General features: G+C 67.9%; 110 protein-coding genes (1 of these 110 cut by a window edge). 50 read left to right on the top strand and 60 right to left on the bottom strand.

Annotated features, from left to right (window positions below; genetic code table 11):
* A protein-coding gene (locus tag IT40_RS03485) for an acyl-CoA dehydrogenase family protein (protein ID WP_036750640.1) crosses the window boundary here: on the bottom strand, positions 1–1074 show its 5' portion. Its footprint begins 69 nt before the window's first position; only the first 1074 of its 1143 coding nucleotides appear in the window; the start codon lies at positions 1072–1074; its stop codon lies off the left edge, out of view.
* A 144-nt stretch (positions 1075–1218) separates the two neighbouring features.
* Between IT40_RS03485 and IT40_RS03480 the strand changes: the two genes are divergently transcribed.
* Positions 1219–2235 (top strand): aldo/keto reductase, encoded by a 1017-nt coding sequence (locus IT40_RS03480; RefSeq protein ID WP_036750637.1) that lies wholly within the window; start codon positions 1219–1221, stop codon positions 2233–2235.
* A 36-nt stretch (positions 2236–2271) separates the two neighbouring features.
* Here the strand turns inward: IT40_RS03480 and IT40_RS03475 are convergent, their stop codons facing one another.
* The 3 genes from IT40_RS03475 to IT40_RS03465 are packed head-to-tail and all read right to left on the bottom strand — an operon-like array spanning position 2272 to position 5896.
* Positions 2272–3531, bottom strand: coding sequence for a glycerate kinase type-2 family protein (locus IT40_RS03475; protein ID WP_036750634.1), 1260 nt, complete (start codon positions 3529–3531; stop codon positions 2272–2274).
* Positions 3528–4328: an enoyl-CoA hydratase/isomerase family protein gene (locus IT40_RS03470; protein WP_036750631.1), complete on the bottom strand. Its 801-nt coding sequence runs from the start codon at positions 4326–4328 to the stop codon at positions 3528–3530. The genes IT40_RS03475 and IT40_RS03470 overlap by 4 nt, the downstream gene beginning before the upstream one ends.
* Positions 4325–5896, bottom strand: coding sequence for an acyl CoA:acetate/3-ketoacid CoA transferase (locus tag IT40_RS03465; RefSeq protein WP_036750628.1), 1572 nt, complete (start codon positions 5894–5896; stop codon positions 4325–4327). The genes IT40_RS03470 and IT40_RS03465 overlap by 4 nt, the downstream gene beginning before the upstream one ends.
* A 126-nt stretch (positions 5897–6022) precedes the next feature.
* Between IT40_RS03465 and IT40_RS03460 the strand changes: the two genes are divergently transcribed.
* Positions 6023–6841, top strand: a complete 819-nt coding sequence (locus IT40_RS03460) for an aldo/keto reductase (protein ID WP_036750627.1) — start codon at positions 6023–6025, stop codon at positions 6839–6841.
* A 36-nt stretch (positions 6842–6877) separates the two neighbouring features.
* Here the strand turns inward: IT40_RS03460 and IT40_RS03455 are convergent, their stop codons facing one another.
* The 7 genes from IT40_RS03455 to IT40_RS03425 all read right to left on the bottom strand — a co-directional run bounded on the left by IT40_RS03455 (position 6878) and on the right by IT40_RS03425 (position 15690).
* Positions 6878–8479, bottom strand: coding sequence for a GMC family oxidoreductase (locus tag IT40_RS03455; protein ID WP_036750624.1), 1602 nt, complete (start codon positions 8477–8479; stop codon positions 6878–6880).
* Positions 8480–8491: 12 nt separating this feature from the next.
* Complete coding sequence (locus IT40_RS03450) at positions 8492–9988, bottom strand: aldehyde dehydrogenase family protein (protein ID WP_052095710.1); 1497 nt, start codon at positions 9986–9988, stop codon at positions 8492–8494.
* 30 nt (positions 9989–10018) lie between these two features.
* Positions 10019–11056 carry a zinc-dependent alcohol dehydrogenase gene (locus IT40_RS03445; RefSeq protein WP_036750617.1) on the bottom strand — a complete coding sequence of 346 codons (1038 nt, stop codon included), beginning with the start codon at positions 11054–11056 and terminating at the stop codon, positions 10019–10021.
* Between the two features lie 3 nt (positions 11057–11059).
* Positions 11060–11995, bottom strand: coding sequence for an ABC transporter permease (locus IT40_RS03440; protein WP_232221008.1), 936 nt, complete (start codon positions 11993–11995; stop codon positions 11060–11062).
* Between the two features lie 13 nt (positions 11996–12008).
* Positions 12009–13514, bottom strand: coding sequence for a sugar ABC transporter ATP-binding protein (locus IT40_RS03435; RefSeq protein WP_036750611.1), 1506 nt, complete (start codon positions 13512–13514; stop codon positions 12009–12011).
* Positions 13515–13521: 7 nt separating this feature from the next.
* Complete coding sequence (locus tag IT40_RS03430) at positions 13522–14481, bottom strand: ABC transporter permease (RefSeq protein WP_036750608.1); 960 nt, start codon at positions 14479–14481, stop codon at positions 13522–13524.
* Between the two features lie 96 nt (positions 14482–14577).
* Entirely contained in the window at positions 14578–15690 is a 1113-nt protein-coding gene (locus tag IT40_RS03425; protein WP_036750606.1) for a sugar ABC transporter substrate-binding protein, read from the bottom strand.
* 225 nt (positions 15691–15915) lie between these two features.
* Between IT40_RS03425 and IT40_RS03420 the strand changes: the two genes are divergently transcribed.
* Entirely contained in the window at positions 15916–16569 is a 654-nt protein-coding gene (locus IT40_RS03420; RefSeq protein WP_036750604.1) for a TetR/AcrR family transcriptional regulator, read from the top strand.
* 6 nt (positions 16570–16575) lie between these two features.
* On the opposite strand, the gene IT40_RS29880 is transcribed toward IT40_RS03420, so the two are convergent.
* The 12 genes from IT40_RS29880 to IT40_RS03370 form a co-directional block, all read right to left on the bottom strand.
* Positions 16576–16737, bottom strand: a complete 162-nt coding sequence (locus tag IT40_RS29880; protein WP_279432828.1) for a heme-binding protein — start codon at positions 16735–16737, stop codon at positions 16576–16578.
* A gap of 8 nt (positions 16738–16745) precedes the next feature.
* Complete coding sequence (locus IT40_RS29140; protein WP_036750601.1) at positions 16746–17093, bottom strand: TRAP transporter large permease subunit; 348 nt, start codon at positions 17091–17093, stop codon at positions 16746–16748.
* Positions 17057–17422 carry a bestrophin family ion channel gene (locus IT40_RS29875; RefSeq protein ID WP_243700211.1) on the bottom strand — a complete coding sequence of 122 codons (366 nt, stop codon included), beginning with the start codon at positions 17420–17422 and terminating at the stop codon, positions 17057–17059. Before IT40_RS29875 ends, IT40_RS29140 begins: the two co-directional genes overlap by 37 nt.
* 264 nt (positions 17423–17686) lie before the next feature.
* On the bottom strand, positions 17687–19132 hold the full coding sequence (locus IT40_RS03410) for an aldehyde dehydrogenase family protein (protein WP_420874807.1): 1446 nt from the start codon (positions 19130–19132) through the stop codon (positions 17687–17689).
* A gap of 18 nt (positions 19133–19150) precedes the next feature.
* On the bottom strand, positions 19151–20017 hold the full coding sequence (locus IT40_RS03405) for a dihydrodipicolinate synthase family protein (protein ID WP_036750599.1): 867 nt from the start codon (positions 20015–20017) through the stop codon (positions 19151–19153).
* Positions 20014–20370 carry a 4Fe-4S dicluster domain-containing protein gene (locus IT40_RS03400; RefSeq protein ID WP_036750596.1) on the bottom strand — a complete coding sequence of 119 codons (357 nt, stop codon included), beginning with the start codon at positions 20368–20370 and terminating at the stop codon, positions 20014–20016. Before IT40_RS03400 ends, IT40_RS03405 begins: the two co-directional genes overlap by 4 nt.
* 5 nt (positions 20371–20375) lie before the next feature.
* On the bottom strand, positions 20376–21152 hold the full coding sequence (locus IT40_RS03395; protein WP_036750593.1) for an enoyl-CoA hydratase-related protein: 777 nt from the start codon (positions 21150–21152) through the stop codon (positions 20376–20378).
* Positions 21149–22318 (bottom strand): CaiB/BaiF CoA transferase family protein, encoded by a 1170-nt coding sequence (locus IT40_RS03390; protein WP_036750591.1) that lies wholly within the window; start codon positions 22316–22318, stop codon positions 21149–21151. Before IT40_RS03390 ends, IT40_RS03395 begins: the two co-directional genes overlap by 4 nt.
* A 14-nt stretch (positions 22319–22332) precedes the next feature.
* On the bottom strand, positions 22333–23697 hold the full coding sequence (locus IT40_RS03385; protein ID WP_052095708.1) for an FAD-dependent oxidoreductase: 1365 nt from the start codon (positions 23695–23697) through the stop codon (positions 22333–22335).
* Between the two features lie 80 nt (positions 23698–23777).
* Positions 23778–24581 carry an ABC transporter permease gene (locus tag IT40_RS03380; protein WP_036750588.1) on the bottom strand — a complete coding sequence of 268 codons (804 nt, stop codon included), beginning with the start codon at positions 24579–24581 and terminating at the stop codon, positions 23778–23780.
* The gene (locus IT40_RS03375) at positions 24581–25384 is read right to left on the bottom strand and encodes an ABC transporter ATP-binding protein (RefSeq protein WP_036750673.1); all 804 of its coding nucleotides are present in this window, start codon (positions 25382–25384) and stop codon (positions 24581–24583) included. Before IT40_RS03375 ends, IT40_RS03380 begins: the two co-directional genes overlap by 1 nt.
* Positions 25385–25401: 17 nt before the next feature.
* Positions 25402–26436, bottom strand: coding sequence for an ABC transporter substrate-binding protein (locus IT40_RS03370; protein WP_036750585.1), 1035 nt, complete (start codon positions 26434–26436; stop codon positions 25402–25404).
* A 146-nt stretch (positions 26437–26582) separates the two neighbouring features.
* Between IT40_RS03370 and IT40_RS03365 the strand changes: the two genes are divergently transcribed.
* The 9 genes from IT40_RS03365 (at position 26583) to IT40_RS03325 (ending at position 36620) form a co-directional block, all read left to right on the top strand.
* Positions 26583–27488: a LysR family transcriptional regulator gene (locus IT40_RS03365; protein ID WP_036750583.1), complete on the top strand. Its 906-nt coding sequence runs from the start codon at positions 26583–26585 to the stop codon at positions 27486–27488.
* Between the two features lie 608 nt (positions 27489–28096).
* Entirely contained in the window at positions 28097–28747 is a 651-nt protein-coding gene (locus IT40_RS03360) for an ABC transporter permease (protein WP_036750581.1), read from the top strand.
* Between the two features lie 25 nt (positions 28748–28772).
* Positions 28773–29921 (top strand): osmoprotectant ABC transporter ATP-binding protein OsmV, encoded by a 1149-nt coding sequence (locus tag IT40_RS03355; RefSeq protein ID WP_036750579.1) that lies wholly within the window; start codon positions 28773–28775, stop codon positions 29919–29921.
* Positions 29918–30640, top strand: a complete 723-nt coding sequence (locus IT40_RS03350; RefSeq protein ID WP_036750577.1) for an ABC transporter permease — start codon at positions 29918–29920, stop codon at positions 30638–30640. The genes IT40_RS03355 and IT40_RS03350 overlap by 4 nt, the downstream gene beginning before the upstream one ends.
* Before the next feature lie 37 nt (positions 30641–30677).
* Positions 30678–31562 carry a glycine betaine ABC transporter substrate-binding protein gene (locus IT40_RS03345; protein ID WP_036750574.1) on the top strand — a complete coding sequence of 295 codons (885 nt, stop codon included), beginning with the start codon at positions 30678–30680 and terminating at the stop codon, positions 31560–31562.
* Between the two features lie 64 nt (positions 31563–31626).
* Positions 31627–32502, top strand: a complete 876-nt coding sequence (locus IT40_RS03340) for a nitrilase-related carbon-nitrogen hydrolase (RefSeq protein WP_036750572.1) — start codon at positions 31627–31629, stop codon at positions 32500–32502.
* A gap of 12 nt (positions 32503–32514) precedes the next feature.
* On the top strand, positions 32515–33705 hold the full coding sequence (locus IT40_RS03335; RefSeq protein ID WP_036750570.1) for an acyl-CoA dehydrogenase family protein: 1191 nt from the start codon (positions 32515–32517) through the stop codon (positions 33703–33705).
* 16 nt (positions 33706–33721) lie between these two features.
* Positions 33722–35284: a class I adenylate-forming enzyme family protein gene (locus IT40_RS03330; RefSeq protein WP_036750567.1), complete on the top strand. Its 1563-nt coding sequence runs from the start codon at positions 33722–33724 to the stop codon at positions 35282–35284.
* A gap of 10 nt (positions 35285–35294) precedes the next feature.
* Positions 35295–36620, top strand: a complete 1326-nt coding sequence (locus IT40_RS03325; RefSeq protein WP_036750564.1) for an MmgE/PrpD family protein — start codon at positions 35295–35297, stop codon at positions 36618–36620.
* A gap of 8 nt (positions 36621–36628) precedes the next feature.
* On the opposite strand, the gene IT40_RS03320 is transcribed toward IT40_RS03325, so the two are convergent.
* The 12 genes from IT40_RS03320 to IT40_RS03265 form a co-directional block, all read right to left on the bottom strand.
* On the bottom strand, positions 36629–37624 hold the full coding sequence (locus IT40_RS03320; RefSeq protein WP_052095713.1) for a GlxA family transcriptional regulator: 996 nt from the start codon (positions 37622–37624) through the stop codon (positions 36629–36631).
* A gap of 79 nt (positions 37625–37703) precedes the next feature.
* Positions 37704–38897 (bottom strand): NAD(P)/FAD-dependent oxidoreductase, encoded by a 1194-nt coding sequence (locus IT40_RS03315; RefSeq protein ID WP_036750561.1) that lies wholly within the window; start codon positions 38895–38897, stop codon positions 37704–37706.
* A complete protein-coding gene (locus tag IT40_RS03310; protein ID WP_036750560.1) occupies positions 38884–40467 on the bottom strand; it encodes an FAD/NAD(P)-dependent oxidoreductase in 1584 nt (527 codons plus the stop codon). Before IT40_RS03310 ends, IT40_RS03315 begins: the two co-directional genes overlap by 14 nt.
* Positions 40468–40588: 121 nt before the next feature.
* Entirely contained in the window at positions 40589–41611 is a 1023-nt protein-coding gene (locus tag IT40_RS03305) for an FAD-binding oxidoreductase (protein WP_243700210.1), read from the bottom strand.
* A gap of 11 nt (positions 41612–41622) precedes the next feature.
* Positions 41623–42855, bottom strand: a complete 1233-nt coding sequence (locus IT40_RS03300; protein WP_052095706.1) for an aromatic ring-hydroxylating oxygenase subunit alpha — start codon at positions 42853–42855, stop codon at positions 41623–41625.
* A gap of 465 nt (positions 42856–43320) precedes the next feature.
* Positions 43321–43605, bottom strand: a complete 285-nt coding sequence (locus tag IT40_RS03295) for a sensor histidine kinase (protein WP_279432827.1) — start codon at positions 43603–43605, stop codon at positions 43321–43323.
* A gap of 30 nt (positions 43606–43635) precedes the next feature.
* Positions 43636–44205, bottom strand: coding sequence for a flavin reductase family protein (locus tag IT40_RS03290; RefSeq protein WP_243700208.1), 570 nt, complete (start codon positions 44203–44205; stop codon positions 43636–43638).
* A 367-nt stretch (positions 44206–44572) separates the two neighbouring features.
* A complete protein-coding gene (locus tag IT40_RS03285; protein ID WP_036750555.1) occupies positions 44573–45682 on the bottom strand; it encodes a cytochrome P450 in 1110 nt (369 codons plus the stop codon).
* Positions 45683–46177: 495 nt separating this feature from the next.
* Positions 46178–47050 carry an EamA family transporter gene (locus tag IT40_RS03280; RefSeq protein WP_036750554.1) on the bottom strand — a complete coding sequence of 291 codons (873 nt, stop codon included), beginning with the start codon at positions 47048–47050 and terminating at the stop codon, positions 46178–46180.
* A gap of 283 nt (positions 47051–47333) precedes the next feature.
* Positions 47334–49163 carry an SLC13 family permease gene (locus IT40_RS03275; RefSeq protein WP_036750553.1) on the bottom strand — a complete coding sequence of 610 codons (1830 nt, stop codon included), beginning with the start codon at positions 49161–49163 and terminating at the stop codon, positions 47334–47336.
* Between the two features lie 300 nt (positions 49164–49463).
* A complete protein-coding gene (locus tag IT40_RS03270) occupies positions 49464–50084 on the bottom strand; it encodes a TetR family transcriptional regulator (protein ID WP_036750551.1) in 621 nt (206 codons plus the stop codon).
* Positions 50069–51517, bottom strand: coding sequence for an amidase (locus tag IT40_RS03265; RefSeq protein WP_052095703.1), 1449 nt, complete (start codon positions 51515–51517; stop codon positions 50069–50071). Before IT40_RS03265 ends, IT40_RS03270 begins: the two co-directional genes overlap by 16 nt.
* Positions 51518–51707: 190 nt before the next feature.
* Here IT40_RS03265 and IT40_RS03260 point away from each other — a divergent pair, with 190 nt between their 5' ends.
* Together IT40_RS03260 and IT40_RS03255 are read left to right on the top strand one after the other, a co-directional pair.
* Positions 51708–52040, top strand: coding sequence for a hypothetical protein (locus IT40_RS03260; protein ID WP_036750550.1), 333 nt, complete (start codon positions 51708–51710; stop codon positions 52038–52040).
* Positions 52041–52051: 11 nt separating this feature from the next.
* Positions 52052–52303, top strand: coding sequence for a hypothetical protein (locus IT40_RS03255; RefSeq protein WP_036750548.1), 252 nt, complete (start codon positions 52052–52054; stop codon positions 52301–52303).
* 245 nt (positions 52304–52548) lie between these two features.
* On the opposite strand, the gene IT40_RS28295 is transcribed toward IT40_RS03255, so the two are convergent.
* Genes IT40_RS28295 through IT40_RS28285 form a run of 4 tightly spaced genes read right to left on the bottom strand, consistent with a single transcriptional unit; the run spans position 52549 to position 53265 of the window.
* On the bottom strand, positions 52549–52692 hold the full coding sequence (locus IT40_RS28295; RefSeq protein WP_157034052.1) for a hypothetical protein: 144 nt from the start codon (positions 52690–52692) through the stop codon (positions 52549–52551).
* Entirely contained in the window at positions 52679–52897 is a 219-nt protein-coding gene (locus tag IT40_RS03250) for a hypothetical protein (protein ID WP_139293939.1), read from the bottom strand. The genes IT40_RS28295 and IT40_RS03250 overlap by 14 nt, the downstream gene beginning before the upstream one ends.
* Positions 52898–52906: 9 nt before the next feature.
* Positions 52907–53050 carry a hypothetical protein gene (locus IT40_RS28290; protein WP_157034051.1) on the bottom strand — a complete coding sequence of 48 codons (144 nt, stop codon included), beginning with the start codon at positions 53048–53050 and terminating at the stop codon, positions 52907–52909.
* 5 nt (positions 53051–53055) lie between these two features.
* On the bottom strand, positions 53056–53265 hold the full coding sequence (locus IT40_RS28285) for a hypothetical protein (RefSeq protein WP_072461833.1): 210 nt from the start codon (positions 53263–53265) through the stop codon (positions 53056–53058).
* A 136-nt stretch (positions 53266–53401) separates the two neighbouring features.
* Here IT40_RS28285 and IT40_RS03245 point away from each other — a divergent pair, with 136 nt between their 5' ends.
* Positions 53402–55051, top strand: coding sequence for an ATP-binding response regulator (locus IT40_RS03245; protein WP_052095701.1), 1650 nt, complete (start codon positions 53402–53404; stop codon positions 55049–55051).
* A 3-nt stretch (positions 55052–55054) separates the two neighbouring features.
* Here IT40_RS03245 and IT40_RS03240 read toward each other — a convergent pair whose 3' ends face one another.
* Positions 55055–55702: a response regulator gene (locus IT40_RS03240; RefSeq protein WP_036750544.1), complete on the bottom strand. Its 648-nt coding sequence runs from the start codon at positions 55700–55702 to the stop codon at positions 55055–55057.
* A 135-nt stretch (positions 55703–55837) separates the two neighbouring features.
* Between IT40_RS03240 and IT40_RS03235 the strand changes: the two genes are divergently transcribed.
* From IT40_RS03235 to IT40_RS03225, 3 genes are read left to right on the top strand one after another with little or no spacing between them, the layout of a single operon-like run.
* Positions 55838–56032: a hypothetical protein gene (locus IT40_RS03235; RefSeq protein ID WP_036750542.1), complete on the top strand. Its 195-nt coding sequence runs from the start codon at positions 55838–55840 to the stop codon at positions 56030–56032.
* A gap of 53 nt (positions 56033–56085) precedes the next feature.
* The gene (locus IT40_RS03230) at positions 56086–57351 is read left to right on the top strand and encodes an HlyD family secretion protein (protein WP_036750539.1); all 1266 of its coding nucleotides are present in this window, start codon (positions 56086–56088) and stop codon (positions 57349–57351) included.
* Positions 57348–59486: a peptidase domain-containing ABC transporter gene (locus IT40_RS03225; RefSeq protein ID WP_052095699.1), complete on the top strand. Its 2139-nt coding sequence runs from the start codon at positions 57348–57350 to the stop codon at positions 59484–59486. The genes IT40_RS03230 and IT40_RS03225 overlap by 4 nt, the downstream gene beginning before the upstream one ends.
* Positions 59487–59591: 105 nt before the next feature.
* On the opposite strand, the gene IT40_RS28280 is transcribed toward IT40_RS03225, so the two are convergent.
* From IT40_RS28280 to IT40_RS03200, 7 genes are all read right to left on the bottom strand, one after another.
* Positions 59592–59765, bottom strand: a complete 174-nt coding sequence (locus IT40_RS28280) for a hypothetical protein (RefSeq protein WP_157034050.1) — start codon at positions 59763–59765, stop codon at positions 59592–59594.
* Between the two features lie 156 nt (positions 59766–59921).
* Complete coding sequence (locus IT40_RS03220; RefSeq protein ID WP_036750536.1) at positions 59922–60395, bottom strand: Lrp/AsnC family transcriptional regulator; 474 nt, start codon at positions 60393–60395, stop codon at positions 59922–59924.
* 157 nt (positions 60396–60552) lie between these two features.
* Positions 60553–61890 carry an FAD/NAD(P)-binding protein gene (locus tag IT40_RS03215; protein WP_036750533.1) on the bottom strand — a complete coding sequence of 446 codons (1338 nt, stop codon included), beginning with the start codon at positions 61888–61890 and terminating at the stop codon, positions 60553–60555.
* Positions 61890–62033 carry a hypothetical protein gene (locus tag IT40_RS28275; RefSeq protein WP_157034049.1) on the bottom strand — a complete coding sequence of 48 codons (144 nt, stop codon included), beginning with the start codon at positions 62031–62033 and terminating at the stop codon, positions 61890–61892. The genes IT40_RS03215 and IT40_RS28275 overlap by 1 nt, the downstream gene beginning before the upstream one ends.
* 40 nt (positions 62034–62073) lie before the next feature.
* Positions 62074–62673: an RBBP9/YdeN family alpha/beta hydrolase gene (locus IT40_RS03210; protein WP_036750531.1), complete on the bottom strand. Its 600-nt coding sequence runs from the start codon at positions 62671–62673 to the stop codon at positions 62074–62076.
* 644 nt (positions 62674–63317) lie between these two features.
* A complete protein-coding gene (locus IT40_RS03205) occupies positions 63318–64664 on the bottom strand; it encodes an MFS transporter (RefSeq protein WP_084196805.1) in 1347 nt (448 codons plus the stop codon).
* An 81-nt stretch (positions 64665–64745) separates the two neighbouring features.
* On the bottom strand, positions 64746–65468 hold the full coding sequence (locus IT40_RS03200) for an isochorismatase family protein (protein ID WP_036750528.1): 723 nt from the start codon (positions 65466–65468) through the stop codon (positions 64746–64748).
* A gap of 189 nt (positions 65469–65657) precedes the next feature.
* On the opposite strand from IT40_RS03200, the gene IT40_RS03195 reads away from it, so the two are divergent.
* Positions 65658–66554 carry a LysR family transcriptional regulator gene (locus IT40_RS03195; RefSeq protein WP_036750525.1) on the top strand — a complete coding sequence of 299 codons (897 nt, stop codon included), beginning with the start codon at positions 65658–65660 and terminating at the stop codon, positions 66552–66554.
* A gap of 40 nt (positions 66555–66594) precedes the next feature.
* Here the strand turns inward: IT40_RS03195 and IT40_RS03190 are convergent, their stop codons facing one another.
* The 8 genes from IT40_RS03190 to IT40_RS03155 form a co-directional block, all read right to left on the bottom strand.
* Entirely contained in the window at positions 66595–67641 is a 1047-nt protein-coding gene (locus IT40_RS03190; RefSeq protein WP_036750521.1) for a siderophore-interacting protein, read from the bottom strand.
* A 19-nt stretch (positions 67642–67660) separates the two neighbouring features.
* Positions 67661–69361 carry an ABC transporter ATP-binding protein gene (locus IT40_RS03185; RefSeq protein ID WP_036750518.1) on the bottom strand — a complete coding sequence of 567 codons (1701 nt, stop codon included), beginning with the start codon at positions 69359–69361 and terminating at the stop codon, positions 67661–67663.
* A gap of 20 nt (positions 69362–69381) precedes the next feature.
* On the bottom strand, positions 69382–70149 hold the full coding sequence (locus tag IT40_RS03180; protein WP_036750516.1) for an ABC transporter ATP-binding protein: 768 nt from the start codon (positions 70147–70149) through the stop codon (positions 69382–69384).
* On the bottom strand, positions 70146–72116 hold the full coding sequence (gene fhuB / locus IT40_RS03175) for a Fe(3+)-hydroxamate ABC transporter permease FhuB (protein ID WP_036750512.1): 1971 nt from the start codon (positions 72114–72116) through the stop codon (positions 70146–70148). Before fhuB ends, IT40_RS03180 begins: the two co-directional genes overlap by 4 nt.
* A complete protein-coding gene (locus IT40_RS03170) occupies positions 72113–72997 on the bottom strand; it encodes an ABC transporter substrate-binding protein (RefSeq protein WP_036750510.1) in 885 nt (294 codons plus the stop codon). The genes fhuB and IT40_RS03170 overlap by 4 nt, the downstream gene beginning before the upstream one ends.
* A complete protein-coding gene (locus tag IT40_RS03165; RefSeq protein WP_036750507.1) occupies positions 72991–75132 on the bottom strand; it encodes a TonB-dependent receptor in 2142 nt (713 codons plus the stop codon). Before IT40_RS03165 ends, IT40_RS03170 begins: the two co-directional genes overlap by 7 nt.
* 84 nt (positions 75133–75216) lie before the next feature.
* On the bottom strand, positions 75217–76110 hold the full coding sequence (locus IT40_RS03160) for a helix-turn-helix domain-containing protein (protein ID WP_036750505.1): 894 nt from the start codon (positions 76108–76110) through the stop codon (positions 75217–75219).
* A gap of 212 nt (positions 76111–76322) precedes the next feature.
* Complete coding sequence (locus IT40_RS03155) at positions 76323–77471, bottom strand: RNA polymerase factor sigma-54 (RefSeq protein ID WP_036750502.1); 1149 nt, start codon at positions 77469–77471, stop codon at positions 76323–76325.
* Between the two features lie 135 nt (positions 77472–77606).
* Between IT40_RS03155 and IT40_RS03150 the strand changes: the two genes are divergently transcribed.
* The 8 genes from IT40_RS03150 to IT40_RS03115 all read left to right on the top strand — a co-directional run bounded on the left by IT40_RS03150 (position 77607) and on the right by IT40_RS03115 (position 85930).
* A complete protein-coding gene (locus IT40_RS03150; RefSeq protein WP_036750499.1) occupies positions 77607–78620 on the top strand; it encodes an ATP-NAD kinase family protein in 1014 nt (337 codons plus the stop codon).
* Positions 78621–78638: 18 nt separating this feature from the next.
* A complete protein-coding gene (locus IT40_RS03145) occupies positions 78639–79619 on the top strand; it encodes a thiamine pyrophosphate-dependent dehydrogenase E1 component subunit alpha (protein WP_036750496.1) in 981 nt (326 codons plus the stop codon).
* Between the two features lie 14 nt (positions 79620–79633).
* A complete protein-coding gene (locus tag IT40_RS03140) occupies positions 79634–80641 on the top strand; it encodes an alpha-ketoacid dehydrogenase subunit beta (protein ID WP_036750494.1) in 1008 nt (335 codons plus the stop codon).
* Position 80642: 1 nt separating this feature from the next.
* Positions 80643–81746: an acetoin dehydrogenase dihydrolipoyllysine-residue acetyltransferase subunit gene (locus IT40_RS03135; protein ID WP_036750491.1), complete on the top strand. Its 1104-nt coding sequence runs from the start codon at positions 80643–80645 to the stop codon at positions 81744–81746.
* Positions 81747–81797: 51 nt separating this feature from the next.
* Entirely contained in the window at positions 81798–82586 is a 789-nt protein-coding gene (locus IT40_RS03130; protein WP_036750488.1) for an SDR family NAD(P)-dependent oxidoreductase, read from the top strand.
* Positions 82583–82912: a carboxymuconolactone decarboxylase family protein gene (locus IT40_RS03125; RefSeq protein WP_036750486.1), complete on the top strand. Its 330-nt coding sequence runs from the start codon at positions 82583–82585 to the stop codon at positions 82910–82912. The genes IT40_RS03130 and IT40_RS03125 overlap by 4 nt, the downstream gene beginning before the upstream one ends.
* A gap of 9 nt (positions 82913–82921) precedes the next feature.
* Positions 82922–83995: a 2,3-butanediol dehydrogenase gene (locus IT40_RS03120; RefSeq protein WP_036750484.1), complete on the top strand. Its 1074-nt coding sequence runs from the start codon at positions 82922–82924 to the stop codon at positions 83993–83995.
* A gap of 78 nt (positions 83996–84073) precedes the next feature.
* A complete protein-coding gene (locus IT40_RS03115; RefSeq protein ID WP_084196803.1) occupies positions 84074–85930 on the top strand; it encodes a sigma-54-dependent Fis family transcriptional regulator in 1857 nt (618 codons plus the stop codon).
* A 34-nt stretch (positions 85931–85964) separates the two neighbouring features.
* On the opposite strand, the gene IT40_RS03110 is transcribed toward IT40_RS03115, so the two are convergent.
* A complete protein-coding gene (locus IT40_RS03110; protein ID WP_036750478.1) occupies positions 85965–86411 on the bottom strand; it encodes an SRPBCC family protein in 447 nt (148 codons plus the stop codon).
* Positions 86412–86473: 62 nt separating this feature from the next.
* On the opposite strand from IT40_RS03110, the gene IT40_RS03105 reads away from it, so the two are divergent.
* Positions 86474–86833: an ArsR/SmtB family transcription factor gene (locus IT40_RS03105; RefSeq protein WP_036750475.1), complete on the top strand. Its 360-nt coding sequence runs from the start codon at positions 86474–86476 to the stop codon at positions 86831–86833.
* An 8-nt stretch (positions 86834–86841) separates the two neighbouring features.
* Here IT40_RS03105 and IT40_RS03100 read toward each other — a convergent pair whose 3' ends face one another.
* Complete coding sequence (locus tag IT40_RS03100; protein ID WP_084196809.1) at positions 86842–88026, bottom strand: replication initiation protein; 1185 nt, start codon at positions 88024–88026, stop codon at positions 86842–86844.
* 516 nt (positions 88027–88542) lie between these two features.
* Between IT40_RS03100 and IT40_RS03095 the strand changes: the two genes are divergently transcribed.
* Both IT40_RS03095 and IT40_RS03090 read left to right on the top strand, forming a co-directional pair.
* On the top strand, positions 88543–89952 hold the full coding sequence (locus IT40_RS03095) for an AAA family ATPase (RefSeq protein WP_036750470.1): 1410 nt from the start codon (positions 88543–88545) through the stop codon (positions 89950–89952).
* Complete coding sequence (locus tag IT40_RS03090) at positions 89945–91057, top strand: ParB/RepB/Spo0J family partition protein (protein ID WP_032491263.1); 1113 nt, start codon at positions 89945–89947, stop codon at positions 91055–91057. The genes IT40_RS03095 and IT40_RS03090 overlap by 8 nt, the downstream gene beginning before the upstream one ends.
* Before the next feature lie 962 nt (positions 91058–92019).
* Here the strand turns inward: IT40_RS03090 and IT40_RS03085 are convergent.
* Positions 92020–92691: a c-type cytochrome gene (locus IT40_RS03085; RefSeq protein WP_166436140.1), complete on the bottom strand. Its 672-nt coding sequence runs from the start codon at positions 92689–92691 to the stop codon at positions 92020–92022.
* The gene (soxC, locus tag IT40_RS03080) at positions 92678–94054 is read right to left on the bottom strand and encodes a sulfite dehydrogenase (protein ID WP_243700285.1); all 1377 of its coding nucleotides are present in this window, start codon (positions 94052–94054) and stop codon (positions 92678–92680) included. Before soxC ends, IT40_RS03085 begins: the two co-directional genes overlap by 14 nt.
* A gap of 343 nt (positions 94055–94397) precedes the next feature.
* On the opposite strand from soxC, the gene IT40_RS03075 reads away from it, so the two are divergent.
* The 4 genes from IT40_RS03075 to IT40_RS03060 all read left to right on the top strand — a co-directional run bounded on the left by IT40_RS03075 (position 94398) and on the right by IT40_RS03060 (position 98130).
* Positions 94398–95411 carry a hypothetical protein gene (locus IT40_RS03075; protein WP_147307329.1) on the top strand — a complete coding sequence of 338 codons (1014 nt, stop codon included), beginning with the start codon at positions 94398–94400 and terminating at the stop codon, positions 95409–95411.
* A gap of 31 nt (positions 95412–95442) precedes the next feature.
* A complete protein-coding gene (locus IT40_RS03070; RefSeq protein ID WP_116171271.1) occupies positions 95443–97428 on the top strand; it encodes an MAC/perforin domain-containing protein in 1986 nt (661 codons plus the stop codon).
* Between the two features lie 57 nt (positions 97429–97485).
* Entirely contained in the window at positions 97486–97809 is a 324-nt protein-coding gene (locus IT40_RS03065) for a hypothetical protein (protein ID WP_036750461.1), read from the top strand.
* A 126-nt stretch (positions 97810–97935) separates the two neighbouring features.
* The gene (locus IT40_RS03060; RefSeq protein WP_036750459.1) at positions 97936–98130 is read left to right on the top strand and encodes a hypothetical protein; all 195 of its coding nucleotides are present in this window, start codon (positions 97936–97938) and stop codon (positions 98128–98130) included.
* 100 nt (positions 98131–98230) lie between these two features.
* Here IT40_RS03060 and IT40_RS03055 read toward each other — a convergent pair whose 3' ends face one another.
* Entirely contained in the window at positions 98231–98926 is a 696-nt protein-coding gene (locus tag IT40_RS03055) for a GntR family transcriptional regulator (RefSeq protein WP_243700284.1), read from the bottom strand.
* Positions 98927–99198: 272 nt separating this feature from the next.
* Between IT40_RS03055 and IT40_RS03050 the strand changes: the two genes are divergently transcribed.
* The 16 genes from IT40_RS03050 to IT40_RS02975 all read left to right on the top strand — a co-directional run.
* Positions 99199–100587 (top strand): NAD(P)H-dependent oxidoreductase, encoded by a 1389-nt coding sequence (locus IT40_RS03050; protein WP_036750456.1) that lies wholly within the window; start codon positions 99199–99201, stop codon positions 100585–100587.
* 35 nt (positions 100588–100622) lie between these two features.
* Complete coding sequence (locus IT40_RS03045) at positions 100623–101636, top strand: TRAP transporter substrate-binding protein (protein WP_036750454.1); 1014 nt, start codon at positions 100623–100625, stop codon at positions 101634–101636.
* A gap of 17 nt (positions 101637–101653) precedes the next feature.
* The gene (locus IT40_RS03040; protein ID WP_036750452.1) at positions 101654–102322 is read left to right on the top strand and encodes a cyclase family protein; all 669 of its coding nucleotides are present in this window, start codon (positions 101654–101656) and stop codon (positions 102320–102322) included.
* Positions 102322–102849, top strand: a complete 528-nt coding sequence (locus tag IT40_RS03035; RefSeq protein WP_052095697.1) for a TRAP transporter small permease — start codon at positions 102322–102324, stop codon at positions 102847–102849. The genes IT40_RS03040 and IT40_RS03035 overlap by 1 nt, the downstream gene beginning before the upstream one ends.
* Positions 102846–104123: a TRAP transporter large permease subunit gene (locus tag IT40_RS03030; protein WP_036750449.1), complete on the top strand. Its 1278-nt coding sequence runs from the start codon at positions 102846–102848 to the stop codon at positions 104121–104123. Before IT40_RS03035 ends, IT40_RS03030 begins: the two co-directional genes overlap by 4 nt.
* Before the next feature lie 18 nt (positions 104124–104141).
* On the top strand, positions 104142–105398 hold the full coding sequence (gene otnK, locus IT40_RS03025; RefSeq protein WP_036750446.1) for a 3-oxo-tetronate kinase: 1257 nt from the start codon (positions 104142–104144) through the stop codon (positions 105396–105398).
* 26 nt (positions 105399–105424) lie between these two features.
* Entirely contained in the window at positions 105425–106036 is a 612-nt protein-coding gene (gene otnC, locus IT40_RS03020; protein WP_072461877.1) for a 3-oxo-tetronate 4-phosphate decarboxylase, read from the top strand.
* Positions 106037–106112: 76 nt separating this feature from the next.
* Positions 106113–106961 carry a LysR family transcriptional regulator gene (locus IT40_RS03015; RefSeq protein ID WP_052095696.1) on the top strand — a complete coding sequence of 283 codons (849 nt, stop codon included), beginning with the start codon at positions 106113–106115 and terminating at the stop codon, positions 106959–106961.
* Positions 106962–107213: 252 nt separating this feature from the next.
* Positions 107214–108038, top strand: coding sequence for a methylamine utilization protein MauF (gene mauF / locus IT40_RS03010; RefSeq protein WP_036750441.1), 825 nt, complete (start codon positions 107214–107216; stop codon positions 108036–108038).
* A 75-nt stretch (positions 108039–108113) separates the two neighbouring features.
* Complete coding sequence (gene mauB / locus IT40_RS03005) at positions 108114–109394, top strand: methylamine dehydrogenase (amicyanin) large subunit (RefSeq protein WP_036750437.1); 1281 nt, start codon at positions 108114–108116, stop codon at positions 109392–109394.
* A 1-nt stretch (position 109395) separates the two neighbouring features.
* Positions 109396–109956, top strand: a complete 561-nt coding sequence (locus tag IT40_RS03000) for a methylamine utilization protein MauE (RefSeq protein ID WP_036750432.1) — start codon at positions 109396–109398, stop codon at positions 109954–109956.
* Position 109957: 1 nt separating this feature from the next.
* Positions 109958–110551: a methylamine dehydrogenase accessory protein MauD gene (gene mauD, locus IT40_RS02995; protein WP_036750429.1), complete on the top strand. Its 594-nt coding sequence runs from the start codon at positions 109958–109960 to the stop codon at positions 110549–110551.
* 44 nt (positions 110552–110595) lie between these two features.
* Positions 110596–111162 (top strand): methylamine dehydrogenase (amicyanin) small subunit, encoded by a 567-nt coding sequence (gene mauA, locus IT40_RS02990; protein ID WP_036750427.1) that lies wholly within the window; start codon positions 110596–110598, stop codon positions 111160–111162.
* Positions 111163–111215: 53 nt separating this feature from the next.
* The gene (locus IT40_RS02985; RefSeq protein WP_036750422.1) at positions 111216–111614 is read left to right on the top strand and encodes an amicyanin; all 399 of its coding nucleotides are present in this window, start codon (positions 111216–111218) and stop codon (positions 111612–111614) included.
* A gap of 8 nt (positions 111615–111622) precedes the next feature.
* On the top strand, positions 111623–112501 hold the full coding sequence (mauJ, locus tag IT40_RS02980; protein ID WP_036750414.1) for a methylamine utilization protein MauJ: 879 nt from the start codon (positions 111623–111625) through the stop codon (positions 112499–112501).
* A 4-nt stretch (positions 112502–112505) separates the two neighbouring features.
* The coding region (locus IT40_RS02975) for a cytochrome-c peroxidase (RefSeq protein WP_036750409.1) at positions 112506–112876 on the top strand (371 nt) is incomplete at its 3' end.

The raw sequence follows: 112876 nt of genomic DNA, 5'->3' as shown, positions 1-112876 counted from the left end.
GTAGATCTGGGTGATCTTGGCGTCGCGATACAGCCGCTCGACCTCGAAGCCCCGGATATAGCCCGAGCCGCCGAAGACCTGCACCGCATCCGCCGTGCGCGCCACCGCCATGTCGCCGGCAAAGCATTTCGCCATCGAGCAGGCCTTGGTGGCGTCCTGGCCGTTGTCGATCCTGGACGCCGCCGAGTGGACCAGCAGGCGCGCGGCCTCGATGTCCTTGGCCATGTCGGCCAGAAGCCATTGCACGCCCTGGAACTCGACGATCTGCTTGCCGAACTGCTTGCGCGTCCCGGCATAGTCCAGCGCGGCCTCGAGCCCCGCCTGGCCGATGCCCACGGCCAGCGCGGCGATGCCGACCCGGCCCTTGTCCAGCACGCTCATCATCATGTGAAAGCCGCGCCCCGGCTCGCCCAGCATGGCATCGGCGCCAAGCCGCACGTCGGTAAAGGTCAGCGCCCCGACCTGGCTGGCGCGCTGGCCCATCTTGTGTTCCTTGGGGCCGCGCTCGACCCCGGCCGCGTGCAGATCGACGACAAAGATCGACATGCCGCGATTGCCGGCATCCTTGTCGGTGCGGGCCAGGACGAAGCCCAGGTCGGCAACGGGCGCGTTGTGGATCCAGATCTTGCCGCCGTTCAGCACCCAGCCGTCGCCGTCGCGCTCTGCCGTGGTGCGAATGCCGGAAACGTCGGTCCCCGCCTCGGGCTCGGTGATGCAATAGGCGACCTTGCGGCGCATCGCCAGGATCTCGGGCAGCAGCTTGCGCTGCGCATCCGTGCCGTGGCGCACCAGAAGCGTCGAGATCAGCTCCAGCAGACCGCACTGGTCGGCCACGCTGGCATAGCCGCGCGACAGCTCTTCCATCACCACGGCATAGGTCAGCGTGTCGAAGCCGGGCCCGCCCATGCTTTCCGGCACGCCGATGCCGAACAGGCCCAGCTTGGCCATCTCGTCATAGATCTCGGCCGGGAAACGCTCGTCGCGGTCCAGCGCCTCGGCTGCAGGCCGGATGACCTCATCAGCGAAGGCGCGTGCCATGTCTCGCACCTGCAGTTGGGTCTCGGTCAAATACATCTGCGAATCCCCCCTCGGATATGTAACTATCTGGTTACTTTATTTTCGCCGGCGCCAAGGCGTCAACCTCAAAATCGCGGCCCTTGCCGGGGATCGCGAAATGTGGCAGATAATAACCATATGGTTACTTGTGGGAGGACATGGATGAAACCCTCGGATATGCGCCAGTTCGGCCGCACCGACCTCGAGGTGACTGGTTTCGCCTTCGGCACCGCCCCGGTGGGGAACATATTCCGCGAGATCGACGACCAGACCTCGCGCGCGATGTTCGATCACGCCTGGGATGCCGGCGTGCGCTATTTCGATACTGCGCCGATGTATGGCCACGGCCTGTCGGAACTGCGCACCTCCGAGGCGCTGCGCTGGCGAAACCGCGACGATTTCGTGCTGTCCTCGAAGGTCGGCCGCCTGCTGCGCCCGGCCCGGCGCGACAGCATCGACTTTGCACCCTGGGTCAATGCCGCCCCCTTCACGATGGAGTTCGACTACAGCTACGACGGCACGATGCGCGCCTTCGGGGACAGCCTGCAGCGGCTGGCGCTGGAACGCATCGACATCCTCTTCATCCACGACATCGACGTCTATACCCGCGGCAGCGAGCAGCCCGAGGTTTTCCGCCAGGCCATGGATGGATGCTACAAGGCGCTGGCCCGGCTGCGCGACGAGAAGATGGTCAAGGCCATCGGCGTCGGCGTGAACGAATGGCAGGTCTGCCACGAGGCGCTGAAGCAGCGCGACTTCGACTGCTTCCTGCTGGCCGGCCGCTATACGTTGCTTGAACAGGACGCCCTGGACGAGTTCCTGCCGCTTTGCGAGGAACGCGGCGCGGCCGTGGTCGTGGGCGGCGGCTTCAACTCGGGCATTCTGGCGACGGGTGCCAAGCCGGGCGCGAAATACAACTACGCCCCCGCCCCGGCCGAAATCATGGACCGGGTGGCGAAGATCGAGGCGGTCTGCGCCGAATACGACGTCCCGCTGCCCGCCGCGGCGCTGCAATTCGTGGTGGCACATCCGGCGGTTCCGTCCTTCTGCGCCGGCACGCGGACCGTCCGGCAGTTGGAGCAGAACCTCGCCTGGATGGATCACCCGATCCCGGCCGAGTTCTGGCAAGCCTTGAAGGACAAGGGCCTGCTGCGCGGGGATGCGCCGGTTCCGGCCTGAGCTTGCTGGCGCCGGTTATCGCCACCGGCGCCGCCTTTACCGGATCAGGATGGCCCGGAAATCGTTGACATTGGTGCCGGTCGGACCGGGCACGAACAGATCGCCCAGGGCAGCAAAGGCGGACCAGGCATCATTGCCCGCCAGCATCGCCGCGGGGTCAAGGCCCAGGGCGCGCAGCCGCGCCATGCTGCCACCATCGGCGAAGGCGCCTGCGTTATCCTCGGACCCGTCGATGCCGTCGGTATCGGCGGCCAGCGCCGCGATGGGCAGGCCCTCGATTCCCAGGGCCAGCGCCAGCAGGAACTCGCTGTTTCGCCCGCCGCGCCCCCGGCCTCGCAGGGTCACGGTCGTCTCGCCGCCCGACAGGATCACCACCGGGCGCGCGAAAGGCCGGCTTCGGGTCGCCACCTCGCGCGCGATGGCGGCATGAACGCGGGCCACGTCGCGCGCTTCGCCCTCGATCGCGTCCGACAGGATCACCGCCGGAACCCCCGCCGCCGCGGCCCGCGCGGCAGCCGCTTCAAGCGACAGCCGTGCCGATGCCACCACGCGGACCTCATGCCCCTTGAAACAGGGATCGGCGGGATCCGGCGGCAGGCCATCCTGACCCGCGAACCACTCTGCCAGCCGCGGCGGCAGCGCGATCCGCCATGTCTCGATCATGCGCCGCGCTTCCTCGCGGGTGGCCGCATCCGGCACCGTCGGACCCGAGGCGACCTGCGCCGGATCGTCGCCCGGCACGTCCGAGACGACCAGCGACACCACCCGCGCCGGATGCGCCGCGAGCGCCAGCCTGCCGCCCTTGATGCGCGAGACCTGCTTGCGGATCGCATTCATCACCGAGATCGGCGCACCGCTGGCCAGCAGGATGCGATTCAGCTCGATCTCGTCCTCCAGCGTCAGCCCCTCGGGCGGCGCCGGCAGCAGCGCCGAGCCGCCGCCGCAGACCAGCGCCACGACCAGATCGTCCTTGCTCAGCCCGCGGACGGCCTGGAACAAGGCCTCGGCTGCCGCAAGCCCGGCCTGATCGGGAACGGGATGCGCGGCCTCGATCACGCGGATATTGCGGGTATCGCAGCCATAGCCGTAGCGCGTGACCACCACGCCCTCGACCGGCGCGTCCCACAGGCGCTCGAACGCCGCCGCCAGTTGCGCCGCACCCTTGCCGGCGCCGACCACGACCGTGCGGCCCCTGGGACGATCCGGCAGATGCGCGGCCAGCGCGGTTTCGGGATCGGCAGCAGCCACCGCCGCGTCGAAAAGCCCAGCCAGAAAATCGCGATCCTCGGCTTTCATTCCATCTCCCCCTCTCGACCCGTCGCTCCGAACCTTGCAGAGCGCTTTTCGCGGAACGCCGCAAGCCCTTCCCGCAGATCGCCGGATGCGGCGGCGACGCTGCCGGCCAGCGCCTCGAGCACGCGCTCGCGTTCCTCGCCCTCGGCGGCGTTGACCAGCATCTTGGTGATTTCCGTTGCGCGCGGGGCGCGGGCAATCACCCGCGCGGCCAGCGCCTCGGCGGCAGCCATGCCAGCGCCCGTCGGGACGACCTGATCGACCAGCCCGAGGCGCTGCGCTTCCTCGGCGCCGAAAACCTCGCCGAACAGCGCCATCCGACGCACCGCACCGGCACCGAATCGACGCACCGCGCGTTGCGTTCCCGACCAGCCGGGGATGATGCCAAGCGAGGTTTCGGGCAAGCCGATCCGCACATGCGCTTCGGCCAGGCGGTAATCGGCGCAGGCCGCCAGTTCCAGCCCACCGCCAAGGCAATGCCCGTTCAGCACCGCGATCACCGGCTGCACCAGGCGGGCCAGCGCGTCGAAGGCGGCATGGCCGTCGCGCAGCCAGCGGCGGCCGAAATCGTCGGGCGACAATTGCGACCAGGCGGCAATATCGCCGCCCGCGCAGAACGAGCGCCCGCCCTCGCCCGTCAGGATCACCACCCGCGCATCGGATCGCTCGATCCGCTGGCAAAGGGGCAGCAATCCGTCCACCATTTCGGCGTCCAGGGCGTTCAGCTTGTCCGGGCGGCGGATGGCCAGCCGCGCGATGCCCGCCCCGATCCGCAGGTCCAGGCGCGGATCTTCGCTCACAGCACCAGGCCCATCGGCGCGTCCCGAAACAGCGCTGCATCCATTTCCCTAAGGTCATCCGCCACGCGCAAGGGCGTTGCGGCCTGGTCCAGCACGTCCCGTTGCAGGTCGACGCCAGGCGCGATCTCGACCACCGTCAGCCCTTCGGGCAACAGGCGCAACACGCAGCGCTCGGTGACATAGATGACCTGCTGCCCCTGCGCCACCGCGCGACGGCCCGAGAAGCTGACCTGATCGACCTTGGGCACGATCTTGGCAACCTTGCCCTCGCGGTCGATGACCAGCCTGCCACCCTCAAGCCGCATCTTCGCCCCGGCATTGAAATTGCCCGAAAAGACGATCCGCTTCGCCCGCGCCGTGATGTCCACGAACCCGCCCGCCCCCGCCGTCCGATGCGGCGTCGCGGCAAGGCGGCTGACATTGACCGAGCCCTCGGCGTCGATTTCCAGGAAGGACAGCAGGGAACAGTCGAAACCGCCCGCCTGGAAATAGCAGAACTGATGCGGCGAAGCCACGAAAGCCTCGGCATTGCTGGAGCAGCCGAACTTGAAATCCAGCAGCGGCACGCCGCCGACCGCGCCCTGCTCGATGACCCAAGTCACCGCGCCATGCAGGCCCTCCTCGATCAGGATGCGCGGCACATTGGCCGAGATGCCAAAGCCGATATTCACCGCCCATCCCGATCGCAGCTCTTGCGCGACGCGCCTGGCGATGATCTTGCCGGGATTGAAATCCGCCGCGCGGAAACTGGACAGCGGCCGGAAGACCTCGCCCGAGATGGCCGGATCGTGCGGCGTCGCGGTGGTCTGCAACTGATCGGGCGCCTCGACGATCACATCGACCAGGATGCCCGGCACCTTCACGTCATGCGGCTTCAGCGTGCCCTGCGCGGCGACACGCCGGACCTGCGCAATGACGATGCCGCCGCAGTTATGCGCGGCCAGCGCCATTTCCATCGCGCCAAGGGTCGCGCCCTCGTCCTCGAAGGTCAGGTTGCCGTTCTCGTCCGCCGTGGTCGCGCGGATCAGCGCCACGTCGGGTCGCAACGCGGGGAAATACAGCCAGTCCTCGCCCTCGAAGGCCAGGCGCTTGACGATGGGCGCGTCGCGGGCGGTGGCGTTCATCGCGCAGCCTTCCAGCGCAGGATCGGCAAAGGTCTCCATGCCGACCTTGGTCAGCACGCCGGGCCGCTGCGCCGCCCCCTCGCGCAGCATATCGAAGACGATGCCCGAGGGCACGTTATAGGCCGCAACCTCCTCTGCCAGGATGCGCTGCCAGATCTTCGGCGGCTCGGCATTGGACGGCCCCGAGGGATAGGAACCGCCGATGATCCGCGCGATCATGCCGGGATGGGCGATATGGTCGACGCCGGGGGTGCCGAACATGTCCCCGGCAGCGATCGGATGGATGGTCGTCAGGCCGCGCGGGGCACCTTCCTGCGCAAAGCGCTCGCCCAGGGCCGCCAGGACATGATCGGGGCACAGCAATCCCGAGGACGAGTTCACCGCGATCACCGCGCCGTCGCGGACCAGTTCTGCCGCCTGATGGGCGGTGCGGATCTTGGACATTGCGCTCCTCCTTCGCAATTGCATCTTAAGTAACTAACTGGTTATCTATATACCTGTGGTCCGCCCCTCCCGGCAAGAGGAAAACCGGGATCGGCGCGACGCAGGAACATGATGAGGAGGATCGCGATGAACATTCTGCTGCAACCCGGATTCCTGCAGGGATTCGGCACGTTTCCCTTAAAGGGTGGCGCTCTGCGTGACGCGATCCATACGGCGGTCCAGGCGGGATACCGGACCTTTGACACCGCGCAGGGTTATGAGAGCGAAGCGGACACCGGCGCCGCCCTGGCCGAGACCGGGATCGCGCGCGACCGGTTTTGCATCATTACCAAGGTCAGGCCCGAGAATTTCAGCGAATCGCGCTTTTTGCCTTCGGTCGAGTCCAGCCTGCGTGCCTTGCGAATCGACCGGATCGATGTGCTGCTTCTGCATTGGCCGCCGGCCGGAGGCGACATCACGCCGTCGCTGAACCTGCTGCAAAAGGCATATGAGGCTGGATTGGCCAGCCATATCGGCGTCTCGAACTATACCGCCGCAATGATGCGCCAGGCGCGGGCGGTGGTCGATGTGCCGCTGGTCACGAACCAGGTCGAATTCCACCCATTGCTGGATCAGTCGCGCCTGCTGGAGGCGGCCAGGGAAACCGGCATTCCGCTGTCGTCATACTGTTCACTGGCGCGTGGCGAGGTCTTTAAATACCCGCTGTTTGGGGAAATCGGCGGGACGCATGGGAAATCCGCCGCTCAGGTCGTCTTGCGCTGGATCCTGCAAAAGGGCCTCAGCATGAACACCATGTCCACCAGGCCCGACAATATCCGCGCCAATCTGGAGATCATGGATTTCACGCTTTCGGCGGATGAGATGGCCCGGATCGACGCGCTGAACCGCACGAATTACCGCATCGTGGATCGCGACCGGGTGCCCTGCGCGCCCGTATGGGACTGATACCGGGGCGCGGCAATCGCCGCGCCCGGCAAAGCCTCAGCGATTGCCCCGGATCATGTCGGATGCCTTCTCGGCGATCATGATCGTCGGTGCATTGGTGTTCGAGCCGACCAGCGAGGGCATGACCGAGCTGTCGCAGATCCTTAGCCCGTCCAGCCCGTGGACGCGCAGCTGCGGATCGACCACCGCCATCTCGTCGCGGCCCATCTTGCAGGTGCAGGTCGGATGGTATGAGGTGCGGCCGTATTGGCGGGCATAGGCCTCGTAATCCGCCTGCGTGCGCACGCTCGCATCGGGAAAGCGCAATTCGCGGATATATTTCCCCAGTGAATGCTGGCCGAAGATCTCGCGGCTGATCCTCACGCCCTCGGTCGAGATGCGCAGATCCTCGGGTTCGGCCAGGAAGTTCGGATCGACCACCGGATTGTCGCGCGGATCGGAGGACCGCAGCGTCACCGTGCCCCGCGATTTCGGCCGCAGGGTATAGCTGTTCAGCGTGATCCCCGAACACCCTTTCGGCACCGAGGGCACGCCCGCCTCGGCCCCCGCGCCGGCCAGGAAATGGAATTGCAGGTCAGGGCAAGGCGCGTCGCGGTCGGCATACCAGAAGGCCCCGCCCTCGACCACGTTCGAAGTCACCGGCCCGGAATTGAACAGCAGGTATTGCAGCCCGGCCCAGACCATCCAATGCGGCTTGCCGTAGCGGTCGAGGCTTTCATGCCCCTTCAACTCGGCCACGATGTCGATGCCGAAATGGTCCTGAAGGTTCCGGCCCACGCCCGGCAAGTCCTGCACCACCTCGATGCCGTGTCTGCGCAGGTGATCGGCGGGGCCGACCCCCGACAGCATCAACAGCTTGGGCGAGCCGATGGCGCCCGAGGTCACGATCACCTCACGCTCGGCCCGCGCCACCACCGGCGCGCCACCCTTGCCGGCGACATATTCGACACCCACCGCCCGGCTGCCCTCGAAGACCAGCCGCAACACCAGCGCGCCGGTCAGCACCGTCAGGTTCGGCCGCGACAGCACCGGGCGCAGATAGCCCACGGCCGCGGAACAGCGCCGGTTGTTGCGGATCGTCGTCTGATAGATGCCCGCGCCTTCCTGCATCGGCCCGTTGAAATCGGGATTATAGGGGATGCCGGCCTCCTGGCAGCTTTGCACGAAGGCGCGGCTGAGGAGATTGGGGCTGGGCAGGTTCGACACCCCCAGCGGGCCCTCGGTGCCGTGCCATTCGCCCGACAGGATCGTGTTCCCTTCCGAGCGGCGGAAGTAGCGCCGCACCTCCTCCGCGCCCCAGCCCTCGGCGCCCTCCTCGACCCAGCGGTCGTAATCGGAAGGGTGGCCGCGGGTGAAGATCTCGGCATTGATCGAGGAGCCGCCACCCAGGACGCGGGCCTGGGCATAGGGGATCTCGCGGTTGTTGGCATGGCGCTGCGGCGCGGTCACCAGCCCCCAGGTCAGCGGCCCGGTGGTCATCTTGGCGAATCCCACCGGCATGTGGATCAGCGGGTTGCTGTCCTTGCCCCCGGCCTCGATCAGGCAGACCCGCGCCTGGCTGTCCTCGGACAGCCGCGCGGCCAGCACGCAGCCGGCCGAACCGCCGCCGATGATGACGTAGTCGTAACCCTGCGCCATTACGCCGCCCCCTTACTTGATCCAATGCGCACGCTTGCCGATCTCGACATGGACCGACTTGATCTGGGTATATTCCTCGACGCCATAGATGCCAGCCTCGCGGCCCCAGCCGGATTGCCTGAAGCCGCCCAGCGGCATTTCCGGCCCGCCCGCCATGATCGTGTTGACCCAGAACCGGCCCGCACGAACCCGCCGCGTCACGGTCAGCGCCTTGTCCAGATCCTTCGTCCACAGCGAGGCCGCCAACCCGTAGACGGTATCGTTGGCGATGGCGATGGCCTCGGCCACGGTCTCGAAGCGGAACGAGGACAGGACCGGGCCGAAGATCTCGTCCCGCGCGATGGCCATGTCCCGGCGCACGCCCGAGAACAGCGTCGGTGCGATGAAGCGGCCCGCGCCGATTTCCAGCACCTCGCCGCCGGCCAGAAGGCGCGCCCCTTCCTGCCGGCCCTTGTCGATATAGCCCAGGATCGTCCGGTTCTGCGCCTCGGTGGTGATGGCGCCCACCTGGGTCGCCTCATCCAGCGGGTCGCCGATGCGGATGCGGCGCATCTTCTCGACCAGCAGGCGCTCGAACTCGTCGGCCACCGACGCCTCGACGACCAGCCGGCTGGAAGAAACGCAGCATTGCCCGGTGTTGAAGCTGATGCCGAAGGCCGCCGCGTCGGCGGCATCCTCAAGGTCGCTGTCGGCAAAGACGATGATCGGGTTCTTGCCGCCCAGTTCCAGCCCCAGCTTCTTGAAATTGCTGTCGGCGGCGGCGTGGACGCAGGACCGCCCCACCCCGGTCGAGCCGGTAAAGGACAGCATGTCGATGTCGGGATGTTCGGCCATCGCCTGCCCCACGGTGCCACCGGGTCCGGTGACGACGTTGTAGACACCCTTCGGCAAGCCGGCCTCGGCCAGGATCTCCGCAAGGATCAGCGTGGTGGCGCTGGTCACTTCGGAAGGCTTCACCACCATCGTGCAGCCCGAGGCGAGGATGAAGGGCACCCGCTCGCACAGGATCAGGAAGGGAAAGTTCCAGGGCGTGATCAGCCCGACCACGCCGATGGGCTCGCGCAGGACCATGCCGAACAGCCCGTCGCCCAGCGAGTTGAAGCTGTCGCCATGCAGCAGCCGGGCGGCGCCGGCGGCAGTCTCGAAACAGGCGATGCAGCCTTCGATCTCGGCCCGCGCCTGGTTGATCGGCTTGCCGTTTTCCAGCACCTCCCAATAGGCGACCTCGTCGCGACGGCGGCGCAGGATTTCGGCCGCGCGCAGCAGCACGCCCGCGCGCTCGCCACCCGAGATGCCGGCCCAGCTGCGATCCTCGAAGGCGCGGCGCGCGGCGGCAACGGCATCGTCCAGGTCGCCCGTGGTGCAGCGCGCCACCCGCGTCACCGGCACGCCATGCGCGGGCGAGCGCTGTTCGGCCAATTCGCGGCCCTGCCGCCATTCGCCGTCGATGAAAAAGCCGAACTCGCGCGGCGACTCCGGCAGGGAAAGGGTGCGGGCAATCTGGTCCATCGTGTCGGGCTCCTCGGGAATGTTGCAATGTCAGTTCTGCGAAATGACGATCTGGGTCTTCAGGTCGGCGGGGCGGTCGGCCAGGGTCTCGAAAGCCTCCTGGATGCGCTCAAGCGGATAAGAGGCCGTGGTGAAGGCATCGGTGCGAAACCGGCCATGCGCCAGCAGCGCCAGCGCGTCATGCATGTCCTGACCCATGCCTGCGACCGAACCTTTCAGGCTGTTTTCTTCCAGGATCGTGCGCAGGATCGGCACCGGAACCGCCGCGTCAGCGCCGGTCAGGCCGAAGAAGGCGACATGGCCGCCCTTGCGGATCAGGTCGAATGCGGTGGCGTAAAGCGCCGGATGGCCCACGCTTTCGATCACCAGATCCGCACCCCGGCCGCCGGTCAGCTCAAGCACCGTGGCCTTCAGTCGCGCGGGATCGCTGACCGCGGCATCGGCCCCGGCATCGAAAGCCATCGCGCAGCGTTCCGCGGACAGGTCGGCCACGATGATCGGCGCAGCCCCCACAAGCCGCATCATCTGCACATGCAGGTTGCCGACCGGCCCCGCACCCAGCACCACGACCGATTGCGCGATCCCGGCCTGTGCCTTGCGCGCCGCGCGGACCACGCAGGCGACCGGCTCGGTCAGGGCGAGGATCTCGGGGGCGATGTCATCGGGCGCGGGAATGACCAGCCGACCGGGCAGCGCGACGCATTCGGCAAAGGCGCCGTCGCGGGTGATGCCAAGCTGCGCCATCTCGGGGCAGTTCAGCACCTCGTTGCGGCGGCACCAGTAGCAATGCCCGCAGCCGATATTGATGTCGGCGACCACCATCCTGCCCGGCGCCAGATGGCGCTGGTTTGCGCCGGCCTCCTCGATGATGCCGCAAAATTCGTGCCCCGGAATGATCGGCAGGTCGTCGGCCGCATAATGGCCGTGGAACATGTGCAGGTCGGTGCCGCAGATCCCGGTTCGGATCACGCGGATCAGCACCTCGTCCGCGCCGATCCGGGGGCGCGGCACCTCGCGCAGCTCGAAGCGGCGCGGGGCGGTCAGGACGGCTGCTTTCATCATGGTCATGGCTTACTTCACCGTGCGCAGTTTCGAGCGGTCGATGGTCAGGGCGATGGCGCCGATCAGCACCAGTCCGAACAGCATCTGCTGCTGCGTCGCCTCGACCCCCAGATAAAGCATAGAGGCCCGGATGACGGCGACGATCAGCGTGCCGATCAGCGTGTTCAGCACGCCGCCGACGCCCCCGGTCAGGGGGGTGCCGCCGACCAGCACCGCGACGATGGCGGGCAGCAGGAAGCCGTTGGCGATGGTCGGCGCGCCGCCCGACAGCTTGACCGAGAACAACAGCCCCGCAATCGCCGCCAGCGCCCCGGAAATCGCGAAGGCCAGCATCTTGTAGCGCCCGACATCGATGCCGGATGCCTTCGCCGCCGGCTCGCCCGCGCCCACGGCCTTCAGCACCCGGCCCAGGATGGTGCGCCGTTCGATGAACAGGCACAGCGCCAGCAGGGCGGCGGCCAGGAACAGCTCGTTCGGGACGATGCCGGTATGGCCGATCATCCAGCCGAAGACGGCGTTCCTCTGTTCGGCATCCATGTTCAGGGCGCGGTTGCCCGACAGCCATTGCGCGATCGAAAAGCAGACCCCGCCCACCGCCAGGGTCGAGATGAACGAGGGCACGCACAGCCGCGTGGTCAGGAAGCCCGACACCATGCCAAGCCCGAAACCCGCCGCGATGCACAGCACCGCCACCCACGCCCCCAGCGAGGCGAGGTAGATCGAGGCGATGACCGTGATCATGTTGGCCATCGACTGCACCGAAAGGTCGATCCCGCCGATATAGATGGCAAAGGTCAGCCCCAGCGCCATGATGAACAGCGGCACGATGTCGCCCGCAAGGCTCAGCAGGTTCGCGGGGCGCAGGAAATTCGGATCCACCACGCCGACCATGGCGGTCAGCACCAGCAGGGTGATCCAGGGAAGATGCGGTTTGATGCGTTGCATGGTCATCTGCGCCTCAGATCATGTGGTGGAGAAGATCGTAGAGCGACGGCTTGGCGCCCGGCCGGCAATCGAAGCGCTGCCGGATCGCGCCATCCTTCAGCACGACGATGGTGTGCGACAGGCCGATGGCCTCTTCCAGCGTGTCGGCCACCAGCACGATGCCGACGCCGTCGTCGCTCATGTCGCGGATCATGTCGTAGACGTCTTCCTTGGCGCCGATGTCGAGCCCCCGCGTCGGGTGGTCCAGCAGCATGATGTCGGACCCGCCCGAGCGCCATTTCGACAGCACCACCTTCTGCTGGTTGCCGCCCGACAGGTTGCCGCAATCGGCGAATTCGGAATGCGCCTTGATCGACAGCTTCCTGATCCAGTCCCGCGCCAGCGCCTTTTCGCGCGCCACGTCGATCACCCCCGCCCTGGAATAGCGTCCCAGCTGGGAAAGGGTTATGTTCTCATAGACGTTCATGCCCGAAACGATGCCCTCGACCTTGCGCTCGCGCGGCACATAGCCCACGCCCATCGCGACCGAGCGGCGCGGATTGAAGTTGCGAAGCTCTTGCCCCTTCATCTCGAAGCGGCCCGAGACCGGCGCCAGCATCCCGTAGATCGTGCGCAGGATCGCCTCGCGACCCGAGCCTTCGGTCCCGACCAGGCACAGCACCTCGCCCGGATGCAGCGCCAGGTCCAGCTTGTGCGGGCGCCCCGGCAGGACGATGTCGCGCATCTCGAACAGCGTCCGCGAGGCGTCATAGGGCTTCTGGCGCTGTTCGCGGTAATATTCGCGGTCCACGTGGCGGCCGACCATCTTGTGCTGGATCGCGCTGGCATCGGCATCGGCCTTGGCGACGACATCCATCACCTGCCCGTCCTTCATCACATAGATGCGGTCCGAAAGCGCCATCACCTCGTCCATGCGGTGGCTGACGAAGATGAAGGACGCGCGGCTGGTCAGTTCGCGCACCAGCTTGAAAAGCAGCTTCACCTCCTCCTCGGACAGCACCGAGGTCGGCTCGTCCAGCAGGATGACCAGGTCGCCCTCGATCCGTTCCTCCAGCGTCAGCACCTTGGCCAGTTCGACCAGCTGGCGCTGCGCAAAGGACAGGGCCGAAGTCACCGTGGCGGGATCGATCTCCAGCTTGACCTTGGCAAGCTGTTTCTTCGCAGCCGCGGCCATCGCCTTCCAGTTCACCACGCCCAGGCGGGTGAACTGCGCCTCGTAGCCCAGGAAGATGTTCTCCATCACCGTCAGGTTGGGGATCAGCGACTGTTCCTGGAAGACCATGCCGATGCCGCGTTTCATCGCCTGCCGGGGATTGGCGAAATGCACCGGCTTGCCGTCGATCAGGATCTGGCCGCCGTCGGGCTGATAGGCGCCGTAGATCACCTTCATCAGCGTCGACTTTCCTGCGCCGTTCTCACCGACCAGCCCGACGATCTCGCCGCGCTTGATGTGGAAGTCGATGGATTTCAGCGCATGGACGCCGGGGAATTTCTTGTCGACCGAGCTTAGCTGATACATGGCGGCCTCATTTCGCGAAACTGACAAGCCGCCGGTCGGTGGACAGCACGACCGCGACGATGACAAGGACGCCCAGCAACCCGTCCTGAAGGTAGTTGGGCAGGCCGATGACGACCATGCCATTGCCGATGACATTGACGATCAGCACGCCGACGACCGCGTTCAGCACGCCGCCGATCCCACCCCACAGCGCGACGCCGCCGACGACGACCGAGGTGATGGCGATGAACATCAGGTTCGCGCCTGTCACCGATTCCGCCTGCCCCAGCCGCGCCACCTGGAAGATCGCGGCGATGGCGTAGAACACCCCGGCCAGCGCGAAACCCGCCAGCCGCACCCGGCGCACGTTCACGCCCGAGGCATGGGCAAGCTCCTCGCCGCCGCCGACGGCGTAGAAGTTACGGCCAAGCGTCGTGTGGTTCTGGATGAACCAGGCCAGCAGGACCAGCAGGACGGCGATATGGACCATCAGCGGAAAGCCAAGGATGCGCCAGGTCAGCAGGGCGCGGAACACATCGTCATCAATGCGGACGATATCCCCGCCCGTGACCAACACCGCCGCCCCGGTGCCAACGAAGCCCATCGCCAGGCTGGCCATGAACGACGGGATCTGAAGCCGCACATGGACCATCCCGGTCAGCCAGCCGAAGAAGGCGCCGCAGAGCAGGATCGCCGGAATGGCCAGCCAGGCGCCCGCGCCCAGGGAACCGCCCAGCTTCAGGAACAGCAGGCAGAACAGCACCGCGCAAAGCGACACCGCCCCCTCCATCGACAGGTCGATGGAGCCCATGACGATGATGAAGGTGACGCCAAGCGCCACCATCATCGGCGGCGTCGCGGCCAGCGCGATCCGGGCCAGGTTGCGTTGCGACAGGAAGGCGGGATTGATCGCCGTGAACAGCACGACCAACCCCAGCAGCACGAGGGCCGGAGCCCATCGGATGACATTCTCGCGGGTGAGCTTCATCTTCAACGCAGTTCTCCTCAACACTGCCCGGCCGCGCGCCCCTGGAAAGGACGGCGGGGAGGACCGCAGCGCGGTCGACCCGTGGATTTTCAGAAGTCAGCGATACTGGATCTGGCCGTTGCCCGGCCCCCAGAAGTCGGTCCAGTCATAATCCGGCGTGGCGTCCAGATATTGGGCCTTGAACGCGGCTGCATCGGCCTGCGTGATCAGGATCGTCGGGCCGTAGAACTCGCGATGCTCCTGCGGCTCGTCCGAGGGTTTGAACGTGCCGATCGCGGCATGATAGGCCAGGGCCGCCGAGATGCCGCCACCCCAATAGGGATTGGTAAAGACCGTCGCCAGAAGCTGGCCGTCCATGACCAGCTTCACCGCCTCGGGATTGCCGTCATAGGCGACGATGGGCATGTCGGTGATGCCTTCGGCCCGCAGCGCCTCGATCACGCCATAGGCGATGTTGTCGGCGGCGCAGTGAACGCCGGTGATGCGGTCGCCATAGCGGGTCAGGAAGGAGGACATCAGCTGCGCCGCCTTGGTCGTGTCCCAATCGGCGGGCTGCGCGTCCAGCAGTTCGATGTCGGGGAAATCCTTCAGGGCGTTATGCAGCCCGGCCAACCGCTCGACCGCCGGATTGTTCGCCGCGATCCCGCCCAGGTGCACGACGCCGCCCTTGCCGCCCATCGCCTCGAACAGGATCCGCGCGGTCTGCTCGGACGGCTGTTCGTCCGACCAGGTCATGTGGCTGACGTAGTTGTCGCCGAAATCCCAAGGGTGCAGGTCGTCGGTCTTGTTCCAGATGGTCGAGATATAGCCCCCCGCCGCCTGCACCGCCTCGACGATGGGCCGGGCGTTGGGACTGTCGTTCGGATCGCAGGCGATGGCGCAGTTGCCGCCGGTCTTGGCCAGGAAAGCCTTGATGTCGGCCAGCGATTTTTCCGACGACCCCTCGCTGATCAGGCTGACCAGATCGGATTTGCCGCGCCCGATGGATTCGACAAAGGCCTCACCGCCCGAGACGACAGCGTTCCAATAAGCCGAGGCACGGTCGCGATAGCTCCAGGCAATGGCAGGGTCCACCAGCGCGGCGCGCGCCTGCCCGCGGCCGGACATCCCCGGAACGGCCATCGTCGCGATGCCGGCGGCACCCGCCAGCAGCAGCTTGCGGCGGGTCATGACCTCGCGGTCGATAAAGTCCTTGATGAACGTGGACATCCTCAGCCTCCCTTGCAAGGCGCCGCCAGGATCTCTCCTCAGACCCGAGATGGCGGCACAGTCGATAACGCACTAACTGGTTACTTGTTTGAGGGGAGGCGAGTCAAGCGGAATCATTAACCGGATAGTGCATAAAGTTGCCATCTCCGTCTTGCGCCGGGCAAGGAGTGCGATAACTTTCCGTAGGACGGCATTGGACCAGCACAGAATTACCGGAGACGCAGCGTGACCGCAGAAGCCAAGACGCCACAGCGCACCAAGCACCGCACCCGCGATGCGGAAGCGACCAAGGCACGCATCCTCAAGGCGGCGCTGAACGAGTTTTCCCGCAATGGCCTGGGCGGCGCCCGCGTGGACGTGATTGCGGAAAAGGCCGATGCCAACAAGCGGATGCTCTATCACTACTTCGGCAGCAAGGAAGAGTTGTTCCAGACCGTGCTGGAGAATGCCTATATCGACATTCGCGACGCCGAGCAGAAGCTGGACCTGGACCACCTGCCCCCGAAAGAGGCGCTGGAGCGGCTGGTGCGCTTCACCTGGGAATATTACCTGAAGCACCCCGAGTTCATCACGCTGGTCAACAGCGAGAACCTTCACCGGGCCAAGCACCTGAAGAAATCCGAGATCGTCAAGATCTACAGCCGCCGCTTCGTGTCGATGGTCGACACCATCCTGCAGCGCGGGGTCGCAAGCGGCGAGTTCCGGCCGGGAATCGATCCGGTGCAGCTGAACATCACCATCGCCGCGATCGGCTATTACTATCTGACCAACCGCTTCACCGGCTCGATCATCTTCGAGCGCGACCTGATGGCGAAAGAGGCGCTGGAAGAGCGCCTCCGCTTCAATATCGACACGATCCTGCGCCTGGTCAGCGCCTGACCCGCTTCAGATCCCGCTGGACAGGCCCAGACGGCAAAGCCCCGCCTGGGCATATTCCGCGTCCTCCTGTCCCAGCGCCCCCGACACGCCGATTCCGCCCACGATGGCCTCGCCGTGAAGGATGGGTAAACCACCTTCCCAAGTGATCAGCCGCGGGCGGTTTGCCAGCCCTGCCCTCAGATCGTCGGCATCAGGATCACCGGCGTGGCATCCATGAACAGGCCCAGCACCAGCAGCAGGATGGCGACGAAGATCAGGGTCGGGCTCGACACCATCTCCGAGACGTTCTGCGCCCACATCATCGGGATCTGCTCGCGCGCGATGAGCCAGGCGTCCAGCCCCGAGACCGAGACGACCGTCATCAGCGCGCCGACCGAAGTGCCGGTATGGACCCGACTAAGGTAGAATTCGGCAAAGTTCAGCTTGCGATGGACGATGTCCAGGAAGACGGCATAGACGACGGCGAACGGGCCTCCCAGCTGATGGCTCAGTGTGCTGAGCCCGAAGAAGGTATAGGCGAGCAAAGCAACCGCAGCAGCATCCACCAGCCCAGCGACCCGGCCCGAGCAAAAGGCGGCAGCAGGCGGAAGACCAGCGCCCAACGGGGCAGAAACAAGGAATAGGCTAAGGGCACCGGAGTCGCGGCGATCCGCTCGCAGGCCGCCTGCGCCGCGGAAGGGCGCAGAAATAGACCACGACAAAGCCAATCCGCCAGGCCGCCACGGCCAGCAGCGCATGCGATTCCGGGATGCACCTCAGGCCATGGTCGGTAAAGGGCTGGCAACCGATCTTGGTCGAGGCCCCGAAGGCCCCCGACAAGCGCAGCCCATCGCAGAGGCCGCCCCGCCCGCATGTCCCAAAGCCCCAGCATGGCGAAGCCCAGCCCTGCCACGATGCCGACGCGCGGCCAGTCCTCGCGCGGCAAATCGCCCGGTCCCGGCAAGGCGGCATTCGGATCGTGCTTCGGGATCGGCAAGCCGAGCTGCGGCCCTTCGATGGCATGGTCCCCGCGCCGCGCTTCGCGGGCCGGAACGGGATGCGCCACCGGCCCGCGCGGGCTTAGCCATGCATTCTTCCCGCCTCCAGGCCATGGCATGGGCGGCCAGTGGCCCGATTGCTAGGCAAGCTGATAAGCTGTCTTCACCACCGTGTAGAACTCGGCAGCATAGCGGCCCTGTTCCCGCGGACCGAAGGACGAGCCCTTACGCCCTCCGAACGGCACATGATAGTCGACGCCCGCGGTCGGAAGATTCACCATGACCATCCCCGCCTCGACCCTGCGGCGGAATTCCGACGCGTATTTCAGGCTGCCAGTGCAGATCCCGGCTGAAAGGCCGAACTCCGTGTCATTGGCAATGGCCAGGGCCTCGTCGAAATCCCCGACCCGGATGACCGAGACGCAGGGGCCGAAGATTTCCTCGCGGTTGATGCGGGCGTCGTTCGTCGTTTCCAGGAACAGGGCCGGGGCCTGGTAGAAACCGGGCTTGTCCAGCTCCAGCCGCTCGCCGCCAACCACCTCGGCAGCTTCGCTTCGCGCCAGCTCGACATAGGCAAGGTTGGAATCCAGCTGGCGCTGGTCGACCACCGGCCCGATCTGGGTATCCGCCTGCAAGGCATCGCCAACGCGCAGGGCCCGCATTTCGCGGCCAAGCATCTCGACAAAGGCATCGTGGATGCCTTTCTGCACGATCAGCCGCGAAGACGCGGTGCAGCGCTGCCCGGTCGAGAAGAACGCGCCATTCAGGCAGGCCTGCACCGCAGTCCGCAGATCCGCGTCGTCCATCACGACCATCGGGTTCTTGCCGCCCATCTCGAGCTGCACCTTCCGGCGCAGGGTGCCGCATGTCGCGGCGATGCGCGACCCGGTCGCGGCCGAGCCGGTGAAGGACACCGCGTCGACGCCCGGATGCGACACCAGGGCATCCCCCACGACCGATCCCGGCCCCATCAGCAGGTTGAAGACGCCGGCCGGGCAGCCATGCTTGTGCAGAAGCTGCGCGATCACATGGGCGCAGCCCGGCGTCAATTCGGCGGGCTTCAACACCACGCAATTGCCATAGGCCAGCGCGGGCGCGATCTTCCAGGCCGGGATGGCGATCGGAAAGTTCCAGGGCGTGATCAGGGCGACGACGCCCACGGGCTCTCTGGTGACGGCGACGTCGATGCCGGGGCGGACCGACTGCTGGGCATCTCCGGTGACGCGCAGCGCCTCTCCGGCAAAGAACTTGAAGACCTGGCCTGCGCGGATGGTCTCGCCCATGGCCTCGGGCAGGGTCTTGCCCTCTTCCCGCGCAAGAAGGCGGCCGATCTCTTCCTTGCGCGCCAGCAATTCGGTGCCGACGGCATCAAGCAGGTCATGCCGGACCTGCGGACCGGCAGAGGCCCAAGCCGGAAAGGCCGACCGGGCAGCCTGGACGGCCTGGTCGACCGCGGCGCGGCCCGCGCAGGCAAAACGCCCGATGATGTCGCGCGTATCGGACGGGTTGACGTTGGGCCGGCAGTCGCCGTCCAGCAGCCATTCGCCACCGACCAGGTTGCCCTGGATTTCGTTCATGTCTTTCATGATTGTCTCCTGCTGGGTTCAGGCTGCGACGCGATCGAACGCCAGTCGATCCAGCGATGCGATGGCGGACGCGCCAAGGGCCGTGAAGGGCGGCAGCACGTTCTGCCATTCGGGGTTGGCGGTGCGGCGGGCCACCAGATACTTGACCGCGGGGATCAGGGGGCATGCCGATATGGCGGCCCGCAGCTCGGCCAGCCGGGGCGCCAGGCCCACCTCTCCCTGCCAGACGCGGGCGCATATCGGGGCGGTGTGGTTCGCCGTGGCCGAGATGCAGCCCGCGAAGCCGTCCCTTCGTCCCTCGGCCAGGGAGGTTTCCGAACTGGGAAAGACCTGCAGGCCGGGAAGCCTGAAGACCAGGCTGCGGCAATAGGAAAGGTCGCCGGAACTGTCCTTGATGCCGTCGAACCGCTGCGGCGCCGCGGCGTGCAGATGCGCGATCACCCTCTCGGGGATCACGAAGCCGGTCATCTGCGGGAAATTGTAGAACCAGACCCGGATCGGCCGGTCGCCCAGCGCCGCGTGAAGCGCCAGATACCAGGCGATCAGCCCCTCTTCGGACGGGGGCGTATAGTAATAGGGCGGCAGAACCAGGGCCACAGGATAGCCCAGGTCATCGGCATGGCAGGTCAGGCCGATGGTTTCGTCAATCGACGGCGTGCCGGTTCCGACCATCAGGCGGCAAAGGTCCAGCGCCTCGGCGGCTTGGATCATGACCATGCGGCGCGTCCCGGTGTCGAGCGAATTCGCCTCGCCGGTAGACCCCAGGACGTTCAATCCGTCGCAGCCATTGGCCAGGGCCCAGCGCGCATGTTCCACAAAGGCGGCCCCCAGAAAGCGGCCCCGTGCGTCGACCGGTGTCGGCACCGCAGCGACGATCCCTTTCATCCTGTTCTCCTTTGGTTTGCCTGCATGGCTGGACGAGGGCCGACCGGCAGATCCGGGTGATCCGGCCGGGGCGCCATGGCGCGGGACCAGCCGCCGGGTTCTTCCATCTCGCCCGCCTCGTTGATGAAGACCTCGCGGTTGATGCGCGCGAAGATGGCGTTTTCGGGGTCCAGCTCATCCTCGTATCGGATCGCGTCGACGGGGCAGATGCTTTCGCACATGCCGCATTCGATGCATTCGGTCGGGTGGATGTAGAACATCCGCTCGCCCTCGTAGATGCAGTCGACGGGACAGGAGGTGGTGCAGATCCCGTCCTTGACGTCGATGCACCGGCCCTGGATGACAAGCGCCATGGCGCCTACCGGCCGCGCCAGACGGGCGCGCGCTTTTCGCGGAATGCGGCGACGCCTTCGATCGAATCCTCGGATTGCAGGGCAGCGATCAGGGCCGGGCGGCGCAGGTCGCGCGCCTCGTGCGGATTCAGGTGGGCCGTCGAGCGGATCGTGTCCTTGATCGCGGCCACCGACAGGGGCGCGCAGGACAGGATGTCCGCGACCCAGGCGTCAACCTCGGCATCCAGCCGGTCGGGCGGCACGACCGCATTGACCAGCCCGAACTGCGCGGCCTCTTGGGCAGAGAGCATCCGGCCCGTCATCATCAGCCCGGCCGCAATGTTGCGGGGGATCAGACGCTGCAGGGCGACCATGCCGCCGTCCAAGGGCAGGCGTCCGACCCGCGCCTCTGGCAGCCCGAACCGGGCTTCGGTCGAGGCGATGACGATATCCGCGCCCAGCACCATCTCGAACCCGCCGCCAAGGGCAAGGCCGTTGATCCGGGCAATGACCGGCACGGTCAGGCTTTGCCGCAGGGCGATGCCGCCAAAGCCGTTCGGATTGGCCGCCCCCCAGTATTCCAGCCCGCTCAGCCCGTTCGCGGCCTTCATGTCCGCGCCGGCACTGAAGGCCCGGTCCCCCGCCCCGGTCAGGACCACGCAGCGGACATCGCTGCGCGTCTCGATTTCCGACCAGATGCGGTCAAGCCTGGCATCGGTTGCCGCATCGACGGCATTCATCCGGTCGGGGCGGTCGATGGTGACGCGCGCGACCTGGTCGACGACTTCGAAGCGAACAGTCATACCGCCTCCTTCCGCGCGACGGCGTTCAGGCTGAATTCGCGGATGACCTCGTCGGTATGCTCCCCCAGTCGCGGCGGCGCATGGCGGATCACCACCGGAGCCTCGCTGAGATGAACGGGCGAGCCGACCAGGGTGATCTTTCCCAGGATCGGATGGTCCAGGTCCAGCAGCATGCCATTGGCCGCGGTCTGGGCGTCATCCAGCGCCTCGCCCAGGGAACGGACGGGCGCGCACAGCAGATCCTGATCCTCGAGCCGCTTGATCCAATGGGCGGTCGTGTTGGTTGCAAAGGCATCGCGGAAGCGTCCCTGCAGATAGGGCTTGTGCGCCCGCTGCGCCGCAAGGTTCGGATAATCGGCCGACAGATCCTCGATCTCCAGGGCCGCGCAGATGTCGCGCAGCGGATGCGGCTTGAAGGCGCCGACCACCACCACCGCCCCGTCGCTGGTGTCGAAGACGCCGGTCAGGGGCATCGCGGCCCAGTTCAGCACCTCGCGATGCTTCGACCATTGCGCGGCCTCTTGCATCTGCATGGCGATCATCGAGTCATAGAGCGAGACGCCGACCTTCTGCCCGCGCCCGGTCTTGGCCCGCGCCAGCAGCGCGGCAAGGATCCCCTGCACAAGATGCATCCCGGCGGTGTAGTCGCACAGCGTGGTCGGATAGATCGACTTCGGAACCGCCGGATCCTGGGTCTTTTCCATGACCCCGGTCATCGCCTGGGCCAGCACGTCCTGGCCGCCCTTGTGGGCATAGGGGCCGACTTCTCCGAAGCCGGTGCCCGAGGCGCAGATGATGGCGGGGTTGATCTTCGACAGCGTGTCATAGTCGAAACCCAGGCGCCGCATCACCCCGGCCCGGAAATTGTCCACGACCACGTCCGACTGGGCGACCAGGTCATAGATCATCCGGCGGCCCGCCTCGGACTTGGTGTTGATCTCCACCGACCGCTTGTTGCGATTGAGCGAGGCGAAGACCGCGTTGTTCATCGCCTCCTCGCTCGGCTCGCCGAAGAAATTGCGCGACAGGTCGCCCTCGCCCGGCCGCTCGATCTTGATCACGTCCGCACCGAAATCGGCCAGCATCTGCGTGGCGCAGGGCCCCATCATCACCTGGGTAAAGTCGAGGACGCGGATGCCCTCCAGCGGAAGGTGCTGTTTCGTCATGGTCGTTCCCTTTCTCAGGCGGCGGCGATTGGTTCGATCAATGCGTTGGCCGAGGGCATGTCGCCCGGATCGGCGCCCTGCGCCCGCATCTGTTTCTGGATGGCCCTGACATCGACGTCGCGCAGCGCGCAGTTCGCCTCCAGCGCCTTGGCCACGGCCACGCCCGCGGCCTCGCCCTGGGCCATGCAGGGGGGGATTTCGCGCGATTGCTTCTGCGCCTCGCTTTCGACGGAATAGTGGCGTCCGGCGACGATCAGGTTGTCGATGCCCTTGGGCAGCAAGGCCCGATAGGGGGTGTAATAGTCCCGGCCCCGGCAGACCGAGTCGTCGAAATGGCGGCGCCGTTTCACATCGTCCTTGGTGACGACGTATTCGCCCTGCAGCAGCCGCGTCTGCCGGATGCCCATCTGCTCGGCCGCGCCCAGCATCTTGGCATTCTCGAAGCCCGGCAGGTTCGCGCGGGCGAATTCCAGCAGCGCCATCATCCGGCGGCGGCCTTCGTATTCGGCCTCGACCATGTGTTCCGGCGACAGGCCGTCATAGCCCGGCATATGCGGGCAGTTGCACCAGACGACGCCGGGCAGCGGCGTCTTCAGCCACCACATCCCCCAGGCCCCGCCGATGACGCGCCTCGCCTGGCGGTCCAGGGCCTTGAAGGCTTCGGGGTTTTCATATTCGAACGCTTCCGCCTTGGCGGTGTCCACGTCCATCAGGCGAAAGACCGTCGTGACGATGAACTGCCCGGTCACGAAGGACGCGCCCGCCGAGGCCGCCACGTCCAGGTCGCCCGAGGCATCGACCACCATCCGCGCCCGGATCGCCTGCCGGCCCAGCTTGGTCTGCACGATCACGCCGTTGACGCGGTTGTTCTCGACGATGGCTTCCGAAAACCAGCTGTGGGTGCGCAGCTCGATCCCCGCCTCGGCGACCAGGTCCAGGCTGACCCGCTTCCAGGCATCGGGATCAAAGGCGACCGCGTGGATGATCGGCTGCGGCATGCCCTGCTTGTGAAAGTCGATGCAGCCCCAGCGCGCCCATTTCCGCCACATTTCCCAATTGGTCAGGCAATCTTCGGGCGGGGGAAAGACGGCGCCGTCCTGGCGCTGCATCCGGTCCACGAATTCGCTGACGATGCCGGTGGTGACGATCTCGGTCCCGTCGTTCACCATGTCGTCCAGCACAAGGACCATGCCTCCCGACGCCATGCCGCCCAGGTGGTGATAGCGCTCGACCAGCGTCACCCGCGCCCCGTTCCGGGCGGCCGACACGGCGGCGGACAGACCCGCCGGTCCCGCCCCGATCACCACCACATCGGTGTCGCTGACGACCGGCACCTGCTCGGCCCTGGTGGTAAGAAAATCCCTGATGCGATCGGTCATTTTGGACAAGCTCCTCCTGTCACGCCGGGGCGGGTCGGGCCCACGGCGTCGATTTCCGGTTGTTTTCGAAGGGTCTCAGGCTACCAGCGCACGATCCGGCGTTCGGCCAGCGTGACCAGGGCGAACATCAGGACCGACAGCCCCGAGGACATGAGCACCGTGGCGTAGAGCAGCGGCGAGTTGAAATTGAAGGTCGCGTCGATGATCAGCGCACCCAGGCCCAGATCCGCCCCGACCCATTCGCCCACGATCGCACCGATGACCGAGGTCGTGGCCGAGATTTTCAGCGCCGAGAACAGGAACGGCAGCGACGACGGCAGGCGCATCTTCCAGAAGACCTCGGCTTTCGAGGCCGACAGGATGCGCGCCAGTTCCAGCGTCTGGGGGCTGACCGATTGCAGGCCGCCCACCATGTTGACCAGGGTCGGGAAGAAGCAGATCAGCGCGGCGATCACCACCTTTGCCGTCATGCCCGGCCCGAAGATCAGCACGAGGATCGGCGCGATGGCCAGGATCGGGATCGTGTTCACGAAGACGGCGATCGGGAAGAACGCCCGCTCGACATTGCGGGAATGGACAAAGGCCACCGCGATCAGGATGGCGGCCAGATTGCCCACCACGAAGCCCGCCACGCTCTCGAAGAAGGTGGGCCAGAAGTTCTGCATCAGCAGCGGGAACTTCTCGACAAAGGTGACGGCGACATCCGAAGGCGCGGGGGCGATATAGGTCGGCACGCCGAAGGCCCTGACCCCCAGTTGCCATAGCCCGATCAGCGCGACTGCCGTTGCGATGGGCACGATGGTCGAGACCAGCCTTTCCTTGCGCGCCGCGCTTCGGGCGAGGGCATGGGGATCGGCGATGCCAAGGTTTTCGATGACAGCCATCAGCAGGTCTCCAGAAGTTCGCGCAGATAGCTGCAATAGCGGTTGAACTCGGGCGTATCGCGCAGTTTCATCTGCCGCGGCTCGGGCAGGTCTATATCGACGATCTCGCGCAGGCGTCCGGGATTGGCGCGCAGCATGATCACCTTCTGCCCCAGGAAGACCGCCTCGGAAATGGAATGGGTCACGAACAGGATCGTCGTTCCCGTTTCCCGCCAGATATCCAGCAGCTGAAGGTTCAGCCGGTCGCGGGTCATTTCGTCCAGGGCGCCGAAGGGCTCGTCCATCAGCAGCAGCTTGGGCTGGCACAGCAGCGCGCGCGCAATGGCGACCCGCTGGCGCATCCCGCCCGAAAGTTCGTGCGGAAGGGCGTTTTCGCGCCCCTTCAGGCCGACCAGCTCCAGCAATTCGCGCGGATTGCGCGGCCCGGTGGGGATTGCGACCCCGCGCTTGCGCCCGATTTCCAGCGGCAGCTCGACATTCTTCAGCGCCGACCGCCAGGGCAGCAGGGCGGCATCCTGGAAGACGAAGGCGAATTCCCGCGCCAGCCGCGCCTCTTCGGTCGTCTTGCCGAAGATCGAGACATCGCCCCCCGCGGCGGGGATCAGGTCCGAGACCAGCCGCAGCAGCGTGGACTTGCCGCATCCCGACGGGCCAAGGATGGTGTAGAACGCACCGGCCTCAAGCTCCAGGTCAAGCTTGTCGATCGCGGTATAGGTTCCGAAGCGGACCGTTGCCGCGTCCAGCCGGGCCGCCGGAGCGCTCCCATGCGTCGCACCGACCGGCTGCCCCACAAGGGTTTCCATGGGTTCCATCATGTCGTTCAACCGTATACCGGCCGCACCGCGGCGATTTCATCCAGCACCGAAAGGGTCATGACGTCATCGACCGCAGGCGCCGCGCCTTCGAACTGGCCAAGGCGATCGTAGATGTCGATCTGCGCCTGCCAGTTTTCGCGCGTCATCGTGCCCCAGCCGTGTTCGCGCGTCACCTCGTTGAAGCTGTATTCGACCACGGAACCCACCGCCGCGAGTTCGGCATCCCGGTCGAGGTTGGGATAACGCGACACGAGGATGTCGACAGCGGCCTCGGGATTGTCATGCACCCAGCCCCAGCCGCGGGCGATCGCGCGCAACATCCCGCGGACCTGCTCGGGGTTTTCGTTCAGCGACTTGTCGGTGACATAGTAGGGATTGGCGTAAAGCTTTATGCCCGCATCCCACAAGGTCATGTCGACCCGCTCGGGCCCCAGCACCGACAAGGCGCTGACATTGGTTTTCCAACCCGTCACCACATCGGCCTGGCCCGTCAGCAGCGGCGACATGTCCGCGCCCATCACAAGCACCTCGACCTGATCCTCGGGGATGCCGTTGGCGGCCAGCAGCGCCTGCAACAGGATCCGCGCGGTGCCGTTGGTGGCGACGGTCTTGCCGATCAGATCCTTCGGCTCCCGCACCGGGTTCTTCTCAAGCGAGAAATAGGTAAAGGGGTGCTGCTGATAACCTGCCGCGATGCACTTGACCGGCAGCCCCTGGGACCGCGCCAGCATCAGCGACGGGCTGGAGCTGATGGAACCGATCTCGGCCCGTCCCGACGCGACCGAGGCAACGCCGTCCACGTTCGGACCCCCGGCAACGACGTCCAGCGCCAGCCCTTCCTCGGCGAAATAGCCGTTCTGATCGGCAGCCAGCTCGCCCAGGATGCCATTCCCCGCCAGCCAGCCGAGCTGCAGCTTGATCGTATGGGTATCGGCGGCCCAGGCCCGTTCGATGCTGATCCGGGTTCCAACAAAGGCGGCGCCAAGGGCCGTCATACCCCGCAGCAGGCTGCGCCGGTCCATCCTTGTTCTGTATCGCATCTTTCCATCTCTCTGTTGGTGGGAAGGCGGCCCTTGTTTCGACCTTGTTGCCCTGACTTTAGCGTTGCAGGGGCAGTGCAGATAGAAGAAAGTTCTGCCAACGGTGGTGCAGAAAACGCATCACCCCCCTTTCGCGTGGAGGCAGCATGCATACCAGCTTCCTGAAGTATTTCGACGAGGTCGCCCGACAGCGGTCGATCCGCAAGGCGGCGCAGCTTCTCAACGTCTCCTCGACCTCGGTCAACCGCAAGATCCTCAACGTCGAGCAGCGGCTGGGCGTCTCGATCTTCGACCGCACCCCCGAGGGGGTAGAGCTTACGGCAGTCGGCGCGATCCTTCTCGAGCATTGCCGCACGGTGCTTCACGATTTCGAGCGCACCAAGATCCTGATCGACGACATGCGCGATCTGCGCACGGGGCATATCAATATCCACACGATCGATTCGATTGCGATGGGCTGCCTGCCTCGGGCGATGAACGAGTTCGGCAAGATCTATCCCGACATCTCGATCTCGGTCACGACCGCCCAACCCGAGGACGCCTTGCAGGCCGTGGCCGGCGGCGCGGCAGAGATCGGGATCGCCTTTACGTTCTCGGACCATCCCGGCGTCAGGCTGCTATCCGAAAAATCCGCGCCCTTCGGCGTCATCGTCCGTCCCGACCATCCGCTTGCGGGCCGGACCAGTGTCACCATCGACGACATTGCCGCCTACAGGCTGGTGCGCACCATCGACGCCCGAGGCGGCAATTCGATCATCGACCAGGCGATCACGACATTGGTGACGCCGCTGTCGACGCATATCTTCACGAACACTTTGTTTCTTGCGAAGCAGATGATCCTGGGCGGTCACGGGATCGGGCTTTACACCAAGATCGGCTTCTACGACGACGTCGAGGACGGCCAGCTCCGCTTCGTGCCGCTGATCCAGGAGATGCTGGCAAACATCCGGGTGGGGATCTTCGTATCGACCTCAAGCCCGATCGACCCGGCCAAGCATCTGATGTGCAACGCGCTTGCAAAAGAAATGGCAAGCATGCGCCTGGATTCCTGAACCCCGAGGCATATCCGTAGCACCCCCCGGCCCATGGCCGGAAGGTTCGGCGGGTTCCGCCCAGCCTCGCCGCTTCGGATGCCGATACGGGCGATGCCTGCCAGGATGTTCGCCGAGAGGTCCGATGCGACCCTCAGCCAGCCAAAGGCGCAGCGCGCAGCAGATCTGCGGCATCCCGACCTGGCTCTCGACGACCGGCCCGCTACTGGCGGCGAGGCCAAGAAATACGCATCGCGCGGCAGTCCATCCGCCCGAACGGCGGCCGCTTTCCGGTCAACGCCTCGCTGGCTCATCTTCGTCCCTGGATCGTCGCGATGAGCCAGAAATCCTTCCGCCTTCAACCAATTTCGTCCCATGGGCCCCGGCGGCCGGACACGGCAGGGTGGTCCTGCGGCCGGAATTGTTGCAAGATGGAGCCATGCGACAGATCTGCGATATGCGATCCGGCGGAGGGAGGATCTCCGCCCCGGCTCAATGGCGCCTGAACCGTCCTCGCGACGGATTCGTGCAAGCTGATGACGAATTGGCGCAACTTGATGCCGTTTCAACCGGGCTATTCCGGGATAGCGCCGATCAGGCCTCCATCTCTGCCCGAGGGAAAGACGGATATGGAAATAATTGGTTTCATTGCGAATAACTGGCCGGTCATCCTGCGTCTGGCGGGCGAGCACATCTCGATCGTCGCCGTGGCCGTGGGGCTGGCGATCCTGACGGGCGTTCCCATCGGCATCGCCATCACCCAGAACCGGCGCGTCGCGGACGGGGTGCTCTATGTGGCCTCGATCATCGTCACCATTCCCTCGATCGCGCTCTTCGGCCTGATGATCCCGATCCTGTCCAAGATCGGCCAGGGGATCGGCTGGCTGCCCGCGGTGATCGCGATCCTGCTCTATTCGCAGCTGCCCATCGTGCGCAACACCTATACCGCCATCACCAACGTCGATCCGGCGCTGCGCGAGGCGGCGACGGGCATGGGCATGACGCCCTTTCAGCGGCTGACCCGGCTCGAGATCCCCATCGCGATCCCGGTCATCATGGCGGGCGTGCGGACCGCCGTGGTCATGAACATCGGCGTCGCGGCGATCGCCGCCTATATCGGCGCCGGCGGCCTGGGCGTGCTGATCGCGCGCGGCATCTCGCAGACCGACCCGCGCCAGCTTGTCACCGGCGCTCTCGCCGTCTCCCTTCTCGCCATCGTGGCCGACTGGGCGCTTTTGCAATTGCAAAAGCGGCTGACCCCGGCCGGGCTGAAACGCTGACGCTTCCGAGCAAGGACTTTTGCGGATGATCCGACTCGAAGACCTGACCAAGAGATTCAAGACCCCCGGCGCCGACATCGTGGCCGCCGACCGGGTGAACATGGAAGTGCCCACCGGCGAGATCTGCATCCTGCTGGGGCCCTCGGGCTGCGGCAAAACCACGGCGCTGAAGATGATCAACCGCCTGATCCCGCCTACCAGCGGCAAGATCTACATCGACGGCCAGGACACCTCGCAGCTGGACGATATCCAGCTGCGCCGCAACATCGGCTATGTGATCCAGCAGATCGGCCTGTTCCCGAACATGACCGTCGAGGAGAACATCTGCGTCGTTCCCCGGCTGCTGAACTGGGACATCCGCAAGGCCCGGCAGCGCGCGGCCGACCTGCTCGACCTCGTCGGGCTCGACCCGCGCCAGTTCCTGCGGCGCTATCCCAAGGAGCTGTCGGGCGGCCAGCAGCAGCGCGTCGGCGTCATCCGGGCGCTGGCCGCCGATCCGCCGGTGATGCTGATGGACGAGCCCTTCGGCGCCATCGACCCGATCAACCGCGAGATCATCCAGGACGAGTTCCTGAAGATGCAGGCCGAGTTGAAGAAGACCATCATGTTCGTCAGCCACGACATCGACGAGGCGGTGAAGATGGGCGACAAGATCGCCATCTTCCGCGCCGGCCGGATCGAGCAATACGACACGCCCGACATGATCCTGGCCCATCCCGCCAATGCCTTCGTCGCCGATTTCGTGGGCGCGGACCGCACGCTCAAGCGGCTGCGGCTGGTCACGGCCGAAGAGGTGGCCTCGACCGAGGTGCCGGTGACCGCGCGGTCGACCAAGGTGTCGGACGCGCTGCACCAGCTGACCGTCGCAAAGGCGCGCCGCGCGGTCGTCATCGACAGCGACCGTCGCCCGGTGGGCTTCGTGACCGCCGAAGAGATGGCCGGCGCCTCGGGCGCGGTCCGGGACTTTGCCCATCCGCTGCCCGCCACGGTGCCGGTCCGCGCGGACCTGCGTGCCGTGGTATCGGAAATGTTCGCGCATGACACGATGTGGCTGGCCTGCACCGACGATCACGGCCGCTTCGCGGGCGTCATCACCCAGCCGGACGTGACCGCGGCATTGCGCGCGACCTATGGCCCCGACAAGGGCGCGGGACAGGAACAGGGGGCGTCATGACACGCTGGCTGGGTCTGGGGCGCGGGGCGACGATGCTGCTGATCTTCCTGCTGGGCATCTGGGTGGCGACCTCGGGGTTGCTGGACCAGATCACGGCATACTGGGACGACATCACCTACCTGACGCGCCAGCACGTGTTCCTGGTCGCCAGCTCCGGCGGCGCGGCGATCCTGGCGGGCGTGCCGGTGGGCATCTGGCTGTCGCGCCCCTCGATGGAGCGCTATGCCGAGACGGTGATGCAGGTCTTCAACATCGGCACCACCATCCCGACGCTTGCGGTCATCGCATTGTCGATGACGCTTCTGGGCATCGGCTTTCCCCCGGCCTTCTTCGGGCTGTTCGTGGCCTCGCTCCTGCCCATCGTGCGCAATACCTATGCCGGGCTCCTGGCCGTGCCTTCGCACCTGAAGGAGGCCGCGACGGGCATGGGCATGACGCAGCGGCAGATCCTGATGCGGGTCGAGATCCCGAATGCGCTCTATGTCATTTTCTCGGGCATCCGCACGGCGCTGGCGATCAACGTGGGCACGACGCCGCTGGCCTTCCTGATCGGCGGCGGGGGCCTGGGCGAACTGATCTTCACCGGCATCGACCTCATGGACACGGGCATGCTGCTGGCGGGCGCGGTCCCGACGGCCGCGCTGGCCGTGGCCGTCGATTTCCTGATGGGACAGGCGCAGTTGCGGCTGATCCCGAAGGGCGTGAATCCGCTTCGATAAGGCGGAACAAAACCAACAACCAAAGGGAGCTAACACCATGAACATCACCGTCAAATCCGGCCTTGCGGCACTTGCCTTCGCGGCATTCGCGACCGGCGCGCAGGCGGCCGACATCGTCGTCGGCGGCAAGAACTTCACCGAACAGCAGATCCTGTCCGCCATCACGCAGCAGGTGCTGGAAGCGAACGGCCACAGGGTCGACAATCGCGCCGGCATGGGCTCGGCCGCGGTGCGCCAGGCGATGGAGAACGGCCAGATCGACGTCTACTGGGAATATACCGGCACTTCGCTGATCACCTACAACAAGATCGAGGAAAAGCTGGACCCCCAGCAGACCTATGACACGGTCAAGGAACTGGACGCCCAGAAGGGCATCGTCTGGCTGAACCCGTCCCAGGCGAACAACACCTATGGCCTGGCGATGCGCGCGGCGGATGCCGGCGAAAAGGGCATCGCCTCCATTTCCGATCTTGCGGCGGCGATCAATGGCGGCCAGGCGCTCAGCTTCGGCTCCAACGCCGAATTCTATGCCCGCCCGGATGGGCTGAAGCCGCTGGAGACCGCTTACGGCTTCGAGTTCGGCCGCGCCAATGTCAAGCGCATGGATACCGGGCTGGTCTATCAGGCGCTGCGGGACGGGCAGGTCGACGTGGGGCTGGTCTTTGCCACCGACGGCCGCATTCCCGCCTTCGACTTCACCGTGCTGGAGGACGACCAGGGCTATTTCCCCAGCTATGCGCTGGCGCCCGTGATCCGCACCGAGGTGCTGGAGGCGAACCCCGGCATCGGCGACCTGCTGAACGAGGTCTCGGCCAAGCTGGACGATCAGGTCATGGCCGCGCTGAATGCCAGCGTCGACGTGGACAAGGTCTCGGTCGAGAATGCGGCGGCGAAGTTCCTGCAGGATAACGGCCTTATCTGAGGTGGAACGGGCGGGGGCGGCTGCGCCCCTGCCCTCGGGGTGGTGATGCGAAAGGGCCGGGGCGATGACGACCAGCAAGACGATCACCATCGGGGCCGCGCAATTCTCCAGCGAGATCGGCAATGTCGACGCCAATCTGGACCGCCACCTGCACTGGATCGCGCGGGGGCGCGAGGCCGGGCTGGACATGCTGGTCATGCCGGAACTGTCCCTGACCGGCCATTACGGCTCCGAGAACCTGCTGGACGCCGCCATGTCGCGCAAGGATCCGCGGCTGAAGCGGCTGGCCGAGGCGGCGGGGCCGATGGCCGTGACGCTGGGCTTCATCGAGGAGGGGCCGGCCGCGCAATTCTACAACGCGGCCGCGATCCTGTGCGACGGGCGGATGATCCATCTGCACCGCAAGGTGAACCTGCCCACCTATGGCAAGCTGGAAGAAGGCAAGCATTACGCGCCCGGCCGCTTCGTCGAGACCTGCGAGCTGGACGGGCATTGGCGCGCGGGCCTGCTGATCTGCGCCGATGTCTGGAACCCGGCGCTGACCCATCTGGCCTTCCTGCATGGCGCCACCCTGCTGATCTGCCCGGTCAGTTCCGGCGAAGAGGCGGTGGGCGCCGATTTCGACAACCCCGGTGGCTGGGCGCTGACCTGCCGGTTCTATGCGATGATCTATGGCGCTCCGGTCGTCATGGTGAACCGCACCGGGACCGAGCGCGACCTGACCTTCTGGGGCGGTTCGCGCATCGTCGATCCCTTCGGGCGCGAACTGGCCGTGGCCGGTTCCGGCGAAGAGATGATCGCCGCGACGCTGGATTACGACGTGCTGCGCCGCGCGCGCCACCTGCTGCCCACCGTGCGCGACAGCAACCTGGCGCTGGTCCAGCGCGAGACGGCGCGGCTGATCGACACCCTGGGCGTCCCGGATTTCGTCCGCGAATGAGGCAAGACGACGATGCGCGATTTCTTCCTGAATGACGAGGACCGGGCCTTCCGCGCCGAGATCCGCGATTTCCTGGCCCGCGAACTGGCCCCGCGCGTGGACCGGATCGAGCGCGACCAGGATTTCGCGGCCCAGCTGGAAGTCGCGCGGGCCCTGGGCGAGGCCGGCTATCTGAAGCTGATGTTCCCCGACCTTTACGCGGGCAGCCTGTCGCGGCCCGGCCTGACCCATGCGGTGATCGTCTCGGAAGAGGCGGCCTATCTGAACTACGCCTTCGAGACGACCATCGCCACGGCCCTGTCCTGCGCCTACCCGATCCACCGCCATGCCCGGCCGGCGCTGCGCGAACGCTACCTGACGCCGATCCTGGAAGGCCGCGCCGTCGGCTCGATCTGCATGACCGAGCCGAATGTCGGTTCCGACAGCGCCGGCATGGAAACCGCGATCCGCTTTGACGCGGCCAGCCGCGAATGGGTGATCGACGGGTTCAAGCGCTATATCTCGAACGCGACCAAGGCCGATGTCTATATCGTCTGGGGCATCACCGATCCCGACGCCGCCCCGCAAAAAGGCATGAGCGCGGTGCTGGTTCCCGCCGATACCCCCGGCCTGTCCTTTCCCCGCCTTTACGACTTCATGGGCCGGCGCGGCTCGGTCGTGGGCGAGGTCGCGCTGGACGGGGTCCGCGTCCCCGAGGAAAACCTGCTGGGACAGGTGAATGCCGGCTTCCGCATCATGCTGGGCGCCTTCAACTTCGAGCGGGTGATCCTGGGCGGCTCGGGCCTGGGCGTCGCGCGGGCGGCCTTCGACCTGGCGCGGGACCATGCGCAAAGCCGCGTCAGCTTCGGCGAGCGGCTGGGCCAGAAACAGCTGATCTGGGACATGATCGCGCAGATGAGCTGGCGGATCGACGCGGCCGAACTGCTGACCCAGCGGGCGGCCAGGATGCATGACGGCGGCATCGGCGGCAAGGATCTGATGCGCGAGGCCAGCCAGGCCAAGCTGGTCGCGACCGAGACCGCCGTCTTCTGTTCCGACCGCGCGGTGCAGATCCTGGGCGGCGACGGCGTCACCCGCCAATACGGCCGGGTCGAACAGCTTTACCGCGACGCCCGCGCGCTGCCCATCGTCGGCGGCAGCTCCGAGATGTGCAAATACCTGATCGCGGCGCGCGAGATGCCGGCGATCCGTCCCAATCTGTGACAGGCAGGGGAAACCGATGCATATCGCCCGCATTCTCGAGGCTTCCGCCGACCGCTACCCGGATCACCTGGCCCTGGTCTTCGAGGACCGGCGCTGGACCTATGCCGAATGGCTGGCCCGCGTGCGCCGCTTTGCGCAGGCGCTGTCCGACCTGGGGGTGCGGCCGGGTGACCGCGTGGCCTTCTATGTCTCCACCTCGGAAAACTCGGTGACGACCTATTTCGCCTGCCAGATGCTCGGTGCGGTGGCGGTGCCGATGAACTTCCGCCTTTCGGCGGGCGAGGCCGCCCATATCCTGCAGGATTCCGGCGCCCGCGTGCTGATCTATGGCCGCAGCCTGACCGGGAACGTCGAAAGGATCGCGGCGCAGATGCATTCGGTCCATGATTTCATCGGCTGCGCCTACGACCGGGCGCATATCCCCGCCGGCCACCTGCATTTCGAAACCCTGGCCGAGCAGACCGCGGACCGCGACGAGCCGCGCATCATTCCCTCGGGGGATGCGATTTCCTCGCTGGTCTATACCTCAGGGACGACGGGTCGGCCCAAGGGGGTGATCCACACCCATGCCAACGACATCGCCATCGCGATGAACTGCGTCATGGAATATTCGCTGAACCATACCGACAATGCGCTGCATATCGCGCCGCTTTACCACGTGGGCGGGATGCAGGCCTATTTCATTCCGCATCTGCTGGTCGGCGGCACCAATGTCGTGATCGGCCGCTACGAGACGGAAAAGACGCTGGACACCATCGCGGCCGAGCGCATCACCACGCTGTTCGCCGTGCCCACCCAGATCCAGGAGATGCTGTTTCATCCGCGCTTCCGCGATCAGGATCTGTCCTCGCTGCGGCTGATCACCACCGGCGGCGCGGCCATTTCCGCCGCGACGATGGCGCGGGTGATGGCCGAGTTCTGCCCGGCGATCTTCAACGGCTACGGCATGACCGAGGCGTCGCTGACGCTGGTGCTGCATCCGCAGGACGCGCTGCGCAAGCTGGGATCCTGCGGCAAGCCGACGCTAATTTCGGAATGCCGGATCGTGACCGACGACCCGCTGCGCGAGGTGCCGCCCTCGGAAACCGTGCCGCGCGGACAGGTGGGCCAGCTGATCGTGCGCGGCCCGCAGGCGATGCAGGGCTATTGGAACAACCCCTTCGAGACGCAGAAGAAGCTGAATGCGGGCTGGATCTATACCGGCGACCTGTTCAGCCAGGACCGGGACGGGTTCTATTATTTCCACGGCCGGGCCGACGACATGATCGTCTCGGGCGGCGAGAACATCCATCCGCGCGAGGTCGAGGAGATCCTCTATCGCTGCCCCGGCGTGCAGGAGGTGGCGGTCGTCGGGCTGGCGGACGAGAAATGGGGCCAGGCGGTGACGGCCTTCGTCGTCCGCTCGGACCCGGCGCTGAGCCCGCAGGCATTGGACGCATTCTGCAAGGCCAGCGAGGATCTGGCGCCCTACAAGCGGCCCCGCCGCTACGAGTTCCTGGAAAGCCTGCCGCTGAACCCCAGCGGCAAGGTGCTCCGGCGCGAACTGGTCGCGCGCCACGCCCCGCAACCGGCTGCCTGAGGACGACATCATGACATCGCCCTTTCACGATTTCCTGCACGACATGCGCGCGGCGGACATGCCGGATGCGGTGCTGGACTTGGGCCGCCGCTGGCTTCTGGACCTGCTGGGGGTCGCGGCGGGCGGCAGCCGGACGCGACTGTCGCGCATCATCCGCGACCACGCGGCGGCACATTTCGGCGCGGGCACCCGCACGGCCCCGATGCTGATGGATGGCCGCATGGTCAGCCCGGCGGGCGCGGCGCTGGCGGGCGGCATGACCATCGACGCGCTGGACGGCCATGACGGCCACAAGCTGACCAAGGGCCATGTCGGCTGCGGCAGCCTGCCCGCCCTGCTGGCGCTGATGCAGGCCGAGGGGCGGGCGGACGACCGCGCGCTTCTGGCCGGCCTGGTCATCGGGTATGAGATCGGGACGCGCGCGGGCATCGCGCTGCACCGCACCGCCTGCGACTATCACACCTCCGGGGCCTGGGTCGCGGTTGCGGCGGCGTCGCTGGGCGCGCGGGTGCTGGGGCTGGACGGCGCCAGGACACGCGAGGCCATCGGCATCGCCGAATATCACGGCCCGCGCAGCCAGATGATGCGCTGCATCGACCACCCGACCATGGTCAAGGACGGCTCGGGCTGGGGCGCGATGGCCGGGGTCTCGGCCGCCTATCTGGCGGCGGATGGTTTCACCGGCGCCCCGGCGATCACGGTCGAGGGCGCGGATGTGGCCGACCTGTGGGCCGATCTGGGCACGACCTGGCGCATCGCCGAGCAGTATTTCAAGCCCTGGCCGGTCTGCCGCTGGGCGCAGCCCTCGGTCCAGGCGGTGCTGGACCTGCGGGCGCGGCATGGCGTGGCCGCCGACCGGGTCGAGCGGATCGAGATCGCTACCTTCCACCAGTCCCGCCGCCTTGCCAGCCGCGATCCGGCCAGCACCGAAGAGGCGCAGTATTCCACCGCCTATCCCGCCGCCGTGGCGCTGGTGCGGGGCCGCGTCGATCCCGCGGACGTGGCCGAGGACGGCCTGGCCGACCCGCTGATCCGCGCCCTTGCCACCGGCATGACCGTCACCGAGCGTGAGGATTTCAATGCCGCCTTCCCGGCCCGCCGCTTTGCCGATGTGCGGCTGGTGATGAAAAGCGGCCAGGTGCTGGAATCCGGCCCGACCGAGGCGGCGGGCGACCCCGAGGCGCCGGCAACGACGGATGCGGTGCGCGCCAAGTTCCGCGCCTATGCCGCGCCGGTTCTGGGCGAGATCCGCGCCGCCGAGCTGGAAAGGGCCGTGGACCGGCTGGGCGACGGCGGCGGCACGGGGGCGCTGTTCGGCCTGCTGGGCGCGACCTGAGCGGCGGCTCAGGCGATGCGGCGCGACCGGGCCCGCGCGGCGCGTGCCTGTTCGCGCATCTCGCTGGGGCGTATCCCATAGAATTCCTTGACCCATTTCGAGAAATGCGAGGTCGAGGCGAAGCCCGTGGCGACCGCGATGTCGATGATCGGCTGTTCGGTGTAAAGCAGCATCTCGCGCGCACGCTCGACCCGCAGCGACAGGTAGCAGCGCGCCGGCGTCATGCCCAGGAAGCTGCGGAAGTTGCGCTCCATCTGCCGCTCGCTGACCCCCGTCAGCGCGGCCAGCCTTTCGATCTGCAACGGCGTCTCGATATTGGCCTGCATCAGCCGGATGGCCATCTGCATCGTCCCCGGCAGGGTGCCGATCTGTTCGGCCCGGCCGCCCTGCTGGTTCTCGCCCGCATCGCGCATGCGGGCATGGTGGAACTGGTTGGCGACCCCGTTGGCCAGGTCGCGCCCGTGCAGGTCGGCGATGATATGCAGCATCAGGTCCATCGAGGCCGTCCCGCCCGAACAGGTCAGCCGGTTGCGGTCGATCTCGTAAAGCGTGCCGGTGATCGGCAGGTGGGGGAAATCCTCTTCGAAGGCGGCGCGGTTTTCCCAGTGGATGGTGCAGCGATAGCCGTCCAGCAGCCCGGCCTTGGCCAGCAGATAACTGGCCGTGGACAGGGCGCCGATGGCCCGGCCGCGATGCGCCGCCCGCCGCAGCGCGGCAAGATAGGGGCGTTCGTCCTGGGGATCGACCCGTGCGCCGCCGCAGATGAACAGGGCGTGGTTGCGCTCGATCGCCTGGTCGACGGGGATGGCCGGAAACGGGATGCCCGAGGACGGCATGACCGGCTGGCCGTCGATGCTGCACAGATCCCAGCGAAAGGCGTCGCGCCCCAGCAGGCGGTTCGCGGCGCGCAAGGGTTCCGTCGCCGAGGCAAGGCTCAGCATCGAGAGCCCCTCGATCATCAGGAAGGCGAAGCACAGGGGCTCGCCCGCGTCATGGTAGAACATCGGCGGATCCGGGTTGCGATGCGCCATGTTCGGCCAAGCCGCCCCGCTCTTCAAGTCGCCCTGCTTCAAGCGGTCCGCATCAGGCCGAGGCCATCGCGGCGGGCAGCCAGCCCTGAAGCGCGTCCCAGTCCGGCTCCAGCCGGTCGAAGCGGGCCAGCCGCAGGCTGGAGAGATCGGCGAAATCGCAATGTCCCCGCATCACCAGCTGCATCAGCGCGCGGCCCGAGGCCGGCGACAGGCCGAAGCCCACGCCGGACAGCGTGGCGACGGTCAGGTTCTGCCACGGTGCCGGACGGTCGATGACCGGGCGACCGTCGGGGGTGTTCTCGATGATGCCAGCCCAGCTGCGGATGACGCGGGCATGGGCGGCCTTGGGCAAAAGCTCGGCCACGCGCCGGGCGATGCTGCCCGCGAGCGGGGTCGAGGGGCGCGGCCCGCCCGGTTGTTCCTCGGTCTCGACCCATTCATGCGGGCCGCCGCCATAGGCCAGGTTGCCGCGCAGGGTCTGGCGGCCATAGAGCCCGTTGCCGTCGATCCCGCCCAGCGGCATCAGCGGCAAGGGCTCGGTCACGATCATCTCGGCGCGGGCGGCGCGCATGGGGATGTCCACCTGCAGCATCGCGGCCAGCCGGCCGGTCTGCGGGCCCGCCGCGATGACCAGGTGGTCGCAGCCGAAGACGCCCTTGTCGGTCTCGACCGCCGTCACCCGGTCGCCTTGTCGCCGGAAGCCGGTGACGGTGACGTGCTGGCGCAGCCGCCCGCCGCGGTCGCGCAGCGCCCAGGCATAGGCCTGCACGGTGCGGTGCGGGTTCGCATGGCCGCCGAAGTGATAGTAATGCCCGGCATGGACATTGTCCCCGGCCAGCGGCACCAGCTCGCGCACCGTCTGCGCATCCAGGTCGTCGGCGCGGAAGCCCTGCTTGCGGGCATTGGCCACGGCGCGGCCGTAAAGCGCGAACTGCTCGGGCGACAGCGCGATGCGGATGCGGTTCGGCCGGAACTCGGTCGGATAGCCCAGCAATTCGTCCATCATCGGCCACAGCCGCTGTTCCTCGGCGAAAAGCGGGCTGTGGTGGTGCGAGCAGCCGCCGCCATTGCGCCCCGAGGCCTCCCAGCCGGTAATGCCGCGTTCCAGCACCAGCACGTCGACCCCCGCCTCGGCCAGCCAGAAGGCGGTGGAAAGGCCGGTGACGCCGCCGCCGATCACGATGACCGGGGCGCCGCGATTGTCGTCGCCGGCGTCGATGCCGGGGATGGGGTTATTCGCTGACATGTTCCTTCTCCGTCGCAAGCGCGGCGACCGTGTAATGTTCCTCGACATCCCAGAAGGGAACCCATTGGCGCGGCATGCCGAACCAGGAATCCCAGGCGGCAGCGATGGCGGGATCCTCGGGCATGGCGGCGGCGGCCAGGCTGATCGGCCGGACCGGGCTGCGATAGCCGGCCAGCGGCACCACCCCCAGCGACAGGTCCTCCTGCAAGGCCAGCAGCGCCTGGATCTGCTCGCGGCAGCGGCGGCCCTGGCAGGGCCCCATGCCGGCGCGGGTCAGCCGCTTGATCTGGTCGGGATCGGGCGGCCCCTCGCCCAGGATCTGGGTCAGGCTGCGCGTCAGGTTCGGCAGATGCGGCGCGTTCAGATAGCGCGGCGGGCTGACCTCCAGGATCTCGCGCGCCGTGACCTCTTCGCATTGGCAGACCGGCATCTCGGCCACGGCCTCGACCACCGAGGCGCGGACCCAGGCCTTGCGGTATTCGCCCAGATCGGCGGCGGGGCCGGGCTGCGGCGCGTTCTCGGCCGGAGCATCCGCCAGCCCCAGCGCCGCCAGCGCGGCCCCGGCGGCCAGCCGCCCCTCGGCCTCGGCCAGCGCGGGATCGGCGGTTTTCGCAGGCCAGATCCCCGCGCAGTCGCCAGCAGCACGAATGCCGGGCAGGCTGGTTTCGCCCCCCGTGCCCAGCAGCGGCACGAAGCCGCCGCGATCATTGTCGAAGGCGCAGCGCGCGCCCGCGGCATGCAGCAGGTCGATCATCGGCACCGCGCCCACGCCCAGCAGCACGGAATCGCAAGGGATGGTGCGGTTGCGCAGCACCAGCCCGGTAACGCCATCCGCGTCCGAGGTGACGCCGCGCGGCGCTTCGCCGGTGACGATCTCGACCCCGGCGGCGCGGATGCGCGCGACCAGATCCTCGGGCGCGGCGGGGGTGGCGGCCTGTTCGACCACGGCGGCGATGGTCACGCCCGCGTCGATCAGGTCCAGCGCCGCCAGCAGCGCCTCGGGGGTCGAGCCCAGCATGACCGCGCGCCGGCTGTCCAGCGCATCGTAAAGCCGCGCCAGCATCAGCGCGGCGCCGGCGCCCAGCACGCCGGGCAGGTCCCAGCCGGGGAAGGCCAGCCCCATGTCGCGCCGCCCGCTCGCCACGATGGCCTGGTCGAAGCCGACCAGATGGCTGCCCTGGCCCTCGTCCACCAGCCCGGCGACCAGGCCGGGCATCCAGCCCAGGTTGGGCTGGTTGGCGAACAGCCCCCAGCAGGCGGTGCCCAGGCGGATGTCGATGCCGGCCTCGAACAGTTCGACCAGATCGGGCCGCGCCTCCAGCATCCGTTCGGTCATGGCGTTGCGGTTGCGGACCGCGCCGCCCATCCGGCCGCCCCAGATCTGCGGGACGCTTTCGCCCATGGTCTCGAAGGGCACGGGATGTTCGTCGACCAGCAGCACCTGCGCGCCGCCCCGATGCGCGTGGCGGGCAGCGGCGATCCCGGCGGGGCCGGCACCGACGATCAGGATCTGGGTCCTTTCCGCGATCTCAAGGCGCTTGCCGGCGACGGATCGGGGGTCTGTGGTCATCTTGCGTCCTCTGGTGGCTGGTCGGCGGGCATCGCGGCAGGGTCATCCTTGGGGCAAGGCCAGCCCCGCCGACAGCAGGTTTCCGCCCGGAAGGGAAAGGAATCCGACCGTGATCCGGGTGTCAGGCCAGCTTGATCTCGACATCCGACGCCGCGCGGGTCGAGCAGGCCAGCACATAGCCTTCGGCCGCCTCTTCCGGCGTCAGCCCGCCGTTCGGCCGGCTGTCGACCCGGCCCGAGACGATCCGCACCATGCAGGTGCCGCACATGCCTGCGCCGCAGCCGCAGGGGATGACGACCCCCTGGCGCAGGCTGGCCTGCAGAAGCGTCTCGTCCGGGCGGATGCCGATGGCGCGGCCGTTCACGGTCAGGCCGAAACCGGGGGCATCGGCGGCGGCGGTGGCCATGGGTGGCGGGGCCAAGTCGGCACCGCCGAAGCTTTCGGTGTGGAACTGCGCCCGCGCGCCGCCCTCGGCGGCATGGATCAGCCGGACCTCCTGCATGAAGCCCTGCGGGCCGCAGCAGAACACCTCGCGTCGGCCCAGGTCGGGGATGGCGGCGGCCAGCCGCGCCCGGTTGATCCGCCCGCGATAGCCGAACCAGCCGGGGGCGGCCTGGCTGACGCTGACCGCCACCGCCAGGTTGGGCATCCGGCCCTGCATCTCGGCCAGTTCGCGGGCAAAGAGCACCTCGGCCGGATCGCGGGCGGCGTGGAACCACGCCAGATCGGCTTCGGGATCGGTTTGCGCCAGGTGCCGCAGCATGGCCATCATCGGCGTGGCCCCCGACCCGCCCGAGACGAAGGCCAGCCGGTCGTTGCCGCGCAGCCCCAGGGTGAAGGCGCCGCGCGGAGGGCGGGCCTGGATACCCCTGCCCTCGCGCAGGTTCCCGTGCAGCCAGCGGGTCGCGCCGCCCGGCGCCTGCGCCTTGATCGTCAGTTCAAGATCGCCCCCCGCGCCGCCCGAGATGGTGAAGCTGCGCCAGACCGGACCGCCCGGCAAGGGCACCTTCAGCACCAGCGCCTGGCCGGGCACGAAACCCACCGGGCCGCCGCCTGCGCGCAGGCGGAAGGTCTTGACGGTGGGCGTCTCGTCGCGGACGGCGATGCAGGACAGCGACAGCAGGGCCGCTGAAGGGGCTTGCATGTCCATGCGCCTTACTCCGCCGCGATCCGCGCCTGCGGGCCGCCGGTGAAATCACCCATCTTGCCCGCATACCATTCCGAGAAATTGTTCAGCATGAACTCGGAAGGCGCATAGGGTCCGGGCCGGTAGGCGCGCGACAGGATGCCGCGATGGTTGTTCTCGGCCAGCACGCGATCCTCGTCATTGGTGGCCAGCCAGACCTCGGTCAGGCGCCGAAGGTCGTAATCCACGCCCTCGACCGCATCCTCGTGGACCAGCCATGTCGTGCGCACCTCGGTCCGGTTCGCCGACAGCGGCAGCACCCGGAAATGCAGGATGTGGTCGGACAGGAAATGGTTCCAGTTGTTCGGCACCCGGAACATGCGGACCGAGCCCAGGTCGGGTTCGGTGAAATCGGCCAGAAGCTTGTTGCACGCGGGCTTGCCGTCCATGGTGAAGGACAGGCAACCCTCGTTGAAGGGCAGGCGGATACAGCGGAACTCGACGCCGCCCTCGGCCGGCTTGTGCGGCAGCCCCAGCCCGTCCCAGCGCGCGGCCGAGCGGTCCATCAGCCCCTGGAATTGCGCCTTGACCAGCGGATCGTCGGGCAGGGCGAATTCGACCAGCGTCACCAGCAGTTCGGGGTGGTTGCCCGCACAGTGATAGCATTCGCGGTTGTTCTCGATCACCAGCTTCCAGTTCGCTTCCTCGACGATGGTCGAGGTGAAGGCGACCTTGGTGCGGTCGGGCCTGTGCGGGGCGATATAGGGCGTGACCCCGGCACGGAAGCGCGCCAGCGAGGGCGGCTCGTCGGCAAGGCAGATATAGACCATGCCGCAGATCACCTCGACATGAACCGGGACGAGGCCATGGGCCGCCCTGTCGAAATCCTCGGGCATCTGGCGGGCGTTGATCAGGCTGCCGTCCAGCTCGTAGACCCATTGGTGATAGGGGCAGACCAGGCGGTTCGCGCGCCCCCTCTCCTTCTGGCAGATCAGCGAGCCGCGATGGCGGCAGCTGTTGTGAAAGGCCGCGATCCCGCCCTCGCGGTCGCGCAGCACGACGACGGGATTGTCGCCGACCTTCAGCGTCAGGTAGTCGCCGGGGCGCGGAATCTCGACCACGTTGCAGGCAAAGATCCAGTCGGTTTCGAACACCGCCTGCATGTCGGCGCGAAAGATCTCGTCGTCGACATAAAAGTCGCGGGGCAAGGAATGGCCGGGCCGGCGCTGGTCGAGCAAACCCGCTATCCGTTCTTTCAGCATTCTCGGCAACCTCTTGAGAAACCTTCCGATGGGGACGCATTTCGGCATTCGCGGGCATCCTGTCCCGCGCCCTTATTCCGGCGCAGCAGCAATGCGACATCGGCCGTCAGCTTTCCGACGAGCCACGAAAAGGGGTTCCTGCCGCGGCTGGAAAGGGAAGGATGGGATGCCCGCCGGCGGGTTGCAGCTTGCGCCCTGCATGACCAGCCCGCATGGGCGCCAAGGGCAATCGCAGAAACGGAACATGGTCGCCCCCGAACGGGGATGGGGCCGCTCCGTCGCATGGCTTGATCCGCCCCCGGCCTAATGAGGATGGCGAAATCCGCAGCAATGTCCCCAGCGCGATCACGAACAAGCCTGCGGATCGGTCCTGACCGGCTTGTCGTCGCGGCCGGGGTAGGGAAGCGCCGCCGGCAACCGGCAGGGCCGGGCAGTATCATGCTTTGGGTCCGTCGAGCGCGGGGCTCAGCCTGTCGCGCCGGGGGCAAAGGTAATGCGAAACCGGGTTGGTTGGCATGAACACAGCATGATGCCCGCACGGTGGGCGGCAAGCAGGTTGCGCACCACCGCAAGGCCCATGCCGGTGCCGCCCGAGGCGCTGCGGGTGGTGAAGAACGGCTCGAAGATCCGCGTCTCGTTGCCCGCCGAAATGCCGCGGCCATCGTCCATGACGTCAAGCACGATCTGGCCCTGAGGCGTGACACCGAACTCGCCTTCGCAAGCCTTCCCGGATACCGAGCTTTGATACACCCTCGGCCGCCGGTCTCCGCAAGGTTCCGTCTATATCCCCTCGGGCAGTTTCGACCGCATCGCCTCCCTTCGGTCGAGCCTGTCTCCGTCGACGACGAAGGTGCCGTCGCCCACCGCATGCAGGGTCCGCGTTTCCTGACGGTCGCCGTCGAACCAGGCCGCCAGCCCGTCCAGCACGACGATGCCGTGCCGCTCGATTATATCGACCACGCGGCATTCGATATTGGCAAGGCAGTCGCCGATCAGCGGTGCGCGGACATGGCGGGCGGGCAGGCGCGCCAGGCCGAACCGCTGGAACTTGTCCACCTCGGCGCCCGAGCAGGTGCCGATGCCGATCACCGTGTCGATCATGTCCAGCGTCGGGATGGCGATCACGCATTCCCCGGTCTCGCTGAGCGCGGTCCAGGAATGGTTCCATGGCCCGGTGGTGATGGCGAAACGCGGGGTGAAATCCATCACCATGGTCCAGGTGATGGTCATCACGTTGTCCCTCGCGCCGTCATGCGTGGTGACCAGCGTCACCGGTCCCGGCTCGATCAGGGTGAAGGCGCGGCTCAGCGGCAGTTCCTTCATGATGCTTTCCTTTCCTGTTTCGCTCATCCGTCCCCCCTTCGATCCGGCGGGCTGGTTCGCCATCCATGACAGGGATCGACGCCCAACCCCAGCGCGCCCGGTCCGGGCCGTGGCAGGGACCGCCTCTCCCCGGCCAGCGGCGCACCGATCCGGCTCGGGACCAGAGGGACCATGCTGCGGTGCCGTCGTCATCGGCGCTTCTGTCGCGAGTCTTCTTCCTCACTCTGGCACGGCCGATGCGGGCTGCCAATCGCAGCATCGGCCGCAACCCCCGCGGCGAAAGTCGGGAACTCGGGCAATGTGCGACCCGCTGCAAGCAAGGCGCGATCTGCATCGCCCCAGGAAAGGGCCATGAGTGGGCTGCGGCATTCATGGACCGACCCGCCCGCGGCGATCAGCCCTCGAAACAGATGCCAAGGGCGGGCAGAGAGTCCTTCGCAAACGGCGACCAGCGCGCTGGCCGGGTGCCGGCCTCGGGGGCGAATGCCTCCAGGACGCCGAGCAGCTGCACCAAGGTCGCCCGGATGATCGCATGGCCCAGGCAGGCATGCTGCCCCGTGCCGAACATCAGCGGGCGCGCGCCCTGGCGGTCGGGGTCGAACCTTTCTGGCGCCGGAAATGCCAGCGGATCGTGATTGCCCGCGGCCCAGACCATCGACAGGACGGTCCCGGCCTGCATCGCCAGATCGCCCAGGGCAATCCTGCCCGTCGTCAGCCGCATGGTCATCGGGGTGGAGCTGGCCAGGCGCAGGCATTCGTTGGCGCATTGCGCCGTCGCCGTCACCTGGCGCCGATGCGCAAAGGCCACCCGCAGCGCCGCGTCCAGCCCGGTGGCGGCCGACTCGATGGCGTCGAAGGCCATGCCCGCGATCAGGTCGGCGGCCAGCCCGTCGCCCAGCCGGTCCCGCAGGTTCCGCGAAAAGGGCGCCCCGCCCTCCAGCGCCGCCAGCGACAGGTTCCGCACCCTGCCGGCGGCCGCTTCGGCCAGATGGGCCTTGGCCGGATCGGGCGAAAGGGACAGGACATGGGCCATGTCCCGCACCGCATCCTCCAGCTGCAGGGCCGCCGTCGCGTCAAGCCCGATGATGTCGCCCCAGACCCGGCGCACGACCGGCGCGATCAACCCGGCCCTGAGGTCGATCCGGGCCGGGCCGGAGGGCAGCGCCCGCCGCACCGCTTCGCGCGCGATCCCGGCCAGCGGCACGGTATTGAAGGCGGCGATCAGCGCGGCCCGCTGGGTCCGGTGGGCATCGCCGGATTTGGTGAAAAGCGCCCGGTTCAGCAGCGACAACAGCGCGGGCGTATCCGCCATCGCGGCAGGATCGGGCGCCATGCCGTCGGCCAGCGGATTGCGGGCGAGGCTGACCAGTTCCTGGTGGCCCAGGATGGCATAGCCTCCCCATGGCGCGATCTGGATACGCCCGCCCGTGGCGAAATCGTCGCGGAAGGCCTCGGCGGCGGAAGCCCAGCCATCGGGGGTGTCGAAGGTGTGGAAGGTTTTCATGATGTCAGTCCAGCAAGTGCAAAAGGACACCCCGCCGGCAGGCAGGGGTGGCGAAACCGGAAACCGGATCCTTAGCGCTTGCGGATCGACTGATGCATGAAACTGTCCTTTCGTCCCGGAAAATAGGGCCCTGGCCCTGTCCGGGCAAGAGGCAGGGCAATACCATCCGGCATTTGCGTGAATGCCAGCCGACCTTCCTTCGACCAATGCCGCAGGCGGTAAACCCGATGCCGAAGGGCTTCCTGCCGCGCTGCCCCGGCTTCCACCTCGCAGAAGCGTGGCACCCGAACGGCGGCGTTCTTTGATCCGGCTGCGGGGCCGCTTCCAATGAAGCGTTTATCCTCTATCGCCGATACGGAAGCATCCTTGCGGCAAGCACGGGCGACCGCTTTGCGCAGATCCGCGCCGGACCCGCCCCTGGCTGGGCGCGCAGGCAGCGGGCCGGCCGAACCTCCTGCGATGATGCGCAGAGCCGATGGCGGACCGTCGCGGTCGTCACGATGCCGACAACAGGATCACGCCCGCGATCAGCACGCCGCAACCAGCCAGCCGCCACGGGCCGACCGCCTCTCGCAGGATCAGCATCCCCATCAGCGCGCCGACCATCATCGACATTTCACGCATCGGCGCGACAAGGCTGAGCGGCGCGCCACCCGTCAGCGCGGCAAGCACCAGAATATAGGACAGCGGCGACAGCAGCCCCACGCCCAAGGCGGTCCACCAATGGCCCCGCATCGCGCCCATGGCACGGCGAGGGTTGGCAAGCACCAGCGGCAGCAGCAGGAAGAACCGCAGCAGGTTCGAGAACCAGTCGAGCACCACCGGCGCGATACCAAGGGCTTTCACCGCATAGGCATCGACCACGGTATAGCTGGCGATCAGCCCGCCCGTCGCCGTGCCCCATCGAACCCCGGCCTGCCCGCCGGGGCGGGCGAAGGCGGCCAGCCTTCCCTGCGTGGCGATCAGCAGGATGCCGAGAACGACAAGGACCAGCCCGACCAGGCCCGTGCCGGTCGGGCTTTCCCCCAGGATCAGGAATGCGCCGATCGAGGACAGCATCGGCCCGGTCCCCCGCGCCACCGGATAGACCACCGACAGGTCCGCCACCCTGTAGCCGCGCTGCAGGCACAGGCTGTAGGCCAGATGGATCAGCCCGCTGAGCAGGACAAAGCCGATGCCTTCCCTGGTCCAGTCGACGCCGCCCTGCGCCAGCAGCCAGATCACCCATGGCGCATAGGCGACGCAGGCGACCAGGTTATAGGCAAAGACGAACACCGGCCCGACCGAGGCGGCACGTTTCGCCAGCAGGTTCCAGCTGGCATGGATGAAGGATGCAAGAACGACAAGAAGCAGCGAGGCAAGCGTCATTGAGACCCCCTTTGCGCCATCGGCGCGGTTGATCTCGACGTCTCCTCCCCTGGGCTTTTGTCCCTTGGGTGCAGCCGGGGAACTTCTCCGGTCTCTGCAACGCTCGGTCCAGCGGCAGATCGCCCGGAACCCTAGTTGCCACTCGGTCGATGCCGGGAATTCTAACCATTGTCGGGCAGAGGCATCAAGAGCCGACCGGCAGCTTCGCCCCGCAAAGCCGTCGTGGCAGCGCGGATTTCGCGGCGGCTTTCGTCCTTGCGAGATCCGGCGGGCCGCTTCCCGTTCATCCCGGATGGAAGGGGAAGATCACCGGCACCAGCCCGATCGCGACGATCAGGACGATGGCGACCAGCGGCAAACCGATCCGGGTGAAATCCCAGAACCCGTAGCCGCCCGGACCTACGACCAGGGTGTTGACCGGCGAAGACACCGGCGTCAGGAAGGCGGCCGATGCCGCCAGCGCCACGGTCATCGCGAAAGGATGGGGCGACACCCCAAGGTCGGACGCCAGGGCCAGCGCGACCGGCCCCATCAAGACCGCGGTCGCCGTGTTCGAGATGAACAGGCCCAGCGCCGTCGTGGTCACGAAGATCAATGCCAGCGCGGCGCGGGGCGTCGAATCCCCGACCATGGCGCGCAGCGCCTCGGCTGCCAGCTCGATGCCGCCTGTCTTCTGAAGCGCCAGCGAAAAGGGCAACATGCCGATGATCAGCACGAGGCTCTGCCAATGGATCGAACGATAGGCCGAGGCCATGTCGATACAGCCGAAAAGCCCCATCAGCAGACAGCCGATCAGCGCCGCCAGCACATTGGGAACCATGCCGGTAATCATCATCATGACGACCAGGGCAAGGATGGCGACGGCGGGAACGGCCCGGAAAGGCGCCTCCAGCAGCTCATCGATCTCTTCCGGCAGGGCCAGAACGACCAGATCCCGGCCCTGATGGACCTGCCGGATCCGGCTCCAGGGACCGACCGACAGCAGCACGTCGCCGCCGCGCAGCACGGTCCGCGCATCGACATCCCGGATCGGCCGGTTGTCGCGGCGCAGGCCGACGACGGCAAGGCCGTGGACCGACCGGAACCGCGACTGCGCGATGCTTCTGCCGACAAGCGGAGAATCGGGCGGCACGATCAGCTCGGCCATGCCGATCTCTTGCGCGTGATCGGTGAAGTAGCGCCCCGAAATGGGCAGCCGGCGCAATCCATGGCTGGTGCAGAAAGCCTCGATATCCGTGCCTTCGCCGAACACGTCCAGGAACAGGGCGTCCTCGGCCTGCAATACGGTGTCGGCGCGCGGCTGGATCAGCCGTCGGCCATAGGCGGTCGACCGCTCGATCCCCAGGATGTTGATCCCCGCCGTCCCGCGCAGATCAAGCTGGTCGAGCCGCTTGCCAACCAGCCCCGACCGGGCCGACAGCTGCAGGCGGAACTCGCGCCCGGCCAGGCCATAGCTGGCGATCCAGTCGGCAAGCCTCGGCCGCCGATTGACGCTGGCCGGGCTGTCGGTCGCCAGCCAGCGGCGGGCGATCAGCATGTAGCCGATCCCCAGCAGCAGGATCGGCAGCCCGAATGGCGTGAAGTCGAAAAAGCCGAAGCCCCGATACCCCTCGCGCCTGAGCAGGCTGTCGAGCACCAGGTTCGGGGCCGTGGCGACCAGCGTCATCATGCCGCTGACCAGCGCCGCCGCGCTCAGCGGCATCATCAGCCGCCCCGGCGCCGCGCCGATCTTCGCCGCGATCCGCAGCACGATGGGGATGAAGATCGCGACCACGCCGGTCGAGCTCATGAAGGCGCCGATCCCGGCAACGGCCGCCATCAGCAGCACGATCAGCCGCATCTCGGACGCGCCGGCACGGCGCACCAGAAGATCGCCGGTGCGCTGCGCGACGCCCGTGCGCACAAGCGCCTCGCCCAGGACAAAAAGCGCGGCGATCAGGATGACATTGGGGTCGCTGAAACCGGCCAGCGCCTCGTCGAGGGTGATGATGCCGGTCAGCGGCAAGGCCACCAGCGCCAGGATCGCGACCACGTCCATGCGCGGCCGGTTGAGGGCGAACATCGCAATCGCCGCAGCCAGCAGCACCAGCACAATCAGCAGTTCCGTCGCCATCTTCCCGCCTCTCGAACATGCATCGTTTCCGGCCGCCTTGCCACGTCCTGCATCATGGGGCCGGGTCGAACTTCGTCAGCAAGACCCGGCGGCGTCAAGCTGCCCGCCAGGAACGAGCCCGCCGCTTCCGTCTTGAGGCCGACCAGGATTGCCCCGCCACCAGCCCCGGATCGCATTCGCATGTCCGCTCGAGGAACGCTGCTTCGCAGCATGAGGACGATCATTCTGGCGGGCGTGGGCCGCTTTGCCCGCCCGGCCGGCCCCTCGCCGACGCTCTGCCCAGGCCATCCGCCGGTCGCATCACGTCTGGCCCGTCTCCCGGCTTCCCTCGACCAGCAGGGCCTGGAGCCCGGCCAGCTGGAAGCGCCAGAAATGGCGGATCGCCTCGCCGATGTCCTCGGGCCGCTCGTATTGCCGCAGGATGGCGGAGATCGTGTCGAGCGTGGCCGAAAAGATCCGGCGCAGCACGAAGGCCAGCGCCGGATCGTCCCCGCGCGGAAAGCGCAGCATGGCGCGGGTCGCCATCTCCTCGATCATCCGCTCGCGCATGGTCTCGTAGCGGGTGCCCTGGGCATTGCTCATCAGGATCGCCACCGCATGGCGATGGCTGGCCCAGAACGCCAGCAACCCGGCCGCCGCCGCCGACCCGTCGGCGGTCAGCAAGGTCCAGGCCTCGCCCCGCTCGAACCCCGCCAGGCGGGCGCGCAGCAGGTCCATGTGGCGGGCGGCCAGTTCCGGCGGGACGACTTGCAGGAACAGCGCCTCCTTGTCCGGCGCGTATTTGTAGAGGTTGCTGGCCGTCGTTCCCGCCTGCCGGGCGATGTCGGCAAGCCGCGCGGCCGCGAAGCCGCGGGCGGCGAATTCCGACCCCGCCGCCTGGAGGATCCGTGCCCGCAGGTCCTCCTTCAGGACTTGCGCCATGCCGGCCTCTGCGACAGGGCCTGCAGGCGCGGCAGCCACGGCGCGGCCCGTTCAAGCTGGAAGGCAAGGCGAAAGAGCAGCGCGTCATCGCCCGCCCGCGCGCTGAAATGGCTGCCGACCGGCAGGCCGGACGGGCCGACATGCAGCGGCACCGACATCGCCGGGCAGCCGGCCAGCGATGCCGGGGCGGTATATCCCGCGCTACGCTCGAAATGGGCGCGCAGCACCTCGTTGGCCGTGCCGGGGGCGAATGCGCCAAGCGGGAAGGCGGTGAAGGGAATGGTCGGCGACAGCAGCAGATCGACCCCATCGAGGCAATCCGTCAGCGCCGCGCCGGAGGCGGCGATCACCTGCATCGCCTCGCCGATGCGCGGCGGGGCCAAGCCGCGCCCGTGATCGGCCAGCCAGCGCGTATAGGGCTCCAGCAGGCCGGCGGCGTCTTCGCGTCCCGGCGCCAGCATCTCGATCATGCCCGCCGTCGTCGCCGCCATCAGGTCGAACATCGCCTCGCCCGCAAGCGCGCGGTCCAGGCGCGGCCCCTCGACCGGAACGAGCTGGTGGCCAAGCGATTGGCACAGCGCAACGGTCCGCTCCAGCCCGGCCAGCACCTCCGGCTCGGGCAGCTCGCCGAAACAGTCCCGCGCGAACCAGCCGATCCGCAGCCCGGCCGGCGGGTCTCCGGCCAGCGCCGATGCTTCGGGCAGCGGAGCGGGCAGCCCCTGCGCCTCGGTCGCGCGCAGCCATGTGGCGCTGTCGCGGACCGTGCGGCTAAGGCAGTGATCGCTGAGGATGCCCGCCAGCGGCGCCTCGGGCGGGATGCCCGCGGGCCAGGTCCGCCCGCGCCCCGGCTTGAAGCCGAAGACGCCGCACAGCGCCGCCGGCCCGCGGATCGAGCCGCCGCCATCCGAGCCATGCGCCACCGGCACCATCCCCGCAGCCACCGCCGCGGCCGCGCCCCCCGACGAGCCGCCGGTCGAGCGCGACAGATCCCAGGGATTGCGCGTGGGCCCCGTGGCCAGCGGCTCGGTCGTGCCCAGCAGCCCGAATTCCGAGGTCGTGGTCTTGCCCAGCACGACCAGCCCGGCGGCCTCCAGCGCCTCGGTATAGGCCGAGCCCTGCGGCGCGACCTGTCCCGCCATCAGCCGCGAGCCGAGCCCGATGGGCAGGCCGGGCCAGGCCAGCAGATCCTTCAGCAGGGTCGGGACGCCATGGAAGGCACCACCCGGCGCCAGCGCCTCGACGCGCCGCCGGGCGGCATCGGCATCCAGCGAGGCCAGGGCGTTCAGCGCCAGGTTCAGCGCCTCGCATCGCGTGATCGCGGCCGTGAGCAGGTCCATCGGCACCGCCGCGCCGGTGCTGACCATCTCGGCCTGGGCCGTCGCGTCCAGGTCGACCAGCGGCAGGTCGGTGGTGTCGGTTTGGTCGGCGTTCATACCCGCCTCCATAAGAGAATCGCGTATTCTCTTTTAACGCGAAATCCGCCCGCTGTCGACCTGCCCGGCAGATGCCATCGGCCGCGAACCGCCCAAGGCAGCGTGCAAACCGCCGGGCGGTGTCGCCCAAGGCGCGGTCGTGCTATGAACCCGGCCCATGCGACTTTTTCGGAAGAAGAGGAGGAGGGCCATGCGCCTGACCGCACTTGGCTTCACGGCAATGATCGCGGCAGCCGGCTGCCCCCTGCCGGCCCAGGCCGAGGAAAAGCTTTTCGCCGAAGCGACCGAAAGCGACCAGCGGCTGAAGGAACTTCATCACGAGGCCGGCGATCTTTGCCTCAGGAACCCGAGCCGCGACGTCGAGGTCGTGGTGGCCTGCAAGGCGATGATCATCTACGGGCTGGCGCTGAACGAACGCGGCTGGTGCCATGGCCGCCAGGACGAGGCGAATGCCCAGAAGGACTGGCACATCTGCGAGAGCGGGTCCGACAGGTTCTCGCTCGATCACCTGACGGATTTCTAGCGAGGCGCGCCATGCTGAAAAAGATCGCGCTTCTCATCGTCGGGCTGGTCGCGCTTGTGCCCGCATGTGGGCTGCTGGGCTATGCCATCGGCTATCTCATCGCGATGTTCGTCTTTTCCGCGACGCTGGAGCCTCATACCTACGAGCATGACCGCGACCTCTTCGCCGCCATCTACGGCATCATGTTCATCGGCGGTTTTCTCTATGCCGTCGCGGCCGGCTTCGCGATCTTCCGGTTCGTGCGCAGCTTTCGGAAGGGCTGATGGAACCGGCGCGGCCAGCTTCTGCGGGTAATGGCGGCGGCGGGCGCCATAGTCGTCGAGCGTCATATCGCCGGGCATGATGCCTCGGCGCCGACGCGGCATCATGGTGAACGCGCCGGCATCCCAGGCCTCGCCCCTCTGCCCCGCGCGGCCTTTCCCCGGCCTGGCTCAGCGGGATGCAACTCGCCGGGGACCGCAGCACGCTGACGGCGAAGGCCCCGGCCGGAACCGGGGCCGTCCTTTCGTCAATGCTGCGCCAGCGTGCCCTTGCGGGGTTCCGTGCAGCCCTTGCCGTCCGGTCCCTCGGTCACGCCGCCCGCGACCAGCTTCAGCTGGTCGGGGTCGAGCGCCCGCGGGCCGGGGCGTGGCGCGGGGTCACTTCCAGACATAGCGCACCCCGATCCCCTGGGCCGACCTGTCGGTGGTGGAGCCAAAGGTCAGGCTCCAGCCATTGCCGAAGGAATGGGTGTAGTTCGGCCCCCTCGGTCCTTCCAGGTCGAACCCCGGAACCTGGCCATAGCCGAAGCCGCCGTCGCCGGACGCGCCGCTGCCGCCCGAGATCAGCCCCTGTTCGGTGTCATTCAGTTCGCGCATGGTCATGCCTCACTTTGCTTGGGTTTGCGGGATGCCGGGCAGCTTGACCGGCTTGATGCAGCCGCCCTCGGACCTGCCGCCCGCGACCAGCGCGGCCTCGTCGCCGCCGAGTTCGCGCCAGCCGGTGCGGGTGTTTGCGGTGTCACGCTCCATGGCGTTCACCAGCGGTAATAGGTGACCTGATACTGGCCGTTCCTGGTCGTCCCGATCGCCGCGCCGTCGGTCCAGACCGTGCCGCTGTAATTGCCGATCTCGAACGAGATGCCGCCGTCCCCGGACGAGCCGATGCTCCAGGCGCCGCCCACGGCATCGAGTTCGGCGGAAGTCAGCTCACGCAGATCCCGGCTCTGGTGTTGAACAGTGGTCATGGTGTCCTCTCCTGTCTTGACGGGGCATGTGCCCCCCATCAATCTTGGGGATCGGGCCGGATCAGGCATCTAGCTCAGATGGACTATCGGCCGGAACCTGCCCAGGCGCTGCCCGCGGCGCCGGACCGGAGACCGCATGAAGACAGCCTGGCTGCCCCATCCCGCCCATCCCGCAAGATCCGACGAGTTCTTTGCCGAAACCGAGCAGCGGCAAAGCAACGTCCGCCTGACCCTGGCGGGGATCGTCGCCCTTTATATCGGGCTGCTGATCGCGCTTGACGTGATCGGGCCGCCGCTCGAGGGCATCCTGCTGCTCGAGATGGTGCAGCTTTTCGCCATCGCGCTGTTCATCCACTGGTCGGCGCGGGCCAGGCCGGGGGTGCGCCACTGGCGGCGCGCCCTGGCGATGGCGCTGGACTACGGCAACACCGCCTTCCTGATCGGCGTGGCGGGACAGACCATGACGCCGGTCTTCGTGGTGCTGCTGTGGATCACCATCGGCTATGGCATCCGCTATGGCCGCCGCTACCTGCTGATCGCCATGACGCTGTCGCAGCTCAGCGTGCTGGGCGTCGGGCTGTTCAGCCCGTATTGGCGCGAGCTGCCCTATTTCCTGATCACCGTGGCGCTGATGGCGCTGGTCGTCCCGGCCTATGCCCATACGCTGATCTCCGCGCTGCGCCGGGCCCATGACGAGGCTTTGCGCGCCGACCTGGCGAAATCGCGCTTCCTGGCCCAGGCGAGCCACGACCTGCGCCAGCCGATCCATGCCATCGGCCTGTTCACCTCTTGCCTGAAACGGTCGGGGCTGAACCAGGACCAGGCCAGGATGGTGGACAGCATCGACCGGGCGCTGAACGGGGTGTCGGCGCTGTTCCGCTCGCTCCTGGACGTGTCCACGCTGGACAGCGGGCGGATCGTGCCCAGGCCGCAGGTCGTCGCGCTGGGGCCGCTTTTGCGCGATGTCGCGGACCAGCACGGCGACGCCGCGCACAAGGCGGGGGTGACGCTGCGGGTCGTGGGCAGTGGGCTGTCGGTGCGCACAGACCGGGCGATCCTGGCGGTGATGCTGGGCAATCTCGTGTCGAACGCGGTGAAATACGCGCCGGGGCGCAAGGTGGTGATCGGGTGCCGGCGGCGGGGCGGGCAGGTCTCGGTCCTGATCTGCGACAGCGGGCCGGGCATCGAGCCCGAGGAACAGGCCCGCATCTTCGAAGAGTTCTATCGCAGCCCCCGCCATCGCCGCACGCGCGAGGGGATCGGGCTGGGCCTGCCCATCGTCGTCAGGATGGCAAGGCTGCTGGGATTGCAGGTCGCGCTGGACTCGGTGCCCGGCCATGGCACCGCGATCGAGATTTCCGGGCTGGAGCCGACGCAGGAGGTCGCGGCCGCGCCCGCCCCGGTGGCGGCGCCCGCCACGGCGCTGGCCGGGATGCGGATCCTGCTGGTCGAGGACCATGACGAGGTCCGGGGCGCCACCCGTCGCATCCTGGAAAGCTGGGGCTGCATCGTCGAGGACGAGGCCTCGGCCCATGCCCTGCCGCGCGATTGCGACCTGATCCTGGCCGACCAGGATCTGGAGGACGGGACCGGCGGCGAATGCATCCAGCGCATCCGCGCGGCCCTGGGCCGGCCGGTCCCGGCGATCATCATGTCCGGCCACGACGCCGCGCATATCGCCGACGAGCTGCCGGACAAGTCGCTGCCGATCCTGCCGAAGCCCGTGCATCCCGCCAGGCTGCGCGCGGCGCTGATGGCGCAGAAATTCGCCGGCCCGGCGGCCTGACCCTCAGCTGCCGGGCAGGCCCGCCGCCGCGGCCCTGGCCGCCGCCGCCGCCCGCGTCTGCACGCCCAGCGCGCGCAGCACGCCCGAGACGTGGATGCGCACGGTAAAGGGCGAAATTCCCAGGTTGCGGGCGATTTCCTTGTTCGAGCAGCCGGCCGAGAGATGGCGAAGAACCTCGACCTGCCGCGGCGTCAGCCGGTCCAGGATCGACGGCTCGTCCGGCCCGACCTCGGGCCCGCCGCCGGCGGCGGCGGTGGCGATCACCGGCTCGCCCGCGCGGATGGCCTGGATCGCCTGCGCCATCGCCTCGGCCGGCAGCGACTTGCCGACGAACCCGTCCGCCCCGGCCTGCATCAGCCGCTGGATGGTGGCGCCGTCGTCCATCATCGAGACCATGATGATCGAGCTTGCCGGAAACTCCCGCCGCAGCAGGGAAAGCGACTGGCACGGCTCGAAACCCGGAAAGACCAGGTCCAGGATGAAGGCGTCGGGCGCCGCGCCGTCGCGCGCGCGTTGCAGCACCTGCTCGAAACTGGCGGCCTCGGCGATGGCGACGGTCGGGTCGATGCCCAGGATGATCCGACGCAGCCCGTCGCGAAAGACCGGATGGTCGTCCGCCAGAACGATGCGGTCCCGCGCGCTGTCCGGCATGCTCGGCCTCCCCCCCTTCATCCCCAGTCTAGCGCATCGGGCGGGCGCCGACATAGCACATCCGCACTAATGACTCCGGCGCCTTGCGCTGCGACCCTTGGGAACGCAACGCGGCCGATATGGGAGAGACCCGACATGACCCTGACCCTCATCCCCGACGACATGCTGGGGCGGATCGCCGGCGGCGGCCTCGACGGGGTTCCGCCGCCCGAACAGCGCCCGCGCCGGCCGATCGTGCCGCCGCAGCGGCCTTGGCCACGCTTTCCCACCATGCCGGCCCCCGATCCTGGACCGGGGCCGATTCCGGGCCCGCTGCCGGTTCCGGCATGACAGGTGCCGCCCGCCCCAAGGCGCGGCGGCATCAACCAGCGGTGAACTGACGAATGGCACCCTTGTTCCGGCCGGAATCGCTGCATGCGCGCGCCCAGGCGTGGCTGGGGCGCCCGGTGGTGATCTCTCGCATCCCGATCGTCGCCTTTGCCCTGTTCTCGATTGCCTTCGTGGTTGCGATGGTGCTGTTCGTCACCTTTGCCGATTACACCCGCCGCGTCCGGGTCGGCGGGATGATCCTGCCGCAGGACGGGCTGACCCGCGTCACCGCCCCGCAATCGGGCTGGGTCACCGAGCTTCGCGTCTGCGAGGGCCAGCAGGTGCGGCGCGGCGACGTGCTCTACACGCTCAGCATCGACGTCACCACCGCGCTTGGCCCCACCCAGGACGCGGTGTCCGAGATCCTGGCCGGAAAGCGGGTCGAACTGACCCGGACGCTGGAACGGGACAGGCGGATGCGGGCGCTGGAGAAGCGGGCGATCCAGGCCCGGCTGGCCGACCTTCAGCGCGAAATCCCGCAGATCGACGAGCAATTGCAGCTGCTCGAGGCGACGGTGCGCGAGTTTTCCGGCTTCGCCGAGCGGCAGAAAGACCTGCTCGCGCGCGGGGTCGCCGTCTCGGCCGAATACGAACAGCGCCTGCGCGTGTTCTATGCCGAGCGCGCGCAGCTGCCCGCCTTGCGGCGTGAAAGGGTGCAGGCGGAAAGCCGGGTGAACGACCTGCAGGCCCAGATCGCCGCCTTCGACCTGCAATCCCAGGCGCAGGCGGCCGAGATCCGGCGCCAGATCCTCGACATCGACCAGCAGATCTCGGAAAGCGAGGCGAGGCGCGAGGTCGCCGTCACCGCCCCGCGCGACGGCACCGTGACCGGGATCATCACGCTGGCCGGGCAGACGGTGACGGCCGGGGCGCCGCTTCTGACCATCGTGCCGCAGAACCGCCCGCTGGTCGCGCAGCTGCTGGCGCCGGGATCGGCCATCGGCTTCGTGCGCGAAGGCATGCCGGTCCTGCTGCGCTATCGGGCCTTCCCCTATCAGAAATTCGGGCAATATCCGGGCGAGGTCACGGTGATCTCGCGCGCCAGCCTGGGCCCCGAGGGGCTGGGAGAGCTGCGCCGCGACAACCAGGACGCGCCGGTGCTTTACCGCGTCACCGTCCAGCCCAGGCTGCCGCATGTGAACGCCTATGGCCAGGCGCAGCCCTTGCAGGCCGGCATGGAGGTCGAGGCGCATCTGCTGGTCGAGACCCGGCCGCTGTATCAATGGATCCTCGAACCGCTCTACGGCTTGCGGGGCGCCGTTTCCGGCGGTGCGGGATGACGCAGGCCCTGCCCCAGCGGCTGAACGCGCGCCTTTTCGGGGCCACGCCGGTCATCCTGCAAAGCGAGGCGGCCGAATGCGGCCTGGCCTGCCTGGCCATGGTCGCCGGCCATCACGGCCACCGGATGGACCTGCCCGCGATCCGGCGGCGCTTCTCGGCCTCGATGAAGGGCACGACGCTGAAGGATCTGGCCGGCATCGGCGAGGCGCTGCACCTGGCGACCCGCGCCCTGCGGCTGGACCTGGAGGATCTGTCCCGGCTGCGCCTGCCCTGCGTGCTGCATTGGGACCACAACCATTTCGTGGTGCTGACCCGCGTCGGCGCGCGCGCCATCACCATCCACGATCCCGCCATCGGCCGGCGCAAGGTGCCGATGGCCGAGGTGTCGCGGAAATTCACCGGCATCGCGCTGGAGACATGGCCGACCGACGGCTTCGCCCGGCGCGACGAGACGGTGCGGATCAGCATCCTGGACATGATCCGGCGCACGCGCGGCATCGGCGCCGCGGTGGCGCAGGTGCTGGCGGTTTCGCTGCTGCTGGAGATCACCGTGATCGCCATGCCCATCGGCTTCCAGCTGATCCTGGACGAGGTGGTGGTGGCGGCCGACCGCGACCTGCTGACCATCCTGGTCATCGCGCTGGCCTTCCTGCTGATATTGCAGGTCGCGGCAAGCTTCGCGCGCAGCTGGATCACCCTGCTGACGGGCTCGGGCCTGGCCCTGCAATGGAAGGTGGGGCTGTTCGACCACCTGATGCGCCTGCCCCTGGCCTATTACGAAAAGCGCCATGTCGGCGACATCGTCTCGCGCTTCGGGTCGCTGGATTCGATCCAGCGCACCGTGACCGCATCGGCGGTGACGGCGCTGCTGGACGGGGTGATGTCGCTGGCGCTGATCGCGATGATGTGGCTCTATGGCGGCTGGCTCTTGTGGCTGGCGCTGCTGGGGGTGGGGCTTTACGCGGTCCTGCGCCTTTCGACCTGGGGCATCTATCGCCGCATGTCCGAAGAGGCCATCGTCCATGCCGCGCAGGAAAACACGCATTTCATGGAATCGGTGCGCGGGATCGGCAGCGTGAAGGTGCTGAACCTGGAATCGCGCCGCCAGGGCACCTGGATCAACCACCTGGTCGAGCGCCTGAACGCCGAGCTGCGGGTCCAGAAATTCGACGTCTATTTCCGGTCGGGCGCGGCCTCGATCTTTGGCATCGACCGGCTGCTGATCATCTATTTCGGGGTGATGGCGATCATCGACTCGGCCATGACGGTCGGCATGTTCGTGGCCTTCCTGGCCTACAAGGACCAATTCGCCGACCGCATCAACAGCTTCATCGACACCGTGCTGCAATTCCGCATGCTGGCGCTGCACGGCGAACGCATCGCCGACATCGCCATGGCCGAGCCCGAGGAAGAAGCGCGCCGCCCCCTTGCCGCCCCGCCCCCATCGGCAAAGCCCGCCCGGCTCGAGATGCGCGAGGTGCGCTTTCGCTATGCCGACAACGACCCCGAGGTGCTGAAGGGCATCGGCCTGCGCATCGAGGCGGGCGAATGCGTCGGCGTCGCCGGGCCCTCGGGCGCGGGCAAGACCACGCTGCTGAAGGTGCTGGCCGGGCTGGCCCGGCCCGGCTCGGGTCAGGTATTGATCGACGGCGTTCCGCTGGACGCCATCGGGCTTGCGGCCTATCGCAGCCGCGTCGGCTGCGTGTTGCAGGAGGATCGGCTGTTCGCCGGCTCGATCATCGACAATATCACCGGCTTCGCGTCCCAGGTCTCGGCCGAGGATCTGGAGCGCGCCGCGCGCATGGCCGCCATCCATGACGAGATCCGCGCCATGCCGATGGGATACGAGACGCTGGTCGGCGACATGGGCAGCACGCTTTCGGGCGGGCAGAAGCAGCGCATCGTGCTGGCCCGCGCGCTCTATCGCCGGCCCTCGGTCCTGCTCATGGACGAGGCGACCAGCCACCTCGACAGCACCAACGAGGAAATCATCAACCTCGCCATCCGCCGGCTGGGCATGACGCGCATCGTCATCGCCCATCGCGAGACGACGCTGGCCATGACCGACCGGATCATCCGCATCGACGGTGGGATCGCGGCGGACGATCCCGAACGCCCCCTGGCGGCCGAGTGACCCGCCGCCCCCGAAAACGGCAACGGCCGGGGTCCATGTCCTTGCCGGACCCCGGCCGCCGGTTCGCAGGGGGACGGCGGGGCGACCCGCCGTCCCATGGCCGAATTATCTGCCAAGAGCGTCGTAATGCTGTTCCCAGGTCCGGGGTTGGGGAACGATCTCAAGCTGCTTCGCTTCAACCGCGTCGCGGTTGTCCAGAACATCCGCCGCCGCCTTCAGCGTCTGACGTTCCTTGAAAATGGCCAGTTTCACGTCGCGATTGCTCGGTTTGCGGGTCATTTCACGTCCTCCAAACGGGCTGCACAGGGATTGCGCTGCCCCGTCAGCATAGCACATCCGGCCCCATTTTACACGATAAACTTTATCGCTTTTATAGTGAATTATCCACACTCGAGGCGAATGGGATGCGCACCCCGATTCCCCCTTTTCCGCGGTTCAGCGGTTGCGGGTGTCCACCGGATAGGCGGTGCTGAACCGGATGCGCTCCATCGAAAAATGCGAGGTGACGTTCTTGATCGGCACGGCATCCGTCAGCCGCTTGTAGAACAGGTCGAAGGCGGTCATGTCCGGCACCGCCACGCGCAGCAGGTAATCCATGCGCCCGGCCATGCGATAGACCTCCATGATCTCGGGCAGGCCGGCGACGGCGCGGGTGAACGCGTCGCGCCATTCCGGCGAATGGACCGGCGCCTCGATCTCGACAAAGACCAGGATGCCGAAGCCCAGCTTGACGGGATCGGCCAGCGCCACCCGCCCGGTCAGCACGCCCTGCGCCTCGAGCTTCTGTATCCGCTTCCAGCAGGGGGTTTGCGACAGACCTACCTTTTCGGCGATCTGCGCGATCGGCAAGGTTGCATCCCGCATCAGTTCCGCCACGATCTTGCGGTCGATCAGGTCCAGATCCTGCATGGCTTCGCCTTCTTCGCGTCCAGGGATTCGACGGAAAGAATAACGATATTGTCTATGTGATCAATCGAGTATTCTTGCCGATAAAGAAGGCCACGGAAAATCAGCCGCTTGTCCGTTCGCCGGCGGGTGGCGACCGTCGGCCAGCGGGGCACGGGGCTCAACCCAGGGCTTCTTGGGGCAGCCGGTCCAGCAACCCGGCCAGGCGGGCGCATTGCAGCCGGATGTCCGGGATCGCCGTGATCTCCCACAGCGCGCCGCGGGCGCAGGGGCCGATGGCGAACAGCCGCCGCGAGACGCGGCCGTCGCGGGCGATCAGCTGCGCCTCGGCGGTGGTGTCCAGCCCCAGCCGCAGGCGGTCCAGCCGCCCCTGCCCGGTCGCCAGCAGGTCCAGCACCACCGGCGCGCTGTCGGTTTCGGGATCGCGCCGGATGCCGCGGCAGTCGATGACATGATCGGCCGGCAGCCGCAGCGGACCTTGCGGCGTCAGCACATGCACGCCGTCGCCGGCCAGGCGCTCGAACCGGGCCTTCAGCACGTGCAGCTGGCCCCGCGCCTCGGCCTCGGCGATCATCGCGGCGGATTGCGGCGGCATGCGGTGGCGATGCACCTCCCACCACGCGGCGCCGTGGCGCAGGAAGCGGCGCCGGCTGTCTTCGTCCCAGCCCTGCCAGATGGCGCTGACATGCGGGCGCAAGCCGTCGATGACATCGCGCCAGTCCAGCCCCCCGGCCTCGGCCTCGCGGATGCGCGCGCGCAGCCAGGCCAGCAGGCGGCCGACCGGCGCACCCAGCGGGATCTCGTCGCGCGCAATGGCAAGGGCATGGCCGGCGGCATGGGCGCGCGGCAGGAGCCCGCGCCGCGACAGGCAGGTGATGCGCCCGCGATGCCCGCGCCCCAGCAGCGAGACGACATGGTCCACCATCGACAGGCCGGTGCCGATGATCGCCACCTCCGCCCCAAGATCGGCCGGAGGGCCGAAGTCCCAGGCCCCGCGCATGCCCTGCGGCGGGTGCTGCGGAACCGCATGGCCGGTGGCGAGGATCGCCAGATGCCCGGTGATCGCGCTGCCGTCGTCCAGATGCGCGCGCACGCAGCCGCGGCTTTCCTCGACCCGCAGGCATTCCCGGCGGTGGCAGGTCAGGCGATCCCGGCCCCAGGCCGCAAGCAGGCCCTCCAGGTATCGGCCATAGGCCGCCCGGCTGGCAAAGCAATCGGGCGTGGCGGCCGGCGCCTCGGCCGAATCGTGCAGCCAGCGCAGGAAATGCCCCGGATCGTCGGGAAATGCGCTCATGTTGTGGACGCGGGTGTTCAGCAGGTGGTCCGGGTTCTCGGTTGCATAGGCGATGCCGCATCCCAGGGTCTGCGCCTTCTCGATCATGCTGATGCGCAGCAGGGGATTGGCACGCAGCAGATGCGCGGCCGCCAGCACGCCGCTGGCCCCGCCGCCGACGATGATGACGTGGCGGCTGCCGTCCTGCGGAAACTGGCCGTCCATCACAGCACCATCAGGCAAAGGAAGGCCAGCGACCAGAACACGGCCAGCGCCCGTCCCAGCCGGCTTTCCTGCTGCTCGGGCAGGGCTTCGCCGTCTTGCGGCAGAAAGGCGATGAAGCCCGGATCATAGGCAAAGCCATACATCGGTTCGTCCTTTCGCTTCTGGATTGCGATCCTTGCCGGGTCATAGCGCCGGCCGTTCCGGCAAGGCGCGTCGTCCCGGCGCCGGCCGGGGCGGCAGGCGCAACCCCGCCGGCCGGGTTTCGGTCCGGGGCAGCAGCGCGCGCAGCTGGCGGCCCTGGGGCCAGGGACCATAGCCCGCCGCCACGTTGACATGTCCGGCATCCCCCAGGTCGACGAAGGCTGCGCGCCAGGCACGGGCAAGGGTGCTTGCCCGCTCGTGCTCCATCCAGGGGTCGTTCCGGCTGGCTACCACGATCGCCGGAACCGGCAGCGGGCCTTCGGGTATCTTGCCGAAGATCGCGGTGCGCGGATCGCGGCCGGGTTCCGCCGGCGCGACCAGCAGTGCCCCGCCTGCCTGAAGCTGCGGCCATTGCAGCAAGAGCTTGACCGCCGCGATGGCGCCCAGCGAATGTCCGACCAGGACCGCGCCGGGATGGCGCAGCAGGGCGCCGGCGATCTCGGTCAGCCATTGGTCCGGGCAGGGCCGCGACCACGAGCCCTGCTCGACGATCACCGCATGCGGATCGGTTTGCGCCCACCAATGCTGCCAATGCGGTGCGGGCGAACCGTCAAGGCCGGGAAGAAGTAACGTGCGAATCATGGCTTTCTCCTTCCCTTAAATATCTATCATCTTTGTCGGGTTTTACATTCCAAAATCTACCCTCTTTTGAGAAGAAAATTCCAGGCCGCGGAAAGGCGGCGCCTTGAGCCACGCCGCTGCGTCCGATGAAGGGCCTGGGCGTCAGGGTGACGAGGGCCAGGGCCGCCGGGATCAGGTTGGCCGAGTGAGTGGGGACCATTGCGCAGGCCAGCCGCACCGGGCTTTCGATGCGCAAGGGGCCGCTTTGCGCGGCCCCTGTTCGGCTTGCGCATCGCCGCGCAGCTTTTCCGTCGCGGCAGGATCGCCCGTCTCGGCGTCGAGGCCGATTGCGACGCCATAGACCGTCCGAGCATGTCCGCCGAGCAATAGCCGCCCAGCACGTCCTCCAGCACCTTGCGCGGCGGCCGGTCCAGCGGATCGCCGTAGCCGCCGCCGTTCGGGCCGCAATAGCTCAGGGCGTCCTTGCCCCGACGGCCAGGCCCGAGAGCCTCGGCATGCATCTCGCGCTCATCTCCGGGCCGCCGGGATGCCGCACCTTGGGGATCGCGAAGCGCGCCCCCGGAAACGGTCGCGAGCGGAAAGCACACTTCCGCTCGCTTCCGGTAAAATGATGCGGCGGCACCATCGGCACCGCCGCAAGGCTCTCAGGCCGGGGATTTCGCGCGGCCATGCTCGATCGTGGCGTCCTCGGCCGAGCGGTTGATCCCCCGGAACGGACGCCCCGCCGTTTCGGGCGAAATCAGCGTCACGATGAAGGCGATGACCGCGATCACGGTGATGTAGATCGCCGGGGCCAGGCGGTCTCCGGTCGATGCGATCAGCCAGGTGGCGACGAAGGGCGCGGTGCCTCCGAAGACGGCATAGGCCACGTTGTAGGTGACGGCCGAGGCGGTATAGCGCACGCGGGTCGGGAAGACCTCGCACAGCAGCACGGCCGTCACCACATTCGCCGTCACCGCGCCAAGCGCCAGCATCAGCTGCGCGGATACGGCCGAGCCGATGGTCCCGTCGGATGCCACCTGATAGGCCGGGATGGCAAGGCAACCCAGAAGCAGCGCCGAAACCGCCATGGTCGGGCGCCGTCCGACCCGGTCGCAGACCTTGCCGATCAGGGGGGCGGCCAGGGCCGCGGCGCTCAGCGCGATGACATTGCTCAGCAGCACCTTGTCTGCGGGCATTCCGACGACCGTGCGCAGGAAGCTCGTCATATAGGTCGAGAAGATGTAGAAGGACAGCGCCGTCAGGCTGATGTAGCAGCCAAGCCGCAGCATGGGCAGCCATTGCTCGCGCAGGGTCTGGCGCAGCGGGGCATGTTCGGGCGCGGGCGCATCCATGATCTTCTGGAACAGCGGGCTCTCGTCCAGCCGATGCCGGATATAAAGGGCGACCAGCCCCAGGGGCGCCGCGATCAGGAACGGCACGCGCCAGCCCCAGCTGTGCATCTGCTCGGTCGTCAGGCTTGCCGTCAGCAGATAGGAACACATCGCCGCCAGCGCGAACGAGGCGAAGGTCGAGGCGGGCATGTAGCTGGAATAGCGCGACCGCTGATGCGCCGGCGCATGTTCGATGACATAGGTGACGGCCCCGGCATATTCGCCGCCGGCGGAAAACCCCTGCACGCAGCGGGCCACCGTCAGCAGGATCGGCGCCCAGATGCCGATCGCCTGATAGCTGGGCAGCAGGCCGATGGCCACGGTCGCGATCGACATCAGCAGCACCGTCAGGGCCAGGACGCGCTTGCGGCCGACCCGATCGCCCATCATGCCGAAATAGGCCCCGCCGATGGGGCGAAGCGCAAAGGAAATCGCGAAGATGGCGAAGGTCTGCAACAGCCCGACCAGGTCGTCGCCTTCGGGAAAGAAGGTCACGGCCAGGATCGGGGCCATGAAGCCGTAGATGGCGAAGTCAAACCATTCGATCACCGTGCCCGCGACCGCGGCGGTCGTCACCTTTCTCAGGGTGGCGGGATCGGATTCGGCAGTTTGTGTCATGCGAAGCTCCCTTTGGAATTCATGTGTGGTTCTTGGCGACCGGAATGAAAACGGCGCCCGTTTCCGGGCGCCGCGTGGGGACTATTCGGCGGCGATCTTTTGCGCCGCAAGCCCGTCGATATAGGCCACGCATTCGTCCACCGTGTGGACGTCGCCGAACTTCGCGTCGATGTCGAACAGGTTCCAGGCCACGGCGCCCGGCACGCGGTCGCCGATGCATTCCTTGACCGCGATGGTGCGGAAGCCGTCGGCGATGCCGTCGCAGATGGTCTGGCGCACGCAGGCGCAGGCGGTTACGCCGGTGACAAGGATCGTGTCCACGTTGTTGGCCCGCAGGATGCCCGCCAGTTCCGTGCCGTGGAAGGACGAGGCGCGCTTTTTCAGCAGCGTGTATTCGCCCTCGACCGGGGCGATGCGGCTGTCGATGGCCCAAAGCTCCGGCTTGGCCAGGTCGACGACATCGACCGGGATCTTGTTGTGCCACAGCCCCATGTCGGTGAAATCGGCATTGCGGTCGGTGATCTCATAGGCGGTGGTGACATGGACCACGGGCAGGCCGGCGGCGCGGAAGGCCTTCAGCAGCTTCTGCATGCCGGGGATGATCTCGCCGTCCATCTTCTCCTGGTCGCAGGTGAAGGGGTTGCCCGGACGGGTCCAGGCATTCGCCAGATCGACGCTGACCAGCGCCGGCCGCTTGCCAAAGCCCACGCGGCGCTGGAAGCCGCGCTCCTGATACAGTTTCGTGGCCGTGTCGAACGCCTCTTGCAGCAGACGGTCCAGTTCCTTGGTGTCGACTTCGCTCATGATCGGTCTTTCCTTGTGCCATTGATGCAAGGCCGCCTTCGCGGGCCCTGGTTTACGAGCCGCCCCAGCCCCCGCAGGACTGGTGATCCGTCGCTCTGATGGCCATAATCCGGCCATGCTTGACGCAAGGGAAATGGCGTGTCAGCATTTATTCATGCGCCGTTTGCATCAATCTTGGAAGGTGGCCGCTTGCACGATCTCCAGGGCATCGAGAGTGTCCATTCCTTCATCACCCTGGCCGAGGAACTGAACTTCCGCCGCACGGCCGAGCGGCTGAACCTGGACCAGTCCGCGCTGAGCCGCCGGATCCAGAAGCTTGAATCGGTGCTGGGCTTCCGCCTGCTGGAGCGCACCACCCGAGAGGTCAGGCTGACCCAGGCCGGCCGCAGCTTCTATGAAGACAACGCCCATCTTCTGCAGCGCTACGAATCCTCGGTCCAGCTGGCCCGGCGCATCGCCGCGGGCAAGCTGGGCGCGCTGACCGTCGGCTACATGGCCTTTGCTGCGACCGAACTGATGCCCCTGGCCGTCGCCGGGTTCCAGCGCCGCCATCCCCATATCGACCTGAGGATCCGCTATATCCGGACCCAGGGGCAAAAGATCGCCCTGGCCAATGACGAGATCGACCTGGGCTACATGATCGGGCCCTTCGATCATTCCGACTACCAGACGGTCCAGCTTTCCCTGGACCCGCTTTATGTGGTGACGCCCCGCGGCCATGCGCTGCTGCGGCTGCCGGCCGTCACCCCGGCCGACCTGGCCGGGCAAGAGATGATCCTGGGCGACACGCATGAATGGGACGAATATCGCTGGCGGCTGAACAACCTGTTCAGCGCCGAGGGCATCTCGCTGAACGTGACGCTGGAGGCGTCCAACACATTGGCCCTGATCGGCCTGGTCGCGGCCGGGCTGGGCGTGACGATCTATCCCGAAAGCCTGATCGGCTTTCTGGGCTCCAACGTCGAGGTGCGGCAGATCATGCACCCGCTTTTCCGCAACCGCACCGTGCTTGCCTGGAAACGCTCGAACCGCTCCAGGCAGGTGCGGGACTTCGTCGAGGTGGCGCAGGCCGCCGCCGCGCGATAGGCCGCGCCGGCCCGCCCCGCGGGGCCCTTCGCCGCGCCGGTCAGGCGGTGCGCGACCAATAGGCGCTGGTCGAGACGGTGGCGGGCAGGCGGCCGAAGGCCTCGCGCAGCACCGCCCGGATGGCCAGCGCATCGGCCTTTTCGCCGCCGAACAGGATCTCGGCTTGCGGGTCGGCGGCATAGGCCCGCGCGGCCGAGCGGGTCAGCGTGTCGCGCAGGCCGGGATCGCGGCGGTTGCGGACCAGCCAGACCAGCTCCACCCCCGCGGGCGCGGCGATGGGCTGGATGTCCTGCGCGTCCTCGATCTCGATCAGGGCAAGCCCGCGGCTGTCGGGCGCCGCCTGTTCCAGGATGCGGGCGATGACCGGCAGGGCGGTCTCGTCGCCGCCCAGGCAAAGATGCCGGCCCTGCGGCAGCCAGCCGCCGCCCGGTCCGGTCAGCCCCACCGGCGCGCCGGGCCGGACCTCCTGCGCCCAGGCGCAGGTCGGGCCGTTGCCGTGCAGGAAGACGTCGACGTCCAGCCAGCCGGCGCCGGGGTCGATGGCGCGGATGGTATAGACCGGCATGTGCAGATGCGCGCCGCCGGGCCAGCCGGTGCGCCCGTTCGCCAGCAGGCGGGGCCAGACCGGGTTCTCGGGATCCCTGGGCTGCAACAGCCGCAGATGCAGCCCGGTCTGGTTGAGATAGGCCAGATCCTCGGCCTCGATGCGCAGGCGGATGAAGCGCGGCGCGATCCGCCGGGCGCTGCGCACGCGCCCCAGGCGGAAATTCGGCGGCAGGCGGCCCGCCAGGTCGCCCCCCGCCTCCCAGCGCAGGTTCGCCGACAGGCCCTCGCGCACCGTGTCCAGCATATGCGCCAGCGTGTCGCGCAGGTTCTGCAGGCCGGGTTCCAGCGCCGCCTCCAGCCGGACCGCGGCCTCGTTGCCGGCCCAGCGAAGCTCGATCCCGCCGGCCCCCAGGTCTGCCGTCAGCACATGGTCGGGGGTGACATGGACCTTGCAGAACTCGGACAGGGTGCGGGTGAAATCCTCGATCGCGTCCCAACGGACGCAAGACAGGCGACCCAGGGCGACGACATTGCGGGTCATGGCCTCCTCCTTCTTCTTCTCAGCTGGCCAGCCGGGCGTAAAGCCCGCCCTGCGAGATCAGCCCGTGGTGGTCGCCTGCCTCGCGCAGCTGGCCGTCCTCCATCACCACGATGCGGTCGGCGTTGCGGATGGTGCCCAGCCGATGCGCGATGACCAGCGTGGTGCGCCCGGCCGACAGCGCCTCCAGCGCCGCCTGGATCTCGCGCTCGGTCTCGCGGTCCAGGGCCGAGGTCGCCTCGTCCAGGATCAGGATCGGCGGGTTCTTCAGGAAGGCGCGGGCGATGGCGACGCGCTGCTTCTGCCCGCCCGACAGCATGACGCCGCGCTCGCCGACCAGCGTGTCCAGCCCCTCGGGCAGGCCGGCGATCAGCGGGCCCAGCTGGGCCTTGGCGGCGGCGGCCATGATCTCGTCGTCGCTGGCGCCCAGCCGGCCATAGGCGATGTTCTCGCGCAGGGTGGTGCCGAACAGGAACACGTCCTGGCTGACGATGCCGATCTGGCCGCGCAGGCTGTCCAGCGTCATCGCGTCCAGGGGCAGCCCGTCGATGCTGATCCGCCCCCCGTCGGGTTCGTAGAAACGCGGCACCAGCGCCAGCAGCGTCGTCTTGCCCGCGCCCGAGGGGCCGACGAAGGCCACCGTCTCGCCCGCCTTCACCTCCAGCGAGATGCCGCGCAGCACCGGGCGGGTGCTGTCATAGCCAAAGGAGACGTCTTCGAACACGACGTTCCCCTTCAGCACGGGCGCGGGGATCGCATCCGGCGCGTCGGCGATCTCGGCCTCGGTCTCCAGCAGCTCCAGGTAGCGGCGAAAGCCGGCGATGCCGCGCGGATAGGTCTCGATCACCGCGGCGATCTTTTCCAGCGGGCGGAAGAAGACGCCGACCAGCAGCAGGAAGCCCACGAAACCGCCGGTCGTCAGGCTGCCCTGCAGCACGAAGCCCGCGCCCGCGACCATGACCACCACCTGCACGAAGCGCAGGCCCATGTAGTGGATGGCGCTGGACAGCGCCATGATCCGATAGGCGTCCAGCTTGGTCGCGCGATAGGCGCGGTTGTCCTTTTCGAACAGCCGCTCCTCATGCGCCTCGTTGGCAAAGGCCTGCACGACGCGGATGCCGCCGATCGCCTCTTCCAGCCGGACGTTGAAATTGCCGACGCGGGCATAGATCTGGCGCCAGGTGTTGGTCATCCGCGTGCCATAGACCACGACCAGCCAGACGGTCAGCGGCACGATCCCCGCCGTCACCAGCGCCAGCGTGGGATGCAGCATGACCATCAGCACCAGGGCGCCGACAAAGGTCATCACCGCGATGAACAGGTCTTCGGGGCCGTGATGGGCGACCTCGCCGATCTCTTCCAGGTCGCGGGTGACGCGGGCGACCAGCTTGCCGGTGCGGGCGCGATCGTACCAGCGCCAGGACAGGCGCGTCAGGTGGCTGAATGCGCGGGCGCGCATCTCGGTCTCGATCTCGATCCCCAGCATGTGGCCCCAATAGATCACGATGCCCATCAGCATGGTGTTGAAGGCATAGACGGCCAGCAGGCCGATGGCGGCGGCGATGGTCAGCGACCAGTCGCCCATCGGCAGCAGGTGGTCGATGAACAGCGTGATCGCCAGCGGGAAGGACAGCTCCAGAAGCCCCGAGACCACGGCCGAGCCGAAATCCAGCCAGAACAGCCGGCGGTGCGGTTTGTAATAGGCCAGAAACTTGCGCAGCATTCCGTCTTCCTTTCCGGGTCTCAGCGCGGCAGCGCAAAGGCATGGCCTTCATGCGCGGCGACATGCATCGGCAGGCCATAGATACTCAGCAGCGCCTCGGGTGTCATCAGGGCGCCGATGGGACCGTCCAGCAGCAGCCGGCCCGCCCCCAGCGCGACCACATGGTCGCAATAGCGCGCGGCCATGTTCAGGTCGTGCAGCACGACGATGGCCGAAAACCCCTCGTCGCGGCACATGCCATGGACCAGGTCCAGCACCTCGACCTGGTGGGCCACGTCCAGGGCCGAGATCGGCTCGTCCAGCAGCAAGGTGCGCGCGCCCTGCGCCAGCATCATCGCGATCCAGCTGCGCTGGCGCTCGCCCCCCGACAGGGTATCGACCAGGCGGTGGCGCAGGTGGCCGACGCTGCAGCGCCGGATCGCGGCATCGACGGCGGCGTGGTCCTCGGCGCGAAAGCGGCCCAGCGCGCCGCGCCAGGGAAAGCGGCCAAGCGCCACCAGCTCCTCGACCAGCATCCCCTCGGCCGGGGGCGTGACCTGCGGCAGATAGGCCAGGTCGCGGGCCAGCTCGCGCGGCGCCCAATCCGCCAGGTCGCGCCCGGCATAGGCGATGCGCCCGGCCGAGGGCCGGTTCTGCCCCGAGATCAGCTTCAGCAGCGTCGACTTGCCCGAGCCGTTGCGCCCGATCAGCGCCGTGACCATGCCGGGACGGATCGTCAGGTCCAGCCTTTCGATCAGCCGGCGGCCCGGCACGTCATAGGTGACGCCCGACAGGGTGAACAGCGTCATGCGGATGTCCTTTTCACCAGCAGGATGAACAGCCAGGGCGTGCCGATCAGCGTGGCGAACAGGCCCAGCGGCAGGTCGTAGGGATAGCTTGCCGTGCGCGCGCCGAAGGCCGCCAGCAGCATCAGCACCGCGCCCAAAAGCCAGCTGCCGGTGCAGAAGGGCACGGCGCGGGCCAGGCCCATGGCGCGGGCCAGGTGCGGCGCCATCAGCCCGACGAAGCTGACCGGGCCGACCAGCATGGTCGCCGCCCCGGTGGCCAGCCCCGCCAGCAGGATCAGCCCCAGCCGCACCCGCGCCAGCGGCAGGCCCAGCGCGCGGCCGACCTCGGTGCCCAGCGGCAGGATTTCCAGCACGCGGGCCGAGGCCGCCAGCACGGCCAGCAACGCCAGCGCCAGCCCGGCCAGCGCGGCGGCGCCCAGGGCCGAGACCTGCGAGGCGCTGCCCGCCAGCCAGCCCAGGATCACCCAGGCCCGCCGGTCGTCCGAGGCCATGATCGCCCCCAGCACGGCCGAGGCCAGCGCCCCGATGGCCAGCCCCGCCAGCAGCAGCCGCGCCGGCGCCAGGTCGGCGCGCATGGCGAATCCCGCCAGCCCGGCCAGCGCCAGCGCGCCCCCGGCCGAGGTTCCCAGCGCCAGCATCAGCGGCCCCGCGCCGTCCACGGCCATGACCGTGACCGCATAGCCCAGCGAGGCGCCGCCGGTCACGCCCAGCACCTCGGGCGCGGCCATCGGGTTCGCGGTCAGCCGCTGCAGGATCGCCCCCGCACCGGCCAGCAGCGCCCCGGCCGAGGCCGCGGCAAGGATCGCGGTGGCGCGCAGCGGCAGGAAGGTCTCGCGCAGTTCGGGGGCGATGAAGCCCCAGCCCCCCGGCCCGCGCCCGCCGAACAGGGTCAGCAGGCCCAGCGCCAGGCAGGCCGCGGCCAGCCCCGCCAGCAGCCGTGCGGGCCGCGGGGCGCGGTGGCCGCGGCGGTCGCCCGCCTCGGTCTGCTGGGGCACCTGCGCCTTCATCCGCGGCAGCAGCCAGATCAGCAGCGGCCCGCCGATCAGCCCGGTCAGCGCCCCGGTGGGCAGGCTGGGGCCGCCCGCCGCCGCCAGCGCCAGCAGCAGCCCGTCGGCCAGCGACAGCACCAGCGCCCCCGCCAGCGGCGCCAGCATCAGCCGCTGCAGCAGCGTCCGCGCGCCCAGGCTGCGCACGATGGCGGGGGCGGCCAGGCCGACGAAGCCCACCAGCCCGACCTGGGCCGAGACCATGGCCGACAGCGCGACCGCCAGCAGCAGGGTGGCAAAGCGCAGCGGCGCCAGCCGCAGGCCCAGCCCATGCGCGCCCTCGGGGCCCAGCGACATCACCATCAGCGGCCGGGCCAGCGCCGCGGCGGCGACCAGCGCCGGCACCAGCGCCAGCGCCATGTTCCGGCTGCCCGACCAGTCCACCTGCGCCAGCGCCCCGCCGTTCCACATCACCAGCGACAGCAGGTAATGCCCCTGCGCCAGCGTCATCGCCGTCGCCAGGGCCGAGGCCATCAGCCCCACCAGCATCCCCGCGATCGTCACCGTCACCGGGGCGAACCCCCGCCGCGCGCCCAGCGCCATGACCAGGAAGGTCGCGGCCCCCGCCCCCGCCAGCGCCACCGGCAGGTTGCCCCCGGCCAGCCAGCCGGGCGCATGGATCGTGGCCGCGACGATGGCCAGCTGCGCGCCCGAGGCGGTGCCCAGCGTCGTCGGATCGGCCAGCGGGTTGCGCAGCACCGCCTGCATCAGCGCCCCCGCCAGCCCCAGCGCCGCGCCGGCCAGCAGCGCCAGCACCCCGCGCGGCATCAGCCCATAGGCCAGCAGGATCTGCCCGACCGACATCCCGTCGATCCGCCAGGGCAAGGCCGGCCATTCGGCCAGCGGCAGGGCCGACAGCGCGGCAATCGTCCAAAGCGCCAGCGCCGCCACCGCGCCCCCGACAAGGATCATGCGATTCATCCCCGGCCCTCCAGCGCGGCGACAAGCTCGTGGCCGAAGCGCAGGGCCGAGGGGATGCCGGCAAAGGGCCGCAGTTCCGGCAGGCGATGCACCCGCCCCGCCCTGACCGGCGGCAGGCTGTTCCACAGCGCCGCCGAGCGCAGCGCGCGTTCGACCTGGACCGGTATCGCACCGGCCACCACCAGCCGGGCCTCGGGATATTCGGCCAGCCGCTCCAGCGGGATGGGCGCGGCAAAGGCAAAGCGGGTGCCCCCGGCCCAGGCATTGCGCATCCCCATCGCCTCCAGCGCGCCGCCGAACAGGCTGTCGGTGCCGAAGATGCGGATATGGCGGGAATCGCCCAGCTCGAACAGCAGGCAGGCGCGCCCGGCATGGGGCGTCGCGCGGCCGGCCAGCATGGCGAATTCGGCCGCGGCGGCAGCCTGGACCCGCGTCCCGGCAGCGGCGTCGCCCAGCCGCCCGGCCAGGTCCCCCAGCAGCGCCATCACCTTGGGAAAGGCCGGCTCGCCGGGGACGTAGAGCGCGCGGGTAAAGACCGGCGCGATGCGCGCCAGCCGCGGCTCGATGGCGCTGTAATAGCTCGAGGACAGGATCAGGTCGGGCGCGACAAGGCTCAGCGCCTCGAGATTGGGCGCCCCGCGCAGGCCCAGGTCCACGGTCGCGCGCGGCGGCTGCGCCACCGCGGCGTCGCGAAAGGCGATCAGCTCCGCCAGGGCGACGGGCGCATGGCCCAGCGCCATCGCCGTCTCGGCCATGGCCCAGTCCACCGCCGCCAGCCGCATCCCCTGCGCCGCGAAAGCCGGCAGCGCCCCGCCGGCCGCCGCACAGGCGGCAGCCAGAAGGGCGCGTCGCGTCAATCCCTTGCCGGACAGTGTCACCATTTACGCGTCAAGCTTGCCTGCACGGTTCGTCCGTCGCCATAATAGCTGGAGTTCAGCCCGACGGCCGAAATATAGGTCTCGTCCGTCACGTTGTTGATGTTCAGCCGGCCGACGATGCCGTTTTCCCATTCGTAGCTTGCGCCCAAGTCCACCAGCGTCACCGCCTCGAGCCGCAGCGTATTCGCGTCCGAGGACCAGCGAGAGCCGATATGGCGGATACCGCCGCCCAGTTGCAACCCCTGCATCGCGCCGGACTGGAATTCGTGCGACAGCCACAGGCTGGCGGCGTGGCGCGGGGTGTTCGCCAGCTCGTTGCCGTCGTTGTCGCCCGAAATCTCGGTCGAGGCATAGGTATAGGCGCCCTTCAGCGACCAGCCCTCGGCCAGTTCGGCCACGCCCTCCAGTTCCAGCCCGCGGATGCGCGCCTCGCCGATCTGGCGGGTGCCGGTGATCGGCCCCCCGCCGATCTCCTCGGTGACGGTGGTGTTGCGGTCGGTCTCGCGCAGATCGTAAAGCGCCGCGGTGAACAGCCCGTCGAAGGCGGTGGGTTCGTATTTGGCGCCAAGTTCGAACTGCTTGCCATGGGTCGGCTTCAGCGGGTTGTTGTCGATGTCGAAGCCGGGCTGCGGCAGATACGAGGTCGAATAGGCGGCATAGACCGAAACGCCGTTGTCCCAAAGATAGCCCAGTCCCAGATGGCCGGTCAGCTGCTGGTCGTCGCGGGCATAGTCGGTGGTGCCGTAATTCGTCGCGCTCTGGCCGCTTTGCCGGGTCCATTCATGGCGCAGCCCGGCGGTCGCGCGCCAGTTGCCATATTCGATCTCGTCCAGCGCATAGATGCCGATCTGCCGCGCATCGACGGATTTGTTCGCCGTATACCAGGGCGCCTCCACGGTGACGCTGCCATAGGACGGCGCGGCATAGTCGATGGGGGAAACGGTGGAAAAGCCGGTATAGGCGCGCTCCTTCAGCTTCTGCGCATCGACGCCGAAGGTCAGGTCATGCGTCATCGCGCCCGAGGTGACGCGGCCCGCCAGCCGCAGGTCGGTGGCGATGGTGCGGAAGCTTTCCCGCTGGTTGATGACGCCGCGGCCGACCAGGGTGCCGCCGACCAGCGGGTTCAGGTAGATGCCGTCGTAATCCCAGTCGAAATCGGTATAGCGGAAGGTGTTGTTCAGCCGCCAGCCATTGCCGAAATCATGCGTCAGGCCAAAGCCGAGCGTGGCCATCTTGCGGTCGCTGAAATTGACCGAATCGTCGCCGAAATAGAACTCGCGCAGATCCTTGGCATCGACCAGGCCGACCAGTTCGTTCGGCACGCCCGTGGGCGAGATCGGCGCGTCGTCGTGATAGCTGGCCATCAGTTCCAGCTCGGTCGCCTCGCTCAGCGCAAAGCTGGCCGACAGGCCCAGATAGGCGCGCTTGTTGTCGATTTCCTCGACATCGGTCTTGTCATTGCCGCCCTTGGCGGTGATGCGATAGGCGAAGCGGTCGTCGACCACCCGGTTCGCATCGCCGAAAGCCGAGGCCGAGCCCTTGCTGTCCAGGCTGAACCCCAGCTCGGTGAAATCGCCATCGGCCTGGGCGCGCTTTTGCACCATGTTGACCAGGCCCGCCGGCGTGCCGGCCCCATACAGCACCGAAGCCGGGCCGCGCAGCACCTCGACCCGCTCCAGCCCGTAAAGCTCGAACGCCGGGGCGCTGGTCGGGAACTGGGTCGAGCGCATCAGCCGCAACCCGTCCAGGAACTTGTCGTTCTCCAGGTTGAAGCCGCGCAGGAACAGGCTGTCGAAACGCGGATCGCCGCCGTAGTTCTCGGTCACGACGCCGGCGGAATAGCTCAGCGCCTCGGCCAGGTTCGTCGCACCCTGCTCTTCGATCTGGGCGCGGGGCACGACCGAGACCGAGGATTGCGTCTCGAGGATCGGCCGGCCGGTCTTGGTCGTGGCCGATGAATGCGCGACCGTGCCCTCCAGGGGCGCGCTGGGGTTTTCGAACCCCTCGATCGTGACGGTATCCAGCACGATCGCCCCCATGAAGGTCTGGCGGGGATCCTGCTGGTCCTGGGCAAAGGCGCTGGTCGCCGCGACGGCAAGGACGCTGACGCCGAGAAGGAGCGGTTGGGCTTTGTTCATCTTGACCTGTTCTGTCCGCGAAAGTTTCCGAGCTATTAACTCGGGTATTTCCCGGCTGTCTTGAACGAGACCGCTGCGATTTGTTCAGGAATCCTGCAATCCGGCCCGGCGCCAGACCGAAGGCGGCATGCCGTGGACGGCGCGGAAGGCGCGCGACAGATGCGCCTGGTCGGCGAACCCGGTCGCATAGGCGATGTCGGCCAGCGACAGGGCCGGGTCGCGCATCATGTCGCAGGCCGCCTTCAGCCGCAGGCCGGCCTGCCAGCGTTGCGGCGTCTCGTTGCACGATTGCTTGAAGGCGTGGAAGAACCGGCTTTCCGAAAGCCCGGCGATCCTGGCCATCTCGGCCACGGTGACATGCCGGTTCAGGTTCTGGTGCAGGTGGCGTTCCAGGGCGGCCAGCCGGCGCGCGGAAAGCCCGCCGCTGGCCGGGGCGGATGGCCGGGCCTCGGCATCGGTGGCGAAGATCTCGCCCAGCGTGGCCGAAAGCAGCGCGTCGATCAGCATGTCGCCCCGGCGCGGGGCGCGGACCTCGTCGGCGGCCAGCTGGCCCAGATGGGTCAGGCTGTCGCCCTGCCCGATCAGCCGCGGCATCGACAGGTCCGGCCGGATGTTCGAGGCCGCCAGCCGCTGCTGCAAGGCGCCGCCTTCCAGGTGGAAGTCCAGATGCATCTTTTCATGCCCGGCCTCGATGCGGCTCCACAGCGGGACGCCGGCCGGGACATACAGCGCCTGGATGCCGCGATGCTCGGCCTGGTCCGCGCCGGTGCGCAGCGCCAGCGGCGGCGGCGCCTCGCCCAGGAAGATCACGATGCGCGGGTCCGGCGCGATGTAGAACCCGCCGCCGCCCGCCTCGCCCCGGACCGACCAGACATCCGCGATCGCGCCGCAAAAGCGGCGGAAGGACAGCGGCGCCAGGGTTCGCAGCCCGTGGATGCGGGTCTCCATCCGGGGGCGAAACTCTCTGTGGGGCGACATCTTCTCCTGCCTGGGTGCGTTGCTGGAAATTGCGGGCGCGGCCACGGGTCCGGCGCGGTGAATTGTTGATTGAAAAAGTCTGAATTGCAAGGCGCCTTGCCGGGCCAACGCTGCGGCACGGGCGGGCCTGCCCCGATCCGGCGGATTTCCATCGCCCGGACAGGGCCTTGCGGCATCGGCACGATGCCGCCGCCGGGAAACGCGGCCGCCCGCTAGGGACGCGGCTTGCCCAGGATGGCGCGGTATTTGCCGACGGTGCGGCGCGCCAGCGGCATGCCGCGCCGCGCCAGCGCCGCGGCCAGCCTTGCATCCGAAAGCGGCTCGGCCCTGGGCCAGTTCTCGATCAGCGCCGCCAGGAGGCGCAGGACGCTTTCGCGGTCCACGCCCGGCAGGCGCGGGCTGACCGGCGCGGGCAGCAGATCGCGCAAGGGCACGGTCCCGCGCGGCGCCCGGATCGCCACCCCGGCAACCGCGCGGCTGACGGTGCTTTTGTCCAGCCCCAGCCTTTCGGCAAGCGCGGTCATCGTCAGCGGCCGCAGCCGCCCCCGGCCCAGCAGCCATGGCCCCTGCACCTCGGCCAGGACCAGGCCGATGCGCCACAGCGTGCCCGCCCGGCCCTCGACCGCCGCGACCAGCGCCTGCGCGGCGCCGCGATCCGCCCCATCACCCGCGCCGTCCCCCGCCCCATCGCGCAGCGCCAGCCCGGTCGGCGCGATCCAGCGCAGCGCGCCCGCGGGCGTCAGCTCCAGCTCGGGCGGCGCCGGCGCCGGGTCGTCGGACAGCGGACAGGGGGCCAGCCGGCGCAGATCCTCCAGCATCCCCGCCGCGTCCTCCAGGTCGCAGCCGCAATGCGCGGCGATGGCGGCAAGATCCGCAGCCGCCGCCAGGTCCAGCCGGTCCAGCAGCCTCGCGATCATCGGGTCGAAGCGGCCGCGGGCCTCAAGCCCCAGCCGCAGATGCTCGGCAAGCGAGCGGGCAAAGACGCCGGGCGGGTCGAGCCCCTGCAGCCGCGGCAACAGCGCCTCGATCGCCTCGGCGCTGCAGCACAGCCAGCCCGCGACCTCGGGCAGGGGGTCGGCGATCCAGCCGCGCTCGTCAAGGCAATGCACCAGGGCGCGGGCGATGCGCGCCTCGTCCGGGCGCAGGCGCATCAGCCCGACCTGATCCAGCAGCGCCTGCCGCACCGAGACGACCGCCGCAGGCTCGGCCGCCGCCGAAAGGGCAAGGAAGGGGTTGGCCGCCGCCTCATGGCGCAGGCGCCGGCGCAGCCTGGCGCCGTCCATGCGCAGCACCTCCAGCGACAGCCGCATCTGCTGGCTCAGCGACAGGCCCCTGATCTGGCGCTGCTCCTGCCGTTGCACGGCCCCCCGCCCCCCTGCTTGCGTCCTGCGACAGGTGTTGCAGCCCCTGCGACACCTGCGCCCCCAAAACCCCGGCAATTCCCGTTCCCGAACCTGGCACCGCCGTTGCTTGCATGATGGTCGGGAGGAAGGGACATGGTCAAGGTCGGCATCATCGCCAATCCGATTTCGGCCCGCGACATTCGCAGGGTGATTTCGCACGCGGGCAACCTGCCCATCAACGACCGCGCCAATATCGTGCTGCGCATGATGGCGGGGCTGGCGGCGTCCGGGGTGCAGGAGGTGGTGGTGATGCCGGAAAACGGCGGCATCCGCTTTCACCTGGAACGCAGCATCCGGCGCGAGGCGCGGCTGGGCCACGCCAATTTCCCGCAGCTGCGCTACCTGGACATGCCCGTCACCGCCACGCCCGAGGACAGCGCCCGCGCCGCCCGGATGATGGCGGCCGAAGGCGTCGCGGCCATCGTGGTGCTGGGCGGCGACGGCACCAACCGCGTCGTCGTGGGCGCCTGCGGCAAGGTGCCGGTGGCCGGCGTCTCGACCGGGACCAACAACGCCTTCCCGGAACTGCGCGAGCCGACGATCACCGGCCTGGCCGTCGGGCTGGCCGCGACCGGACAGGTGCCCCCGGACGTGGCGCTGCGCCCGAACAAATGGCTGGAGGTCACGCTGAACCACCGGCGCGAGATCGCGCTGGTGGACGTCGCCGTGGTCGAGGACCGTTTCGTCGGCGCCCGCGCCATCTGGAAGACCGCGGGCTTTCGCGACCTCTTCGTGACCTTCGGCCTGCCGCAGGCCATCGGCATGTCCGCCATCGCCGGGCTCTGCGACCCGGTGGACCGCGCCGCACCCGAGGGCCGCCATATCCGCCTGTCGCCCGACGCGCCGCGCCAGCTGCTTGCCCCCATCGCGCCCGGCCTGATCGACCGGCTGGGCATCGCGGGGGTCGCGCGCATGGCGCCGGGCCAGGCGCATGCCCCCTCGATCCCCGCCGGTTCGCTGGCCTTCGACGGCGAACGCGAGCTGACCTTCACCGAAAGCGACCAGGTCTCGGTGCGGCTGGTGCCCGACGCCTTCCGCACCATCGACGTGCCCGCCTGCATGGCCCATGCGGCCGCGGCCGGGCTGTTCATCCGCAACCCAGACTGAACCATAAGGGAGGAGTTCATGTCCAATCCGTTTCCGCTGCCCAAGGAACGGCTGCTCGACGCCTATCGCAAGATGCGCACCATCCGCGATTTCGAAGAGCGGCTGCATGTCGATTTCGCCCGCGGCGAGATCCCCGGTTTCGTCCACCTCTATGCCGGCGAAGAGGCGACGGCGGTGGGCATCATGATGCATCTGCACGACCGCGACCGCATCGCCTCGACCCATCGCGGCCACGGCCATTGCATCGCCAAGGGCGTCGACGTCAAGGCGATGATGGCCGAGATCTATGGCAAGGCCACCGGCTGCTGCGCCGGCAAGGGCGGCTCGATGCATATCGCCGATCTGTCGCTGGGGATGATGGGCGCGAACGGCATCCTGGGCGCCGGCGCGCCCCTGGTCTGCGGCGCGGCGCTGGCGGCGCAGAAGCTGGGCCATGACGGCGTCGGCATCACCTTCTTCGGCGACGGCGCCTCGAACCAGGGCACGGTGCTGGAAAGCATGAACCTGGCCGCGATCTGGAACCTGCCGGTGATCTTCGTGGTGGAAAACAACGGCTATGCCGAATCGACCTCGGTCGATTACGCCACCGCCTCGGACAGCTACGTCGACCGGGCGACGGGCTTCGGCATGCCGGGGATCACCGTCGACGGCCTCGACTTCTTCGCCGTCCACGAAGCCGCGGGCGAGGTCATCCGCCGCGCCCGCGAAGGCGCCGGCCCGACGCTGCTGGAATGCAAGAACGTGCGCTTCTTCGGCCATTTCGAAGGCGACGCCCAGACCTACAAGGCGCCGGGCGAGAACGAATACAACCGCGCCCACAACGACTGCCTGACGCTGTTTCGCCAGAAGGTGACGGAAGCCGGGGTAATCTCGGACGCCGAGCTGGACGCCATCGACGCCGAGGTGGCGGCGCTGATCGACGAGGCCGTGGCCGAGGCCATCGCCGCCCCGCTGCCCGAGGCCGCGAAACTGACCGCCGACGTCTATGTGAGCTATTGAGGGAGGGACGGAACATGGCACGCATCATCAGCATGAAGGACGCGGTGAACGAGGCGCTGGATCAGGAGATGACCCGCGACCCCACCGTGATCATGATGGGCGAGGACATTGTCGGCGGCGCCGGCGCGCAGGGCGAGGACGACGCCTGGGGCGGCGTCCTGGGCATCTCCAAGGGGCTTTACGCCAAGCACCCGAACCAGATGATCGACACGCCGCTGTCGGAAAGCGCCTATGTCGGCGCCGCCATCGGCGCGGCGACGGCGGGGCTGCGGCCGGTGGCGGAACTGATGTTCGTCGATTTCATCGGCGTCTGCCTGGACCAGGTCTTCAACCAGGCGGCGAAGTTCCGCTACATGTTCGGCGGCAAGGCGGAAACGCCGGTGGTGATCCGGGCCATGTGCGGCGCCGGTTTCCGCGCCGCCGCCCAGCACAGCCAGATGCTGACGCCGCTGTTCACGCATATCCCCGGCCTCAAGGTCGTCTGCCCCTCGAACGCCTATGACTGCAAGGGGCTGCTGATCCAGGCGATCCGGGACAACGACCCGGTGATCTTCCTCGAACACAAGAACCTCTACGCCAGCACGGCGGATGTGCCCGAGGAACCCTACGCCATCCCCTTCGGCGAGGCGAACATCGTCCGCGAGGGCGGCGACGCCACCATCGTCACCTATGGCCAGATGGTCGGCCGCTCGCTGGACGCCGCCGAGCTGCTGAAGAAGGACGGCGTGGAGGTCGAGGTGATCGACCTGCGCACGCTGTCGCCCATCGACATGGACACGGTGCTGGAAAGCGTCGAGGCGACCGGCCGTCTGGTCTGCGTGGACGAGGCGAACCCGCGCTGCTCGATCGCCGCCGACATCGCCGCCACCGTGGCGCAGGACGCCTTCGACGCGCTCAAGGCCGCCGTGCAGATGGTGACGCCGCCGCATGCGCCGGTGCCCTTCTCGCCCTCGCTCGAGGACAGCTACGTGCCCTCGGCCGAGCGCATCGCCGCGGCCGTCCGCAAGACGATGGAGAACTGACATGGCGGATATCACCCCGATCCTGATGCCCAAATGGGGCCTGTCGATGAAAGAGGGCAAGCTGGCCGCCTGGCATGTGGCCGAGGGCGCCGAGATCAGCCCCGGCGACGAGATCATGGATGTCGAGACCGACAAGATCGCCAATGTGGTCGAGGCCGCCGACGGCGGTCTCCTGCGCCGCCGCGTCGGCGTCGAGGGCGAGACCTATCCGGTGCGCGCGCTGCTGGCGGTGATGGCGCCGCCCTCGGTCCCCGAGGATCAGATCGACGCCTATGTCGCCGCCTACCAGACCCCCTCGGCCGGCGGCGACGAGGGCGAGGAAGGCCCCGGCTACCAGTTCGCCGACCTGCCCATGGGACGCATCCGCTATGCCGAGCGGCCGGGCGAGGGCGTGCCCCTGATCCTGATCCACGGCTTCGGCGGCGACCTGGACAACTGGCTCTTCAACATCGACGCGCTGGCGGAAACCGCGCCCGTCTATGCCCTGGACCTGCCCGGCCATGGCCAGTCGGTGAAATCGGCGCGGCCGGCGGGGCTCGACCTGATGGTGTCGACCGTCGTCGCCTTCATGGACCACCTGGGCATCGGCCGGGCGCATCTGGCCGGCCATTCCATGGGCGGGCTGGTCGCCGGCACGCTGGCGGCCCGGCATCCCGACCGCGCGGCCTCGGTCACGCTGATCTGTCCGGCCGGCCTGGGCGCCGAGATCAACGCCGGTTACATCGACGGCTTCGTCCAGGCGACCGGGCGGCGCGATCTCAAGCCGGTGCTGGCGCATCTGTTCAACGACCAGTCCCTGGTCAGCCGCGCCATGGTCGAGGACCTGCTGAAATACAAGCGCCTGGACGGCGTGCCGGACTTCCTGGCCGAGCTGTCGGGGAACCTGTTCCGCCAGGGCCGCCAGGCCGAGCAGGTCGCCGGGGCGCTGGCCGCCTCGGGCGTGGCCGCGCAGGTGATCTGGGGCGAGGCCGATGCCGTCATCCCTGCCGCCCATGCCGCCGCGCTGCCCGGCGCCCAGGTCAGCGTGATCCCCGATGCGGGCCACATGGTGCAGATGGAGCAATCGGCCGAGGTGAACCGCCTGATCCGCGACTTCATCGCCTGAACCGGCGGCCGCCCCGCATCCGGGGCGGCCCTTTGCAATGGGAGGAAAGACATGAGCAATTCCGTCGAGGGCCGCAGCATCATCGTCACCGGCTCGGGGCGCGGCATCGGCCGCTCGATCGCCGAGGGGCTGGCGCAGGCCGGCGCCCGCGTGGTGATCGCCGACATCGCCGCCGATACCGCCCAGGCCACCGCCGCCGAGATCCGCGCCGCGGGCGGGCAGGCCATCGGCCTTGCCGTCGATGTGACCGACCGCGCCAGCACGCGCGAGCTGATCGCCCGCACCGTCGCCGAACATGGCCGGCTGGACGCCATGTTCAACAATGCCGGCATCGCGCAGGTCAAGCCGTTCAACGACATCACCGAAGCGGACTGGCACCGCGTCATGGACGTGAACGCCATGGGCGTGCTGATCGGCATCCAGGAGGCGGCACAGCAGTTCATCGCCCAGGGCGGCGGCGGCAAGATCGTCAACACCACCTCGATCGCCGGCAAGCAGGGCTACGAGCCGCTGGCGCATTACTCGGCCAGCAAGTTCGCCGTGGTGGCGCTGACCCAGGCCGCCGCCCGCGCCTTCGGCAAGCACGGCATCTGCGTCAACGCCATCTGCCCCGGCGTGGTCGCCACCGACATGTGGAAGCTGATCGACAAGGGCTTCAAGGACGAGGGGCTGACCAGCCGCGACAACGAGGCATTCGAGGGCTTTTCCGCCGACATCCTGCTGGGCCGCCCCTCGCGCCCCGAGGATCTGGCGGGCGTCTCGATCTTCCTCGCCTCGGCCGGGTCGGACTACATGACCGGGCAAAGCCTGGTCGTCGACGGCGGCATGGTGCTGCTATGAGCGCGAAACAGAAACTGGCCGAGATGAACGCCCGCGCCGCCGCGCTCTACAAGGCCGACGGCAAGACCATGTCCGCATTCCGCGGCCTGATGGCCGCCGCGAACCGCGAGGGCAAGCTCGGCCCGGCGATGAAGGAGATGATCGCCCTTGCCGTCGCCGTCGGGCGCGGCTGCGAGGATTGCATCATCTTCCACACCGCCGAGGCCAAGTCCCATGGCGCCAGCCGCGACGAGTTCGTCGAGGTTCTGGCCATCGCCATCGAGATGTCCGGCGGGCCGGGCACGGTCTATGCCGCCAAGGCGCTGGCCGCCTATGACGAATTGTGAGGCATCCCCATGAAAGCATTGCGTTTCCACGCCGCCAAGGATCTGCGGATCGAGGATATTCCCGAACCGCCCCGGCCCGGTCCCGGCCAGGTGCTGATCCGAAACCGCTATGTCGGCATCTGCGGCACCGACCTGCATGAATATGCCTCGGGCCCGATCTTCATCCCGACCGAGCCGCATCCCTATTCCGGCGCCCATGGCCCGCAGGTGCTGGGCCACGAGTTCGGCGGCGAGGTCGTGGCGGTGGGCGAGGGCGTGACCAAGGTCGCGCCCGGCGACCGGGTGGCGGTGCAGCCGCTGATCATGCCGCGCGGCGGCGAATATTTCGCCGACCGCGGCTGGCACAACCTTTCGGGCAGCCTGGCGCTGGTCGGGCTGTCCTGGGTCTCGGGCGGCATGGCCGAGATGGCGCTGCTCAACGACTACAATGTCGAGAAGATCCCCGACGGCATGACCGACGAAGAGGCCGCGCTGGTCGAGCCGACCGCCGTCTGCGTCTATGCCTGCGACCGCGGCCGGATCACGGCGGGGAACTCGGTGCTGGTCACGGGCGCCGGCCCCATCGGCATCCTGGCGCTGCTGACCGCGCGGGCCTTCGGCGCGACGCGGCTGTTCGTGTCGGACGTGAACGACACGCGGCTGGCGCTCGCCGCCGAGGTGGTGCCCGGCGTCGTCGCCATCAACCCGGCGCGCGAGGATGTGGGCGAGCGGGTGCGCGCCGGCACACAGGACGGCATCGGCTGCGACGTGGCGCTGGAATGCGTCGGCAACGACCGCGCGCTGCAATCCTGCCTCGACGCGGTGCGCAAGCAGGGGGTGATCGTGCAGACCGGGCTGCATCCCGGCAAGGGCAGCGTGGATTTCTTCCAGCTGACCTTCAAGGATGCCGAGATCCGCGGCTCGTGGTGCTATCCGACCCATGGCTGGCCGCGCACCATCGAGCTGATCGCCTCGGGCGCCATCCCGGCCAAGCGGGTTGTGACCCGGCGCATCGCGCTGGACCAGGCCGTGGCCCAGGGGTTCGAGGCGCTCCTGGACCCCGCCGGCACCCAGCTGAAGATCCTGATCGACCTGTCGCGCTGAGTCCTGCCGCCTCGACAAAGTTTTCCACCCGGCGCGGCCAAGCCGTGCTATCGTCGCGCCGGGCTTTGGGAGGAGCCGATGGGAGGTATGCAGGACACGGGGACGCATGTCCTTGAAATCTTTCGCGCGGCCGAAGGGCAATCCTCGCGCCGCGACGCGGATGTTCTGGCGTCCTGGCGGCGCTGCGTGAACGAACACCGGCTTGACCCGACCCGGCACCTGGGACCGCGCATCGTCACCCAGGGCGAGCTGCGCCAGCACCGCCAGGAATCCGAGGAACTGCTGCGCACGGCCCGGCACGGGATGGAGGATCTGTATCGCCGGGTCAACTCGATGGGCTATGTGCTGCTGCTGGCCAATGCGCGCGGCGTGACCGTGGACGCCATCGGCGACGCGCAGCTGGACCGCGAATTGCGCCATGCCGGGCTGATCACCGGCTCGGAATGGCACGAGCGCGACGTCGGCACCAACGGCGTCGGCGCCTGCCTGGCCTCGGGCCGGGCCATCACCGTGCATCGCAGCGATCATTTCGACGTGACGCTGACGCCGCTGTCCTGCACGGCGGTCCCGATCCACGACACCCAGGGCAACCTGATGGGCGTGCTGGACCTGTCGCACCTGCACGCGCCGCAGGACAAGATCAGCCAGGCGCTGACGCTGGAGGTGATGAAATCCTGCGCCCGCCGCATCGAGATGGCGAACCTGGTCTGCAACCACCGCTCGGACTGGATCCTGCGGCTGCATCCCTCGCCCGAATTCCTGGACGTGGACCCGATGGCGGCGGTGGCGGTCGGCGCGGACGGCCGCATCACCGGCATGACCCATAACGCGCATGAGTTGGTGAACCGCGATCTGATCGGCCGCCCCTTCAGCGAGGTCTTCGCCCATGAATTCGAGGATCTGCCGGTGCTGTCCGCGGCCCTGGCCCCGGTCGAGGGCGTGCTGGAGATGCAGTCGGGCGGCATCCTCTTCGCCCGCGCCGTGCCGCCCACGGCGCCGCCGCGCAGCCCCGCCGGCGCGGTCGCCCTGCCCGCGCCGCTGCTTGCCATTCACGGCGGCGACCCCGCCATGCAGCGCCTGGCCGAGCGCGCCGCCAAGGTGGTGGACCGCAAGATCAGCGTGATCCTGCGCGGCGAGACCGGGACCGGCAAGGAATTCATCGCCCGCGCGATGCACCAGTCCTCGCGCCGGCGCGGCCCCTTCGTGGCCATCAACTGCGCCGCCCTGCCCGAGGCGCTGATCGAATCCGAACTGTTCGGCTATGTCCCGAACGCCTTCACCGGCGCCCATGCGCGCGGCAAGAAGGGCCTGATCCACCAGGCGAACGGCGGCACGCTTTTCCTGGACGAGATCGGCGACATGTCCCTGCCCCTGCAGGGCCGGCTGCTGCGCGTGCTGGCCGAGCACGAGGTGCTGCCCGTCGGTGGAACCCGCGTCGAGCCGGTAGACATCCGCGTCATCTCGGCCTCGCATCGCGACCTGGCGGCGCAGGTGGCCGAGGGCAGCTTCCGCCAGGATCTCTTCTATCGCCTGAACGGGCTGGTGCTGGACGTGCCCCCGGTGCGCGCCCGCGCCGACCTGGAATGGCTGATCGACCGCATCGCCGCCGCGACCGAGGAAAGGATCGGCTTCACGCCCCCCGCCAGGCAGCGGCTGCTGGCCCATGACTGGCCAGGCAACGTGCGGGAAATCATCAACGTCTGCGAACTCTGCGCAGCCCTGTGCGAAGGCCGCCCGGTCCAGCCGGACGACCTGCCCGCCCATATCGCCGCCGCCGCGGGGCAGCCGGACCGGCAATCGGAACATGAGCTGCTGGAATGCCTCAGGCAATGCCGCGGCAACCTGTCGGCGGCGGCGCGGCTGGCCGGGGTCGATCGCTCGACCTTCTACCGCAGGCTGCACCGCGCCGGCCTGATGGACCGCCGGCAAGGCTAGGCGGTGGTGGCGGCGGAAAGACCCGCCACCCGGCCTATTTGTAGAAGCCTTCGCGCAGGGTGATGCCGTGTTCCAGCCAGGCCTTCATCGCGCAAAGCATCCCGGTCCAGCCCTCGCAATTGCCCAGGCAGCCCTTCAGCCCGGCCTCGGTCTCGGGCCAGCCGTATTCGCTGATCCGCACCAGCGTGCGCCCGTCCTCCAGCGGGTGAAAGGTCATGGTCACGGTGGTCCAGACGCGCGGCTCGCCCTCGGCCTCCCATTGCAGGACGATGCGCTCGTCGGGCACCACCTCCTGCACCAGCACCGGAAAGGCGCCGGGGAAATCGTGGAAGTCCCAGCTTACCTCGGCCCCGGCCTCCAGCCGCCCTTTGGCGCCGCCGGTGGTGAAGAATTTCGACAGGCTGCCGGGGTTCACCACGGCCTCGAACACTTCGCCGACCGGCTTGGCGATCCGGCCGCTGACGGTGAATTTCAGTTCCATGCGACGATCCTCCTTGTTCTGCCCTCCTTGCCCCGCATCCCATAATGTTATAAAATTATAACATGTCAACTGAAGATCAGGACGACGCGCTGTTCAAGGCGCTGGGGCACCGGGTGCGGCGGCAATTGCTCGACCGGCTCAAGGCGGGCCCCCAGACCACCGGCGGGCTGTGCGATGCGCTGCCGCAACTGGACCGCTGCACGGTCATGCAGCACCTGCGGGTGCTGGAAACCGCCGGGCTGGTCGTGGTCGAGCGCCGCGGCCGCGAAAGGTGGAACCACCTCGACGCGCTGCCGATCCAGGCGCTGCAGGACCGCTGGATCGGCCCCTATGCCGCCCATGCCGCCGCCATGCTGGCCGGGCTGAAACGGGCAGCGGAAGACGGGCAGCCGCAGGATCGCGACAAGGCGCTGCCGGACTAGGCGCGCCCTCAGGCCTCTTCCAGCCCGTCCAGCAGGCCGGGGGACATCTCTTCCCAGAAGGCGGCGATGCGGATGGCGTTCAGCGGCGACATCCAGCCGTGCTTTTCGAAATCCTCGCGCATGCGCGCATCGGACAGCTGCGCCAGGAACAGCCGCTTGTCGGCATCGCGCTGGGTGGGCGTGCGGGCCTTGACCGCGTCCAGGATGCGGCGCAGCCGCTCGGCCCGCGGGTTCGGGGCCGCCTCCCCTGCCCGCTCGGCCGCGGCGCCGAAATTCCCCTCCAGCGCCGCGGTCAGGTAGCCGAGCTTGCTTTTGACGTTCTTGCGCGTCTCGACATAATCCAGCTTTTCCAGCACCTGCTCTTCGCCATGCGCCGAAAGCCATTGCCGCGCCAGCCGGTCGCTGACCCCCAGGCCGCGCAGCCGGGCATAGACCGCGCCGTGCCGCATCCCCTCGCCGTCGTCCATGTCCAGGATCGCCAGCTGCGGGTTTTCCTTGATGCGAAAGCGGATCTCCGTCACCACCCTGCCCTGCTTGCGCGTCTCGGGCGTCACCAGGATGTTGCTGGTGCGGTTCACCTCGTCCACGGCGGGCTTGATGACCTTGGCGTTCAGGTGCTTGAAGGTCTCGTAATAGGCCGAGCCCTCGACCCCCATCAGCCGCCGGAACAGGTCCAAGGGCCACCAGCCGGTCGAGCCGGTCCTGACGAAGCGATAGCAGTTCTCGTAAAGCGCCAGCGCGTGCCCGCTGGTGAAGCGGCGCTGGATGTTCAGGTTGATCAGCGCAAAGACCTTGGGATCGTGCAGCTTTTCCGCCAGGGCCGGGGAATAGGCGTATTCGCAGATCCCGCCCTTCAGCTTGGCATAGCTCAAGAGGCTGCTGACCCCCCATTCCTGCTGGCCCTTTTCGTCCAGCATGTCCCATTCGGCGACCGTCTCGGCCAGGCCGCGCAGCGACTGCTTCAGCGTGTCCATGTCGTTGCTGTTGTAGCCGATCATCAGGCACAGCGTGCGCGCGTCGATCTGGTGGCGCGCGCGGCTGATCAGCGTGTCATAGGCATTGAGCAGCAGCACGTTCGACAGCTTGCGCTGCAGCAGCGTCAGCTTGCCCGAGACATGGATCGCCGCCACGTGCTTCTTGACCGCCCCCCGGCGCAGCGCGCCCGAAAGCTGGTCGCGAGGAATATCCCCCATCGCCCTGCCCTTCTTGTCGTTGCGCCGATTATGCCCGATCAGGTACCTCGCGACAACCGCCATCCGGGTTCCCATGATCCGGGAAATCCCATCCCGCAGATGGGTGCCTTTGCCGCGCCCGGCCCGGAAAGGCACCCGTTTACGGGGCGCAGGAGTCACGCTCCGGGGCGAAAAAGGGACGAAAACCGCACCTTCGGGCCGATCCCGCAGGCGGAAACCCCCATTCCCGCGAATCGGTGCCCCACCCCCCGGAATCGGACACCCTTCGTCCCGCAAACAGGTGCCTATGAACCTGTAAACGGGTGCCGGAACGGGTCTATCCTTATGAAATAAGGTCGGTTTCTTTTCCCTAAAGATTTTAAAGACCTGAAAGGAATCCAAACTTTACGCTGCTGCTTTTCCTGATTTTGGGGGAATTTCGCTGCGAAACCTCGCAGAACGATTCACTTGCGCAGAAGGATGTGTAATAGTTTCGCCAAAACATCCAACGAAGCAGCACATCGCAGAGGTAGCGGCATGTCTTCAGGCAAAGACCCCCTTCCCCCCTATTTCAACATCAGCCCGGCCAGGGCGGCCGAGCGTCTGTCGGAGCCTATCGACACCGCCCGATTCGCGAAAGCCGCCGCCTTCGCCGCCAAGGGCCGCCAGGATCTGGCCGAGCGCGGCTATGCCCCCGACGGTCGCAAGCGCCTGCGCCGCTTTTCCACCTGGGAGGTCTGCCGCTATCTGATCCCGGTGGCCCCGGCGCATTTCCGCCGCGTGCTGCTCAAGAACCCCGACCTGCCGCAGGGCCAGGGCGAGGGCAATTCGAAATGGTTCAGCCTCGACGACGTGCTGCGCCTGCGCGACCATTTCGCGACCGAGGGCGCGGCCGGCCGGGAATACCGCCCCTGGCGCCCCGAGGGCCTGCCGGCCAAGACCATCGCCGTGGCCAATTTCAAGGGCGGCGTCGGCAAGACCTCGACTGCCGCGCATCTGGCCATGTCGGCGGCGCTCGACGGCTACAAGGTGCTGGTGATCGACCTGGACAGCCAGGGCAGCATGACCTCGATCATGGGCGGCAAGGTGGCCGACGAATGGTCCACCGCCTTCCCCCTGCTGGCCAAGGACTACGCCCTGGCGCTCCAGGACGAGAACCGGGTGCGCGAGGCGGCGGGCCAAAGCCCCCTGCCCTTCGACGAGACCCTGACCGAGGCGCTGACCCTGTCGGCCCCGGACCTGATCCAGAAGACGCATTGGCCCAACATCGACCTGCTCGGCGCCCAGCTGAACCTCTACTGGGCCGAGTTCCAGGTGCCGGTCTGGCGCATGGGCCTGCGCGGCTGGCCGCTGTGGGATGCGCTTGGCAATGCGCTGGCCAACGACGGCATCCTGGACAGCTATGACATCATCATCCTCGATACCCCGCCGGCGCTTGGCTACCTGACCATCAACGCGCTGGCGGCGGCCGACATCCTGCTGGTGCCGCTGGGCGCCTCGTTCCTGGAATTCGATTCGACCGGGCGCTTCTTCGACATGCTCTATTCGACCTTCGCCAGCGTCGAGGAAGGCGAGAACGCCGCCCGCCGCCGCGACGGCCTGCCCGAGATGCGCTTCGAATGGGACGCGGTGCGGGCCATCATCACCCGCTTCGACGCGGCGCAGCAGACCGACCTCGCGAACGTCATCCAGGCCTATTTCGGCGATTTCATGACCACCTATCGCCAGGAGCTGACCGCCATGGTCGGCCAGGCCGGCGAACAGGTGAACGGCATCTACGAGGCCGATTACCGCGAGTTCAACCGCGAGACCTATGTCCGCGGCCGCGAGACATTCGACCGCACCTGGGCCGAGGTGAAGGAGTTGATCCTGGGCACCTGGTGGCGCGATCTTCAGATGCAGAAGGCCGAAGAGGCCGCACAGGCGAAGGAGCAGGCGCATGGCTAAGCGCAGAAGGCTGGAAACCCCCAGCAGCGCCGATCTGGATCGGATCGAGGCGCAGTTTCGCAGCGAAACCTTCGAGCGTCCCGCCCTGGGCCGCGGCATCGCCCCCCCCATCGCCCAGGTCGCCGCCGACAGCGCCGCCCTGTCCAGCGCCGAAAGCGTGGAGGGCCGCGCCGCCCGCGCCAGGGCCGATGCCGATGCCGCGCGGCTGCATGACGCGCAAGAGCGGGGGCTGCTGATCGTCGAACTGCCGATCGAGCAGATCGACGAGGGCGCGATGATCCGCGACCGCATGGTGATGAGCGAAGAGGACATGCAGGAGCTGCGGCTGTCCATCGCCGCGCATGGGCTGCGTCTGCCGATCGAGGTCTTCGAGATCGACAGGCCCGAAGGGCAGGGGCCGCGCTACGGGCTGCTGTCCGGCTATCGCCGGCTGCATGCGGTGCGGGCGCTTCACGAGCTGACCCAGGCCGAGAAGCATGCCACGATCCGCGCCCTGATCCGCCCCCGCACCGAGACCGACGAGGCCTTCGTCGCCATGGTCGAGGAGAACGAGGTCCGCGAGGAGCTGAGCCATTTCGAACGCGGCCGCATCGCCGTGATCGCCGCGAACCAGGGCGCCTTCGCCAATACCGAGGATGCGGTGAACAAGCTCTTCGCCACCGGGTCCAAGGCCAAGCGATCCAAGGTGCGCTCGTTCGCGCTGATCTTCGAGGAACTGGGCGACATGCTGCGCTTTCCCGAGGCGCTGACCGAAAGGCGCGGCCTGCGCCTGGCGACTGCCTTGCGCAACGGTGCCGAAGCCCGGCTGCGGCAGTCCCTGTCCGTGCGCATTCCAGGCGACGCCGACGAGGAATGGGCCCTGATCGAGCCGGTGCTGCAATCGCTGGAGAGCAATCGCAGCGAGCTGGGCCGGGCCGGCCGCCCGCGTTCCAACGCCCCGCGGCAAGGCTGGAGCGACGCCATGACCCGGCGGACCCAGGGCGGCGTCGAAATCCGCTGGGGCAGGGACGGCAAGGCGCATATCCTGAGGCTGGAGGGCGACCAGCTGGACGACGACCTGATGGAGCGCCTGGTCCGCGAGATCCAGGCGCTGCTGGACGGGTAGCGGTTTCGCAGCGAAACCCCGAGGATGAGCCCAAATGTCGGGACCGTCAGGGCGCGGTGACGGCCCGATCTTATTGCCAAACCCTGCCGATAGAGGTAGCAATAAGGGGAGGCCGGTCCTGGCTGTGGCTCGACTCCTAGCGGCCCGGTCGCGGGCGGATGGGCCGGCGAGTTCCAGGCTGTCCAAGGCGGTATCCGGCTTGGCGCGGCAGGTGCCCTGGAGCAGGGCAGGGGGCATCGCTTGGCGGGAAATGGGTGGGATGGCCCCCTCTGCTGTTATCCGCAAAATCTCGATCATATGCGGATCATTCTGATAACTGGCTGATTTCATTGTGGCCGAGATGGGCGCGCGCTGATTGCCTGAGTGCCTCCAGACGGCCCGGAAACGCGCAATGGCGGGTGCCTTTGGGCCGCGGAAAGGGCAGGGGGCGTGGGGCGGCAGATCGGGGGCCGGAGAAGTCTTGACGGCGCCGATGCGGGATGGGCCTGCGGAAGCTGGCCGGGCGGAACCGGCGAGCCGGCGATCCCCGGCCTATCGCCCTACCCGCGGCGTGGAGTTCGATGAATGGCTGCGGGTTGAGTAACCGGAAGGCTGCACTTTCTGCCCGAACATTGGACCGTCGGGACGGTCGGCAATCCCCGGCCTTGGCGCTGTGCCTGCCGCGCGTAGTTCGGCGAATGGCTGCGGGCAGCGTGACCCGGAAGGCAGCGCTTCCTTCCCGGACATTGGACCGCCGGGACAAGCCGGGGCCGTGGACAAGCCGGGGCCGTGGACAAGCCGGGGCCGTGGACAAGCCGGGGCCGTGGACAAGCCGGGGCCGTGGACAAGCCGGGGCCGTGGACAAGCCGGGGCCGTGGACAAGCCGGGGCCGCGTCGCGGCAACCGCGGGGTTGCGCGACGCGGCCCATCGGTGGCGAGCCCGGCTGGTGCCATGGGCGCATCGCGATGCGCCCATGGCCGCGTCAGAGCCGCTCGGGCCGCGGGTCGGCCGTGAAACCCTCGGCATTGGGCATGCGCACCTGCGGCAGGGTTTCGCGGTCCAGCACCGCCGTTTCGTCCAGGATCCCGGCGCGGCCCAGGATATAGGCGCTGATCGCATAGACCTGGTCCGGCGTCAGCGAGCCCGGCGCATCCATCGGCATCGCCCGGTGGATGTAGTCGTAGAGCGTGCTGGCATGGGCCAGGTAGCTCTCGACCGTCTTGAGGGGCTTGTCGCCGGCCAGCGTGTCGCGGCCGCCGATCAGCGCCGGCCCGCCGGTCTCGGGGATGCCCTTCAGGTTCTCGCCGTGGCAGGCCACGCAACGCTCGTCGTAAAGCGCCTTGCCCTCGGCATAGCTGCCCCGGCCGTCGGGAAGGCCCTGGCCGTCGGGCGTCGCATCGATGTCGATCGCGGCGATCTCTTCCGCCGTCGCGGGCCGGCCGATGCCGAAATCCGCATCGAGCCCCGGCGTCCCGGCCGCCTCGTCCGCGACCACGGGCGAGGGCGGCGTGGGCTCGCCGCTGTCGGGCAGTTCGGCCGGAAGCGGCGCGACGCTGCGGGGCGCGGCGGCGTCCTGCGCCAGGCCGGCCAGCGGAAACAGCGCCATGGCCAGCGCAAGGGCGCTGCCGAGCGGGGATTGCCTAGGCGTGGACATTGGACACCTCGCCATTCTGCGCAATGCGCCAGCTTTGGATCGCATTCAGGTGATAGACCGACCTGGTGCCCCGCGCCTGGACCAGCTCGGCCAGGGTCGGCTGGCGATAGCCGGTCTCGTCGGTGCAGCGGCTTTGCAGCACCGTCTCGGTCCCGTCCCAGACCCAGGGCAGGCGGAAGCGGGTGTGGCACTTGTCCAGCACCGGTTCCTGCAGGGCGGCCTTGGCCCAGGTCTTGCCGCCGTCGGCCGAGACCTCGACCTCGGCGATCCGGCCGCGGCCCGACCAGGCCAGGCCGGTGATCTCGTAAAAGCCCGGACGCGGCAGCTGCATCGCGCCCGAGGGAAAGGTGATGACCGATTTCGCATCCATGGTCAGGGTGAACTGCCGGGCGGTGCCGTCGGGCAGCAGGTCGGTGTATTTCAGCGTCTCCTCGCGCGTCATGAAGGGCTTGTCGCCGACCTCGAGCCGGCGCAGCCACTTGATCTGGGTGTTGCCCTCGTAGCCGGGCAGCAGCAGGCGCAGCGGATAGCCCTGCTCGGGGCGCAGCGCCTCGCCGTTCTGCGCATAGGCCAGGATGGCGTCGTCCATCGCCTTGTCGATGGGGATCGAGCGGGTCATGACCGCCGCATCCGCGCCCTCGGCCAGGATCCAGGCGGCGCCGTCCTGCACGCCCGCCTCGGCCAGCACGGTCGAAAGCCGCACCCCGGTCCATTCCGAGGTCGAGGTCAGCCCATGCGTGCCCTGCACGGTCCTGAGCGTGGGCTTTTCCCATTCCGTCAGCCCGTTGCCAGAACATTCGATGAACGTGATCCGGCTGGCCGAGGGCATCCGCTTCAGGTCGTCCATGGTCAGGCGCAGCGGCTTGTCCACCATGCCGTGCAGGATCAAGGCGTGGCGCTGGGGGTCGATATTGGGGATGCCGCCGTGGTGGCGTTCGAAATGCAGGCCCGAGGGGGTGATGATCCCCTGGCCCGAGGCCAGCGGGGTCATCGACCAGCTGGAATCCAGGCTGGCGGTCGGATAGCGCCAGCGGATCTCGTTCTCGAATTGCGACCGCGAGCCGTAGCCGCCGTCGTCCAGGATCATCCGGCCCTGTTCCCTGGTCGGGTCGGGCTGCACCGGATATTCGATGGCGCCGGGCGGGGCTTCGGCGCGGGCGGGACGGGCGACCAGCGCGCCGCCCAGAAGCGCGCCGCCCAGCAGCATCCCGCGCCGGCTGAGGCCGGGAAACATCCCCTGCCGGCAAGCGCAATCCTCGGTCGGCCGGGGATGCAGGATGCGGTTCTCCAGGGCCACGAGCGCCTGGGCCATGCGCCTTTCGGCCGGGCCATAGCGTTCGGATGAGAATGGCAGATCTGGCATTGCGTTTCCTCCCTGTGGTTTCGCATTCGCTGGATTGATGCCGTGGCGCCGCGTCCTGTTCGTCGCGCCGGGTCCGATGATAGCATCAAATCGCCCGCCACGCGTCCTTTGGCGGCGGCTCGCCTTGTGATTGCAAAGGGGTGCCGGGCTTCGCCGATAATTCGGCCCTGTGCCGGGTTATTTGCAAAAACCACGAATGCGGCGGGATGGGGTTTGCATTATCGGAAAGGTCATCCGGGCTGGCCTAATAATATACCTGCCCGGACGATTATGACTTTGGGGGAAATCCAAAACGTGTTATGCATGCAAGATATTGGTTAAACATTACGTGCGGAGTGGGATGATGGCATCAACCAACATCCAGGGACGTTCTGTTGATTCCGTATCCAGCGAGAATGCGACGATCAGCCTTGGCGGCGGTCAAGACGGCTCGCAAGGCTTCTTTCTTCTGGATCATAATCTTGGAACGGTAAAGGCTGTTTTGTTCCTGGTCAGGGACCAGCCGTTCAAATTGCAGATCAATTCCTCGGGGCCGCGTGGTTTCATGGCTTGGTTGGAAATGGCCGACAATGAAGGCCAGGGCACCGAAATCACCAGCAGGATCGTCAATATCGCGCATAATTTCGATCCTTCCAGGCTGGATGTTGCCGGGAATGTCCTTTTGGATCGCTGGAACGACAGCGATCGGGCGCTGGTCCCGGTTTCCAGGGACAAGGTTCGTTTCAATGATCGCGTCAGTCCCGATTTGCGCAAGATCCTGACCTTGAAAATAGCGCCGCTGACGGATTTCGAGGCCGGGGGTATCCGGTGGAGTTCCGACCGGCCCCGCTGCGACGCGCAGCGCTTTGGCGAGCTTGCCGCGCTGATGGCGACCTATGCACCGGGAAAGATCCTGGAGGATTTTGCGCCCGAGAAACTGCCCGACATCCTGGCGGCGCTTCGCGAGCTGAAAAGCACCGACGACATCGGCTCGGTGCCGGCCACGTTCACCAGTTCCGGCCGGGCGGTCGAGCAGATTTCACAGCGAGAGGTGGATGAAACCTCGGATCTGTTCGGGATTTCGTCCGATTTCTCGCAACCGGGACGGCCGCAGGCGCCGCCGCCTGCTGGAAACGGGTCCGGCCCGCCGCCGCCGGAGCCTGCGCTTGCCATCACCCCCGCCCCGGCCGGAACCGGGCTTGATCCCGGTTTTGGCTATCTTGCCCATGGTCCGGCCCTGCCGGGAACCGCCATGCCCATACCGATCAAGCCTTTGAAGGATTTGAACGCCTTTGCTGAAAAGCTCGATCTGAAGATCGTGACATTGGGATCGGCGGAAGCCCTGGCAGAGGCGCGCAGGAAATTCGCATCGGGTTAGGGTGATTACGAACCATTAGCCGAGGTGTTTCATGATTAGCTTCATCCTCAGGTCACGCGACGGAACGTCGCGAACGGATGCCGCTGCCGACAAGGCAAGCCTTGCGGATTTGCGCAAGCTTTTCGTCTCGACCGACGAAATGGACGAGTTCGACCAATTTCGCACCGGCCAAAGCGCCGATGCCCTGGCGCTGGTGCCGCAGGACCGCGAGGCCGCGACGCCCATCGCCGACAATATGGTGGTCGAGATCGTTCCCATTCGCCGGCAGATCAAGTTCAAGGACCGCAAGGGCAAGGAACACAAGGTCTATGTCCGCGCCGATGAAACCCTGGCGCAATTCAGGGCGCAGAATGCCGCGCTGGTCGATAAGGACGATGTTTTCCGAATCTCCGGGACGGATGTGGACAAGGCGGCCGAGGCCACGGCCTATCTGCGGCGCGTTGACGAGCTTTCCGTCAAGCGCGAGGCCGAGCCGGCGGTTCCCAAGAAGTTCAAGCTTCTTTACCTGGAGGACGGCGAAAAGCCGCGCCAGGTCGACTGGCCCGATGGCGGCGAGAACAAGACGCTTGGCCAATTGCGCGATTTCCTGAAAGGCTGCGAGGGCATTCCCGCGGGCCGCCCGTTCCTTGATTCCTCCGGCAAGCCGATCGCCGAGGATATGGAGCCCTACGAGATCGTCGGGCGGCTGGGAAAGCCCGATGAAAAGCTGGGGCTGCTGCGGTTTCGATTCGAAAGCCCGCGCAAGCGCGGCGCTGCCACGCCTGCAGGCGGCTCCTCGGGGTCGACCCCGCCAAAGCCGAAAAGCGAAACCGGCGGCGGCGCCCAGCCGGGGCTGATCCAGACCGAGGACATGCTGCAACAAGTCCTGGGCCGGCCTACCGCCCCGACGGGTGCGCCGCAGGACGTTTTCGACAACATGGATGGCGGCGAGCGGCAAATCATCCTGAATGCCCTGCGCCATCTTCACGGCCTGCGTTTCGTGCCGATGCCGGATGGCAGTTTCGACCTGGACCGGCCGCCGCGCCCGGCCCTGGACGACGAGGAGGCGGCGGTTTTCCTGACTGTCGCGCGGCCGATCCGCTCGACCCGGTTTTCGGCTTCGGCGACGCAAAGCCGGACGCTGGACGCCATTGCCTCTTCGCTGTCCTGGAATGCCGGTAGCGATTTCGGCGTCGAGGGCAAGGCCGCGAGCCTTTCGATCAAGAGCGATTATTCCGAGACCAAGACGAGCGATCACAAGGAAGCCAGCGCGGCGCTGCATATGCGGATCGAATATCTGGTGGCCAGGGCCGAGATCGTGATCGATCCGCGCAATGCGATCCTGTGCAAGCCGCTTTATGACGAGGTGAACGCATTGGCCAATGCCATGCCGGAAACGCCCGAGGAAAGGGCAGGGGCGCTTGCCGCCATCCTGGACAGCTATGGGACGCATTTTCCGCTGCGCACGATCATCGGCGGCAAGCTTATCTATCGCCAGGACCGCGAGGCGAAAGCGGGCGAGGACGTGCAGACCCTGGTGCGCGCCTTTTCCACCGAGGTGCAGGGTTCCTACAAGGCGGTGACGGCCAGCGCCCATGGCGGTTTCAAATCGGAAACCTCGTCGAAATCGGTTTCGGAGGAAGCCTTTCAGAATATCGAAGTCACCAGCGCCGGTGGCAATCCGGCCCTGGCGCTTGATCCCTATGGATGGGCGACGACGCTGAGCCATGCGGGATGGTGGAGCGTCATTTCTTTTGCCGATGTGGTGCCGCTGCTTTTCCTGCTGCCCGAGGCGCTGAAAAAGCCGATCATCGGCATTTTCCTGGAAGGCAAGATCGAGGGAAAGCTACGCTCGCCGATAAACTGGCAGAAATACCGCACGCAGCTGCTTCACCATATCGCGACGATGGACCCCGATTCGGAAGAGCTGAAGATCGCGGACCCTGCCGCAGCCGGGCATCCCCAGGAAAAGCCGGCGGAAACCAGGAAAGAAGAGCCGGCCGAGGAACAGGGCGACGATCTTACCATCGGCTCGTGACCGGCCGCCATCCCGTTCATTCATATCGACGTGGTTGATTAGGAAGGGAGCAAGATCATGGATATAGAAAAATTCAGCCTGCGGAATGGCGGCGGTTTCGTCGCCAAGCTTCATGTGGTTGCGGCGCCGCCCGACGGCGGCAGCAGCCAGACCTATGAGGAGAACAGCGATATTCCCCTGGGCCAGGAAAAGACCGTGGACCTGGGATCGCTCAAGATCCCCGAGGGCTCGCGGGTGAAGCTCAAGGCTTTCGTCGTCTGGGGCAATGACAACGTGGCCGAGCAGGCTTTCATCTATCGCAAGGGGACGAACAAGACGGCCAGGTATTCCATTACCGGGACGACGCTTGACAACCAGCTTGGCCTGATCGGCGTGCAATGATCATGCGCCGGCGGAAAACGGTGCCGGGCGGCCCGGTTTCCGCCGGCGTGCCATCCGTGCGTTTGCACGACTATTCTTATCGTGGAGGATGTGGCAATGCCATGGAGTCATCAAGCCAATCTGGACATGCAGGAAATCAAGCGTCTGACCGACGCCGATGATTCGGAAATGGAGCAGCTCATGGCCAGCATGGGGCAATGGGCGCGGGCCAATCTGAACGGCCGCCATTTCATTCCCTTCGGCAGGTTCCGGGATCACGGCGTTTCATTCGTCGTGGAGAATGGCGAAATCATGAGCGCGCAATATGGCGACACGCTGTAGCGGGGTCGTGGATCCCTAGGCGCGTTTCGCATTCGGGCCCCGTCGGGGCTGGGACCGGGCCGCCGGCCATTGCGGCGGGCCGGTCGTTTCGCGCGGCCGTTCAGGTCCGCGAGGCGTCTTCACCGGACTGCGGGTTTTCGCTTTCCAGCACCGAGCGGGTGATGCGCCAGCCGTTTAGGTGATGCGCGCGCAGCACCTCGCGCAGCAGCGGCCCCTGGCGCTGCTTGAGCGCGTCCAGGATCTGCTCGTGTTCATAGACGGCGCGGGCCCAGCGTTCGGGAACCCGGTTGCCGGCATAGCGGAACCGGCGGATCCGGCTGCTTTCGCCATGATAGATGCGGGTCAGGTTGGGGTTGCCGGCGCAATCGACGATCTTCTGGTGGATCGTCTGGTTGATGTGGAAATACTGCATCAGCTCGCCCGCGCGGTAATTGGCGACCATGTCCAGGTGCAGCCGTTCGATCTCGGCGATCTGGGCCGGGGTGGCGCGTTCGCAGGCGCGTTCGGCGCCGACGCTTTCCAGGCCGATCAGCACCTCGATCGCCAGCTCGACGTCCTCATGCGAGATCTTGATGACCGTGGCGCCGCGGTTCGGCTCGATCATGACCAGCCCCTCGCTTTCGAGGATCTTGAACGCCTCGCGCAGCGGGGTGCGGGACACGCCGAGCTGTTCGGTCAGCACGCGTTCGTTGATGCGCTGGCCGTGGGGAAGCGCCCCCGAAACGATCAGGTCGCGGATGTGGCTGGCGACGAATGCCGAGCGTTGCCCCCGTGGCCATTCGGTCTGGCTGTCCAAGAGATCCTCCCCATGTTGCATGCAATATAGGGGGAAATCCCGCCGTTGTGAAGATTTCTGTTGACTCCGCGCATGGATTGCACGCAAATCAGCCAAGATTGGCGGAGGATACGGCAAATCCAAGGGATTGAGGCGGGTGCGAGGCCCGGCATGCTGCGGTATTGCATGCAATGCTGTGGCGGATCTCGTGCCCCGTGCGCCCGGAATGCAATTCCGGGGGCGGTCCCTGCTTGCCATCCGGCCTCCGCAAGGCAAACAGGACCAGGCGCGGCATGAACTATCATCTTCACTTTCGGACGGACCGGCAGCCGGTCGAGACCTGCGTGATCGGCACCGGCGGCTTTGGCCGCAGCTTTCTGGCCCAGGGCCTGCGCGTCCCGATGATGAACGTGCGCGTCGGCGTCGATACCAGCGCGCAGCGCGTGGCCGAGGCGATGCGGGCCGTGGGTATCCCGGCCGGGAAGATCCGCATCTGCGCCTCGGCCGAGGAGGCGGGCGCCGCCTGGCAGGCCGGCGACTATATCGCCGCCGAGGACGTGGCGCATCTGCTGGACCTGCCGCTGGAGGTCTTTGTCGAGGCGACCGGCCACCCCGAGGCGGGCGCGCGCCATGCCCGGCTGGCCATCGAGGCGGGCCGCCATGTCGCCCTGGTATCGAAAGAGGTCGACAGCGTCGTCGGCCCCGGCCTGGCGGCGCTGGCCGAGCGCAAGGGCAGCGTGGTCACGCCGGTGGACGGCGACCAGCCCAGCCTGCTGATCGACCTGATCACATGGGCCGAGACGCTGGGCTTCGAGATCGTCGCGGCCGGCAAGTCGAGCGAATACGACTTCGTCTACGATGCCGCCGCCGGGACGCTGGCCAGCAACGGCCGCACCGTCGAGGCGCCGGAGTTCGGCCGCTGGAGCGAGCTTGGCCTGCGCGACGTGGCCGAGGTGGTGGCCGGCCGCGCCGCCGCCGCCGCGATGCTGCCGCAGCGCGCGGTGCCCGACCTGTGCGAGCTGTCGGTCGTGGCCAACGCCACCGGCTACGGCGTCGATGCGCCGGCACTCCACGCCCCCATCGCCCGGATCACCGAGGTGCCCAGCATCCTGTGCGAGCGGGCGAAGGGCGGGGTGATGGGCGCGACCGGAAAGCTGGACGTGTTCCATTGCCTGCGCGCGCCCGGCGAGGTCAGCTTTGCGGGCGGCGTCTTCGTCATCCTGCGCTGCAACGACGCCGAAACCTGGGATATGCTGAAGGAAAAGGGCCATGTCGTGGCGCGCACCGGCGACGTGGCGATGATCTTCAACCCGCGCCACCTGCTGGGCCTGGAAGCCGCCACCAGCATCCTGGAGGCGGGGCTGATCGGCCGCGGCACCGGCGGGGTCGAGCCCGCGCATCACGTCGACCTGGTGGCTTTCGCCAACCGCGACCTGGCGGCGGGCGAGGTGCTGGCCATGGGCGGCCACCATCATTCCATCGACGGGGTCGATGCGCATCTGATACCCGCATCCGCGCTGAGCGACGAAAGCCCCGCGCCCTTCTATCTGGCTTCGAACCAGCGGCTGCGCCGGCCGGTTGCCGCGGGCAGCTATATCCGCATGGGCGATCTGGACCATCGGACGAATTCCGAGCTGATGGCGCTGCGCGCCATCCAGGACGGCCATTTCCATCGACGCTGAGCGCGTCTGAAAAAGTTCAAGGAGGAGAGAAAGCCATGACCATCACCACCCGCCGCAGCCTGCTGAAAGGCGCGGGCGTCGTCGCCGCCGGCGCCGCCCTGTCGTTTCCCATGCCCTGGACCGCGCGCGCGGCCTCGTCGGTGAAGCTGCGCTTCGGCCACCCCCATCCCGACAGCGACAGCTGGCAGGAGGTCGCCCTGTGGATGGCCGAGACCGTCAAGGAAAAGACCGGCGGCGCGATCACCATCGAGGTGTTTGCGAACGGCATCCTGGGCAGCGACCAGACGATGATCAACGCCGTGCGCGGCGGCTCGATCGACATGATGATCACCGGCAATCCCTTTTTCACCGGCCTTGCGCCGCAGCTGAACGTGCTGGACCTGCCCTATCTGTTCAAGGACCGCGATCACGTGGCCGCGGTCCTGGACGGGGAGCTGGGGGACGAGCTGCGCGCGGGGCTGGAAGCCTCGGACCTGAAGGCGCTGGCGACCTGGGAAACCGGCTGGCGGAACGTGACCAACAGCCGCCGCCCCGTCCACCTGCCCGAAGACCTGAAGGGGCTGAAGCTGCGGACCACGCCGAACCAGGCCCATATCCGCGCCTTCGAGCTGCTGGGCGCCGTGCCGACGCCGATGGCCTTTACCGAGCTGTTCACCGCGCTGGAAATGCGTTCCATCGACGGGCAGGAAAACCCGACGACGCTGATCCTGAACTCGAACTTCTACGAGGTGCAACAGCATATCTCGCTGACCCAGCACGCCTTCACCTCGTCGCCGCTGGTGATGACCAAGGCGACCTTCGACAAGCTTGCGCCCGAGCATCAGACGGTCCTGCTGGAAACCGCCCGCGAAGGGGCGAGGAAGCAGCGCCAGATGAACGCCGACCGCGAGGCGACCTCGCTGGCCGCGCTGAAGGATCACGGCATGGAGGCGGTCGAGGACATCGACCGCGAGGCGTTCCGCGCCATCGTCGCGGATACCGTCCTGGCCGAGTTCGTCGAGAAGTTCGGCGCCGAACTGCCCGGCCGCATCGCGGCCCTGGCCGCCTGAGCATCCGGGGGAAAGCCATGCGCATCGTAGATCTCAGCATGCCGGTCAGGGAGCATTTCCGCTGGCAACCCCAGATCAGCGTCAAGGGCGACAAGTCGGCTGGGGACCAGTTCAGGGTGACTCGGCTTTCGACCACCTGCCACGGGTTCACGCATGTCGATGCGCAGGCCCATTTCATCGCCGGAGCCCCCACCATCGAGGCCACACCCCTTGAGCAGGTGGTGGGCCCGGCCCGCGTCTTCGACCTATCCGACGTCGGCCCCGACGAAGAGATCACGCCCGCCCGGCTGGCGGCGGCCGATCCCGGCGGCGCCGAGGGCGACATCCTGCTGCTGGCGACGCAATGGGATCTGAAGCGGGACGCGGGCACCCGCGCCTTCTGGACCGAGGCGCCCTGGCTGAACCGCGCCGCCGCCGAATGGATCGCGGCGCTGCGGCCCCGCGCCCTGGCGGTGGATTTCCCGCAGGACTATCCGATCCGGCTGCTGCTGGACGGCATCGCGGTGCCGGACGAGGAGCATGTGACCCATGACGTGCTGCTGCGCCAGGGGGTGACGCTGATCGAATACATCGCGAACACCGCCGCGCTGAGCGCAAGCCGGGTGCTGCTGAGCGCCGCGCCGCTGAAGATCGAGAATGCCGACGGCGCCCCCGCGCGCGCCTATGCGATCGAGGGGCTGCTCTGATGGCATCGGGCAAGGTTTTCGCGGCGCGCCTGTCGCGCCTGGCCGACCTGGGCTTTCGCGCCGTCGATGCGCTGCTGGTCGCCATCTTCGCCGTGCTGATCGTGCTGGTCTTTGCCAATGTGGTGCTGCGCTACCTGTTCGACAGCGGCGTCTCGGCGACCGACGAGCTGTCGCGGATGATCTTCATCTGGATCGCCTTCGTCGGGGCGGTCTGCGTCGCCCGCCGCAACGGGCACCTGGGGGTGGACCTGCTGACCGCAAGCCTTTCGCCGCGCGCGCGCCGGGTCTGCAGGGTGCTGACCGATGTCGTCATCGTGCTGTGCTGCATCGTGCTGTCGGTGGGGGCATGGCAGCAGACCGTGGCCAATCTTGGCAATATCGCGCCGGTTTCCGGCCTGCCCACGGCGCTGAACTATCTTGCGCCCTTCGTGGGCGGCGTCGGCATCGGGCTGGTCGCCTGCGTGGACCTGGTCGCCGCGCTGCTTGGCGCGGCCGAGCCCGACCACGAAGAGGGGCACACCGCATGATCCTGATCGTCTTTGTCGTTTCTCTGCTGGCCGTGCTGGCCATCGGCGTGCCCATCGCCTTCGGCCTCGTCATCAGCGGCGTGGCGATGATGTGGTATCTGGACGCGCTGGACTGGCAGCTCATCGCGTTGCAGATGACCAATGGCGCCGACAGCTTTCCGCTGCTGGCGATCCCCTTCTTCCTCATGGCGGGCGAGGCCATGAACGCGGGCGGCATCTCGCGCCGGCTGGTCGCCTTCGGGCTGACGCTGGTCGGGCATGTGCGGGGCGGCCTGGGCTACGTGACCATCGTCACGGCGCTGCTTCTGGCCAGCCTGTCGGGCTCGGCCATCGCCGATACGGCGGTTCTGGCGGGCATGCTGATCCCGATCATGCGCAAGGCGGGCTACGACATCAACGCATCCTCGGGGCTGATCGCCTCGGGCGGGATCATCGCGCCGGTGCTGCCGCCCTCGATCGGCTATATCGTCTTCGGCGTCGCCGGCAGCGTCTCGATCACCAAGCTGTTCATCGCCGGGATCGCGCCGGGGGTGATGATGGCGCTGGTGCTGGCCGTGACCTGGTGGTTCGTCAGCCGCCGGGACGCCGTCGCCACCATGCCGCGCGCCTCGCTGGGCGAGGTCGCCAAGGCCGCGGGCGATGCCGCGCTGGCCTTCGTGCTGCCGGTCATCATCGTCGTCGGGCTGAAGGCCGGCGTGTTCACGCCGACGGAGGCGGGCGTCGTCGCCTGCGTCTATTCGATCCTCGTCGGGCTGTTCGTCTATCGCGAGCTGAGCCTGCGCCAGCTTTACGGCTGCATGGTGGGCGCGATCCATACCACGGCCGCCGTCATGCTGCTGTGCGCCGCCGCCGCCATCACCGCCTATCTGATCGCCATCGCCAATATCCCGATGCTGCTGGGCGGCTGGCTGGGCGGATTGCAGGACAACCCGCTGCTGCTGATGGCGCTGATCATGCTGATCGTGGTGATCGTCGGCACGGCGCTGGACTTCATCCCGACCATCCTGATCCTGACGCCCGTGCTGCTGCCGATCATCAAGGCGGCCGGGATCGATCCGGTCTATTTCGGGGTGATGCTGATCATGAACTCGGCCATCGGCCTGATCACGCCGCCGGTCGGCACCGTGCTGAACGTCGTCTGCGCCGTGGCGCGCATCAAATATGTCGATGCGGTGCGGGGGGTGATGCCGTTCCTGATCGCGGAAACCGCGCTGCTGGTCCTGCTGATCCTGTTCCCGCAGCTGATTACCGAGCCGCTCGCGTGGTTCTATTGATCCGGCAAGGAGAGAAAGATGCTTCTGGGCGCTATCGCCGATGACCTGACCGGGGCCACCGACCTTGCCCTGACCCTGTCGCGCAACGGGATGAAGACCTTGCAGGTGGTGGGCGTGCCGGCCCCGGATGCCGATTTCGGCAATGCCGATGCGGTGGTCGTGGCGCTGAAGTCGCGGACCATTCCCGCCGCCGAGGCGGTCGCGCAATCGCTTGCCGCCGCGCGGATCCTGGTCGAGCGGGGGGCGGCGCAGCTTTACTTCAAATATTGCTCGACCTTCGATTCCACCGACCGGGGCAATATCGGCCCGGTGATCGACGCGCTGCTGGACCTGCTGGGGGAAAGCCGCAGCGTCGCCTGCCCGGCCTTCCCGGAAAACGCCCGCACCCTTTACAAGGGCCATCTGTTCGTCGGCGACGTGCCGCTGTCGGAAAGCCCGATGAAGGATCACCCGCTGACGCCGATGCGCGACAGCAACCTGGTGCGGGTGCTGGGCCGCCAGACCGCGCGGCCCGTCGGCCTGGTGCCGCTGGAAGCCGTCCACCAGGGCGTGGGGCCGCTGCGCGAAGCCCTGGCCGCGCAGGGGGGGATCGCCGTCGTGGACGCGATCACCGACGAGGATCTGCGGGTGATCGGCGCCGCGCTTGCCGACATGCGGCTGGTGACGGGCGGCTCGGCGCTGGCGCGGGGCTTGCCGCAGAACTTCCGCGCCCGCGGCCTCCTGCCGGCGGTGCAGGCGGAGGCGGCCTTTGCTGCACCCAAGGGCGCCGGGATCTTCCTTGCCGGCTCCTGCTCGGCCGCGACGCGGCGGCAGGTCGCGGATGCCCAGGCGCGCGGCGTGGCCGCGCTGAAGGTCGATCCGCTGGCCATCGTCGAGGGACGCCAGACCGCCGCGCAGGCGCTGGACTTCATCGCGGCGCATGCCGGCGACGCCTATCCGCCGCTTCTGTATTCCTCGGCCGATCCCGACGAGGTCAGGGCCGCGCAGGAGCGGCTGGGGCAGGGCGAGGCCGGCGAGATCGTCGAGCGCTTCCTGGCCGCGATCGCGCAGGCGCTGCGGCAAAGGGGCTATCGCCGCTTCATCGTGGCGGGGGGCGAGACCTCGGGCGCGGTGGTGCAGGCGCTGGGGGCCACCACCGTCGCCATCGGGCCCGAGATCGATCCCGGCGTGCCCTGGGTGCTGACCCAAGGGCCGGACGCCCTGTGCCTGGCGCTCAAGTCCGGCAATTTCGGCAGCGACGATTTCTTTACCAAGGCTTGGGGGCAAATCCGGTGACGGCGGTGATTTCCGAAGAGACCCGGATGCGGGATTCGATCTGCGCCGTGGGCAAGTCGCTGTTCGACCGCGGGCTGACCGCGGGCTCGACCGGCAATATCAGCGCGCGGCTGGGGGACGGGCGGCTGCTGATGACGCCCACCAACGCCTCGCTTGGCACGCTTGATCCGGGGCGGCTGTCGCTGTTCGACGCCGACGGCACCCATGTCGCAGGCGACAGGCCCACCAAGGAGGCGTTCCTGCACCGCTGCATGTATTGCGAGCGGCTGGGGGCCAATGCGGTCGTGCATCTGCATTCGACCCATGCCGTCGCGGTCAGCATCCTGGCGGATACCGATCCCGAGGACGCGCTGCCGCCGCTGACCGCCTATTACGCCATGCGCGTCGGGCGGCTGCCGCTGGTGCCCTATTACGCGCCGGGGGACGAAGCCCTGGCCCTTGCCGTGAAGCAGGAGGCCCGCCGCGTCCATGCCGTGCTGCTGGCCAATCACGGGCCGGTCGTCGCCGGCCGCTCGCTGCTGGATGCGCAATATGCGATGGAAGAGCTGGAAGAGACGGCCAAGCTGCACCTGATGCTTCACGGCCGCGCCGTCCGCCCGCTGAGCCGGGCCGAGGCCGACCGGCTGGCCGGGGGCTGATTTTGCCTGTTTGCCCCCGCGTCTGCCGGGGGATAGGATCCGCGCCGGCCCGGTGGGGCAGGGATGGGACGGACGGATGGCGGTATCGGGTCTGAATTGGGACGATCTTCGGATCGTCCAGGCGGTGTGCAGGACCGGCTCGTTCTCGCGCGCCGCGCGCAGCCTGCAGCTGAACGAAACCACCATCAGCAGACGGGTGCTGCGGCTGGAGGACGAGCTGGGCACCAGCCTGTTCGACGCCGTGAACGGCGAGCGCCGCCCGACCGCCGCCTGCCGGGCCGTGGTCGGCAATCTCGACATGATGGCCAATGCGGCCGCGGACATCGCGCGGATGCTGGGCACGCGCGACCATGCCAGCCGCAAGCTGCGGCTGACGACGATTTCCGCCATCGCGGAATACCTGCTGGCGCCCCGGCTGGGCGATCTGTTCGCCGCCCTGCCGGACCTGTCGCTGGCGCTGGAGACCTCGGACAGCAACGTGGACATGTCCCGCTGGGAAGCCGACCTGGCGATCCGGCTGGGGCGGCCGCGGCAGGGCGCCTTCCTGATGCGCAAGATCGGCACGCTGAACTTCTGGCTGATCCGGCCTGCGGGCGGCGGCGCAAGCAGGATCGCGGTCTATCCCGAGGCTTTGGCCGGGACGCCGGAGATGCAGGCGCTGCTGGCGCAGGAGGGCCTGGGGCCGGTGCTGCTGGAGACCAGCGACCTGAAGGTGATGCGCCGGCTTCTGGAAGACGGGCTGGCGGTCGGCGTGCTGCCGGATTTCCTGGCCGACGAGATCCCGGCCGAGGCCCCGGTGGTCAGGACGCCGCTGCAGGTTTCGCGCGATGTCTGGCTGCTGTCGCAGCCGCATCTGCGCGACGATCACCACGCAAAACAGCTGTCGGACTGGTGCGTCAGCCTGTTCGCCGCGCGCAGCCCCTGAACCCGCCTCATACGAAGGAATGGCTTTTTCAAGCCCTCGCCGGGGTGGCGACGAAGGAGTTAAACCGTTTGTTTTCAATGCGATGAATGCCGAGGCACCAAGCCGTGCAGAAATGCAACCGGGGGCTGCAAGAATAGATATTTCAGCCCTGTGACTAATCGCCGCACAGTCCGGCTTGCCGAGAGTCGCCCGGAAGCCGTGAACGCTTCAGCCACATCTCGGGCACCGGAACCATGCGAGAGGAGGCGCAAGGTGGCGAGCTTGGACAATTTTGATATGGCGGCTGGCCGGACCGATGGCGTCGCGGATTGCGTCGCCTTTCCCGGCCGGTTTTCGACCTGGACCCGCGCGCTGATCCTGGCGGCCAGCGCCGCCGGCGGGGGCGCCGCCGCCCTGGCCATGGACGCGGCGCATGTCGCGCTGGTGCTGGGGCTGGCCGCCTTTGCGGGCGGGCTGCTGTCGACCTGGTCGCCCTGCGGCTATTCGTCGATCTCGTTGCTGCGCCCGACGGGCAAGGGGGCGCGGGCGGTGCTGGACTGGCTGCCGACCTTTGCGACCCATGGGCTGGGCTATGCCCTGGGGGCGCTGATCCTGGGCACCCTGCTGGGCGCCATCGGGGGGATCGCGGGCCTTTCCGGCTTCGCCACCAGCTTCGGGCTGGGGCTGCTGGCCGTGATCGGCCTGGCCTATGGCGCGCACCAGCTGGATTTCCTGCGCGTGCCCTATCCGCAGCGCCGGGCGCAAGTGCCCCATGACGCGCGGCAGCGCTTTCCGAAATGGGTCGTGGGCGGGCTTTACGGCCTGTCGCTGGGACTGGACTACCTGACCTATGTCCAGACGCCGCTGCTGTATCTGGTGACGGCCGCCGCCGTCCTGTCGGGCAATGTCGCCGAGGCCGTGGCGCTGATCGCGATCTTCAACCTGGGCCGCTACCTGCCGGTCGCGGTGAACCTGCTGCCGGTCACGGATTACCAGATCCAGTCCTGGCTGGGCCGGAACCAGGAACGCGCCGCCATCGCCGATGGCGCGATCCTGACGGCGGTCGGCGCGGCCTTCGCCATGTTGGCGCTGGCCTGATCCCAATCCCCATTCCTGCACGCTTTTGCCCGCGCGCCGTCGCCACGGTCCGGGCGCCATCCAAGGGAGGAAACGATGGCTTCTGCACGAGAATCGACCCCCAGATACCTGACGCTGATCGGCGCGACGCTGGCCTGTTCGGCGCTGGCCCTGGGCGCGGCCCAGGCCCAGACCGAACCGGCCGAGCCGGAGGCGCCGGCCGAAACCGCCGCTGCCGATGCCGCCGGCCAGACCGAGGGTCAGCGCGGTGCCGCCGAAGCCGCGGCCGCCCTTGCCGCGGGCGAGGCGGACGAGCCGGTGATCCTGGAGGCCCCGGCGCCGGATGCGAGGCGGGTCTATATCCAGGATCCGGCGCATTTCGCCGCCATCACCCAGCAATTCGTCATCGACGGCTCGACCGGGCGGATCCTGGGCATGACCGACGGCGGCTTCCTGCCGCATCCGGTCGCGGCCGAGGACGGCTCGTTCTTCGCCCAGGCCAGCACCGTCTTCGAGCGTATCGCGCGCGGCAAGCGCACCGATTACGTCGAGGTGTTCGACCCCGTCACCTTCCTGCCCATCGCCGACATCGAGCTGCCCGACGCGCCGCGCTTCCTGGTGGGCACCTACCAATGGATGAACGCGCTGACGCCGGACAACAAGAACCTGCTGTTCTACCAGTTCTCGCCCGCGCCGGCGGTCGGCGTGGTCGACCTGGAGGGCAAGACGTTCGACCGCATGCTGGACGTGCCGGACTGCTATCACATCTTCCCGGCATCGCCGACGGTCTTCTACATGAACTGCCGGGACGGCAGCCTGGCCCGCGTGGATTTCGCCGATGGCGAGACCAAGGTGACGAACACCGAGGTTTTCCATACCGAGGATGAGTTGCTCATCAACCATCCCGCCTTCTCGCTGCGCTCGGGCAGGCTGGTCTGGCCGACCTATACCGGCAAGATCTTCCAGGCCGACCTGACCGCCGAGGGCGCCACCTTCCGCGCGCCGATCGAGGCCCTGACCGAGGCGGAGCGCGCCGACGACTGGCGGCCCGGCGGCTGGCAGCAGACCGCCTATCACCGCCAGTCGGACCGCATCTACCTGCTGGTGGACCAGCGCGACGAATGGAAGCACAAGGCCGCCAGCCGCTTCGTCGTGGTGCTGAACGCCGAGACCGGCGAGCGGATCAACAAGATCGAGCTGGGCCACGAGATCGACTCGATCAACGTCAGCCAGGATGCGGAGCCCCTGCTTTACGCGCTGTCGGCGGGCACTCAGACGCTGCACATCTACGACGCGGCGACCGGCGAGGAACTGCGCAGCGTCGACCAGCTTGGCCGCGGCCCGCAGATCATCACCACCCATGACATGGATTCGTGACATGCAGCAGGTCTTGCAGGAACCGCTGATCCATTGGGCGTTGCGGAGCTTCCTGGCGGCGCTGTTCGCCACCGCCGCCCTGTCCAAGCTGACCGGGATGGAAGAGTTCCACGGTGTGGTCCGCAACTTCCGCCTGCTGCCCGACATGGCCAGCCGGGCGGTGGCGATGGTGCTGCCGGTGGCGGAGCTGGCCGTCGCCGCCGGGCTCATGATCCCGGCGCTGGCCGCGCCCGCCGCGCTGGCCGCCGCCGCGCTGCTGGGCGTCTTTGGCCTGGCCATCGCGGTCAACGTGCTGCGCGGGCGCACGCAGATCGACTGCGGCTGCTTTCGCAACGGCATGAAGCAGCGGATCAGCTGGGCCATGGTCGCGCGCAACGCCGTGCTGACGGCGATGGCGCTGGGCGCGGCCGCCCTGCTGCCCGCCGCGCGGCCGGGCGGGACGGCCGACCTGGCGACGGGAATGCTGGCCGGGTCGGTCCTGTTCCTTCTGTATTTCAGCGCCTCGATGCTGGGCGGATTGCCCGCCCGGCACCCCTCAACCGCTTCCGTGAAAGGTCGCTGACATGACGTTCCTGATTGCTTCCAACATCCTTCTGTGGATCGCCTTCCTGGGCGTGACGGTGGTCATGCTGGGCCTGATGCGGCAGGTGGGCCTGCTGCACGAGCGCTCCTCGCCCATGGGCGCGATGATCACCGACCACGGCCCCGACATCGGCGACATGGCGCCCGAGTTCGACCTGCCCGACTATTTCGGCCGGTCGGTCCATATCGGCGGCGCGTCCGAGCGGCCGACGCTGCTGATGTTCACCGCGCCCACCTGCCCGGTCTGCGACAAGCTGTTCCCGATCATCAAGTCCATCGCCAGGGCCGAGAAGATCGGCGTGGTGATGATCAGCGACGGCGCGCCCGAGGAACACGCCCGCTTCCTCAAGAACCACGAGCTGGGCCAGATCCGCTATGTCGTCTCGGCCGAGATCGGCATGGCCTTCCAGGTCGGCAAGATCCCCTATGGCGTGCTGGTGGACGGCGAGGGCGTGATCCGCGCCAAGGGCCTGACCAACACCCGCGAACACCTGGAAAGCCTGCTGGAGGCGGACAAGACCGGCTTCGCCTCGCTCCAGCAGTTCATGGCCAGCCGCAAGAAGAACGCGGCCTGACCCGGCCGTTTCCACCTTGGTCCCAAGCAGAGGGAGGATAAACGATGCTGGGGAATTTCAGATTTGACGACATGGTCGAGAAACTGTCCCGCCGGGTGGCGGGCCGCACCAGCCGCCGCGGCGCCATCGGCCGCCTGGGCACGGTGCTGGCGGGGGCGGCGCTGGTGCCGCTGCTGCCGGTGGATCGGCGCGGCCGCGTCAGCCGCGCCAATGCCGCCGGCCCCGCGGAAGGCGTCGATCCGCGCGCCAAGTGGCAGCCGCAGGACAACGACATCCAGGCCTGCGACTACTGGCGGCACTGTTCCATCGACGGCAACATCTGCGACTGCTCGGGCGGGTCGCTGACCAACTGCCCGCCGGGCACCAAGCTGGCGACGGCGTCCTGGGTGGCGAGCTGCTACAACCCGACCGACGGGCAAAGCTACCTGATCGCCTATCGCGACTGCTGCGGCTACAACGTCTCGGGCCGCTGCCCCTGCCTGAACACGGAAGGCGAGCTGCCGGTCTATCGCCCGGAATTCGCCAACGACATCATCTGGTGCTTCGGCGCCGAGGATGACGCGATGACCTATCACTGCACGATCTCTCCCATCGTCGGCAAGGCAAGCTGACGATCCCGGCCGGGCGGTCGGCCCGCCCGGTCCCATCCCTTCAGGAGGTTTCCATGATTTCTGCAAAGACGCTTCGGCCGGCCATCGCGGCCATCGCCCTTTTCGCCATCGGCGCGACCGGAGCATGGGCACAGGACAAGATCACCGTCACCAGCGAAAAGCCGGTCGCGGCCGCCGATGTGCCCGCCGATGCCGTCGTCGTCGGCATCGAGAAGATGAAATACCTGACCCCGGAAGTGACCATCAAGGCGGGCGAGACCGTCTATTGGGTCAACGGCGAGGTGATGCCCCACAACGTCGCCTTCAAGAAGGGCATCGTGGGCGAGGACGCGTTCCGCGGCGAGATGATGACCAAGGACCAGGCCTATGCGATCACCTTCAACGAGGCGGGAAGCTATGACTATTTCTGCACGCCCCATCCCTTCATGCGGGGCAAGGTCATCGTCGAATAGGTGCCGCCATGTGGATTCCCTATGACCTGCGCGCCTCGCTGAAGGGCGAAACCGACCGGGAAACGCTGCGCCTGTCGCGGGCCGACGGGCAGCCGCGCCAGTTCCTGGTGGGGTTCTTCCTGCGCAACCCGGTCACGCAGGCCTGGGAACTGGACCTGGCGGCCGAGGACGGCCTGCCGGAACTGCCTGCCGTGCCGGCGGGGGCGAGTTTCAGCATCTGCCCGAACGAGGCCGGCAAGCTGGCCGAGGTGATCTATCGCCTGCCCGCGCGTTCGGCCACCGAGGCGCTGGAGCTTGCCCATGCCGACCTGCAGCCGCGCCTGCTGGCCTGGCTGGCCAGGGTCGGGCGCGGCATGGCCATCGCCGGCTGGCGGGTGGCCGACATGACGCATCGCGCCCGCTGGCGCAGCACGCCCTTTCGGCCAAGCGCGATGAGCCTGGATTTCGCCCTGGCGCCGGTGGACCGCGACCTGGCGCCGGTGGTCGAGCTGTTCCAGCGCGCCAGGAACGCCCCCGACCCCGCCAGCCGGCTGCTGGCCGCCTTTGCCGTGCTGTCGGCGGCGGTCGGCCATCCGGCCATGGCCGGATCGGGCGCCGCCACGCTGAGCATCACCCAGGACATGCTGATCCATTCGGGCGCCATCGTGCTGCCGGACCCGCTGATGGGCATTGCGCTGGCCGATCTGATCGCGCTCTTGCGTCCCGAGCATGACCGGCTGGTCGGCCGCGACGGGGTGCTGCTGCCGGTGCTGGACGACCTGGCCGGGCAGAAGCGGCTGTCGCTGCTGGCGAACCTGGCCGACCTGGTCGCGCATCGCCTGATCCAGGCCGAGCTTGCCGCGCGGCACCGGGATGCGCCGGCCCCGGCAATGGCGGCGGGGGCCTAGGGCGATGCGGGGGCCGTCGCGGATCCTGCTGCTGCTGTCCTCGGCCTTCATGGTGGTGACGGGGGGGATGCTGGGCACCGCGGCCGAGCAGGGCGGCGATGCGCAGCGTCATGACCGGCGGCTGGCCGATCTGGGGCGGGCGCTGTTTCACGACCCCGCCCTGTCGCGCGACGGCACGCAATCCTGCGCGACCTGCCACGATCCCGACCACGCCTTTACCGACCCGCGCGAAGGCCTGGCGGGCCGGGCGGTGTCGATCGGCGACGACGGCGCCTCGCATGGCGACCGGAACACGCCGACGCTGTCCTATGCCTTTCTCAGCCCGGATTTCCACCGCGACGCCAAGGGCAATTACAAGGGCGGGCAGTTCTGGGA

Source organism: Paracoccus versutus, from assembly GCF_000763885.1.
Lineage (GTDB): Bacteria > Pseudomonadota > Alphaproteobacteria > Rhodobacterales > Rhodobacteraceae > Paracoccus > Paracoccus versutus.
Note: the sequence above shows the minus strand (reverse complement) of the source record. Positions and strands in the feature narration are given on the sequence as shown.

Coding starts and splice junctions, on each gene's coding strand:
- IT40_RS03480 (WP_036750637.1), top strand. CDS start 1,219: ATGAAACCCTCGGATATGCGCCAGTTCGGCCGCACCGACCTCGAGGTG.
- IT40_RS03475 (WP_036750634.1), bottom strand. CDS start 3,531: ATGAAAGCCGAGGATCGCGATTTTCTGGCTGGGCTTTTCGACGCGGCG.
- IT40_RS03465 (WP_036750628.1), bottom strand. CDS start 5,896: ATGTCCAAGATCCGCACCGCCCATCAGGCGGCAGAACTGGTCCGCGAC.
- IT40_RS03460 (WP_036750627.1), top strand. CDS start 6,023: ATGAACATTCTGCTGCAACCCGGATTCCTGCAGGGATTCGGCACGTTT.
- IT40_RS03455 (WP_036750624.1), bottom strand. CDS start 8,479: ATGGCGCAGGGTTACGACTACGTCATCATCGGCGGCGGTTCGGCCGGC.
- IT40_RS03450 (WP_052095710.1), bottom strand. CDS start 9,988: ATGGACCAGATTGCCCGCACCCTTTCCCTGCCGGAGTCGCCGCGCGAG.
- IT40_RS03445 (WP_036750617.1), bottom strand. CDS start 11,056: ATGACCATGATGAAAGCAGCCGTCCTGACCGCCCCGCGCCGCTTCGAG.
- IT40_RS03440 (WP_232221008.1), bottom strand. CDS start 11,995: ATGCAACGCATCAAACCGCATCTTCCCTGGATCACCCTGCTGGTGCTG.
- IT40_RS03435 (WP_036750611.1), bottom strand. CDS start 13,514: ATGTATCAGCTAAGCTCGGTCGACAAGAAATTCCCCGGCGTCCATGCG.
- IT40_RS03430 (WP_036750608.1), bottom strand. CDS start 14,481: ATGAAGCTCACCCGCGAGAATGTCATCCGATGGGCTCCGGCCCTCGTG.
- IT40_RS03425 (WP_036750606.1), bottom strand. CDS start 15,690: ATGTCCACGTTCATCAAGGACTTTATCGACCGCGAGGTCATGACCCGC.
- IT40_RS29875 (WP_243700211.1), bottom strand. CDS start 17,422: ATGCGGGCGGGGCGGCCTCTGCGATGGGCTGCGCTTGTCGGGGGCCTT.
- IT40_RS03410 (WP_420874807.1), bottom strand. CDS start 19,132: ATGAAAGACATGAACGAAATCCAGGGCAACCTGGTCGGTGGCGAATGG.
- IT40_RS03405 (WP_036750599.1), bottom strand. CDS start 20,017: ATGAAAGGGATCGTCGCTGCGGTGCCGACACCGGTCGACGCACGGGGC.
- IT40_RS03400 (WP_036750596.1), bottom strand. CDS start 20,370: ATGGCGCTTGTCATCCAGGGCCGGTGCATCGACGTCAAGGACGGGATC.
- IT40_RS03395 (WP_036750593.1), bottom strand. CDS start 21,152: ATGACTGTTCGCTTCGAAGTCGTCGACCAGGTCGCGCGCGTCACCATC.
- IT40_RS03390 (WP_036750591.1), bottom strand. CDS start 22,318: ATGACGAAACAGCACCTTCCGCTGGAGGGCATCCGCGTCCTCGACTTT.
- IT40_RS03385 (WP_052095708.1), bottom strand. CDS start 23,697: ATGACCGATCGCATCAGGGATTTTCTTACCACCAGGGCCGAGCAGGTG.
- IT40_RS03380 (WP_036750588.1), bottom strand. CDS start 24,581: ATGGCTGTCATCGAAAACCTTGGCATCGCCGATCCCCATGCCCTCGCC.
- IT40_RS03375 (WP_036750673.1), bottom strand. CDS start 25,384: ATGGAAACCCTTGTGGGGCAGCCGGTCGGTGCGACGCATGGGAGCGCT.
- IT40_RS03370 (WP_036750585.1), bottom strand. CDS start 26,436: ATGCGATACAGAACAAGGATGGACCGGCGCAGCCTGCTGCGGGGTATG.
- IT40_RS03365 (WP_036750583.1), top strand. CDS start 26,583: ATGCATACCAGCTTCCTGAAGTATTTCGACGAGGTCGCCCGACAGCGG.
- IT40_RS03360 (WP_036750581.1), top strand. CDS start 28,097: ATGGAAATAATTGGTTTCATTGCGAATAACTGGCCGGTCATCCTGCGT.
- IT40_RS03355 (WP_036750579.1), top strand. CDS start 28,773: ATGATCCGACTCGAAGACCTGACCAAGAGATTCAAGACCCCCGGCGCC.
- IT40_RS03350 (WP_036750577.1), top strand. CDS start 29,918: ATGACACGCTGGCTGGGTCTGGGGCGCGGGGCGACGATGCTGCTGATC.
- IT40_RS03345 (WP_036750574.1), top strand. CDS start 30,678: ATGAACATCACCGTCAAATCCGGCCTTGCGGCACTTGCCTTCGCGGCA.
- IT40_RS03340 (WP_036750572.1), top strand. CDS start 31,627: ATGACGACCAGCAAGACGATCACCATCGGGGCCGCGCAATTCTCCAGC.
- IT40_RS03335 (WP_036750570.1), top strand. CDS start 32,515: ATGCGCGATTTCTTCCTGAATGACGAGGACCGGGCCTTCCGCGCCGAG.
- IT40_RS03330 (WP_036750567.1), top strand. CDS start 33,722: ATGCATATCGCCCGCATTCTCGAGGCTTCCGCCGACCGCTACCCGGAT.
- IT40_RS03325 (WP_036750564.1), top strand. CDS start 35,295: ATGACATCGCCCTTTCACGATTTCCTGCACGACATGCGCGCGGCGGAC.
- IT40_RS03320 (WP_052095713.1), bottom strand. CDS start 37,624: ATGTTCTACCATGACGCGGGCGAGCCCCTGTGCTTCGCCTTCCTGATG.
- IT40_RS03315 (WP_036750561.1), bottom strand. CDS start 38,897: ATGTCAGCGAATAACCCCATCCCCGGCATCGACGCCGGCGACGACAAT.
- IT40_RS03310 (WP_036750560.1), bottom strand. CDS start 40,467: ATGACCACAGACCCCCGATCCGTCGCCGGCAAGCGCCTTGAGATCGCG.
- IT40_RS03305 (WP_243700210.1), bottom strand. CDS start 41,611: ATGCAAGCCCCTTCAGCGGCCCTGCTGTCGCTGTCCTGCATCGCCGTC.
- IT40_RS03300 (WP_052095706.1), bottom strand. CDS start 42,855: ATGCTGAAAGAACGGATAGCGGGTTTGCTCGACCAGCGCCGGCCCGGC.
- IT40_RS03290 (WP_243700208.1), bottom strand. CDS start 44,205: ATGAGCGAAACAGGAAAGGAAAGCATCATGAAGGAACTGCCGCTGAGC.
- IT40_RS03285 (WP_036750555.1), bottom strand. CDS start 45,682: ATGAAAACCTTCCACACCTTCGACACCCCCGATGGCTGGGCTTCCGCC.
- IT40_RS03280 (WP_036750554.1), bottom strand. CDS start 47,050: ATGACGCTTGCCTCGCTGCTTCTTGTCGTTCTTGCATCCTTCATCCAT.
- IT40_RS03275 (WP_036750553.1), bottom strand. CDS start 49,163: ATGGCGACGGAACTGCTGATTGTGCTGGTGCTGCTGGCTGCGGCGATT.
- IT40_RS03270 (WP_036750551.1), bottom strand. CDS start 50,084: ATGGCGCAAGTCCTGAAGGAGGACCTGCGGGCACGGATCCTCCAGGCG.
- IT40_RS03265 (WP_052095703.1), bottom strand. CDS start 51,517: ATGAACGCCGACCAAACCGACACCACCGACCTGCCGCTGGTCGACCTG.
- IT40_RS03260 (WP_036750550.1), top strand. CDS start 51,708: ATGCGCCTGACCGCACTTGGCTTCACGGCAATGATCGCGGCAGCCGGC.
- IT40_RS03255 (WP_036750548.1), top strand. CDS start 52,052: ATGCTGAAAAAGATCGCGCTTCTCATCGTCGGGCTGGTCGCGCTTGTG.
- IT40_RS28295 (WP_157034052.1), bottom strand. CDS start 52,692: ATGTCTGGAAGTGACCCCGCGCCACGCCCCGGCCCGCGGGCGCTCGAC.
- IT40_RS03250 (WP_139293939.1), bottom strand. CDS start 52,897: ATGCGCGAACTGAATGACACCGAACAGGGGCTGATCTCGGGCGGCAGC.
- IT40_RS28290 (WP_157034051.1), bottom strand. CDS start 53,050: ATGGAGCGTGACACCGCAAACACCCGCACCGGCTGGCGCGAACTCGGC.
- IT40_RS28285 (WP_072461833.1), bottom strand. CDS start 53,265: ATGACCACTGTTCAACACCAGAGCCGGGATCTGCGTGAGCTGACTTCC.
- IT40_RS03245 (WP_052095701.1), top strand. CDS start 53,402: ATGAAGACAGCCTGGCTGCCCCATCCCGCCCATCCCGCAAGATCCGAC.
- IT40_RS03240 (WP_036750544.1), bottom strand. CDS start 55,702: ATGCCGGACAGCGCGCGGGACCGCATCGTTCTGGCGGACGACCATCCG.
- IT40_RS03235 (WP_036750542.1), top strand. CDS start 55,838: ATGACCCTGACCCTCATCCCCGACGACATGCTGGGGCGGATCGCCGGC.
- IT40_RS03230 (WP_036750539.1), top strand. CDS start 56,086: ATGGCACCCTTGTTCCGGCCGGAATCGCTGCATGCGCGCGCCCAGGCG.
- IT40_RS03225 (WP_052095699.1), top strand. CDS start 57,348: ATGACGCAGGCCCTGCCCCAGCGGCTGAACGCGCGCCTTTTCGGGGCC.
- IT40_RS28280 (WP_157034050.1), bottom strand. CDS start 59,765: ATGACCCGCAAACCGAGCAATCGCGACGTGAAACTGGCCATTTTCAAG.
- IT40_RS03220 (WP_036750536.1), bottom strand. CDS start 60,395: ATGCAGGATCTGGACCTGATCGACCGCAAGATCGTGGCGGAACTGATG.
- IT40_RS03215 (WP_036750533.1), bottom strand. CDS start 61,890: ATGGACGGCCAGTTTCCGCAGGACGGCAGCCGCCACGTCATCATCGTC.
- IT40_RS28275 (WP_157034049.1), bottom strand. CDS start 62,033: ATGTATGGCTTTGCCTATGATCCGGGCTTCATCGCCTTTCTGCCGCAA.
- IT40_RS03210 (WP_036750531.1), bottom strand. CDS start 62,673: ATGATTCGCACGTTACTTCTTCCCGGCCTTGACGGTTCGCCCGCACCG.
- IT40_RS03205 (WP_084196805.1), bottom strand. CDS start 64,664: ATGACACAAACTGCCGAATCCGATCCCGCCACCCTGAGAAAGGTGACG.
- IT40_RS03200 (WP_036750528.1), bottom strand. CDS start 65,468: ATGAGCGAAGTCGACACCAAGGAACTGGACCGTCTGCTGCAAGAGGCG.
- IT40_RS03190 (WP_036750521.1), bottom strand. CDS start 67,641: ATGACCCGCAATGTCGTCGCCCTGGGTCGCCTGTCTTGCGTCCGTTGG.
- IT40_RS03185 (WP_036750518.1), bottom strand. CDS start 69,361: ATGCTGCGCAAGTTTCTGGCCTATTACAAACCGCACCGCCGGCTGTTC.
- IT40_RS03180 (WP_036750516.1), bottom strand. CDS start 70,149: ATGACGCTGTTCACCCTGTCGGGCGTCACCTATGACGTGCCGGGCCGC.
- fhuB (WP_036750512.1), bottom strand. CDS start 72,116: ATGAATCGCATGATCCTTGTCGGGGGCGCGGTGGCGGCGCTGGCGCTT.
- IT40_RS03170 (WP_036750510.1), bottom strand. CDS start 72,997: ATGGTGACACTGTCCGGCAAGGGATTGACGCGACGCGCCCTTCTGGCT.
- IT40_RS03165 (WP_036750507.1), bottom strand. CDS start 75,132: ATGAACAAAGCCCAACCGCTCCTTCTCGGCGTCAGCGTCCTTGCCGTC.
- IT40_RS03160 (WP_036750505.1), bottom strand. CDS start 76,110: ATGTCGCCCCACAGAGAGTTTCGCCCCCGGATGGAGACCCGCATCCAC.
- IT40_RS03150 (WP_036750499.1), top strand. CDS start 77,607: ATGGTCAAGGTCGGCATCATCGCCAATCCGATTTCGGCCCGCGACATT.
- IT40_RS03145 (WP_036750496.1), top strand. CDS start 78,639: ATGTCCAATCCGTTTCCGCTGCCCAAGGAACGGCTGCTCGACGCCTAT.
- IT40_RS03140 (WP_036750494.1), top strand. CDS start 79,634: ATGGCACGCATCATCAGCATGAAGGACGCGGTGAACGAGGCGCTGGAT.
- IT40_RS03135 (WP_036750491.1), top strand. CDS start 80,643: ATGGCGGATATCACCCCGATCCTGATGCCCAAATGGGGCCTGTCGATG.
- IT40_RS03130 (WP_036750488.1), top strand. CDS start 81,798: ATGAGCAATTCCGTCGAGGGCCGCAGCATCATCGTCACCGGCTCGGGG.
- IT40_RS03125 (WP_036750486.1), top strand. CDS start 82,583: ATGAGCGCGAAACAGAAACTGGCCGAGATGAACGCCCGCGCCGCCGCG.
- IT40_RS03120 (WP_036750484.1), top strand. CDS start 82,922: ATGAAAGCATTGCGTTTCCACGCCGCCAAGGATCTGCGGATCGAGGAT.
- IT40_RS03115 (WP_084196803.1), top strand. CDS start 84,074: ATGGGAGGTATGCAGGACACGGGGACGCATGTCCTTGAAATCTTTCGC.
- IT40_RS03110 (WP_036750478.1), bottom strand. CDS start 86,411: ATGGAACTGAAATTCACCGTCAGCGGCCGGATCGCCAAGCCGGTCGGC.
- IT40_RS03105 (WP_036750475.1), top strand. CDS start 86,474: ATGTCAACTGAAGATCAGGACGACGCGCTGTTCAAGGCGCTGGGGCAC.
- IT40_RS03100 (WP_084196809.1), bottom strand. CDS start 88,026: ATGGGGGATATTCCTCGCGACCAGCTTTCGGGCGCGCTGCGCCGGGGG.
- IT40_RS03095 (WP_036750470.1), top strand. CDS start 88,543: ATGTCTTCAGGCAAAGACCCCCTTCCCCCCTATTTCAACATCAGCCCG.
- IT40_RS03090 (WP_032491263.1), top strand. CDS start 89,945: ATGGCTAAGCGCAGAAGGCTGGAAACCCCCAGCAGCGCCGATCTGGAT.
- IT40_RS03085 (WP_166436140.1), bottom strand. CDS start 92,691: ATGTCCACGCCTAGGCAATCCCCGCTCGGCAGCGCCCTTGCGCTGGCC.
- soxC (WP_243700285.1), bottom strand. CDS start 94,054: ATGCCAGATCTGCCATTCTCATCCGAACGCTATGGCCCGGCCGAAAGG.
- IT40_RS03075 (WP_147307329.1), top strand. CDS start 94,398: ATGGCATCAACCAACATCCAGGGACGTTCTGTTGATTCCGTATCCAGC.
- IT40_RS03070 (WP_116171271.1), top strand. CDS start 95,443: ATGATTAGCTTCATCCTCAGGTCACGCGACGGAACGTCGCGAACGGAT.
- IT40_RS03065 (WP_036750461.1), top strand. CDS start 97,486: ATGGATATAGAAAAATTCAGCCTGCGGAATGGCGGCGGTTTCGTCGCC.
- IT40_RS03060 (WP_036750459.1), top strand. CDS start 97,936: ATGCAGGAAATCAAGCGTCTGACCGACGCCGATGATTCGGAAATGGAG.
- IT40_RS03050 (WP_036750456.1), top strand. CDS start 99,199: ATGAACTATCATCTTCACTTTCGGACGGACCGGCAGCCGGTCGAGACC.
- IT40_RS03045 (WP_036750454.1), top strand. CDS start 100,623: ATGACCATCACCACCCGCCGCAGCCTGCTGAAAGGCGCGGGCGTCGTC.
- IT40_RS03040 (WP_036750452.1), top strand. CDS start 101,654: ATGCGCATCGTAGATCTCAGCATGCCGGTCAGGGAGCATTTCCGCTGG.
- IT40_RS03035 (WP_052095697.1), top strand. CDS start 102,322: ATGGCATCGGGCAAGGTTTTCGCGGCGCGCCTGTCGCGCCTGGCCGAC.
- IT40_RS03030 (WP_036750449.1), top strand. CDS start 102,846: ATGATCCTGATCGTCTTTGTCGTTTCTCTGCTGGCCGTGCTGGCCATC.
- otnK (WP_036750446.1), top strand. CDS start 104,142: ATGCTTCTGGGCGCTATCGCCGATGACCTGACCGGGGCCACCGACCTT.
- otnC (WP_072461877.1), top strand. CDS start 105,425: ATGCGGGATTCGATCTGCGCCGTGGGCAAGTCGCTGTTCGACCGCGGG.
- IT40_RS03015 (WP_052095696.1), top strand. CDS start 106,113: ATGGCGGTATCGGGTCTGAATTGGGACGATCTTCGGATCGTCCAGGCG.
- mauB (WP_036750437.1), top strand. CDS start 108,114: ATGGCTTCTGCACGAGAATCGACCCCCAGATACCTGACGCTGATCGGC.
- IT40_RS03000 (WP_036750432.1), top strand. CDS start 109,396: ATGCAGCAGGTCTTGCAGGAACCGCTGATCCATTGGGCGTTGCGGAGC.
- mauD (WP_036750429.1), top strand. CDS start 109,958: ATGACGTTCCTGATTGCTTCCAACATCCTTCTGTGGATCGCCTTCCTG.
- mauA (WP_036750427.1), top strand. CDS start 110,596: ATGCTGGGGAATTTCAGATTTGACGACATGGTCGAGAAACTGTCCCGC.
- IT40_RS02985 (WP_036750422.1), top strand. CDS start 111,216: ATGATTTCTGCAAAGACGCTTCGGCCGGCCATCGCGGCCATCGCCCTT.
- mauJ (WP_036750414.1), top strand. CDS start 111,623: ATGTGGATTCCCTATGACCTGCGCGCCTCGCTGAAGGGCGAAACCGAC.